Annotated in this window: 92 protein-coding genes and 1 pseudogene (1 of these 93 running past the window's edge); 52 read left to right on the top strand and 41 right to left on the bottom strand. The window is 43.3% G+C overall.

Features of this window, described 5'->3' with window-relative positions:
* On the top strand, positions 1-708 hold the end of the coding sequence (locus GVO62_RS00830) for a phytase (protein WP_159117328.1). Its footprint begins 1,560 nt before the window's first position; 708 of the gene's 2,268 nt are visible here — the last part of the coding sequence; the start codon falls outside the window, past its left edge; its stop codon occupies positions 706-708.
* A 64-nt stretch (positions 709-772) separates the two neighbouring features.
* On the opposite strand, the gene GVO62_RS00825 is transcribed toward GVO62_RS00830, so the two are convergent.
* The gene (locus tag GVO62_RS00825) at positions 773-1,192 is read right to left on the bottom strand and encodes a CBS domain-containing protein (protein ID WP_120959734.1); all 420 of its coding nucleotides are present in this window, start codon (positions 1,190-1,192) and stop codon (positions 773-775) included.
* A 161-nt stretch (positions 1,193-1,353) separates the two neighbouring features.
* A complete protein-coding gene (locus GVO62_RS00820; RefSeq protein WP_159117327.1) occupies positions 1,354-2,346 on the bottom strand; it encodes an isoaspartyl peptidase/L-asparaginase family protein in 993 nt (330 codons plus the stop codon).
* 419 nt (positions 2,347-2,765) lie between these two features.
* Here GVO62_RS00820 and sbcB point away from each other — a divergent pair, with 419 nt between their 5' ends.
* A complete protein-coding gene (sbcB, locus tag GVO62_RS00815; protein WP_159117326.1) occupies positions 2,766-4,196 on the top strand; it encodes an exodeoxyribonuclease I in 1,431 nt (476 codons plus the stop codon).
* Between the two features lie 125 nt (positions 4,197-4,321).
* The gene (locus GVO62_RS00810; RefSeq protein WP_159117343.1) at positions 4,322-5,977 is read left to right on the top strand and encodes a DUF342 domain-containing protein; all 1,656 of its coding nucleotides are present in this window, start codon (positions 4,322-4,324) and stop codon (positions 5,975-5,977) included.
* A 158-nt stretch (positions 5,978-6,135) separates the two neighbouring features.
* Here GVO62_RS00810 and GVO62_RS00805 read toward each other — a convergent pair whose 3' ends face one another.
* The 4 genes from GVO62_RS00805 to GVO62_RS00790 all read right to left on the bottom strand — a co-directional run bounded on the left by GVO62_RS00805 (position 6,136) and on the right by GVO62_RS00790 (position 11,402).
* Positions 6,136-7,572: a diguanylate cyclase gene (locus GVO62_RS00805; RefSeq protein WP_236547027.1), complete on the bottom strand. Its 1,437-nt coding sequence runs from the start codon at positions 7,570-7,572 to the stop codon at positions 6,136-6,138.
* Between the two features lie 99 nt (positions 7,573-7,671).
* Positions 7,672-8,907 carry a kynureninase gene (kynU, locus tag GVO62_RS00800; protein ID WP_159117325.1) on the bottom strand — a complete coding sequence of 412 codons (1,236 nt, stop codon included), beginning with the start codon at positions 8,905-8,907 and terminating at the stop codon, positions 7,672-7,674.
* Positions 8,900-10,135, bottom strand: a complete 1,236-nt coding sequence (locus GVO62_RS00795; protein WP_236547026.1) for an alpha/beta hydrolase family protein — start codon at positions 10,133-10,135, stop codon at positions 8,900-8,902. The genes kynU and GVO62_RS00795 overlap by 8 nt, the downstream gene beginning before the upstream one ends.
* A gap of 91 nt (positions 10,136-10,226) precedes the next feature.
* Positions 10,227-11,402, bottom strand: coding sequence for a thiolase family protein (locus tag GVO62_RS00790; RefSeq protein ID WP_159117324.1), 1,176 nt, complete (start codon positions 11,400-11,402; stop codon positions 10,227-10,229).
* 375 nt (positions 11,403-11,777) lie between these two features.
* On the opposite strand from GVO62_RS00790, the gene GVO62_RS00785 reads away from it, so the two are divergent.
* The 7 genes from GVO62_RS00785 (at position 11,778) to GVO62_RS00755 (ending at position 20,393) form a co-directional block, all read left to right on the top strand.
* Positions 11,778-12,185: a MerR family transcriptional regulator gene (locus tag GVO62_RS00785; protein ID WP_105931008.1), complete on the top strand. Its 408-nt coding sequence runs from the start codon at positions 11,778-11,780 to the stop codon at positions 12,183-12,185.
* Complete coding sequence (locus GVO62_RS00780) at positions 12,182-13,351, top strand: isovaleryl-CoA dehydrogenase (RefSeq protein ID WP_120959748.1); 1,170 nt, start codon at positions 12,182-12,184, stop codon at positions 13,349-13,351. Before GVO62_RS00785 ends, GVO62_RS00780 begins: the two co-directional genes overlap by 4 nt.
* Positions 13,352-13,582: 231 nt before the next feature.
* Complete coding sequence (locus GVO62_RS00775) at positions 13,583-15,190, top strand: carboxyl transferase domain-containing protein (protein WP_159117323.1); 1,608 nt, start codon at positions 13,583-13,585, stop codon at positions 15,188-15,190.
* Between the two features lie 11 nt (positions 15,191-15,201).
* A complete protein-coding gene (locus GVO62_RS00770; RefSeq protein WP_159117322.1) occupies positions 15,202-16,002 on the top strand; it encodes an enoyl-CoA hydratase/isomerase family protein in 801 nt (266 codons plus the stop codon).
* Complete coding sequence (locus GVO62_RS00765; protein WP_159117321.1) at positions 15,992-18,013, top strand: acetyl/propionyl/methylcrotonyl-CoA carboxylase subunit alpha; 2,022 nt, start codon at positions 15,992-15,994, stop codon at positions 18,011-18,013. The genes GVO62_RS00770 and GVO62_RS00765 overlap by 11 nt, the downstream gene beginning before the upstream one ends.
* 4 nt (positions 18,014-18,017) lie before the next feature.
* Complete coding sequence (locus GVO62_RS00760) at positions 18,018-18,914, top strand: hydroxymethylglutaryl-CoA lyase (protein ID WP_159117320.1); 897 nt, start codon at positions 18,018-18,020, stop codon at positions 18,912-18,914.
* A gap of 501 nt (positions 18,915-19,415) precedes the next feature.
* Positions 19,416-20,393, top strand: coding sequence for a transposase (locus GVO62_RS00755; RefSeq protein ID WP_159117319.1), 978 nt, complete (start codon positions 19,416-19,418; stop codon positions 20,391-20,393).
* Positions 20,394-20,397: 4 nt separating this feature from the next.
* On the opposite strand, the gene GVO62_RS00750 is transcribed toward GVO62_RS00755, so the two are convergent.
* Both GVO62_RS00750 and GVO62_RS00745 read right to left on the bottom strand, forming a co-directional pair.
* Positions 20,398-21,552, bottom strand: a complete 1,155-nt coding sequence (locus tag GVO62_RS00750) for an MFS transporter (RefSeq protein WP_159117318.1) — start codon at positions 21,550-21,552, stop codon at positions 20,398-20,400.
* Positions 21,553-21,623: 71 nt separating this feature from the next.
* The gene (locus GVO62_RS00745; protein WP_159117317.1) at positions 21,624-22,154 is read right to left on the bottom strand and encodes an SRPBCC family protein; all 531 of its coding nucleotides are present in this window, start codon (positions 22,152-22,154) and stop codon (positions 21,624-21,626) included.
* A gap of 862 nt (positions 22,155-23,016) precedes the next feature.
* Here GVO62_RS00745 and glgC point away from each other — a divergent pair.
* On the top strand, positions 23,017-24,303 hold the full coding sequence (gene glgC / locus GVO62_RS00740) for a glucose-1-phosphate adenylyltransferase (protein ID WP_120959761.1): 1,287 nt from the start codon (positions 23,017-23,019) through the stop codon (positions 24,301-24,303).
* A gap of 50 nt (positions 24,304-24,353) precedes the next feature.
* On the opposite strand, the gene GVO62_RS00735 is transcribed toward glgC, so the two are convergent.
* Both GVO62_RS00735 and GVO62_RS00730 read right to left on the bottom strand, forming a co-directional pair.
* Complete coding sequence (locus GVO62_RS00735; protein ID WP_159117316.1) at positions 24,354-25,157, bottom strand: alpha/beta hydrolase; 804 nt, start codon at positions 25,155-25,157, stop codon at positions 24,354-24,356.
* Positions 25,158-25,227: 70 nt separating this feature from the next.
* Positions 25,228-26,550: a spinster family MFS transporter gene (locus GVO62_RS00730; protein ID WP_105930998.1), complete on the bottom strand. Its 1,323-nt coding sequence runs from the start codon at positions 26,548-26,550 to the stop codon at positions 25,228-25,230.
* A 170-nt stretch (positions 26,551-26,720) separates the two neighbouring features.
* Between GVO62_RS00730 and GVO62_RS00725 the strand changes: the two genes are divergently transcribed.
* A complete protein-coding gene (locus GVO62_RS00725) occupies positions 26,721-27,536 on the top strand; it encodes an acyl-CoA thioesterase (RefSeq protein ID WP_159117315.1) in 816 nt (271 codons plus the stop codon).
* Positions 27,537-27,575: 39 nt separating this feature from the next.
* Here GVO62_RS00725 and GVO62_RS00720 read toward each other — a convergent pair whose 3' ends face one another.
* A complete protein-coding gene (locus GVO62_RS00720) occupies positions 27,576-28,421 on the bottom strand; it encodes an HDOD domain-containing protein (protein ID WP_159117314.1) in 846 nt (281 codons plus the stop codon).
* 480 nt (positions 28,422-28,901) lie between these two features.
* Here GVO62_RS00720 and GVO62_RS00715 point away from each other — a divergent pair, with 480 nt between their 5' ends.
* Positions 28,902-30,173, top strand: coding sequence for a glycosyltransferase (locus tag GVO62_RS00715; RefSeq protein WP_159117313.1), 1,272 nt, complete (start codon positions 28,902-28,904; stop codon positions 30,171-30,173).
* Positions 30,174-30,192: 19 nt separating this feature from the next.
* Here GVO62_RS00715 and GVO62_RS00710 read toward each other — a convergent pair whose 3' ends face one another.
* On the bottom strand, positions 30,193-30,585 hold the full coding sequence (locus GVO62_RS00710; protein ID WP_159117312.1) for a SufE family protein: 393 nt from the start codon (positions 30,583-30,585) through the stop codon (positions 30,193-30,195).
* 10 nt (positions 30,586-30,595) lie between these two features.
* A complete protein-coding gene (locus tag GVO62_RS00705; RefSeq protein ID WP_105930993.1) occupies positions 30,596-30,991 on the bottom strand; it encodes a DUF2750 domain-containing protein in 396 nt (131 codons plus the stop codon).
* 221 nt (positions 30,992-31,212) lie between these two features.
* Here GVO62_RS00705 and GVO62_RS00700 point away from each other — a divergent pair, with 221 nt between their 5' ends.
* The 5 genes from GVO62_RS00700 (at position 31,213) to GVO62_RS00680 (ending at position 36,367) form a co-directional block, all read left to right on the top strand.
* Positions 31,213-31,989: a hypothetical protein gene (locus GVO62_RS00700; protein ID WP_159117311.1), complete on the top strand. Its 777-nt coding sequence runs from the start codon at positions 31,213-31,215 to the stop codon at positions 31,987-31,989.
* A gap of 173 nt (positions 31,990-32,162) precedes the next feature.
* Complete coding sequence (gene xthA / locus GVO62_RS00695) at positions 32,163-32,972, top strand: exodeoxyribonuclease III (protein ID WP_159117310.1); 810 nt, start codon at positions 32,163-32,165, stop codon at positions 32,970-32,972.
* A gap of 41 nt (positions 32,973-33,013) precedes the next feature.
* Positions 33,014-33,655, top strand: a complete 642-nt coding sequence (locus tag GVO62_RS00690) for an energy-coupling factor ABC transporter permease (protein ID WP_105930990.1) — start codon at positions 33,014-33,016, stop codon at positions 33,653-33,655.
* Positions 33,656-33,746: 91 nt separating this feature from the next.
* Positions 33,747-34,922 carry an FIST signal transduction protein gene (locus GVO62_RS00685; RefSeq protein WP_159117309.1) on the top strand — a complete coding sequence of 392 codons (1,176 nt, stop codon included), beginning with the start codon at positions 33,747-33,749 and terminating at the stop codon, positions 34,920-34,922.
* Positions 34,919-36,367 (top strand): ATP-binding protein, encoded by a 1,449-nt coding sequence (locus tag GVO62_RS00680; protein WP_159117308.1) that lies wholly within the window; start codon positions 34,919-34,921, stop codon positions 36,365-36,367. The genes GVO62_RS00685 and GVO62_RS00680 overlap by 4 nt, the downstream gene beginning before the upstream one ends.
* 4 nt (positions 36,368-36,371) lie before the next feature.
* On the opposite strand, the gene GVO62_RS00675 is transcribed toward GVO62_RS00680, so the two are convergent.
* Both GVO62_RS00675 and GVO62_RS00670 read right to left on the bottom strand, forming a co-directional pair.
* Complete coding sequence (locus GVO62_RS00675) at positions 36,372-36,941, bottom strand: phosphoribosyltransferase (RefSeq protein WP_159117307.1); 570 nt, start codon at positions 36,939-36,941, stop codon at positions 36,372-36,374.
* A 77-nt stretch (positions 36,942-37,018) separates the two neighbouring features.
* A complete protein-coding gene (locus GVO62_RS00670; RefSeq protein WP_159117306.1) occupies positions 37,019-38,563 on the bottom strand; it encodes an FtsX-like permease family protein in 1,545 nt (514 codons plus the stop codon).
* A gap of 174 nt (positions 38,564-38,737) precedes the next feature.
* Here GVO62_RS00670 and GVO62_RS00665 point away from each other — a divergent pair, with 174 nt between their 5' ends.
* The 4 genes from GVO62_RS00665 (at position 38,738) to GVO62_RS00650 (ending at position 45,243) form a co-directional block, all read left to right on the top strand.
* Entirely contained in the window at positions 38,738-39,337 is a 600-nt protein-coding gene (locus GVO62_RS00665) for a PilZ domain-containing protein (protein ID WP_159117305.1), read from the top strand.
* A gap of 62 nt (positions 39,338-39,399) precedes the next feature.
* The gene (mfd, locus tag GVO62_RS00660; protein WP_159117304.1) at positions 39,400-42,897 is read left to right on the top strand and encodes a transcription-repair coupling factor; all 3,498 of its coding nucleotides are present in this window, start codon (positions 39,400-39,402) and stop codon (positions 42,895-42,897) included.
* Between the two features lies 1 nt (position 42,898).
* Entirely contained in the window at positions 42,899-44,614 is a 1,716-nt protein-coding gene (locus GVO62_RS00655; protein WP_159117303.1) for a CsiV family protein, read from the top strand.
* A 113-nt stretch (positions 44,615-44,727) separates the two neighbouring features.
* On the top strand, positions 44,728-45,243 hold the full coding sequence (locus GVO62_RS00650; RefSeq protein WP_159117302.1) for a cob(I)yrinic acid a,c-diamide adenosyltransferase: 516 nt from the start codon (positions 44,728-44,730) through the stop codon (positions 45,241-45,243).
* A gap of 176 nt (positions 45,244-45,419) precedes the next feature.
* Here GVO62_RS00650 and nagZ read toward each other — a convergent pair whose 3' ends face one another.
* On the bottom strand, positions 45,420-46,430 hold the full coding sequence (gene nagZ, locus GVO62_RS00645) for a beta-N-acetylhexosaminidase (RefSeq protein WP_159117340.1): 1,011 nt from the start codon (positions 46,428-46,430) through the stop codon (positions 45,420-45,422).
* A gap of 98 nt (positions 46,431-46,528) precedes the next feature.
* Here nagZ and GVO62_RS00640 point away from each other — a divergent pair, with 98 nt between their 5' ends.
* Both GVO62_RS00640 and ybaK read left to right on the top strand, forming a co-directional pair.
* Entirely contained in the window at positions 46,529-48,943 is a 2,415-nt protein-coding gene (locus GVO62_RS00640) for a penicillin acylase family protein (RefSeq protein ID WP_159117301.1), read from the top strand.
* Positions 48,940-49,410, top strand: a complete 471-nt coding sequence (gene ybaK / locus GVO62_RS00635) for a Cys-tRNA(Pro) deacylase (protein ID WP_159117300.1) — start codon at positions 48,940-48,942, stop codon at positions 49,408-49,410. The genes GVO62_RS00640 and ybaK overlap by 4 nt, the downstream gene beginning before the upstream one ends.
* A gap of 17 nt (positions 49,411-49,427) precedes the next feature.
* On the opposite strand, the gene GVO62_RS00630 is transcribed toward ybaK, so the two are convergent.
* The 4 genes from GVO62_RS00630 to pheS all read right to left on the bottom strand — a co-directional run bounded on the left by GVO62_RS00630 (position 49,428) and on the right by pheS (position 53,776).
* A complete protein-coding gene (locus tag GVO62_RS00630; protein WP_159117299.1) occupies positions 49,428-49,973 on the bottom strand; it encodes a hypothetical protein in 546 nt (181 codons plus the stop codon).
* Positions 49,974-50,090: 117 nt separating this feature from the next.
* On the bottom strand, positions 50,091-50,390 hold the full coding sequence (gene ihfA, locus GVO62_RS00625; RefSeq protein ID WP_012518129.1) for an integration host factor subunit alpha: 300 nt from the start codon (positions 50,388-50,390) through the stop codon (positions 50,091-50,093).
* Between the two features lie 3 nt (positions 50,391-50,393).
* Positions 50,394-52,781, bottom strand: a complete 2,388-nt coding sequence (pheT, locus tag GVO62_RS00620) for a phenylalanine--tRNA ligase subunit beta (protein ID WP_159117298.1) — start codon at positions 52,779-52,781, stop codon at positions 50,394-50,396.
* A gap of 14 nt (positions 52,782-52,795) precedes the next feature.
* Positions 52,796-53,776: a phenylalanine--tRNA ligase subunit alpha gene (pheS, locus tag GVO62_RS00615; RefSeq protein ID WP_159117297.1), complete on the bottom strand. Its 981-nt coding sequence runs from the start codon at positions 53,774-53,776 to the stop codon at positions 52,796-52,798.
* A gap of 578 nt (positions 53,777-54,354) precedes the next feature.
* Between pheS and GVO62_RS00610 the strand changes: the two genes are divergently transcribed.
* From GVO62_RS00610 to GVO62_RS00595, 4 genes are all read left to right on the top strand, one after another.
* Positions 54,355-56,235, top strand: coding sequence for an acyltransferase family protein (locus GVO62_RS00610; RefSeq protein ID WP_159117296.1), 1,881 nt, complete (start codon positions 54,355-54,357; stop codon positions 56,233-56,235).
* 151 nt (positions 56,236-56,386) lie between these two features.
* Positions 56,387-58,231: an acyltransferase family protein gene (locus tag GVO62_RS00605; RefSeq protein ID WP_159117295.1), complete on the top strand. Its 1,845-nt coding sequence runs from the start codon at positions 56,387-56,389 to the stop codon at positions 58,229-58,231.
* A 307-nt stretch (positions 58,232-58,538) separates the two neighbouring features.
* On the top strand, positions 58,539-59,120 hold the full coding sequence (locus GVO62_RS00600; protein WP_236547025.1) for a serine O-acetyltransferase: 582 nt from the start codon (positions 58,539-58,541) through the stop codon (positions 59,118-59,120).
* Positions 59,121-59,292: 172 nt separating this feature from the next.
* A complete protein-coding gene (locus tag GVO62_RS00595; RefSeq protein ID WP_201282637.1) occupies positions 59,293-60,156 on the top strand; it encodes a glycosyltransferase family 2 protein in 864 nt (287 codons plus the stop codon).
* A 73-nt stretch (positions 60,157-60,229) separates the two neighbouring features.
* Here GVO62_RS00595 and GVO62_RS00590 read toward each other — a convergent pair whose 3' ends face one another.
* Complete coding sequence (locus tag GVO62_RS00590; RefSeq protein ID WP_159117293.1) at positions 60,230-61,327, bottom strand: glycosyltransferase; 1,098 nt, start codon at positions 61,325-61,327, stop codon at positions 60,230-60,232.
* Positions 61,328-61,652: 325 nt separating this feature from the next.
* On the opposite strand from GVO62_RS00590, the gene GVO62_RS00585 reads away from it, so the two are divergent.
* Positions 61,653-64,127, top strand: a complete 2,475-nt coding sequence (locus tag GVO62_RS00585) for a right-handed parallel beta-helix repeat-containing protein (protein WP_201282636.1) — start codon at positions 61,653-61,655, stop codon at positions 64,125-64,127.
* Positions 64,128-64,940: 813 nt separating this feature from the next.
* Here the strand turns inward: GVO62_RS00585 and GVO62_RS00580 are convergent.
* From GVO62_RS00580 to GVO62_RS00550, 7 genes are all read right to left on the bottom strand, one after another.
* Positions 64,941-65,579, bottom strand: a complete 639-nt coding sequence (locus GVO62_RS00580; RefSeq protein ID WP_159117292.1) for a hypothetical protein — start codon at positions 65,577-65,579, stop codon at positions 64,941-64,943.
* Between the two features lie 138 nt (positions 65,580-65,717).
* A complete protein-coding gene (wcaK, locus tag GVO62_RS00575) occupies positions 65,718-66,953 on the bottom strand; it encodes a colanic acid biosynthesis pyruvyl transferase WcaK (RefSeq protein ID WP_159117291.1) in 1,236 nt (411 codons plus the stop codon).
* 17 nt (positions 66,954-66,970) lie between these two features.
* The gene (locus GVO62_RS00570) at positions 66,971-68,191 is read right to left on the bottom strand and encodes a glycosyltransferase (protein WP_159117290.1); all 1,221 of its coding nucleotides are present in this window, start codon (positions 68,189-68,191) and stop codon (positions 66,971-66,973) included.
* Positions 68,192-69,703, bottom strand: coding sequence for an oligosaccharide flippase family protein (locus GVO62_RS00565; RefSeq protein ID WP_236547024.1), 1,512 nt, complete (start codon positions 69,701-69,703; stop codon positions 68,192-68,194). It abuts the gene before it with no gap.
* Between the two features lie 273 nt (positions 69,704-69,976).
* The gene (locus GVO62_RS00560; protein ID WP_159117288.1) at positions 69,977-71,077 is read right to left on the bottom strand and encodes a glycosyltransferase family 4 protein; all 1,101 of its coding nucleotides are present in this window, start codon (positions 71,075-71,077) and stop codon (positions 69,977-69,979) included.
* A gap of 4 nt (positions 71,078-71,081) precedes the next feature.
* Positions 71,082-72,404 carry an O-antigen ligase family protein gene (locus GVO62_RS00555; RefSeq protein WP_159117287.1) on the bottom strand — a complete coding sequence of 441 codons (1,323 nt, stop codon included), beginning with the start codon at positions 72,402-72,404 and terminating at the stop codon, positions 71,082-71,084.
* A 2-nt stretch (positions 72,405-72,406) separates the two neighbouring features.
* On the bottom strand, positions 72,407-73,546 hold the full coding sequence (locus GVO62_RS00550) for a glycosyltransferase (RefSeq protein WP_159117286.1): 1,140 nt from the start codon (positions 73,544-73,546) through the stop codon (positions 72,407-72,409).
* Positions 73,547-73,880: 334 nt separating this feature from the next.
* Here GVO62_RS00550 and GVO62_RS00545 point away from each other — a divergent pair, with 334 nt between their 5' ends.
* From GVO62_RS00545 to GVO62_RS00525, 5 genes are all read left to right on the top strand, one after another.
* On the top strand, positions 73,881-74,561 hold the full coding sequence (locus tag GVO62_RS00545; protein ID WP_236547023.1) for a transglutaminase-like cysteine peptidase: 681 nt from the start codon (positions 73,881-73,883) through the stop codon (positions 74,559-74,561).
* On the top strand, positions 74,561-76,498 hold the full coding sequence (locus tag GVO62_RS00540; RefSeq protein WP_159117285.1) for a bifunctional diguanylate cyclase/phosphodiesterase: 1,938 nt from the start codon (positions 74,561-74,563) through the stop codon (positions 76,496-76,498). The genes GVO62_RS00545 and GVO62_RS00540 overlap by 1 nt, the downstream gene beginning before the upstream one ends.
* Before the next feature lie 119 nt (positions 76,499-76,617).
* Positions 76,618-77,187, top strand: a complete 570-nt coding sequence (locus GVO62_RS00535) for a hypothetical protein (RefSeq protein WP_159117284.1) — start codon at positions 76,618-76,620, stop codon at positions 77,185-77,187.
* A gap of 47 nt (positions 77,188-77,234) precedes the next feature.
* Complete coding sequence (locus GVO62_RS00530) at positions 77,235-78,662, top strand: O-antigen ligase family protein (protein ID WP_159117336.1); 1,428 nt, start codon at positions 77,235-77,237, stop codon at positions 78,660-78,662.
* Positions 78,663-78,680: 18 nt separating this feature from the next.
* Positions 78,681-79,091, top strand: coding sequence for a 3-phosphoshikimate 1-carboxyvinyltransferase (locus tag GVO62_RS00525; protein ID WP_159117283.1), 411 nt, complete (start codon positions 78,681-78,683; stop codon positions 79,089-79,091).
* Here the strand turns inward: GVO62_RS00525 and GVO62_RS00520 are convergent, their stop codons facing one another.
* The 5 genes from GVO62_RS00520 to GVO62_RS00500 form a co-directional block, all read right to left on the bottom strand.
* Positions 79,092-79,847, bottom strand: a complete 756-nt coding sequence (locus GVO62_RS00520; RefSeq protein WP_159117282.1) for a VpsP family polysaccharide biosynthesis protein — start codon at positions 79,845-79,847, stop codon at positions 79,092-79,094. It abuts the gene before it with no gap.
* A complete protein-coding gene (locus GVO62_RS00515; protein ID WP_159117281.1) occupies positions 79,840-80,580 on the bottom strand; it encodes a tyrosine-protein phosphatase in 741 nt (246 codons plus the stop codon). The genes GVO62_RS00520 and GVO62_RS00515 overlap by 8 nt, the downstream gene beginning before the upstream one ends.
* Before the next feature lie 9 nt (positions 80,581-80,589).
* A complete protein-coding gene (locus GVO62_RS00510; protein WP_105930959.1) occupies positions 80,590-82,806 on the bottom strand; it encodes a GumC family protein in 2,217 nt (738 codons plus the stop codon).
* A gap of 24 nt (positions 82,807-82,830) precedes the next feature.
* The gene (locus GVO62_RS00505; RefSeq protein WP_159117335.1) at positions 82,831-83,292 is read right to left on the bottom strand and encodes a polysaccharide biosynthesis/export family protein; all 462 of its coding nucleotides are present in this window, start codon (positions 83,290-83,292) and stop codon (positions 82,831-82,833) included.
* Between the two features lie 83 nt (positions 83,293-83,375).
* Complete coding sequence (locus tag GVO62_RS00500) at positions 83,376-84,581, bottom strand: outer membrane beta-barrel protein (protein ID WP_159117280.1); 1,206 nt, start codon at positions 84,579-84,581, stop codon at positions 83,376-83,378.
* Between the two features lie 675 nt (positions 84,582-85,256).
* Here GVO62_RS00500 and GVO62_RS00495 point away from each other — a divergent pair.
* The 3 genes and pseudogenes from GVO62_RS00495 to GVO62_RS00485 all read left to right on the top strand — a co-directional run bounded on the left by GVO62_RS00495 (position 85,257) and on the right by GVO62_RS00485 (position 87,729).
* On the top strand, positions 85,257-86,711 hold the full coding sequence (locus tag GVO62_RS00495; protein ID WP_159117279.1) for an undecaprenyl-phosphate glucose phosphotransferase: 1,455 nt from the start codon (positions 85,257-85,259) through the stop codon (positions 86,709-86,711).
* A gap of 87 nt (positions 86,712-86,798) precedes the next feature.
* A pseudogene (locus GVO62_RS00490) lies at positions 86,799-87,017 on the top strand (cupin domain-containing protein); the annotation flags it as partial.
* Positions 87,018-87,357: 340 nt separating this feature from the next.
* Positions 87,358-87,729: a glutathione S-transferase N-terminal domain-containing protein gene (locus GVO62_RS00485; RefSeq protein ID WP_159117277.1), complete on the top strand. Its 372-nt coding sequence runs from the start codon at positions 87,358-87,360 to the stop codon at positions 87,727-87,729.
* A gap of 151 nt (positions 87,730-87,880) precedes the next feature.
* Here GVO62_RS00485 and rplT read toward each other — a convergent pair whose 3' ends face one another.
* The 4 genes from rplT to thrS all read right to left on the bottom strand — a co-directional run bounded on the left by rplT (position 87,881) and on the right by thrS (position 91,140).
* Positions 87,881-88,237: a 50S ribosomal protein L20 gene (rplT, locus tag GVO62_RS00480; RefSeq protein WP_012518092.1), complete on the bottom strand. Its 357-nt coding sequence runs from the start codon at positions 88,235-88,237 to the stop codon at positions 87,881-87,883.
* A gap of 18 nt (positions 88,238-88,255) precedes the next feature.
* Positions 88,256-88,453 carry a 50S ribosomal protein L35 gene (rpmI, locus tag GVO62_RS00475; protein ID WP_012518091.1) on the bottom strand — a complete coding sequence of 66 codons (198 nt, stop codon included), beginning with the start codon at positions 88,451-88,453 and terminating at the stop codon, positions 88,256-88,258.
* Positions 88,454-88,570: 117 nt separating this feature from the next.
* Positions 88,571-89,110: a translation initiation factor IF-3 gene (infC, locus tag GVO62_RS00470; protein ID WP_105930956.1), complete on the bottom strand. Its 540-nt coding sequence runs from the start codon at positions 89,108-89,110 to the stop codon at positions 88,571-88,573.
* A 113-nt stretch (positions 89,111-89,223) separates the two neighbouring features.
* A complete protein-coding gene (gene thrS, locus GVO62_RS00465; protein WP_159117276.1) occupies positions 89,224-91,140 on the bottom strand; it encodes a threonine--tRNA ligase in 1,917 nt (638 codons plus the stop codon).
* 440 nt (positions 91,141-91,580) lie between these two features.
* On the opposite strand from thrS, the gene GVO62_RS00460 reads away from it, so the two are divergent.
* The 3 genes from GVO62_RS00460 to GVO62_RS00450 are packed head-to-tail and all read left to right on the top strand — an operon-like array spanning position 91,581 to position 94,334.
* A complete protein-coding gene (locus GVO62_RS00460; protein WP_159117275.1) occupies positions 91,581-92,465 on the top strand; it encodes a fructosamine kinase family protein in 885 nt (294 codons plus the stop codon).
* A gap of 49 nt (positions 92,466-92,514) precedes the next feature.
* Positions 92,515-93,264 (top strand): pteridine reductase, encoded by a 750-nt coding sequence (locus GVO62_RS00455; RefSeq protein WP_159117274.1) that lies wholly within the window; start codon positions 92,515-92,517, stop codon positions 93,262-93,264.
* Positions 93,261-94,334, top strand: a complete 1,074-nt coding sequence (locus GVO62_RS00450; RefSeq protein ID WP_159117273.1) for a DUF3080 family protein — start codon at positions 93,261-93,263, stop codon at positions 94,332-94,334. The genes GVO62_RS00455 and GVO62_RS00450 overlap by 4 nt, the downstream gene beginning before the upstream one ends.
* A 149-nt stretch (positions 94,335-94,483) precedes the next feature.
* Here the strand turns inward: GVO62_RS00450 and GVO62_RS00445 are convergent, their stop codons facing one another.
* Together GVO62_RS00445 and GVO62_RS00440 are read right to left on the bottom strand one after the other, a co-directional pair.
* Positions 94,484-95,788: a mechanosensitive ion channel family protein gene (locus GVO62_RS00445; protein WP_236547020.1), complete on the bottom strand. Its 1,305-nt coding sequence runs from the start codon at positions 95,786-95,788 to the stop codon at positions 94,484-94,486.
* A 160-nt stretch (positions 95,789-95,948) separates the two neighbouring features.
* Entirely contained in the window at positions 95,949-96,575 is a 627-nt protein-coding gene (locus GVO62_RS00440) for a CPBP family intramembrane glutamic endopeptidase (RefSeq protein WP_159117272.1), read from the bottom strand.
* A 383-nt stretch (positions 96,576-96,958) separates the two neighbouring features.
* Here GVO62_RS00440 and GVO62_RS00435 point away from each other — a divergent pair, with 383 nt between their 5' ends.
* The 11 genes from GVO62_RS00435 to GVO62_RS00385 all read left to right on the top strand — a co-directional run bounded on the left by GVO62_RS00435 (position 96,959) and on the right by GVO62_RS00385 (position 111,168).
* Complete coding sequence (locus GVO62_RS00435) at positions 96,959-97,792, top strand: MurR/RpiR family transcriptional regulator (RefSeq protein WP_159117271.1); 834 nt, start codon at positions 96,959-96,961, stop codon at positions 97,790-97,792.
* A 153-nt stretch (positions 97,793-97,945) separates the two neighbouring features.
* Positions 97,946-98,509, top strand: a complete 564-nt coding sequence (locus tag GVO62_RS00430) for a DUF924 family protein (protein ID WP_159117270.1) — start codon at positions 97,946-97,948, stop codon at positions 98,507-98,509.
* A 183-nt stretch (positions 98,510-98,692) separates the two neighbouring features.
* On the top strand, positions 98,693-99,952 hold the full coding sequence (locus GVO62_RS00425) for an amidase (protein WP_159117269.1): 1,260 nt from the start codon (positions 98,693-98,695) through the stop codon (positions 99,950-99,952).
* Between the two features lie 117 nt (positions 99,953-100,069).
* The gene (locus tag GVO62_RS00420) at positions 100,070-101,647 is read left to right on the top strand and encodes a gamma-glutamyltransferase family protein (RefSeq protein ID WP_159117268.1); all 1,578 of its coding nucleotides are present in this window, start codon (positions 100,070-100,072) and stop codon (positions 101,645-101,647) included.
* A gap of 70 nt (positions 101,648-101,717) precedes the next feature.
* Complete coding sequence (locus tag GVO62_RS00415) at positions 101,718-102,536, top strand: sulfite exporter TauE/SafE family protein (RefSeq protein WP_159117267.1); 819 nt, start codon at positions 101,718-101,720, stop codon at positions 102,534-102,536.
* A gap of 10 nt (positions 102,537-102,546) precedes the next feature.
* Positions 102,547-103,827: a pyridoxal-phosphate-dependent aminotransferase family protein gene (locus tag GVO62_RS00410; RefSeq protein WP_159117266.1), complete on the top strand. Its 1,281-nt coding sequence runs from the start codon at positions 102,547-102,549 to the stop codon at positions 103,825-103,827.
* Positions 103,820-105,055, top strand: a complete 1,236-nt coding sequence (locus GVO62_RS00405) for an allantoate amidohydrolase (protein WP_159117265.1) — start codon at positions 103,820-103,822, stop codon at positions 105,053-105,055. The genes GVO62_RS00410 and GVO62_RS00405 overlap by 8 nt, the downstream gene beginning before the upstream one ends.
* Positions 105,056-105,190: 135 nt before the next feature.
* Positions 105,191-105,556, top strand: coding sequence for an AraC family ligand binding domain-containing protein (locus tag GVO62_RS00400; protein ID WP_159117264.1), 366 nt, complete (start codon positions 105,191-105,193; stop codon positions 105,554-105,556).
* 238 nt (positions 105,557-105,794) lie between these two features.
* The gene (locus GVO62_RS00395) at positions 105,795-107,243 is read left to right on the top strand and encodes a uracil-xanthine permease family protein (protein WP_236547019.1); all 1,449 of its coding nucleotides are present in this window, start codon (positions 105,795-105,797) and stop codon (positions 107,241-107,243) included.
* A gap of 242 nt (positions 107,244-107,485) precedes the next feature.
* The gene (locus tag GVO62_RS00390) at positions 107,486-109,903 is read left to right on the top strand and encodes a TonB-dependent siderophore receptor (protein ID WP_159117263.1); all 2,418 of its coding nucleotides are present in this window, start codon (positions 107,486-107,488) and stop codon (positions 109,901-109,903) included.
* Between the two features lie 146 nt (positions 109,904-110,049).
* Positions 110,050-111,168 carry a purine nucleoside permease gene (locus tag GVO62_RS00385; RefSeq protein ID WP_159117262.1) on the top strand — a complete coding sequence of 373 codons (1,119 nt, stop codon included), beginning with the start codon at positions 110,050-110,052 and terminating at the stop codon, positions 111,166-111,168.
* A 37-nt stretch (positions 111,169-111,205) separates the two neighbouring features.
* Here the strand turns inward: GVO62_RS00385 and GVO62_RS00380 are convergent, their stop codons facing one another.
* On the bottom strand, positions 111,206-113,209 hold the full coding sequence (locus GVO62_RS00380) for an ATP-binding protein (RefSeq protein ID WP_159117261.1): 2,004 nt from the start codon (positions 113,207-113,209) through the stop codon (positions 111,206-111,208).
* A 213-nt stretch (positions 113,210-113,422) separates the two neighbouring features.
* A complete protein-coding gene (locus GVO62_RS00375; protein WP_159117260.1) occupies positions 113,423-114,343 on the bottom strand; it encodes a diguanylate cyclase in 921 nt (306 codons plus the stop codon).
* Positions 114,344-114,737: 394 nt separating this feature from the next.
* Here GVO62_RS00375 and GVO62_RS00370 point away from each other — a divergent pair, with 394 nt between their 5' ends.
* Positions 114,738-115,100 carry an Hpt domain-containing protein gene (locus GVO62_RS00370; RefSeq protein WP_159117259.1) on the top strand — a complete coding sequence of 121 codons (363 nt, stop codon included), beginning with the start codon at positions 114,738-114,740 and terminating at the stop codon, positions 115,098-115,100.
* Positions 115,101-115,343 lie beyond the last annotated feature (243 nt).

Below are 115,343 nucleotides of genomic sequence, written 5' to 3'. Positions count from 1 at the left end.
ATAGATAAAAACGGCAACCTCACCCATTTAGGCGAGATCAAAACAACGCTTAGCGACATTTACGGTATGTGCCTCTATGTTGATGACGGTATAGCTCATGTGTTTGCGAACGATACCAGTGGTCGCTTCGAGCGATACAAATTATTAATCGGCGAAAATAAGGTAGTGGAAGGAAAGTTAAGCCAGTCATTTTCTCTTCCATCACAGCCTGAAGGTTGCGTGGTAGATACGCAAACCAATACCGCTTACCTCGGTGAGGAAGCTGCTGGTGTTTGGGCGCTAGATATCAGCTCTACTGATAATACACCTACATTTATTGCAGCAATTACACCGCCAGTTGAAGCGGATATTGAGGGGTTGGCGCTATTTACCGTTGATGAACAAAAATATCTGATCGCATCTAGCCAGGGGAATAACAGCTATGCAATCTACGCGATTAACACAGAAAACACCGGCCAACTGACATATACAGGGCTTATACAAATCACTGCCGATGTAAATAATGGGATTGATGGCGTATCCGAAACCGATGGGCTGGAAGCTACCAACGCCAACTTAGGTGGTATTTACAACGAAGGTCTGTGGGTAGTGCAAGACGGCAGAAACGTTATGCCATCAGAAACACAAAACTTTAAACTGGTCTCTGGGGCGACCTTAAAAGAAGCGATAAGACGCTTAGTAAACAATACAAACGAACTGATTAACTAATACGCGCAAATAACGTAGACAAGAACGAGTACCCTCTTCCTTGTCTACATTTTGACATCCCTTATCAGCCTGCGCGACGATACCCGTCGTTTAGCTGAACGTCTATAGCTCGCAGCACCGCCGTTCGGTTTATACAGCCTAAAAGTACGCCATCGTCATCAACTACAGGGTAAACCCGGGGCTTTTCTTTTAACAACAACTGCGCTAGTTCAATTACCGACATGTAAGGCTTTACAGAAACCACGGGAGTTTTCATGATTTCCCCCACCCTACAAATTTGTTCGCGGTAATAACTCGATGCAATCATTTGAGCAATGCAATCTTGCTCAGACAGGAAACCAACGACTTTACCTTTGTTATCAATTACCGGGCCACCACTCTGACCGCTGGCTAGTAAAGCTTCAACGGCCTGCGCGACAGGCATATCAACGTTGAGCTTTACTGGGTGAGTGTTCATATAATCACTGACTTGCAACGATTCCATCTTCATTCTCCAGCCGCGGCGCCTGCTGTGACCGATACTGCTAACTATTGGCGATACGGCACTTTAATTATTTTAAGTATACGTGAAAGCAATTTCCCCCACACTTTAAGACTAGTCCTTTACTGAGCGACAAGCCAGCACATTTAACATTAAAATAACAACTAGTCTTTATAGATAGACACGGTTATGTTTCCCTCGGTATCTATGCTAGCGCGGTACATACCTGCTGAGTTAAATGGCATAGCAATATTACCTTTGCCATCAATAGCAATAACCCCACCGTCGCCACCGGCTTCAACTAACACATCATGTACAACCGTGTTGGCCGCCTGCTCTAGCGTTATTTCTTGATATTTCATGCGAGCACAAATATCAGCTGCCACATGATAACGAATAAAATACTCCCCATGCCCAGTGGCAGAGACAGCGCAGCTCTCGTTATCAGCGTAGGTGCCTGCGCCAATTATCGGTGAGTCCCCTATTCTTCCATAGCGCTTTGCCGTCATTCCGCCGGTAGAGGTTCCAGCGACAATGTTGCCGTCACTGTCCAATACAACAGCGCCAACCGTTCCAAAGCGTTCGTTACCTTGTTGTGAGCCATAACCATTAGAGGCTTGCTCCATTCGCGCCTTCACTCTATCAAGCGCTTCTTTGCGAAACTCTGTATCAAAAATAGAATTGTCGACTTGCTCAAGACCATTTTCTTTTGCGTATTCTTCAGCCCCTTTCCCAGATAGCATTACATGGGGTGACTCGTTCATTACCAGTAACGCAGCTTCAATGGGGCTTCGAATGGTTTTAACCCCCGCCACCGCACCTGCATTTTTGCTTCCGCCATGCATGATCGAGGCGTCAAGCTCGTGTTCACCGTCAAAGGTATACACCGCCCCAATGCCCGCATTGAATAAGGGTGAACTTTCGAGTATTTTGATGGTTTCCACCACGGCAACCTCACCTTTTTCACCCTGTTGCAAAAGCGTATACCCATGCTTTACCGCTTTAGACAATATCTCTTTGTACGCCGCCTCTTTTTCCGTCGTCATCGACGATTTCAAGATAGTGCCGGCACCACCGTGTATAGCAATTGCAACCTTGGACGACCGTTGGCCTCCCTTTTCAGCGAAAGCATTCCCACTCAACGCAACCGTCGTCATGGCTACTGCGCCTGCGGCCAAAACGGTTTTGCAAAGTCTTTTAACTGGCACGAAACAATGAGTTTTATTCAACGTGTGTACTCCCAAAAAAGGTTTCTGAATTTATTACCTTCAATACCAATCCGCATAGGTAACCTAGCATTTATGATAATAATGCTTTGAAAATAGTGATGTAATAACATGGCACAATAATAGGAGACAAGCTAGGCCGCTTCATGGTTAAAGATAATGGTTAAGGTGAGTGCGTATATAATTTTTACAGCGCTGTCGAGAAGATAAACGTGCGTGACAAGTGTGTTTGATATTCTTTAACACCACTTATCTTTAAAAGAATTGGCTATATAATCGTCAGCATTTGGTATTGTATTTTACGCAGTGTACACTGCCTTCAATATTTCACTTAAAACACACTGGTGGTTATGCATACACCTACATTTTTGTGGCACGACTTTGAAACCTTTGGCACGAGCCCACAAAAAGATCTCCCTTGCCAATTCGCCGCGGTTAGAACGGATATGGATCTAAACGTTATAGGCAAGCCCATCAATATTATAAGCGCTATCGCCAACGATTACTTGCCTCATCCAGAAGCGTGTTTAGTGACGGGAATAACCCCTCAACAGACAATAAGAGACGGCTCAAATGAGGCGGATTTCGCTGCAAAGATTTATCAAGAGATGTCTACACCCAATACTTGTTGCGTCGGTTTCAACAGTATTCGTTTCGATGATGAAGTGTCGCGCTATTTGTTTTATAGAAACTTCTACGACCCGTATTCACGAGAATGGCGAAACGGCAATAGCCGCTGGGATATTATTGACGTAGCGAGAGCTTGTTATGCATTACGGCCAGAGGGAATAAACTGGCCATTGCGAGAAGATGGAGCACCGAGCTTTAAACTTGAAGCCCTAACCGCTGCAAATAATATTGGACACGACAACGCTCACGATGCGTTAAACGATGTATATGCCACAATATCGCTGGCTAAGCTTATAAAAGAAAAGCAGCCACGTTTATTTGACTATGCGTTGTCGTTACGCAACAAGCATACGGTTATGCAGCAAATTGATTTGAGCAAACCTTCCGTCTTATTGCACATCTCTTCAAAACTACCCGCTTCTCAAGGTTGTTGTACTTGGGTGATGCCCATTGCTAAACACCCTACAAATTCAAACGCATTTATAGTTGTTGATTTATCCCATGATATCGAAAGCTTAATCAACGATTCGCCAGATGAGATTAAACAAGCGCTCTATGCACCTTCAGATACGTTTGACGACCCGCGAGAGCGTCCGGGCGTTAAACTCATTCACGTAAACCGCTCTCCTTTCATTACGACTGCAAAAGCGATGACAGAAGACAATGCAGAACGACTAGGGTTGAACAGAGAGCGTTGCCTAGAGAACTATAAAAAATTAGCCACTACACCAGAATTAGCTAGCAAACTTGTAGCCTTATACGAAAGTGAGCAACACGAGAGCGAACAAGATATTGACCATGCGTTATACAGCGGCGGCTTTTTAAACGACGAGGAGCGCCGCTGGTGTGAGAGCGTTATTGACGCTGAGCCAGAAGAGTTGGCGACGTTCAGTGACAAAACGCAACATCAGGGATTGAAGAAGCTGTTGTTTCGCTATCGAGCGCGAAACTATCCAAATACTTTGACAGCCGATGAGATGACAAAATGGCAATACCACCGTCAAGCACGTCTTACTGATCCTGCGTTTCATGGCTCAATAACTTTAGAATCTTACATGATGAAACTTGAGTCACTCGCTCAGGAGCACAGCGACAACCCAGATAAACAAGCCATTTTGCGTGCGCTTTACCAATATGCCGAAAACCTTTGACGGAGGTTTTAGAACATCATAAATTAGAGAGACTCAGAGAAGAACGGCAACCTGTGAACAAGGTCAAGGAATGCGTTTATGCTGCCGATAACAATAATTCACGTGCGCAAGGGAATAACGATGTCATGAACGGCGTAACAATAAGTTTCGATAAATCTAGAACCTATATTAACCTGATGCTTAACCCTTCTGAATTTACGTCAGAAGTGGACATAAGAGAAATAAGACAGCTGCTAGATACCGGCGAAACAAAACGACTTTATGTTTCAGAAAAAGCGTTAAAAACAGCCTGTGACACTGCAAATCACTATTTTAAAACCGGTGATGGCACTATCGTTCAAGAGCGAATTGGTGAGCGCAAAAACGCAGAGATAGAGTTCAGAGTGCCAGAAGATGGCATGAGGGCTAACCTTATCCTCACTACGCCTTACGGCGGTAAACTTCCGTCACTAAGCACAGTTAAATCTTTAGCCGTTAAAAACAGAGTTGTTCGCGGCTTAAGTACAAAAACCATAACCGCTATGCTTAGTGCTGCTAAGCAATCTCAGCCTGGTACTGTGCTTGAAGAAACCGTGGCGAAGGGCCTTCCCGCGCGTAATGGTAAAAACTCCAAATTTATTCCACTGGTTCCTAATGCATTAGAGCGTGTACTCAAACCTCAAACCAATGATGGCGAGCGCGTTGACATGCGTAACTTGGGTGAAGTTATTTGTGTAAAAGTTAATACGCCTGTTTTGAGGCGTACTGAACCCACGAAAGGTCGCTCAGGTTTTGACGTAAGGGGCAATAAGCTCCCCGCCGTATCTGGCGAGTGGGTTGACTTTAAAATGGGAAGCGGCACTGTAGTTTCAGACAGCGACGCCAACCTTCTTATGTCATCTATTTCTGGTATGCCTAAGTATCGCGATCAGATAATGAACATCGATGACACCTTTATCTGTAATGGCGTGAATGTAGGTACTGGCCACGTTAATTACGAAGGCGCAGTATTAGTGAACGGCGATGTCACTGAAAAAATGCAGATTAAAGCGGCAGGTGACGTAACCATAAATGGTTTTGTTGAGTCAGCGCATATTGAAGCTGGTGGCGACATTATCATTACCGAAGGCGCTATGGGCAAAGTTAACGATACCCAGGGTGAATATCAATGCAAATTAGTTGCAGCCGGCAGTATTCACGTACAGCACGGTCAAGGTATTGATGTTCAGTGTAGTGGGAACATAACAGTAGGTAGGCAGCTTGCGTACAGTCGTCTTCGCTGCGGCGGAGCCGTTATTGTTGGGCAAATCGACAAACCTATGGGCAACCTTTTTGCTTGCGACATTATAAGTCAAAGCAGGGTTGAAGCGGGTACACTTGGCGCTGTGTCTGGCAGTACGTTAAAAGTAGACTTTAGCCCTGGTTTTAACCAGTTACTAGAACGAAAAGACTCGTTAGATGAACTGCTGCGTCAGATTCGTGAAAACAACTTGAAGCATAAAGAAAAAATAACCCTTATCCAGAGTAAAAAAATCCCCAAAGAACTTCAGCGTAAAGCCGCTGAAGCAATCGAGCTGTTTAATAACGAGAGTGCATTGCTTGAGTGGTTAGAGAATAAAGCCAACGAGGTCAAAACGGCAAAAGAAACCTATCAGTCTGATATAAAGCTTATCGCCAACAAACGTTTATATCCAGGCGTGTCAGCTAAGCTGAACAATAGAAACTGGCGGTCTGAGCGAGAGTATGATCGCGCACAAATCCACTACGACGCTCATCAATGGCACTATGAACCTATTATCTAATCTGGCGTGCTGCCTAACGCGATTAATACGCTTGGCAGCCCATGGTTATCATTGACTGTAAAGCGTGCGGTTAAATGTAATTAAACAACTACTGAGCGCAGTATTGCTAACAGCTCGCGTTAAATGTCTGCGATAAGTCATTCAGCGAGCAAATAGTTTTATTGCGCTACACTTACGCTTCCAAAACCCTGCCGTTTTGATTGGTAAAGCGCTTTAACAGTGCGTTCCATCCATTCGGGAAATTCCTCAGACTCTTTAAGCTGTGACATACCAATGGCTACGTTAAAGTTTTCACTTAGCAGATAGTGTCCCATAAGACATACAAGCAACCTATCTGCAAGAATTTTCGCTGAGTCTAGCTCGGTTTGCGGGCAAAGGATGATAAATTGTTCCCCGTTAAAACGAGATACTACGTCCACTTCCCTTACTGTATTCAAACAGTGAGTAGCGACTACTTTCAGCGTATCTTCTCGCATCGATGCGTCGAGGGGAAGATCACCATCTTGGGATGGCGTTAACTCTAGAATGATGAGTGAAGCAGTGGTGTGGAAACGGTTGAACCGAGAAATTTCTTCCTCCGCACGTTGAATCATGTGGTTACGGTTATACAACCCGGTGACCGTGTCGTGAGCGGTAAGAAAGCCCAACGTTCTGTTTTTCTCCAGTAAGGTCGCCTGTAGTGCTGATATTTCTTCGTTTTTCTGACTTATTATACGTTTGTAGCCACCCACATGGCGATTTCGTGATATCAGCCAAAGCAAGCTTATTAGCACAATAACAGTAGTCAATATCATCACTGAATAATTGCGGCTGTAGCGAATTTGAACATTGTTCCATTGTTTATATATTTCTACTTTCCGCGACTCGGGAATACGCTCGATAGCATAATTCAATTTTTCAACCAAATGACCGTAGGATTTATTGACACCAAAGGCCAAAGAGTCGAATGGCTCTGCATAACCAACGATATTTAAGTCCTTTAGTTTCAGATTATTAATGTGCATATTAACGCTCATTAATGAACCAACCATGACATCAAATTCGTCGTTTTCGAGCTGTTTTAAGCCTTCCTCTTCCGACGGAATAAGCTTTAAACGTAGCCCGGGATAATGGCGAGAAATATATTCGACCTGCCTGTAACCTTGAACTATACCAACAGTGCGATTTCCAACACCTGAATACCCCTGAAGCATAGGCGTTCCGGCCTTTGCCACGAGTACATTGGGTGCTTCAAAATACGGAATACTAAAATCTAAAAATTGTTTTCGATAGTCAGAAGTATTCAGCATAGGAATAAGCTGACACTCCCCTCGTTGAATATACTCCAAGCTTTGCTGCCAACTGTCGGTTTTAACCAGTGTGAATTTCAAGCCAGTAATATCGGCAATTAGATTCATATACTGTGCCGAAATACCCACATGAATTCCATTTCTTATTGCTTCATAAGGTGCCCAGTTTGGGTCGATGCAGTAGGTAACTTCTTCGGAAGTCGTGGATGAAATTTGATCTTCGGGTGCAGCATATAGAAGCGCACTAAAAAAGCTTGCTCCTACGAAGAGAATATAGACCCAAAGACGCATTTCTATTTTTTTCAACCACACACCCAAATATTGACTAAAAACAATGACAACCGCGAAGTATTAAGCGTAATCGCTTAAATTGCAATTAAATAGCGGACGAACTTGTTTAATCGCTCAGGTTACACTCTGTCTTTGTTGGAAAGTAGCATTTTCATAGCGTTTTTCGACCATGATGTCGCTAAGCGTTTGTACTGCTTTTTCTACATTAGTGAAGCTAAGGTAAAGCGGAGCAAACCCGATACGTAAGATATTAGGCGCTCTAAAATCGGCAATAACGCCCTCCGCTATCCATGCTTGGCAAATCGCGTATGCCTCGTCATGAGCAAGGGCAAGTTGACTCCCTCTTACATCAATCGGCGGGCTAACCAGGCTGAAATAGTCTAAAACGCCAGCCCTTTTTGCCTCTGCAATGAAAAAAGCCTGAAGCTTCTTTGATTTTTCATCGATAGCCTTGAGCGACACGCCGTCAAACACATCTAACGCCGCATCTAAAATACTCATCCCAATAACACCTGGCGTTCCACACAAATTCTGCTTTACCGTGCTATCTGGTGCGTAGTCTGGAGAAAATGAAAAAGGAGCGCTATGTCCCATCCAACCGGACAAAGGCTGCTTGTACTGTGACTGGTGGCGCTCGGCAACGTAAATAAATGCAGGTGCGCCTGGACCACCGTTCAGATACTTGTAGGTGCACCCTACCGCAAAATCGACGTCACAGTCGTCGAGACAAACTGGAAACGCACCAGCGCTATGGGCGAGATCCCATAGCGTTAAAATGTTCCTATCGTGTGCTAACGCTGTGATGCTTTGCATGTCTAGTTTAAGACCAGTTCTAAAATTTACCTGGGTGAGCATGAGTACTGCAATGTCATCAGATAGCTGAGCGCCGATATTTGATTCATCGATATAGCGCACGCTGTATTCATCGCCTAACAGTTCGAGTAACCCTTGAACCATATAAATATCAGTTGGAAAATTATCCCGTGTAGTGGCAATGACTTTTCGCTCAGGGCGCATTTTTAGCGCAGCGCTCAGTACTTTAAATAAATTAATAGAAATTGAGTCACAGCAAATAACCTGACCGTTCTTTGCACCAATCAAATTACCAATCTTATCACCTACAAGCTGCGGCAAAGAAATCCACTGATGCTTGTTCCAACTTGTAATAAGGTCCTGCCCCCACTGCTGTTTCACCACTTCACTTGCTCGCGCTTCGGCTGACTTAGGTAATGGACCAAGCGAATTACCATCAAGATAGATGGTGTCATCTGGCAGAGAAAATGCTTCCACTTTTAGCGCTAGCGGATCTTTATTATCAAGCTGCTCTGCGGAAAAAACCTTGTTAATCATGTTCACTAATAACCTCAAGTAAAGCATCAAAAGACGTCGATTCAGGGTGCAGCCAGTCAAAATGGCCGCCATTATTTATTATGCGCTTTTCTGCCCCCGCCATTGTAGCGTGCTGTACTGGCACAATGCTATCAGCATCACCTTGTAGCAATACAACCGGAGTGTGAATAAGCGTTGCGTTCGGCGAGGCGTTGTTATACGCGTCTGGATTTTCAGTAGGCGTAGTTTTCATAAATGCCTCTGTTGCAGTTTGACAGCTATTCGTGCCATGGGCATATGAGCGGACATCCGTTATTGCCGCCAAGCCAACGACTTGTTTCACTCCATAGCGTGCTAACTGCTGTGGCATTTGCTGTGTCGCGAGCAAGGCAAGATGGCCACCCGCTGAATGGCCCGCTATAAACGTTTCTGAATAATCACCTTGTAGCGTAATACGCTCAAGTGAAGTATTTATTGCACTAACTACATCGTTTAGGCTTCCTGGCCAGCCACCACCTTCATCGCCTACACGCCGGTATTCTATTGCATAGACACCCATCCCTAAATTCGCCAACGCGCTGTACAAACCTTTCGCATGTTCGTAACCATAAGCATTTAGCCAACAGCCTCCATGCACGAACACCATTGCCTTCCCACTTAAGCTTGTATCTAACGCATCACGCCCATGCCAAACATAAACACGCTGCAAGGCTTCTGCGCCATAGCTAAACTGCTCATCATGCTCTCGCATTGGCAAGACACCCAACGCAGCATAGGGCACTTGCGTTAGCTTTTCGTTCTGAACGGCCGCTTTTTCTTCGCTATTAAAATTGAGGCTTTTTGTGTGGGTGTCTTCTTTATTGTCTCTATTAACATTGAGGCTTTTTGCGTGGGTGTCTTCTTTACCGTCAATTTTATCATGGGTGTCTTTTTTAGAAATTGTTGGCGGAGCAGTCCCTGCATTTGTTTGATATGAAACGTTAGAAAGCATCGCGGATTCGTCATTGCTGCCATGACTGAATAATGGGTTTGAAACCGTGCGATGGGTGTCATTGTTAATCGACATTGCTGATGGTGTTTGTGAAACGGTAAAAAAAGAAGCGTTTGTGCGATTAACAACGTTAGCGTCAGATTGCGTGAAAATAACTTGATGCTGCGATAACTGCGGTAGAGCTGTAGCAAACTTTTGAAAAAGGCAAAGCGCTGTTAGAAGCCCCCAATACTTGAACGTTTTGGCTGTATTCTTCATGGTGTATATTTTTTCTCTTATTAAAACACAGAGTGCCGCAAAAACAGCGGCACTCTACGATTAAATCATTTTCATGTAAGCCAATGTCGAGCTACAGCATTTCAACAGCAAGGGCAACACCCTCGCCTCCTCCAATGCATAGAGATGCGATACCTTTTTTGGCATTTTTTTGCTTTAAAGCGTGAAGAAGCGTAACAAGAATGCGCGCACCTGATGCACCAATAGGATGACCTAACGCACATGCTCCGCCTTTTACATTCACCTTGCTTTCATCAAGGCCTAGCTTTTTGATCGCCAGCATAGTGACCATGGCAAACGCTTCATTAATCTCAAAGAGATCAACGTCCTCTTTTTCCCAGCCCGCTTTATCTAGTACCTTTTCCATTGCTCCAACAGGGGCAACAGTAAAGTTTTCAGGTTCAATGCTGTGTGTTGCATGTGCAACGACCCTCGCAAGCGGGGCTAAGCCTAACTCTGTCGCTTTACTCTCACTCATTACAACAAGAGCGGCAGCCCCATCAGATATTGAACTAGAGTTTGCAGCCGTTACCGTTCCGTCTTTTTTAAATGCTGGTCTTAGCGTAGGAATTTTTTCAGGGCGCGCCGAGCCTGGGCCTTCATCGGTATCGACAACGCTATCACCTTTGCGTGAGGAGACCGTAACTGGAACAATTTCGTCAGAAAAAGTACCGCTATTTATAGCTTCGTGAGCTTTAGAGAGTGAGCTTAGTGCAAACTCATCCATCTCCCCACGAGAGATATTTTCTTCATCTGCGGTATCCTGTGCAAAACATCCCATCGCTTTACCGTCATAGGCATTTTCAAGACCGTCAAGCATCATGTGATCGAGCACTTGACCATGACCCATTCGATATCCCGTTCTTGCTTTAGGCAACATGTATGGTGCATTGCTCATGCTTTCCATACCACCGGCTACGACCGCTGTAGCGCTGCCCGCTTTGATTAGGTCATGCGCCATCATTACTGCTTTCAAACCTGAACCACACACTTTATTTATGGTTGTTACGCCAGCGCTAAGCGGAAGCCCGGCTCCCAATGATGCTTGACGAGCTGGTGATTGACCAAGACCCGCAGGTAATACGCATCCCATAATAACTTCATCAATTGCAGAGACATCCATCCCTTCACATGCGGCTTTAATCGCAACTTCTCCGAGTTTGGTCGCAGCCAACGAAGACAAACTACCATTAAAACCACCCATAGGTGTGCGTTTAGCCGCGACAATCACTACTGATTCGTTACTCATGCTCGTGCCCTTTAATTATTAATATCCATAATGTTAAGTGAAGGAAGACTTTCAGATGTATACAAAAGTAAACACCACAATCAGCTGCAACGCCCTGCCTTCACCATGAAAAATTGACGTTAGCAAAATGTTACTTTACCTTAACGTAAAATGTAATTAACGTTAACGTAAACCTGTACTGAGTATGTGTCAACTAAACACTACGTTTTAACTATAGCGTTGTGAAGAAGTGTATACGCTAGAACCATAGTGCTATTGCGATGACACCCACTCAATGCTATTGCGATGACACCCACTCAACGTACAGAACGTAATTACAATGACACCCATGTTAAATAACGGGTGTTAAACAGCGCTAAACACAAGGTACGTGTAATGAACAAGTACGACGAAGAACAAACGTATGCAATAGGTGAGCTCGCTCGAGAGTTTGATATCACTCCTCGTTCTATCCGGTTTTATGAGGAACAAGGGCTGATGTCGCCTTCAAGAACGGGGCAGAATCGCGTTTATCTCAATAAAGACAGGGTGAGATTAAAACTTATTCTACGCGGTAAACGTCTAGGCTTTTCGTTAGCGGAAGTTAAAACACTGTTCGACATGTACGACACTAATCCAAATTCGGCTGTTCAGTTAGAAGCGATGCTTGAAATGACTGAACAGAAAAGAGCGGTGCTAAAGCAACAATTAGAAGACATCCAGATGTTGATGACAGAGCTGGATGACGTCGAAGCCCGCTGCCGAGAAGAACTCGCAGAACTCAAACGAGGAAAAATCGCATGAATACCTCCTACCCTACTTTAAATTTTGGACTTGGCGAAGACATCGAAATGCTGCGCGACCAGGTCTATCAGTTTGCTCAAAACGAAATAGCACCTCTTGCTGAACAAGCTGATGCTGACAATCAATTTCCAAACCAATTGTGGAAAAAGCTTGGTGACATGGGTCTTTTAGGTGTGACGGTCTCAGAGCAATACGGCGGTTCTGACATGGGATACCTTGCACATACCATTGCTATGGAAGAAGTTAGTCGCGCGTCTGGTGGTATTGGCCTTAGTTATGGTGCCCACTCTAACCTTTGCGTAAATCAAATTTACAAGAACGGGAACGATGCACAAAGAGAAAAGTATCTCCCTAAATTAGTCAGCGGAGAGCATATTGGTGCATTAGCAATGAGTGAACCAAATGCGGGCTCTGATGTTGTCAGCATGAAATTAAAAGCCGAAAAGCGCGGTGACAAATATATTCTAAACGGCAATAAGATGTGGATCACGAATGGTCCCGACGCCCACACTTTTGTTATTTATGCGAAAACTGACCCTAATGCTGGCCCGAGAGGCATCACGGCGTTTCTTGTAGAGCGAGATTTCCCGGGCTTTAGTCGCGCACAAAAATTAGACAAACTCGGTATGCGTTCTTCAAATACGTGCGAACTAGTTTTTGAAGATTGTGAGGTGCCTGCAGAGAATATTCTTGGTAAAGAAGGCGAAGGCGTACGCGTATTGATGAGTGGATTGGATTACGAGCGACTTGTTTTATCCGGTGGCCCACTGGGTATCATGCAGTCTTGCATGGACATCGTTGTTCCTTATATCCATGACCGCCAGCAATTTGGGCAATCAATAGGCCAATTTCAGCTTGTTCAAGGCAAAGTTGCTGATATGTACACGCAAATGAATGCGGCCCGTGCTTATGTCTACACGGTTGCTCAATCCTGCGATCGCGGTGAAACAACGCGTAAAGACGCGGCTGGCGCTATTCTTTATTCAGCAGAACTTGCCACCAAGATGGCACTCGACGCAATCCAGCTGCTTGGCGGTAACGGCTACATCAACGAATATCCCACAGGGCGTTTATTACGAGACGCAAAGCTATATGAAATTGGAGCGGGTACTTCGGAAATCCGCCGAATGCTTATAGGGCGTGAACTATTTAACGAGTCTAAATAGAAGGGATTACAGGGTGTCGACCTATGTTTTATAGCTGGGTTGTTTTTAATATGCGTTAAAAGCAACCTAGCAAGACACCCACGCTTTAAAGCGTTAACAAACATAAAGCATTACTCAATTAGAAAAACGAAATTACAAAGACACCCATCGCAACAGCATCTCTTGGCATGGGTGTCATGCTAACCATGGTTTACTCGGCAACGTCGCCGATGCCCAACACAAGGAGGGGTTATGCCCGTTCTTCGCTCAAGTATAAATACGAAATCTGAAACATTTATCGCTAACGCCGAGCATATGCAGGCACAGGTGAATGATCTCCTCGAAAAAATTGGACAAATTTGCAAGGGTGGTGGCGAAAAAGCCGCCGAACGGCACGTATCTCGAGGAAAGTTATTACCTCGTGACCGAATAAATGCACTCATTGATGACGACACCCCATTTTTAGAAATAGGCCAGCTTGCCGCATGGGAAGTGTATGATGACTATGTACCCTGTGCGGGCGTTGTTGCAGGTATAGGTATCGTTGCTGGTATAGAGTGTATGATCGTTGCCAATGATGCCACGGTGAAAGGCGGAACCTACTTCCCTCTTACGGTTAAAAAACACCTTAGAGCGCAAACCATCGCTGAACAGAACCATCTACCATGCATCTATTTGGTTGACTCGGGGGGCGCCAATCTGCCACGTCAAGATGAGGTTTTCCCAGATAGAGAGCACTTTGGCCGAATATTCTTTAATCAAGCCAATATGTCAGCGAAGAATATTCCTCAAATCGCGGTCGTCATGGGCTCTTGTACCGCTGGCGGTGCTTATGTTCCAGCGATGGCTGATGAAAGTATCATCGTGAAAGAACAAGCGACTATTTTCCTTGGAGGCCCGCCTCTGGTGAAAGCTGCCACCGGCGAAGTAGTTACCGCTGAAGAACTCGGTGGTGGTGATGTACACACGCGTATTTCTGGTGTTGCAGATCACCTTGCCAATAATGATCATCACGCCCTTTCAATGGCCCGAAATGCGGTCTCTAGGCTTAACCGGAAAAAGCCTGAATGCGCCGATATTGCAGAGGTTAAGCCCCCTCGTTACGACACTAAAGAGATTTATGGCATCGTGCCTGCTGACAGTCGTCAAACATATGATGTACGTGAGATCATCGCTCGCATCGTCGATGACTCAGATTTTGATGAGTTCAAATCTCTATACGGCACAACGCTAGTTTGTGGCTTTGCACGTATCTTCGGTTTTCCTATAGGCATCGTGGCTAATAACGGCATCCTTTTTGGTGAAAGTGCACTTAAAGGCGCGCACTTCGTCGAACTATGCGCCAAGCGCAAAATACCTTTGGTATTTTTGCAAAACATAACTGGCTTCATGGTAGGTAAGCAATATGAGCACGGTGGCATAGCGAAACACGGTGCAAAAATGGTTACCGCAGTAGCATGTGCGAACGTGCCTAAACTCACTGTCCTTATCGGCGGTAGCTTTGGTGCGGGGAACTACGGGATGTGTGGAAGGGCTTACGACCCGAGGTTTTTATTCATGTGGCCTAATGCTCGTATCTCTGTTATGGGTGGTGAGCAAGCGGCGGGCGTTTTAGCTCAAGTCAAACGCGACCAAAAAGAACGCGCTGGTGAAACATGGAGCAATGAAGAAGAAAAAACGTTCAAACAACCTGTAATCGATACCTACGAGAAGCAAGGTCACCCCTATTACGCATCGGCAAGGCTTTGGGACGATGGCGTCATCGATCCTGCAGATACGCGTTTAGTGCTTGGGTTGTCGCTTTCAGCGTCTCTCAACAAGCCTATTGAAGACACCCAATTTGGCATATTCAGAATGTAGGAGTACCGATTATGGAACAATCAGTTATCTATAGCGTAGATGAAAGAAACGTAGCCACGGTCACATTAAACAGACCAGAAAAGCACAATGCTTTTGACGATGAAATGATCAGCGAGCTTACTCGTGTTTTCAAAAAAGCAGCGGAAGATTCGACAGTAAGGGCACTTATTCTAAGGGCTGAAGGAAAAAGCTTTAGCGCTGGTGCAGACCTGAACTGGATGAAAAAAATGGCGAGTTTTACCAAAGAGCAAAACGAAAGTGATGCTTTAGCGCTAGCAGTAATGCTGCAGACACTTTACGAAATGCCAAAACCAACCATTGCCAGAGTTCAGGGAGCCGCTTTCGGTGGTGCTGTTGGCTTAATAGCCTGTTGTGACATTGCCATTGGAAGCAAACTCAGCAAATTTTGTCTAAGTGAAGTTAAGATTGGCCTTATCCCGGCAACCATAAGTCCCTATGTAGTAGAGGCGATGGGAACGCGCGTTAGCCGACGTTATTTCCAGACAGCAGAAGTATTCTCTGCCCGTCGCGCCCGACGACTGGGTCTACTTAGTGAGTCAGTGACTGAAGATGAACTCGACAGTACCATTGATAATCTTTTATCAAACATTCTCAAGAACGGCCCGCAAGCAGTAGCGAAGGCTAAGAGTCTAGTTCAGTGGGTGTCATCGCAAGAAATTAACGACTCGCTTCTTTCAGAAACTAGCAAACTTATTGCTGAAGTGAGAACGTCTGACGAAGGTCAGGAGGGTTTATCAGCCTTTTTAGAGAAACGCAGTGCTTCGTGGGTAGAGGTGGAAAATGATAAATAAACTATTAATCTCAAATCGCGGTGAAATTGCTTGCCGTGTTATCAAGACAGCCAACGCTCAGGGTATAAAAACGGTCGCCGTTTATTCCGAAGCTGATAAAAACGCGCAACACGTAAAAATGGCCGATGAGGCTGTTTTTCTGGGGCCCTCACCGTCGAAAGAAAGTTATCTACGTGGCGAATTAATCGTTGAAAAAGCGAAGGAACTCGGTGTAGATGCTATTCATCCAGGCTATGGCTTCCTCTCTGAAAATGCAGAATTTGCGAACCTTTGTGCAAAAAACGATATTATTTTTGTAGGCCCACCAGCTTCTGCTATCGAAGCTATGGGGTCTAAATCTGCTGCGAAACACATCATGGAACAAGCCGGCGTTCCTTTAGTGCCCGGCTATCATGGAGATGAGCAAAGCGAGGCTGTCTTAAAAGGCGCGGCTGATGACATGGGCTATCCCGTATTACTAAAAGCAGCTGCAGGTGGCGGCGGTAAGGGGATGCGACAAGTCTGGAATTCAAATGAATTCTCGCAAGCGTTAAATGCAGCTAAACGTGAGTCCATGGCTAGCTTTGGCGATGACCATATGTTGGTTGAGAAGTACCTTACTCGTCCTCGCCACGTTGAAATCCAAGTTTTCTGTGACACCCATGGTAACGGCGTTTACCTCTTCGAGCGAGACTGCTCGGTTCAACGAAGACATCAGAAAATAATAGAAGAAGCGCCGGCTCCCAATATGTCTCCCTCAATTAGAGAAAAAATGGGCAAGGCCGCTATTTTGGCTGCACAAGCAATCAATTATGTGGGTGCTGGCACCGTCGAATTCTTATTGGACGAAGACGAATCTTTCTATTTTATGGAAATGAACACGCGTTTGCAGGTTGAGCACCCTGTTACAGAGATGATCACTCGCGAGGATTTGGTTTACTGGCAGTTAACCATAGCCGAGGGTAAGCCGCTACCCAAAAAACAAAATGAGCTTACATTAACGGGACACGCATTCGAAGCCCGTATTTATGCCGAAGATCCAGGAAACGAGTTCTTGCCTTCTACAGGCAACTTAGCATTACTTCGTACGCCAAAAGAGACCGATGTTGTCCGAGTTGATACCGGCGTGGTTGAAGGCGATGAAGTTAGCGTTTTCTACGACCCCATGATTGCGAAACTTGTTGTATGGGGCGAGAATCGAGAAATCGCATTGAAGCGTTTAATCAGTGCGCTTGGCGAATACTATATTGATGGTGTTAGCACAAACATCGACTTTTTAAAGCGAGTGGCTGGTCATCCTGCTTTCGTTTCAGCTGAACTAACAACAACATTTGTAGAAAAGCATCATGATTCCTTGTTTAATTCAGACGCAAGCAGCGCAAGCAATGACACCCACGTAAATACACCTGCGATAGCGTTACTAGCATTATTGCACAGAAAGAAAAATGCCAAGGGTTTAGAGAAGACTCCACCTGTATGGTCAGCTCCAGGGGCTTGGAGATCGAACAGTCGGCATTTTGAATACTTAACGTTACTATGCGATCAGCAAGAAATCCTGGTTGAAGTTCAACACCAAAATGATGGAGTATCCTGCGGTTTCCGATTAACCATAGGCGAAAACACTTATAATGCAACGGGTTCGATTGCTGGTGGCGTTCTACATGCCACCATTGATGGCTATAAAACCACATATTCATTTTCTGATAATGATGGTCAATATACTCTATTTAACAAAGACACCCATGCCAAGTTCAGCGTTATCTCTCCTTCGCTGGGCGACGAAAATTCCGCAGATGCTGATGCGAACTTTAGCGCTCCAATGAACGGAACCATTGTTGCTCATTTGGTAGAGAAAAATCAGCCGGTTGCTAAAGGTCAACCTATCTTGGTAATGGAAGCGATGAAGATGGAGCATAGTATTACCGCCCCCTATGACGGCTCAGTTGAGGAATTCTTCTTTCAGCCAGGCGAACTAGTTGATGGAGGTTCGACCTTATTAGCTTTTTCTTCTAAAGAAGCTGACGAGGGCTAACGGCATGTTTCCAAAAAAAGTAAGCATTGTTGAAGTTGGTCCACGTGATGGCTTACAAAATGAAAAGTTGGCATTAACTGCCGCTCAAAAGGTTAAACTTATTGAGTTGCTCTCAGTTACAGGTTTAGAACGCATAGAGGCCGGAAGTTTTGTATCACCTAAATGGGTGCCTCAAATGGCCAACTCCGATGAAGTTTTCAAGGCATTGGATGCTCACCCAGGGGTCCAATATTCGGCTCTCACACCGAACCTCAAGGGGCTAGAAACTGCAATTGAAGCAGGAGTTAGGGAAGTAGCAGTCTTCGGCGCTGCATCTGAGTCGTTTTCACAGAAAAACATCAACTGTTCAATCAGCGAAAGTTTGAAGCGTTTCGAGGCTGTTTTCAGCATGGCTAAAGAAAACGACATAAAAGTTAGAGGCTATGTTTCGTGTGTGATGGGCTGCCCTTACGAGGGTGAAATTGCCCCCGGCGCGGTGGCAGAAGTAAGCAAATCTCTGATTGATATGGGATGCTATGAAGTGTCTTTAGGCGACACGATTGGTGTGGGTACACCATTAAAAACACGTCTCTTGCTAGAGAGTGTATTGGAAGAGGTCACCATCGATAAGCTAGCAGCACATTTCCACGACACATACGGACAGGCACTCGTCAATTTATATACCGCTTTAGAGTATGGCGTATCAACTATTGACTCTGCGGTTGCAGGCCTTGGCGGCTGTCCTTACGCTAAAGGAGCAAGCGGTAATGTGGCTACTGAAGATGTGCTTTACATGCTTGATGGCATGGGTGTCTCTACAGGAGTTGATATGAAAGCCTTACTTAGAGCATCTTCATATATCTCTGACACATTGGGACGCGCGCCTATTTCAAAGGCTGCTAATGCCCTTCTTGCGAAATGATTACTCGAGACTGCGTGTATGAAAATACACGCAACTCGTTTGACTAACAGCTTATAAACGCGACCTTCAAAAATACTGCATAAGGATAAGAAGACACCCAATACAAATTTACTCTGTTTAAAAGACATCCTTTCGTAATTTTTCTAGATGTATCTCTGCTACAAATAGATTTGGAAATAACTACATATCAGACACCAACCTTTTTGTCTGAAAGGAAATGAGACGATATAGCGCTGGGTGTCTTTGTGACTTATCTTTTGGATTACCATTCTAGCGTTGGATGTCTTCCTAACTTACCTTCGTAACTTACCTGCAATCAACGCCTTAAATATTTATATTTGCTTCTTCGTACTAAACCTCTCAGAAGTTAAAAATACAATGGGTGTCTTCATTGTTGTTTATCTCGTTAAACCTGTTCCTAAACAGTGCTTTCAGTCAGGTCACAAGATGCACTAAATGTTGATATGGTCGTGCGACCGTAAGCTTTTTTGACAAGATAAAATGGCTCAAAGTAGAAAATCTCTAATAAGTCTTGAAGACACTCCCTATTATCACTGCATCTCACGGTGCGTCCGTCGAAGCTATCTTTGTGGCTACGACGCAAAAAACGATGTTAGCTACGAACACAGAAAGTCGTGGGTCGAAAAAAGACTTTTGTTTCTTGGTACCATATTCGCGATCGACATCTGTGCATATGCCGTGATGAGTAACCACGTGCATATAGTGCTATGCGTTGACAAAAAAGCTGCCTGTTCCTGGTCTACAGACAATGTGCTAGTGCAATGGCATAAAATGCATAAAGGAACGCTGCTTACCAGAAAGTATTTAAGAGGTGAATCGGTAAGCGAGAGTGAATTAAAAACAATACAAAATACTGCTGAAATTTATAGGAGAAGACTTCACGATATTAGTTGGTTCATGAGGAACCTTAATGAATATATTGCCAGGAAAGCCAACGCAGAAGATGACTGTACAGGCCGATTTTGGGAGGGTCGATTTCGTTCTCAAGCCCTGTTGACGGAAAAGGCGTTATTGTCGTGCATGGCTTATGTCGATTTGAATCCAGTACGAGCAAAAGTAGCCACTCATCTACGCGATTCGTTACATACTAGCATAAACAGAAGGCTGCGCTACATCGCTAAAAGTAAACGTATAAAAGGGCTCATACCGTTTAAAACTATCGCCACCGTGAACCCAAGTCGCGCCATTAATTACTTCTTGACAGATTACTGTGCGCTTCTAAATTCCTCAATAGAAATGATGACTGACAACTCTTCAGATTCCAAGGTAATAAAACTCAATAACAGGTTAACGAAGCTTGGTATTAATCAAGCCAAATGGCTCCAAATGATCACAAACTTTGAAGACACGTTCTCCTTTGCCGCGGGAGACCGTGAATCCATGGAGCTCTTCAAGAAAAGTACGAACAGAAAGAGAATAGCAAAGCTAGAATCAGCAGCCTCGTGCTTAGGTGGTTAGACTGCTACTTTTCATTAGGTAGTATGACCGTTGCTAAAATCGCTAGCACAAGCATTACCGACATAATGTAAACGACGGTAAAAGATAGAATAGATGTCAAAGCTGCGTAAAGCGCGCCGAAACCTAATAGAATGAGTCCTATAGCCGTGTTAGAAAATCCAACGAGCTCGGTTCTTTCGTGCCCCTCCTTCACATCCAAGCTATATGTTTTCCTTCCTGTTCTAACTCCCGCATGCGCTATTGCTAGCACAAAAAACAAAAGGGCCGAAATGAAAATAGACGTTGAATCTAGGGTGAGAAGCCCTACACATGCAAATAAAGCGAGAACTCCAGAAAGCTGAAGTGTGAGCCTTGCACTCTTATCTGCAATTTTACCCCAGACTATGGACGATAACAGCGCTGCGAGTGCTTCAGCGCCAATATAAATTGGCAACAATTCCTGCACATTTCCATCGCGTTCAATCATGAAGTAAGGGGCGACTAATGCAGAATGGACGAACAACCCTCTTACAAATATAAATTTATAAACGGTAGAATCGAAATCAACACTAAAGGTGTCGCGTGACTTATCACCGACATCTACACGTGTTTTGATAGGCCACACGCAAATCAAAGTAGCACCAAACGAAAGCAAACTTGCACACAAAATTACTAAAAGCATATTTGAAGAAAGTGCACCTTCAAAAACAACTAATGGGATAGCAATGCATAGCGTTACCAGCCCTGAAATTGTCGACGCGATGCCAATTAAATTACCTCGTTTGCCCTTTTTCGCAACGTCCGCCTCAATATCTTTGACTGTTAAAGAACACGCTGAACGACCAATACTAAGAATAACAAGAGACAGTAACACTCCCGCCCCAGCTGTAAATCCAGTAAACAGAGTTACAGACGCTATAATTCCAATTACTGAGAATGCTTGGATGAACATGCCTAGACGCCAAACCTTGTGTCTTTCCGCATGATTTCGAAGATAAACACTGATAAGTACTTGAGGTAGAAGTGCGCCAGACTCCCTTATTGGAACAAGCCAGCCAATCATCCATACAGGAGCTCCTACACTCACTAGAAGTGCTGTAAGCGTTGTTTTGGCGGAAATTAAAAGGTCGGCTAATTTGTTGAGCGATAAGCCTGAGATGAGTCGTTTTTTTTGATTCATAGTTCGTTAGCGTTGACTCTTTGTCTCTAATACTAGGTGACGTTCTTTTGAGATCAGGTTGAGCTGTTTATTCAGCTCTTTTCAGCGAGGATTTTTAAGTTCTCTAACCCCATCTCGAAGTCTGGACCAATCATGCCATCCATCATCAGAGCGAGGTAACGATTAATAGGGTTATTATCTACTGTGCCTTCATCACGCCAAGTAACGATAGAACCGTTAGAAGTAGGCTTTATTTCTACCGCCCCATTAGAGCCCATATCAAAATCTGGAAAGTAAAGACGATAGAGAACTCGTCTGTTATGTTCTAACTGGGTAATTTCCATTTCACCGTTACCCTCAGTTTCACTTTTCCACTCAGATCGCATACCTATAGCTCTATCGGGCCCAGAAAATTCGAGCTCCATATTTGGATCTCGTTTGAACCATACTCCCCACTTGCTCCATTCCTTTAAGTCAACAACATACGGATAAATTTCCGATGGTTCTGCATTAATAACAATCGTTCTTTCGACACTGTAATCTTTAGAAATAAAGAAACTTGTGGCTACAAACAGTGTAATTAACACGCCTACTAACACTAAAAGTTTTTTCAATACACTCATCTGAGAATCCAAGTCAAAGTCAGCCGCCCAAATATAACATTTGATTAACATTTGTCACCTACAGATTGGTCTTCCTAGCGCACATATTGACCTTAAACTCTTGGCGAGACACCCAACCATAGCTCTCGACTAAAGGTATCAATAATAAAATTAGCCGTATTTAGTAAAGAATGACTTCAGATGTAAGCGCACCTAACCGACTCGCTGCCCAAAAGATGCGCTAAACGTTATCGAATGAAAAACTTTTTCAGGAACTAGAATATTTTTGAGTCAACACAGTCGATATCGTTTCATTGCGTTTCGCTAAGTGATGAGCAATTGGCTTTGGTTTATGAGATGGGTGTCTTGTTTTATTGGCAAAGGGTACTAGATAAAGTGGATTTAGCACCTCGCTAAGACTCAATGCTGCATTTTTATCTTGGGTGTCTTGGTAAGTATTATTTTTAAGTGGTCAGTACCAATTCAAAATATTTAAGCTTCGATTGGATGTCTTGCTTACGTATTGTTGGGTGTCTTGCTTAAATTTTTCCGTTTTTGACTAAATTTCTTAAAAAGAAAACTGACACGGTCAAACATTAAGGTGGGTGTCTTTGTATGGAGTGCAGTCAAACATTAAAGTGGGTGTCTTTGTATGGAGGGGCTCACTGCCAAAAACAAAATTTTAAATAAATTTACTATTTCATCACAAAGGTTATAAATCACACTGTCATTCTAAAATATCTTGTGTAATATGAAGTTATGTTATTAAAAAGCCCCTCAATCAAGGGGTTCAATGTATAGCGCTATCAATCGCAACACTTCGCTTTCTTTTTATATTTCTATCGATATTCAACTATCGCTTTTTGACAGGAGTTTATAGGAAATGGCAGATCAGAGTTCACGTTACATCAGTAACTTAACACGCGATACTTATGCGCTTATCCTCGCCGGAGGTAAAGGGTCTAGGTTGCACGAACTCACCACTTGGCGTGCTAAGCCAGCACTTTACTTTGGTGGTAAATTTAGAATTATCGACTTCCCCCTTTCGAATTGTGTTAATTCAGGCATAAGGCGAATAGGTGTTGTCACACAATACAAGTCTCACTCTCTCATCCGGCACTTAGTCAGAGGCTGGGGTCACTTCAAGAAAGAGCTTGGTGAATCCGTCGAGATTTTACCCGCCTCTCAGCGTTTCTCAGACAACTGGTACGAAGGCACTGCCGACGCTGTTTTTCAGAATATCGATATAATCCGAGATGAGCTCCCTAAATATGTGATGATACTTTCCGGCGATCACATTTATCGAATGGACTACGGCGACATGCTGGCTAAGCACAAGGAATCGGGTGCTAAAATGACCGTCTCTTGTATGTCAGTACCCGTTGAAGAGGCAGCTGGCGCTTTTGGCGTAATGTCGGTGGACGAAAACTACCGCATTATCGGATTTGAAGAAAAGCCTGCCAACCCTACTCCACTTCCCAATGACCCATCTCGATGCTTGGCCTCAATGGGTAATTACGTGTTTGATACCGAGTTTCTTTTCGAACAGCTACGCGTAGATTCCGAAAACATGGGTTCTCAACGGGATTTTGGGAAGGATATCATTCCATCTATCATCGCTGACCATCCCGTATACGCGTTTCCCTTCGAACAGAGCGGTAGCGACAACGCTTATTGGCGAGACGTAGGTACAATAGACTCTTTCTGGGAGGCCAATATGGAAATGGTCGCACCGGTTCCGCAACTTAATTTGTACGATAGAAAATGGCCAATTTGGACTTATCAGGAACAGCTGCCACCTGCGAAGTTTGTCTGGGAAGACCATGACCGAAGGGGCGAAGCAATTAATTCTGTGGTTTCAGGTGGCTGTATTATTTCTGGTTCCACACTGCGCTCGTCTATTTGCTTTTCTAACGTTAGGGTTCACTCTTACGGCCTCATTGAGGACGCAGTGATCCTTCCCGATGTTGAGATTAAACGTCACTGCAAGCTAAAGAAAGTAATTATCGACCGCGGTTGCGTGATACCAGAAGGCACCACCATTGGATACGACCACGAACAAGACAGAGCTCGTGGTTTCCGCGTATCAGAAAAAGGCGTGGTTCTTGTTACAAGAGAAATGCTTGGACAACCCGTTGGTGGCCTAAGCCCCACTAAAAAGTCTGATTAAAAAGCCATAAACTTGATTTTGGCGCATTAGCGCCAAAATCAAGCTTCTCGCTAACAATTCCAATGTGTAAGGGTTTCTTTGATAAACGCGGCAACCCTTTCTGGGTGTTCTAGAGGGAACATATGCCCGCCGTCCAAAACAACGTGCTCAATATTGTTGTGCTTCATTAGTCGAGCATACATTTCTGGTCTACATACCTTACTTGTACTGCCCGTTGCTAAAATCGCCGGGCATTTTAACTTCCCTTTATACTTGCCAAGATTATGCGGTATATTTCGAAACAGTGATGCCTCAACATCAGCTTTGAAGGTAAGCGATATAGCGTCTCCTTTTTCTGCTGTTACCGACTTCACATAGTCTCTTACACACCGCTTGTCCATATCTCTGAACAAGGCCTTGCCATGAAAATACGTGACCATATCGGTACTTTTTGGCCAACTCGTGTTTCGTGTTTGCGCAAGCTTAGCTGGAGTAAGCTTATTTATCAGAGGCGTATACTTGGCAAATCTAAAAAAATAACTAAGCGGGCCTACCACCAAAGGGGGGTCAAACAAAATGAGCCCTCTAAACAACTCTGGTGCTTCGCAAGCTGCCATGTAAGTGATGACGGCGCCGAATGAGTGGCCTACCCCAAATACACCACGAGGATCTTTGTTTTCTTTTTTTATATGCTTAATGAGCTCTTGAACTTGGTTTCGCCAATTACCGTTAACTGGCAGCTTGGGATCATGGCCAAAACGCTCAACGTGCAAACGATTAAAGTTATCAGGCAGTGCGGAAAACATCGCATTATAACTTCCCGCGGGAAATCCATTTGCATGGGCAAAGTGGAAACTTAAATCAGTCGAAGACACCGAAGACTCCCTCAAATATAAACAAATAAGGGGCTTAAAATCAGCCCCTTAGAAGAAAGTGATGATAATACTACAAGCCCCTTGCTTCTGCCATTTCCCAGTCTTTTACTATTTTAGTGCTCGTCCACAAAAATACAGCAATAGAAATCGCATAGGGTATCACTAGGTAAATAAGTGCTTGCCTAAGCGCTTCTGTTTCGCCCAAAGAAGGAACCAGAGCCTGACTAATAATACCCGTGAGTGTAGGCCCACCACCCAGCGCAATAATGTTGAGAACAAAGAAAAAGAGCGCTGTAGACATTGCCCTTACGTTTAGCGGTGCAAGGGTTTGCGCCATTGCAAAACTAGGGCCCAAGTAAGAGCCACTGGTAAATAGCAGCAGCGCCATTAATGCAACCGACATCCATAAATCTTGCACTTGAAGAGACATGTAGAATGCGGGAACACCAATGATCAACGCAATAGCAGGAAGTAACGCGTACGCTTTTTTATTGTGTTTCCCCCAACGGTCGGCAATATAACCACCTAACCAAACACCAAGGGCATAAGCGGTACCGTTAATAATACCAAACACGATGAGCAGCTGTGTTATATCTAACCCCGCAAAGGCGCGCACATAATAATCAATCACCCATGTTGAGATTGCGTAGTTTCCGAAAGAACCAAATGAGATACCCAGCGCCATTCCCCACCAAGTAGGTATTCTAAGCAAGGTTTTTAGCGACGACTTTACGCTTGGTTTATTGGCTATGTCATCGCTTGGCGCAGATGCTGTTCTGGAGGGCTCTTTCACTGTAAGCTTGAGTAATATAGCAAGGATAACCCCTGGAATGCCCACACTATACATAACGGTACGCCAGTCAGCCGAGCCACCTTGTAAAAAGAAGGCAGAGGCGAAAAATGCCAACATAACGCCAAAGGGAATACCTAACGAATAAATCGCAAGTGCGCCCGCCCTCTTTTCTTTGGGAAACAGGTCTGAAATGATGCTGTGCGAAGGAGGGCTACCACCCGCCTCTCCAATACCCACACCAATTCGTGCAATAGCTAGCTGCATGTAGTTCGCTGCTAAGCCCGATGCAGCGGTAAACCCGCTCCACAATGTGAGTGAGATAGCAATAATATTAACGCGGCTGTAGCGGTCAGCAAGCCATGCAATGGGGATCCCCATTACCGTATAAAGAAGGGCAAAGTAGATACCCTTTAGCCATCCTAATTGGGCATCATCCAAGCCTAAGTCGGCTTTAATGAAGGGAGAGAGGATCCCAATAATCTGTCTATCGATAAAATTAAAAGCGTAGACCAAGGTCAATATGAATAAAACGTAGTTCCGGTAACTTCTAGATACCCCAGCTTCTGCAGCAGGAACACCTTCAACGTGAGTATGGGCCATAACAGTCCTTTTAAGTGACGATATCCCCAGTCTACGCATCAGGTAAAAAAATAGACAACTAATTGTTACTTATTTGTAAACATAACGAGAATTACTAAGTCAGGCTTTCCGTCCGACAGCGCTTAGGGTACGATTATATTCATACAACTCATCAGACCAGACAAGTAAGCATGACAGTAGACGAATTGCTCAATATTCCTCAATTATCACAAACATCTGACAATACATGGCGCGTTGATGGACTCGTCATTCCGAAAACATGGGGGCAAGGCCGCACTGCATTCGGTGGTATTTCTGCAGGCATGCTATACACAGCGGTAAAGCAGCAAGTCACTGATAATCAAGTATTGCGCTCTTTCACCACTAACTTTGTTGGGCCATTGTCACTTGAAGCGCCCTTTTCCATAGAGGTTACGTTGCTTAGAGCGGGTAAAAACGTTTCTCAATTCACCGCGCATGCGACTCAAGAAGGCAAGAGCTGCGTTTTTTCTCAAGCGTGTTTTGGTGTTGCTAGACAGTCTGGCATTCGTGTTGAAAATACTGAGAAACATGACATGCCGCTTCCTACTAAAGCTAAATTTATTCCTCAAATCCCAAAAGTTACGCCTAAGTTTTTGCGTTATTTTGATTTAGCCATAGAGGATGGCGGTATTCCTTTCACCCGCAGAAAAACGAGTCACTACCACGGATTTATGCGTTTTAAACACGCTCCAGAGGCTATTACTGACGCTCACATTATCACCATGATTGATGCGTGGCCGCCAACGCTACTTCAAATGATGAAGCTACCTGCTCCAGCGAGCACGGTGAGCTGGAATTTAGAGTTTATTCATCCTCATAAAGCCGTAAGCCCAACGGACTGGTTTGGGTATAAGGCGCATACTCGACAAGCGGCTGACGGATATGGGCACACTGAAGCGACGATATGGGACAAGGACAATGAAGTAATTGCAATTAGTAGACAAACCGTAGCTGTATTCGACTAACAGCTACGCTTTCCCTTGAAGCGCAATATGCGCTTCAAGTTAATACAACATGAACGCGTTAGGATTAAACAAGGATATAACTGAGATACATTGTAGATTAGTGATATCTAATGCATCTTCCAAATCCTCTCGGTTTAATGAAAGCGCTTCATGCTGTTCTGGTTTTAGATTGTGATAGCTTGGATATATCTCAGGGTTAACATTATCAAGGGCTAAAACGTAAGAAAGCTGTAATATCTTATCTTCAATGCCTTCTGCATTATCATCTCCCTTGTGAATGTTAGCAATGGGGGTATGTATTGAGCTAGGAATGCCCCACTTTTCGATGAGTTTCGCAGACAACTCAGTATAGGTAAAGCCAAGAACACCAAACTGCAACTCAGATGGACTAACACGCGTGTTAAAAGCCTGACATCGTGTCGCTGATTCTGGCAGTAACGAAACCGTTACTAACTCACCAATATTATGCAGTAAACCAGCAACAAAAAGACGTTCCGGCTCGCGTATATTGCGCATGTCGGCAAAGTATTTGGCCAACAGTCCGCACGATACACTCTGTTCCCAGAATTTATCCAAATCAACTAATTGACCGTCGATATCACTAAATGCCTGACTCACGCCATAGGCGAGCGCAAGATCATAAGTGGAACGTGTACCCACGACTTGTATAGCTCGGGTTACCGTATCTATTTTGTTTGGAAACCGATATAACGCAGAGTTTGCAACCCGCAGCAGTTGTGTCGCTAGTGAGGGGTCGAAAGCAATAATATCGCCGATGTCATCGATACTTGAAGCTTCATCATCCATACAAGCTTTTAGCCGGGTAACCGAGTCTGGTAAAACGAAGAGATTTTCCGCCTTCGAAACTAGTTCTTCTAAATTCATTCGTGCACTCTCATTAATGCCGCCCTTCCCAATTTAGCGTTCAAGGCACCTCCATTCGCCTTCTTTGTTAAGGTATAGGCTTAAAAAACGGGTTGGTCAACAACTACGCTCTAGTAAAAAAGTATGATTTCCATAGATATCATTACGTTACTAAAACGCTTTATTTTTCGTAATGTGAGTCCTGTTAGCGCCTAGTTTCAAACTTTGAAAAAAGCCTTTGCCTATTTAGGCGTCGCTATCGGCCGAAATTACACCATTTATTTGTAGTAGCTGACGCGCCATTATTATAACGCGCCGCTCTAAAATCTATACCGATTATTGTAAAACAAAGAAAAACTCAGGGTAATTACCTAAAAGAATTAGATTTTCTTGGGCGTATTGTCTTGAATGATATCAAAAGAGAAAATTGTGCTAGCATGTATGCGTTTAAAATCATGTCGCTTTGACGCCAATTCTAATAAAAGTTAAAAAATCACTATCATGTTAAATGTAGTAATCATTGGTTACGTGTGGCCTGAGCCAAATTCATCAGCAGCGGGCCAGAACATGCAATCGATCATCACCCGCTGTGTATCCTATAACTTCAACGTGTCATTCCTCACTGCTGCATCTGAAAGTGAACATAAGGCAGACTTGTCAACGCTTGGTGTAGATACTTATTCAGTTGCACTGAACTGCAGCTCATTCAACACCTTAATTGAAAAGTTGAAGCCGGACGTGGTTATTTTCGACCGATATATGACGGAAGAACAGTTTTCATGGCGTGTGAGAGAGAGCTGTCCGAATGCAGTGCGTATTTTAAATACAGAAGATATGCATAGCCTTCGTCAAGCTAGACATGACGCCGTTAAGCGATGTGGCGATGCCAAATATGCAGCGTTAAATAGCGAGCTCGCGCAAAGAGAAATAGCGGCCATTTTAAGGAGCGACCTCACTCTGATAATTTCCGAATTTGAGATGGCACTTCTTACCGAACATTATGGCGTACCAAAGTCGCAACTGTATTACCATCCTTTGGTTGTGGGGCCAACACCTTCATACTCGACGACTTTTGAAGAGCGTGCACATTTCATTCATATCGGAAATTTCCGTCATGCTCCAAATTGGGACGCAGTTTTGCATCTTAAGCAAGCGCTCTGGCCCGCTATTAAAAAAGCGCTTCCCGATGCAGAGCTTCACATTTACGGCGCCTACCCTCCTAAAAAAGCGACACAGTTGCATAACGACAAACAAGGTTTCTTAGTCAAAGGTTGGGCAGAAGACGTTACATCGTTAATGGCTAGCGCTAAAGTGCTAATTGCCCCCCTGCGCTTTGGCGCAGGGATAAAAGGAAAACTACTCGACGCAATGCGCTGCTCTACGCCATCGATTACCACATGGGTAGGTGTAGAAGGAATCATTTCTAAAAGCAAAAATGAAAGCACTGAGTGCAGCTCACAGACTGATTTATGGCCGGGTGCCGTGTGTAGCACCGACATCACAAAACCAGAGGTTATTCAAGATTACGTTAATCAGGCCGTGTCGCTGTATACCAACAAAGACGTGTGGGAATTTGCTAGCCTTCAAGCGAAGAAAACACTCGACATATTTAGTGCAAAACAGCCCGACATTTCATTAACGGATAAAATTATAAGCTTAAAAAACGAGATTGACGGACACAGAAAAACTTTGTTTATGCAAAGTCTTCTATGGCATCAGACACTAAATGCCAGTAAGTATATGAGTCAGTGGATAGAAGCTAAAAATAAATAAGCCAGTAAAAGCTCGCTAACTAAAGGCCTTTGAGTTTAGCTATTACTGACTTTATACCATTTCCACGAGACTGACTTAAATAACGTTCGAGCTGGCAGCGCGACAAATATTGTTCATAGTCGAAGGTTTCGCGCTGCTGTTGCGTCAAAGCGTTCGCTTTTTCCAATAACACCGCAAGTACACCCCTAATTACCTTACTCGGAGAGTAGGCCATCACACGTGTTTCGTTCTCCGAGAAAGCAATCCATACTGGGCTTTCGCACCCTTCCACTGCGTTTGTTTCGGTTCGTGCGTCTAGCGGCAATGGCGCTAGCGCTTTTCCCGATAACATCAGTGTTCGCGTAAAATCATCCCACCCTTTTGCATCTGCGAGCGATTGTGCAAGAGGTAACAATGCATCTTCAGAAATCATAAAAAACGAATTAATTACCGTTTAATTCTGCAGCCAAGTCTTCGGCAGTCATCACTAAGTTTTCAACATCGCTTGTGGTTGGAAACATCACAAGCTCCACACCGTTTTTCTCTAAACCGGGCAACCAAGTTTGCGTAAATTCGTCAAGCGCGATATTCACACACTGCCCCTGTATATCGTTCATGCTTACAAACTTTTGCGCTAAGTCCTTATGAGGAAAAACGGGTAATTGCACGTTTTCTCCATCTTCGAACATCACAAACCCTTCGGTGCCTTGCACCAACCAGATTTCATTCGCTTTAGCAATATAGCTGACCACCAGCTCTTGTCGTTCTTCGGCGCTTAGCTTCATCGCCTGCTCGATGACAGCATCACTTAACTTGTCTGCAATAGTTTCTGGGAACACGTGTTTTTACCTATCTTTAAATTTGCCGCAAGTATACCCGCACCATTATTAGGCGCAATGCAATAAACGTGAAAAACTTCCTCACGCTCTACCCTTTACAAAGACACCCATGATATTGTTGTTGTACAAAGACACCCACGATTACCATGTAAGCAAAGCATTCAGTAAAACGTTACATAGAATCGATGATGCATATGCAAGAATAAGAAGAACTTTAGGCCATGCGAAACCTTTTCACTGCTCTTAAGCAAGACACCCAAGCAAACCACACTGCTTTAGAAAACACTTTTCCTTTTTCGATTTATCATCACGAACACCTGTTTAATAAGGCAGCGTATTGCGCGGTACTTGCGATTATGAAGGAGTTTCACCAAACCACCGCTGGTGCAGTAAAGCAAGCGGGAGATGCAGAAGCAAGGCTAGCTCAAATAGCCGCGATGATTGACAGCAATGCGGTGTTAGCCGCGATTAGCAAAGACATCCATGCGCTAGATGCTAACCACACTATTTTGAATGGAATACATGACCCTTCTTACAGAGACACCCACCAAACAAAACCTGATAGTTCTTACGGTACTTTTGCAGCGGATAAAGAGACTAGCTCAGTAAAAAGTGGTCTTGGTGAGCGCACATCTAAAGACACCCATGCTCATTCAAACTTGCTACCTACTTTTCGTTCACCAATAACGTCTGCGATAGCCGCCATTTACGTTTGGCTTGGCTCATCAATGGGGGCAAATATCATTTCAAGACGGTTAAATGCGATGGAGCAAGCCATTCCTACTCATTATTACAAAGCGATGTCTGAGTGTGCTAAATCGTGGGTGTCTTTCAAACAATGTGTCGATGCATTGCTGCCTGAACTTGCTCTGAACAATGAAAACCTTGTCGATAATATCGTGCGAGATGCTAACGCATGGTTCGAATACTTAATTAAATTAGGTATGCAATTTCAGGCTACAAGTGCTTCGAAGAACATGGTAGTTGACACCCTTTAGTGGGCACCTCAGGCCAACGACAACACTCTTTACAGCTCATTTTCAGCGTAAGCTATAAATAAACTTAATCTATACAATCGGCCTATTGCATTAATATACAAAAAATTGAGCATTAAGGGCATCTTCGCTTTCTGGTAAACTTGCTCCAACGTGAAACAACTGACTAATTAAGCATGAAAGTAATTTCTTTTAACATAAATGGTATCCGCGCACGTCTTCACCAGCTACAGGCACTAATAGATGCCCACCAACCAGACATAATCGGCCTACAAGAGATTAAGGTTCATAATGAACAGTTTCCCGTAGACGCTGTTGAAGCTATGGGATATCACGTATATTTTCACGGGCAGAAAAGCCACTACGGCGTCGCTTTTTTGGCAAAAAAAGAGCCACTTTCGGTTTCAATGGGGTTTCCTTCTGACGATGATGAAGCGCAACGTCGTATGATCATATTAAAAACCACTGATGATGCGGGTGACCCCGTTACCATACTAAATGGCTATTTCCCTCAGGGCGAAAACGAAAAACACGAGACGAAATATCCTGCAAAACGTAAGTTCTATAAAGATTTAATGACTTATCTAAACGATAACCACACGCCTGATGAAAACATCATCGTCATGGGTGACGTCAACATTTCTCATACCGACTTAGATATTGGTATTGGCGAAGATAATCGCAAACGATGGTTAAGAACAGGTAAATGTAGTTTTTTACCAGAAGAGCGTGAATGGTTGAACACCGTGATGAGTTGGGGCTTTGAAGATAGTTTTCGCTCACTAAATCCAGAAACCAATGATAAGTTTTCATGGTTTGACTACCGTTCAAAAGGGTTCGACGACAACCGAGGCCTTCGAATCGATCTTATATTGGCCACAAAATCCTTACATGCAAATCTCGGTGACGCTGGGATTGATTACGAACTTAGAGGTATTGAAAAGCCCTCTGATCACGCTCCTATCTGGGCTGACTACAAAAGTTAGGTACGGAAAAAACGCGTGAAAGCCACAGCCAAGGAGTAAACGTGAGTACACTACAAGTCTTAGCTTTTATAGCTTATGGCGCGTTTTTGTTGGGCGCTATCAAACAGATCGACTTGGCTCACTTTGCCAAAAATAAAAATCAGCAACACCTTATTTTTGGCACTGCCGCTTCTTTATTCGTGCTGTGGCTCTTTAAAGCTGGTATTTATGAAGGCTTGGATGTCCATTTTCTGGGCCTTTCTGTACTTACCCTTATGCTTGGTTTTAGAAACGCGATTATCGCGTCTTTTATCGCTTTGCTCGGTGCCCATACCATCGGATATGGCGCGTGGGAGAACTTTGGGGTCAACGCGCTGCTCGGTACAATTCTTCCCATAGGCATCACCTACCTCTTCTATATGCTGTCTTTTCATCGCATACCGCGACAGCTCTTTGTTTATATATTCGTCTGCGCTTTCTTCCCCGCAGCACTTTCAATAGCGTTGAAGACGCTTGCTCTAGGTACTTTTTATTACGCTGAGGGCGTCTACTCTTGGGATATTGTCTTCGACAATTATATTTTGCTTGTGCCTCTTTTGGTTTTTCCAGAAGCATTACTAAACGGTATGGCAATAACTATACTGGTGATTTATCAACCAACCTGGGTTTATACTTTCCACGATAAATTCTATCTTGATAACTAGAGCGAGTTCGCCTAACCAATTCGACTAATAGTTAATAAAGCTTTTCTAATTTTCATCTATTCTTAGATTTGAAAGAAAAAGGTAGGTAAGAATGCAGATAGAAACGGTTGAAATTGAATGTGCTGATACGGCAGAGTTGGGTACCCGCGTATCTGCAGTATTTGAAAATAAATCGCCATCGTTGGTTATTGGCTACGGAAATTCCCAGCTACCTTTTGCAGAAATACAAGCGTCGCTCTCTCCTTATCAATTTCCTTTTCTTGTATCTAGTTCTTGCTTGGGTTCCCTTCTCTGCGACAGTCAAACGGTTAAAGCGACTTGCGATCTGGCTTTTTTCTGCGTGTTTGATGATGAAGGCGCTTACGGCGTAGGCAGTGCAAATGTAGTTGATAACGGCCCCTTTCAGGCTGGCGCAAACGCACTGATTAATGCTCTTAAAAACTCAGGTCGACCCTATGAAAGTCCCGCTTTGATTTGGTGTGCGCTTCCTCCTGGCGAAGAAGAGAGAATACTGGAAGGTTTTGCCAGCGTTGTGGGGGAAAATGTGCCAATTTTTGGCGGTTCCATGGCCGACAATACCGTACAAGGTAATTGGAATACCGTGACATCAGACGCGATAGGCCCACAAACTCTTGCCGTTGTGGCTATGTACCCCTCCACCCCATTGGGTCTTAGCTATAGCTCAGGCTATAAACCTACAGATAAAGAATTTTCCGTCTCGAAAGCTCACGGAAGGCAGCTCGTTGAACTCGATGGTGTTCCAGCCAGCTATGCATATAACCACGCAACCAATAACCTAATTGAAAAACAACTTAATGGCGGGCAGATTCTCGGGCTTACATCGTCAGCTCCGCTAGGTCGCCCGGTTGAGTTAGAAGATGGAGCGATAAATTATCTTTTGTGTCACCCCGATTCGGTAAATGAAAACGGCGCGCTTAATGTATTTTCCGAGGTGAAAGAGAACGACAGCTTAGTGTTGATGGAAGGGAGTATTGCAAGTCTTACGTCTCGTGCTCAACGTGTTATCAATAATGCCATTATGCTATTGCCCGAAAACAGAAAGCCCGTGGGAGTGCTTATGATCTATTGCGCGGGATGCCGTCTTATGGTGGGAGATGAAATCAAACAGATGCTTTCCTCGCTGCAAAAAGAGTTTGCTTCGCTGCCAATATGTGGCCCTTTTACCTTCGGTGAGCAAGGGCGCTTTCTAGATGGCAAGAATAGACACGGTAACCTTATGATATCAGCTATAGTATTTTCTCAATGAATAGAGATTACGAAAATGTTCTAGAAGACCTTGCTCTTGTTTATAGGCTAAAGCAGCAGGCTGAAGCGCACAAAAAAGAAACCGACGCCTTACTTGAAGGCACTCATGCTTTGCTAACGGCTGAAAATGAACAAGACCTTTACATGAAAATGTTTGAGGTATTTAAAGGGCTCTATAATTACGAAGTGTGCTTTGTGCTTGAAAACGATGGACCAAAGCGGATGAGATGTATTAACAGCACTCACAGCCCGCTGCTAAACACCATCTGGAACATAGACGACACTCTTTCTCGCGCAGTTAAAAGTACACCAATTGCATTATTTAATATTAGGCAGCAGCCTACGTGGCAAGAACATATCACCCTTTTCGACTCCCCCGTTACCTCAGTGCTTTACTGCCCGTTTAAAGTACATCAACAGCAAGCTGTTATTGTATTTTGTCATCAGTCATTGGGGTATTACACGCAAGAATATGTAGAGATGGCTAACCGCTATCGCACCTTTACAGAACAAATTGCCATGGGCATGCAAGCTAAAATGATGGCGCTGGAAACCGTTAGGCTAAAAGAGGAAAAAGCGCAGGTTGAAAAAAGCTTAATTGATTCTGAAAAAATGGCCTCACTAGGCCTTTTAGCTGCGGGTGTCGCCCATGAAATCAACAACCCTATAGCCTTTATCAATAGCAACATTCACTTTTTGAAAAATATAATCCCGGCTTTACTCGATATGCAAGGTATTGTGGAAAATCTAGCCAAAAGCGAAAGCGAGGAAGAGCGAGCCCAGCTAAAAAACGACGCCATAGCTTGGCAGGCGCAACATAAACTAGAGTCGTTAGTAGATGAAATTAACGATATTTGTAACGAGTCTGAAGATGGATTAAACCGAGTAACGGATATCATAACCAGTTTACGTTCGTTCTCCCATGATGCCGACATCCCTGATGACGAGACTATTGACGTTAACGATTGTGTAAACCACGCGCTGAGGCTGGTAAACAGTGAACTCAAACATAGAATAAAAATCCACCAAGAATTGGGGGATGCCTTACCCATCCAAGGAAAAACTGGCAAGTTAAACCAAGTACTCGTGAACCTTTTCGTAAATGCTGCGCAGGCGATGGAAGAAGGAGATTCGCTTACTATCAAGTCGTTTAACGAGACTAAAAGTCAAAGCGTAGTGATTACCGTAGCAGACACGGGATGTGGCATAGAACAGCACGCACTTCAAAAAATGTTTGAGCCTTTTTATACGACCAAACCCATTGGCAAAGGGACTGGGTTAGGGCTTTATATTTCATTTTCTATCGTAGAAGCAATGGGAGGAACCATCAGCGTTGACAGCGAGGTGAACGTTGGTACTACCTTTACCCTTTCCTTCCCAGCCGTGAATGAACATAAAAAAACCGCACAAACGTGCGGTTCTAATACATTAAGCGAGAAAACTTAACTCTTTAAGACTTTTTATCAAACAAAATGTCCATAACATCAGAAAGTTCGCCTTTCCCTTCGCGGATTTCTTCTTCCGTTAGCCCTGCAATTTCATGTGGAAACACAAGCCACTCGTCACTTTCGTTAACGTAGTAGTCAGGTACGATATCAGTGGTGTTGTTTTGAGGCTTGTACCAAGGGCATGCAATACGAATGTCTTTAGGCATGTTCAAACGCATAAGCTTGTTAATTTGGTTAATTAGCGCATCAACGCTTCGGCCTGAATCGAAAACATCGTCAACAATCAATAGTTTGTCGTCTGCGTTCGCGTTTTCTACCAAATAGTGCAAACCGTGAACACGAATTTCTTTCGATTGCTTGTTGATACCGTAGTAAGACGATGTACGTACAGCAATATGGTCGGTCGACGTGTTCTTAAACTCAAAGAATTCTTGAACCGCGATACCGATTGGAGCACCACCACGCCAAATACCAATAATAAAGTCAGGGCGGAAGCCGTCTTCATACACCTTTGCCGCTAAGCGAAAGGAATCCTGTAGAAGCGATTGCGAGGTGATAAAATTCTTGTTCATGACGTCTCACTGGGCAAAATTTAAAAGACCGCGAGTATAGTGAATTTCGCACTAATTTGCACGGCTAATTCAAGGAATTATTCGTTTTGAAGCGCCTGTGAGGGCGCAATTTTCATCGCCTTTCGCGCTGGATATATACTGGCTAGCACACAAAGCAGCAAAGAGAGCAACGTAATACTCACTATTTGTATTCCATCCATTTCTACAGGCAAGCCTCTACCATCTGCAGCTAACGCCAACGGCGAGCCAATCAAATCCAAGAAGTTATTCAACTGTAAGGTGACGACGATGCCAACAATAAGGCCTATACCCGCACCTTTTACGCCGTTAAATAGCCCGTTAAGCACAAAGATCCACATAATGGTTCTAGGCAGCATCCCCTGCGTTTGAAGCACTGCAATATCTCCCTTCTTTTCGGTTACCACCATCACCAAAGCAGAAACAATATTAAATGCAGCCACGGCGATGATGAGTAACAGCATGAGTGTCATCATGTTCTTCTCCATCTTAACTGCATCAAATAGCGGGCCTTGTCGTTCACGCCAGGTTTTAACGTTGCTTGCAGAGACACCCATCGTATCAGTGAGATAGTTCACAACCGACAGGTAATTAAATGCATCATTTAGAAAGAGGCGAAGTGACTGTCCATTTCCTTTAGGATCGCGCATTAAACGGTTCACGTCGGTCAGGTTCATATACATCACCTTATCGTCCATTTGCGACCCCATATCGAAGACACCCACTACAGTAACAAGTCGCTGACTGGGCATGCGACCGAAAGGCGTATAAACACTCGCCCCGGCCACCATAACACGTAATCTATCACCCACTCTCACATCCAATCTGATAGCAAGCGCACGACCAATTATTGCGGCAAAACTACCTTCCTTTAAGTCGTCAAATCGCCCTTGCTCCATATGGCTTGCAACCAAGGTATGCTCCAGCATCACCCCAGGTTCCACACCGTGTACTTGCACACCTCTCAGTTCAGAGCGAGATTGCACAACGGCTTCCGCTTCTCGATAAGCCATGCTGGCAACAACACTATCGATGGGTGTCTTGCTAATTTCATCTAAAGTAACGTACTGCTGTTGTGGCACGTTTTTATTGGGTGTCTCGCTACGACTTCCCGTATTAAACGTGGGTGTCTCATTAATTTTCGCTGTTGCGGTGGATGTCTGTGCAACTTCATTATTTGAGGTGGGTGTCTTTGTAACTTCAAGAGAGTTGCTGACGTCTGAACTGTTTTGCGTGGGTGTCTTGCTAAGTTCGCTCACATTTTCATTGGGTGTCTCGTTAAGACTTCCCGTATTTAACGTGGGTGTCTGGTTAATTTTCGCTGTTGCGGTGGGTGTCTTTGCAACTTTAAGAGAGTTGCTGACGTCTGAACTATTTTGCGTGGGTGTCTTCGTAATTTCGATATGGGGCACTATGCCTAAAATGCGTTGTTTCAATTGCCCTTCTAAGCCGTTCATTACCGATACTACAATGATAAGGGCCATCAGCCCCAGCGCGATGCCGGCTACCGAAAATCGATTTATAAAAGAGACAAAACTGGTTTGGCTTTGTTTGCTAGATTTGGCATAACGATAGGCAATGAATGCAGAAAGAGGATAAAACATAGCGCCTTGCTTTTCAGTAATACGGTAATCTGCCCCACGTTTGGCTATGCTTAACGAATGAAAAATTCAGATAAGTAGCCCAAAGGCGAGATGACGGGCTAAGCCCAAAATAGTAAAGTGGCTATACTACGTGTAAGCTACTGGCTGTACAAGAATTAGTGGCAGAGGAATGATGTGAGCGAACTAAGCCTAGAACAAAAACAAGCCCAATTCGATGAATACTTCTCAATAGCGCATTGTATTAATGCAAACGTGCGTCCTTTAGGTATGGATGAAACCGTACCCAATGAGGATGCACTGGAAGACTCGATGCCGTATGCCTTTCGTATTGCTAGCGAAATGGCGGCATTGGAAGCCCAAGCAATTCGACCGCTTCGAAATCTTGGCGATCATGCTGAAACCTTGGCTGAATACCTAAATCATCAATCAAGAAAAATTGATTTGATGATGTCATTTGTCCTGCACCAGCAAGATGAGCCAGAGCACCGCTTTAAAACGGTAAAATTAGGTGGTGGCGGTGTGATAATCGACTCCAAAGAGGCATTGGACGTAGGTACTAAAGCTGAACTTAAGCTTTTCCTAGATGCCGAAGCCGCAGCTATTTTTTGTTATGGCGAAGTTATTACTTGCGAGCAGGTTGTAGATAGCTACCATATTGCTTTCATTTTTAATTCGATACGAGAGCAAGATCAGGAGCTTTTGGTTCGAGCAAGTTTACACATTCAAACCCAACAGCTAAGAAAACGGTCGAAAGAAAGAAAAGCGGGATCCTAAAAGGCCCTCGCATCAGTATATAAGCCGTAAAATCAAACTTGCATGTAAAAAAACAGGACGTCATGACTGCCACTTTATTATCGCTACCATTACCTGCGCCTAAAAAAGAAGCCTCATCACAAGATCACAAACACTGGGGCCAGCTTCAAGGCAGCAGTGCTGCGCTATGCATCAGCCAAGCACTTAGCCAATACAAAGGCCCTATAGTTCTGATTACCGCCGACACGCCCTCGGCCATGAAGCTTGAAAAAGAAATTGCGTTTTTCCTAAGCGACGATACAAAAAATACGCCTATTACGCTGTTCCCTGATTGGGAAACGCTGCCTTATGATTCATTTTCTCCTCATCAGGATATTGTATCGCAGCGTCTTGAAACTCTGTTTCGCTTTACGCAACAAGTAGACGGTATCTTCATCGTTCCCGTTAATACCCTCATGCAGCGCCTTGCGCCAACTGATTATTTAGCTAAATACTTACTTATGCTAAATAAAGGACAAACGCTAGACAGAGACCAGTTCAGACGAAACTTAGAGCAAGCAGGCTACTTACACGTAAGCCAAGTAATGAGCCACAGCGAATTCTCGGTGCGCGGCAGTATCATCGACTTGTTCCCTATGGGAAGTGACCAGCCGTTTCGTATCGATTTGTTCGACGACGAAATTGATTCTATTCGTTATTTCGATACCGAAACTCAGCGCTCTGGCGAAGCGGTCAACGAGATTCGCTTGTTACCCGCGCGCGAATTTCCAACAGACAAAGACGCCATCACTCTTTTTCGTCAGCAGTTTCTGAAAAAATTCGATGCTAATAACGCCTCTGAAAGCGTATTTTCGCAGGTAAGCAAAGGCACAATGCCAAGTGGTGTAGAGTATTACCTTCCCCTATTCTTTGAAAAAACGGCAACATTATTTGACTACCTTCACCCTAAGAGTTTGCTTTTACTCCACGGTGACGTACAAGACGCCAGCGAATTTTTCTGGGCCGATGTGCAAGAGCGCTACGAGCAATACCGTTACAATTTAGCGCGCCCTTTACTTGCTCCTGATGAGCTATTCCTGCCTATTAACGAGTTATTCGGTGCCATTAAGCAATGGCCTCGCGCCTCGCTATCAAGCCAAGTGCTAGAAGAAAAATCAGGCACCACCAACCTGCAGTGCGCAAAACTCGATGACATTGCAATCAATTCGCAGAAAAAAGTCCCTGCTGAACAACTCATTAAAACCGTTAATCACGCTACCGACAACGGGGCGAAAGTACTGTTTTGTGCCGAAACTCAAGGTCGTCGAGAAGGGCTCCTTACCGTGCTGGCCAAAGCCGGCATAAAGCCAAAGATTGTCGATAGCTTCAGTGATTTTATTGAAAGCCACGACAGTATTGGTATTACGGTTGGTATGGTTGATAACAGCTTTCGCTGGCAGACATCTGAAGGTGAGCTGCTGTTTATTACCGAAACCGAACTACTCGGACAGAAAGTAAGTCAGCGACGCCTTCGTGATAAGCGTTCCGCCACTGATGAAAGTGCTATTATCCGCAACCTAGCCGAGCTTTCTATCGGTCAGCCTGTGGTGCACCTCGACCACGGTGTTGGGCGCTATTTAGGGCTTCAAACCTTGGATGCGGGCGGCGTTACCACCGAGTACTTATGCATTGAATACGCCAAGCAATCAAAATTATACGTCCCCGTTGCGTCGCTACACCTTATCTCTCGCTATACCGGCGGCGATGCCGATAGCGCCCCTGTTAGCTCGTTAGGTTCCGACGCATGGACAAAAGCAAAGCAAAAGGCAGCTGAGAAAGTTAGAGACGTAGCAGCAGAACTGCTAGATGTGTACGCCCGTCGCGCTGCAAAACCAGGCTTTGCTTACAACATAAACTGGGATGACTACCAAGCCTTTTCAGACAGCTTTCCGTTTGAAGAAACGCCCGACCAAGCGCAAGCGATTGCTGCGGTTATGCACGACATGGGCAGTCCATCAGCGATGGACCGTTTGGTGTGCGGTGATGTTGGCTTTGGTAAAACCGAGGTTGCCATGCGAGCCGCTTTCCTTGCTGCAAATGCCGGCAAACAGGTTGCAATATTAGTACCTACCACCTTGCTTGCGCAGCAGCATTACGAGAACTTTAAAGATCGCTTCGCCGCATGGCCTTTTGAAATTGAAGTAATGAGCCGCTTTGTAAGCGGTAAAGCGCAGAAGTCGGTGGTAGAACGCATCGGTGAAGGTAAAGTCGACATCGTTGTAGGCACACATAAACTGCTGTCCAGCGATATAAAATACAAGGATTTAGGCCTTGTTATTATTGACGAAGAGCACCGATTTGGCGTGCGTCAAAAAGAGAAACTTAAGTCCCTTCGCGCCGATGTAGATATTCTTACGCTAACCGCCACGCCTATTCCACGTACGCTGAACATGGCGCTGTCTGGCATGCGCGATTTATCTATTATCGCTACCGCACCGGCCCGTCGCCTTTCTATTAAAACCTTTGTACAACAGCGCAACAAGGCGGTAATCCGCGAGGCAATAATGCGTGAAATACTGCGCGGCGGTCAGGTTTATTTCCTTCATAACGAAGTGGAAAGTATTGCACGAACTGTGGAAGAAATTGCAGAGATTGTGCCTGAAGCGCGTATTGCAATGGGCCACGGTCAAATGCGCGAGCGCGATCTAGAAGCGGTGATGAGCGATTTCTACCATCAGCGTTACAACGTATTGGTGTGTACCACCATTATTGAAACGGGTATTGACGTACCAAGCGCTAACACCATTATCATGGATAGAGCCGACCATTTAGGTCTGGCACAGCTACACCAATTGCGTGGTCGTGTTGGACGCTCTCACCACCAAGCCTACGCCTATTTGTTAACGCCACATCCAAAGCGAATGACAAAAGATGCCGTTAAGCGCTTAGAAGCCATATCTCAGCTAGAAGACTTAGGTGCAGGTTTTGCCCTCGCCACACACGATTTAGAGATACGAGGCGCCGGCGAGTTGTTAGGAGACGATCAGTCCGGTCAGATAGCAAGCATTGGATTTAGCCTGTATATGGATATGCTAGACAAAGCCGTTAACGCGCTGAAAGATGGCAGAGAGCCATCGCTAGAAGACGCCACATCGGGCCATACCGAGGTAGAGCTGCGTATTCCGGCACTGCTGCCTGAGGATTATATTGCCGACGTAAATACGCGCCTTTCGCTTTATAAGCGCCTGGCAAGCTGCACAACGCAAGACGACATTGATGAATTTCAAGTAGAGTGCATTGACCGCTTCGGCTTATTGCCGGAACCGGCTAAAAACTTAATTGAAGTGGCTGAAATTAAAATAAAAGCACACGCACTAGGCATTCTAAAAGTAGACTTGTCGGCACAAGGCGGTACCATAGAGTTTAAAGAAACCACTAAGGTCAACCCTGGCTATATCATTAGCCTTGTTCAAACCAAACCAAACACGTTCAAGTTTGAAGGTAGCCAAAAGCTTCGCTTGGTGAAGAAGACCGAAACAGCTAAAGAGCGCCTCGCGTTTATTAGCGATATTATTGCCGATTTTGCAAAGGAGTCGCGATAACATGAAGTTATCCCGCTGGTGCCCGTTAGTCGCATCCATAAGCGCCGTTTTCTTAAATACTGTGTCAACCACAGCCCTTGCCAACGACGATTGGTGGTTTGATGTGGAAGTCATTGCATTTAAGCGTAATGTCGCGCTTACCGAGTTGGAAGAACAATTTTCGCTTGCAGATAATTTATCGGCGCCGCGGGCTCAAGCAGACCTTATCAGCGAGATTATCGCACCAGATATTAGTTATTTAAAACAGGGCTTATCCGTTTGCGGTGCCAACAACAGCATAAAATGGCCAGATGATACCCTGTTTGCCGTTCCATCAAGCGATGTAGATTTTTTATCGCTGCCTAAATCACTTGCGCCACAAGAGATTGATTGGCAACAGAATCCGCGCCAACAAGAATCTTATTCTGCGCCATCAGATAAAGAAATCGATGGGTTCAGTGATACTGATGCATTGGCTAGTGAGGCGACGGAAAACCGCGTTATCGAAGATGCCACCCTAGCCCCCGATGCCCAGACCATTGCTGGTTATTGGACGTCGTTTTTTGGGGTTAAGCGTGCAACGCCAATTAGCGTTCCCGCTTTTAAATACTGCGAAGAAGATAAGCCTTGGCTTAGCGCTGAAATTACTACAGCAATTGTTGCATCTGCGGCCTCGAATATGGGTAAGAACGATAATGCGGCTTTACCCTCTGCTGCCAGCAGTACGCTGCAACCCGCTATAGTCTGGAAAGTAAATAAACCTGATAACCGCATGCCTGCCCCCGCTAGCCTGCCTATCATAATAGAAGGTCACGACTGGCCGCTGGCATCAAAAGCACACTTGCTCACCAGTAACGAGCAGGCTTTGTCGTCGATTTCGCGCCAAATTCGCTCCAGTCGCGATTTAGAACGTTTATTTCACGCCACATGGCGTCAGCCTGTGATGTTTGGTAAAAACAAGGCGTTTGACGTACGTGTTTACGGCGGTCAAAACTATGCACAGCAGTTTAATCTTGATGGCGAAATGCGCGCGCAAACGCAAAGCGCGTTATTACGCGAGGGGGCAAACCAACCTTCAATGCAGTTAGCGTCAAATGAGGAAGCCCCTCTTGATAGCGACACCAGTATCGGCGGCGAAAGCCAAGCATTGATTCCATACAGTGCAGAAGAAGCCGCTAATACTAGAAGTGTTCGACGTTTAGCGAACGATGACACGCAGGTGCAGAAACCTAGCAATTCGGAATTGCTCGCCGTTTCAGATATTTTTACAGATCTCGAAATGCGCCTAGCGAATCCATCTCCTATCTCCTTTGACGATTTCAAAGCACTAGATACGCCACTCATTGTAGAGCAAGACGAAGATGGTGTAAGCGATGTAGCGTTCAGAACGCCCATCTGGGAAATAGACGGCACAATAAAAGTTTTTCTTAAATACATTAATCGGGTGCCTTATCTTCACGTAGACAGTGAGATGTATTATCGACAGCCTGTACCTATGCATTACTTTAGCAACGAATTTGGCGATGAATTTAGCAACGAAGATGCCAGCACTACTAACATTAGCAATGAAAAAGGCAGCGCGGCTACTTATTCTGAAGGCCAAGCGTATAAGCTGGTGTCGGTACCTCTGATTGAACAACGGCGGATAATAAGCACCCAACTGCATTATTTTGACCACCCGTTATTTGGGTTTGTAGTGCAAGTAAGACGTTACAACCGCCCGTCTACAAACGAATAATTCTTTAAACGTGCCGCTAACCTAAGGTTACGGATTAAGTATGGGGTTGAGCAAAGCGTTTGATTGCGGCTCTGCCCCCTTGTTTCAAATTCAGGTTTATATTCAAGGGCTTTATGAAAATTTACACTCGCACTGGCGATAAAGGCAGTACGCAAATATACGCAGACAAGGCTGTTCGTGTAGATAAAGACGATTTAGTAGTGAAAAGCTATGGGGATATGGACGAGTTAAACAGTCAAATCGGCCTCTTAGCAGCGCACGTTGCAACGAAACACCAGCCGATGCTACATGATATTCAGCGCAATCTTTTTCAGGCAGGGTTTGCCATCTCAGCAAGTTCAACATTGGCGCAGGATGACATCGAAAATCTTGAAAAGCTTATTGATAACATTACCGGCCAAATGCCGCCCAATACATCGTTCGTTTTACCAGGTGGTTGCAAGTCAGCGGCACAAGCTCATGTATGCCGAGCAGTTTGCCGTCGTGCCGAACGCTCAGTTATCAGCCTTTCAAAGCACTATGACGTGCCTGAAGTTGTTCACGCGTACCTAAACCGCCTGAGCGACTTTTTGTTTACCTTCGCACGCTTTTTGAATATTGAAGCCGGCGTAGACGAAGTAGCGGTGTAAATCGCGATATTCGTTTTTACAAAATTCGTATCCAAGCTTTTATCTAAGCTTTTATGTGAGCTTTTATGTGAGCTTTTATACGAATTTTTAGATGAGCTTTTATATAAACGTCCATTGAATTAAAGATAAAAGCACCGGTGTAAAGGTGCTTTCTCACTACCTTCTTATTACCTGTTTTAACGCTCGCTCAGGCGCTTGACCAAATCTACTGCGCTTTCGTATTTATCTTGAAGCCCTGCAGGCAGCACGCGTCCGTATAAAGCCATAACCCGCTCTTGCTTTAACTCATCATCACGACTTGGGCTAGCGTAGCGAGACTCGATACCATCAAGAATGCTCTCAGCGCCTTTAGGGTTGTTGCATGCCAGCACCATGTCACAGCCAGCCTCTAGTGCAGCTTCAGCGCGCTCCACGTAACTACCCGCCACACTGGCACCATGCATGGATAAATCATCAGAAAAAATAGCGCCCTGAAAGCCAATATCGCCCTTAAGAATAGATTGCAGCCATGTTGACGAAAAACCAGCTGGCTTGTCGCACACCTGATTGTAAATCACGTGTGCTGGCATCACGCCCTCCAACATTTTGCGTTCAATTAAGCGTTGAAACACCACCATATCGGTAGTTCGAATCTCTTCAAAATCGCGTTCGTCCACCGGCAGTGCAATATGGGAATCTGGCGCAACGCTACCATGACCCGGGAAGTGCTTACCAATTGCAGGCATGTTTACCGCTTTAAGACCTTGAATTAAATGGGTAGCAAGACGAATAACGTCATTTGCGTTATCCGCAAACGCTCTATCACCGATAACCTGTGACACGCCGTTAATGTCAAGCACAGGCGCAAAACTGAAATCAATATCGAGGGTTTTAAGTTCGTAAGCTAACGCAAGTCCGCAAGCTTTTGCATAGGCAGCGCTTTCATCTTGATGCTCAGACTGGCGTAAAATCTCGCCCATGGCCGGAATAGCGGTAAAGCCTTCACGAAAGCGCTGAACTCTTCCGCCTTCATGGTCAACAGCAATCAACACAGGAGTTTTCGCATAGCGCCTTATATCTTGAACAAGTGCCGATAACTGGCGCTTATCATGATAATTGCGACTAAATAAAATGACGCCGCCCACCACAGGGTGTGCCAGCTTTTCCTTTTCTTCAGGCAAGAGTTCTTCGGCCTGACAATCCAACATTAACGGGCCCACATCACCACCTTTACATATGTCATAAAACATCACTTTAATTTTTCAGGTTCTGTGGTTAGGATAGAGAAAAACTAGGAGTTTTACACGTGATTAATTGGATCAAGTGGTTGGTTTTAGGTGTTTTTACCCTACTTTCTCTGGCCGCTATTGCGGTTTATATTTCACTACGGTTAAGTCTTCCCGCACTTGATGGCAATAGCGCGACTTATCACGTGGTTGCTCCTACAGAATTAAGCCGCGATAGCCTTGGTCAGGCCGTTATAAATGCTAACGATATTTTTGATGCCGCCTACGCCCTTGGTTTTGCTCATGCGCAAGACCGGTTCTTCCAGATGGATCTTCAGCGTCGCGCTGCATCAGGCAATTTGTCTCAATGGGTAGGAGAAATAGCCCTAGATATCGACAAAAAAGCGCGCTTTCATCAGTTCGAGCAACGGGCAAAGGTCGTATTTGAAAATCTACCGGCAAGACAGCAGGACTTACTTGTTCGTTACGCACACGGCGTAAACGAAGGGCTATCGGAGTTCACTTTACCCCCGTTCGAATATTTGGCAGCAGGCGTTGAAATTAAGCAGTGGCAACCTACCGATAGCATATTGGTTATCTATAGCATGTACCTCGATTTACAGGGTAGCCAGGTAGAGTTTGACCTTGCCAGAGAAGCCCTGCTCAATACCTTTGGTGAAGAGGTTTATAATTTCATTACGCAGCCCAGCAATTACCAAGCAGCGTTAGATGCTAGTGAAATTCCCCTGCTCGAGGCTGCGGCCCCTTCCTATCCGGCTATTTTTCGCTCTCCCACTGATACCATGGGCACTAGTAGTAAAAGCAACACTAGCCAACAAAGCCAAGCAAAAGAAGGTATGACACCAGAGATTTCTCAAAGCCCAACTACCATAAATACTGCGATTGCCAGAGCCCAATACAATGGCACCGAACTGCCCGATATCGGTAGCAACAACTGGGCAGTCACGGGGGCGTATACCGCAACTGGCGCCGGCCTTTTGGCTAACGATATGCACTTGGGCCTTCGAGTACCCATCATTTGGTATCGCGCACAGCTTAATTACCAAGAGTCAGGGAGCGATGTTCAGGTTACCGGTGTATCGCTACCCGGGCTTCCTGGAATTGTTGTAGGAACCAACGGTCATATTGCGTGGGGCTTTACTAATGCCAACTTAGACAATGTGGATTGGGTTGAGTTAGACGAAGGCACCACAACGAAAACCATCACAGAACGAATTCCCCTTCCTGACGGCGAACATGAATTTACGCTACAAATCAGTGATTTTGGCCCCGTAAGAGAAGTAGACGGAAAACGTTACGCGCTAAATTGGGTAGCACATCACCCGTTTGCGGCCAACTTAAGCATTGTGAACTTCGGTACCGCCAAAACCGTTGAAGCTGCCATGAAAGTAGCCAAGCGTATTGCCATACCAACTCAAAACCTCGTGATTGTAGATGAAAATGGCAGTGCCTCATGGCAGCCAGGGGGCGCAGTTATGGCAAGAGAACAAGCCTCATTTACAGCAATAAGCGAGGCCTCTGCAAACACTTCCCCTGCACAAGCGGCGAATTTACCTCAGGTTATCAACCCTGATATGGGGCGAATATGGACAGCAAACGCACGAGTGATATCAAGCGAAGATTTTAAAACATGGGGCGACGGCGGCTATGCGCTCGGTGCGCGCGGTCAACAAATAAGAGACCGACTGTTTGAAAAAGACACGTTCAGTGAAACCGACTTCTACGCTATTCAACTTGATAACCACGCTCGCTTTCTTATTCCATGGCAACATCTGTTATATGGTTTGCTCAACATGAAAGATGTGGAGTTTAAGCCAGACCTTGCTTATTTAAACACATGGAAAGAATGTGCCTGCGAAGACTCTGTCGGCTATACGTTGGTTAAACATTTCAGGCAAGAGGTAATACAAACCTTATTCGGCGACATACTCTCAAAACTAGATGAGCAGGGTGTAAACAGCCGTACTCTGCTGCGGGGCATCGAACCCGCAACGTGGCAGCTTATTTATAGCCAACCCGACTCTTGGCTGCCTGCCGACACTGAAAGCTTCGACGAGTTACTGGTAGACGCTTACAGGCGCGCTAAACACAAACTGCTCGATAAATACTCGCCTGTAGAAGCTGACATGGAAACACTAGCATGGGGCAAGATTAACGCCCTTTCAGTTGAGCACCCTTTTGCTAAACAAATTCCCTTGGTAGGAAACTTGTTAAATATGGAAAAAGTTGAAGGTTTCGGCGATACCTATATGCCTGCTGTTCAGGCACCTAGCTTTGGCGCATCTGAACGCTTTTTTGTGAGCCCAGGGCATTTAGACGATGCCATCCTAACCTTACCTGGTGGGCAGAGCGGACATCCACTGTCAGATTTTTTTACAGCAGGTTTTAACGACTATGCCACCCATGCGGCAACGCCTTTGTTACCTAGCGAACCTATTCACCACCGCACTTTTTATAGAAAAGAAACTGAATGACACCTGCAATCACACTGCTTACCAAAAAGCGTATAACCCATAAGGTATTAAAGTATGACCACGATGCAAACGCAGCATCATACGGATTAGAAGCAGTTGAAAAGCTAAACTTAGACGCGGATACCGTATTTAAAACCTTAGTGGTGAGTACAGATACCAACAAACTAGCGGTTGCCGTAGTACCCGTTAACACCAAGCTAAGCGAAAAGAAAATGGCGAAAGCATTAGGTGTAAAAAAGGTAGAAATGGCCCAAGCAAACGCGGTAGTGGTTGCCACGGGGTACGTGCTAGGTGGGGTTAGCCCGTTGGGGCAGAAAAAGCGGTTAGCCTGCGTAATTCACAAAAGCGCTGAAAGCCTTGCTACTATGCACGTTAGTGCGGGAAAACGAGGGTTAGAAGTGGCGCTTTCCCCTACTGACCTAGCAGCACTTACCGGTGCTCAATTTGCAGATATCTCGGTAGCTTAAGATAGCGTAATGCTTAGCTATTTACTCGCTTGCGCTAGCCACTGCTTGCGTGCTTCTTCAAGCGCTGCTTCATCAGGCTGCTCGCTACCTGAAATGGCTACAGCAATTTGCTGAATAATTGCATCGCGCTTTTCAATTAACGCATGGGTGCGAGGGAATAAATCTTTGGCTTCAGGGTATTGGGCTTTTAGCGGCTCTACGTCTTCCAATGCGTAATAGCGCGCTTCAAACGCTTCGTTATACAACTGACGTTTAGCATTGAAAATCACATAGTCTTTCGCGGTATCTGAACGCAAGTAGTCCATATCTTCTGAAGATAAATTAGCGGCCTGCCCTACTTCACGGGCTTGTTCCATCCAAGAGTCTACCCCTTCGGCGTTTTCGTTTTTCACCGCCTGCTTAACACCTTCTTGTAAATCGCTGGCGTGAAGAATTTCCATTACCGTAATTAATGGCACTTCAGCTGCGTCTTGATCACGTTGATCGGCATCCAGCGACAAATAAGCAAACCAAGAAAAAACAGCGGCGATAACAATAGCAAGAACAACAAGCGCTTTTTTCACACTTTCCTCCGAACAGATTGCATATGAAATTCAGTGCGGGGGCACTGTTAAAAAGAAGCAATACAAAAAAAGAGCGAGAGACCTCGCTCTTTTTTCAATATTGTAACGACCTAAAGATTATTGGTCGACAGGCTCAGAGTTTTCAACTCGGCTTTTTAATTTTTGACCCGGGCGGAATGTTACCACTCGACGCGCTTTAATAGGAATGTCTTCACCGGTTTTAGGATTACGGCCAGGACGTTCGTTTTTATCACGCAGGTCAAAGTTGCCAAAACCTGACAGTTTTACTTGCTCACCAGATTCCAGAGCGCCTTTAATCTCTTCGAAAAAAAGCTCTACCAGATCTTTTGCATCACGCTTGTTAATGCCTAGTTTCTCGAATAGGTGTTCAGCCATCTCGGCTTTGGTCAATGCCATAGTTTACTCTCTTAACGCGGCCCCAAACTCAGATTCCAGACCTTTAACCACAGTATCTACGGCTTGCTGAATTTCAGCTTCTTCCAAGGTTTTATCCGGATCTTGTAAATGAAGTGACAAAGCAAGGCTCTTGTAGCCTGGCTCAATTCCCTTGCCTTTGTACTCATCGAACAAGTTTAGAGCAACTAGTTGATTTACGCCAATATTTTCTATGTAAGAAAGTACATTTCCTACACGCACTTCATCTTTAACCGTAATAGCAATATCACGACGGTTTGATGGGAAGCGCGATACTGGTACGGCTGACGGTAAATTGCGTTCAGTAATGGCATCTATCACCAGTTCAAACACAAATACGCGGCCGTTAACACCAAGCAATTTAGTAAACTGCGGGTGTATAGCACCAATATAGCCAACTTCTTCATCATTAAGCAAAATTTTTGCAGTCATACCAGGGTGTAGCGCGCTGTGCTCCCCTGTTACGAATTGGAACTCGCCAGTTTTACCCGTTAGCGCCAATAACGCCTCAACGTCTGCTTTAGCGTCAAAGAAATCAACCGGGTTATCACCCAAGTCCCAATGTTCTTCATTACGACGCCCTGCTACTACACCACCAATTACTTGTTGTTGCAATACACCATTTGGCGCATCTTGTTGAGGAATAAAGCGTAATCCTGTTTCAAACAGGCGAACGCGTTGTTGCTGACGCTTCTGATTATAAGCAGTAGCACCCAATAAACCCGGCCATAAACTAACGCGCATTATCGACATATCAGATGAAATTGGGTGTGGTAACACCATGCCTTTCACATCTGGGAATAATGCGTTTTGAATTTTAGGGTCAACAAACGAGTAAGTAATCGCTTCGTTGTAGCCACGGCTTAATAGCAACGACTTCATAGTGTTTAGCGGCAGCTTGGCTTCCTGTGAAGGCAACATGGCCAAGGTGGCTTGTGGCGCAACGTTTGGAATGTTGTTGTAGCCGTAAACTCGGGCAATTTCTTCAATCAAATCTTCTTCAATTGAAATATCAAAACGATAGCTTGGCGCAACCGCTTCCCAACCTGCTTCGGTTTGCGTCACGTCTAAACCAAGGCGAGTAAGCATTTCTGTTACTTTTGCATCATCAATGCTAATACCTAGCACACGAGCTAAACGTTCACGACGAAGTGTAACCGTTGCTTGCTTAGGTAGCTTGTCTTCAGCCACAGCCTCAACAACAGGGCCAGCTTCACCACCACAAATTTCAAGTACAAGTGCTGTAGCGCGCTCCATGGCTTTACGCTGAAGCTGCGCGTCTACACCACGCTCGTACCGGTGTGATGCATCGGTATGCAAACCGTACTGACGGGCACGGCCCATAATCGCATCGCGACTAAAGAACGCACTTTCAAGCAAAATATCTTGAGTTTCGCCTGTTACACCAGAGTGAAGGCCACCGAAAATACCCGCCATTGCTAGCGCTTTGTTGTCATCAGCAATAACCAAAGTGTTGCTTTGCAGCTTCGCTTCAGTTTCATCAAGTAACGTAAGGGTTTCGCCTTCATTCGCCATACGCACATTAATGTTGCCTTCAATGCTGGCAAGGTTAAACGCGTGCATTGGCTGACCAAGCTCTAGCAATACAAAGTTAGTCACATCAACAATGGGGTCTATACTGCGAATACCGCAACGACGGAGCTTTTCAACTAACCACAGTGGCGATGCTGCTTTAACATTTACGCCTTTAACCACACGACCTAAATAACGTGGGCATGCGTCATCCGCGCTTAACGTAATTGATAATTTATCTTCAATTGTTGCGTCTACCGCAGCCACTTCAGGCTCGCACACGTCAAGGTTATTAAGCACGCCTACTTCACGGGCAATACCGCGAATACCCAAACAGTCTGCACGGTTTGGTGTTAGGTCTACTTCAATGGCGTTGTCATCAAGACCAAGGTAATCGCGAATGTCTTCGCCAATAGGTGCATCGGCTGGAAGCTCGATAATACCGTCGTGGTCATCGCTAATACCTAGCTCAGAGAAGCTACAAAGCATGCCAAAAGATGGCTCGCCGCGAAGCTTCGCTTTCTTAATTTTAAAATCGCCTGGCAATACAGCGCCAACAACCGCTACTGCTACTTTAATGCCCTGACGACAGTTAGGTGCACCACAAACGATATCGAGTAGTTCATCGCCACCTACGTTAATTTTAGTTACGCGCAGTTTATCGGCGTTCGGGTGCTGACCGCACTCTACTACTTCACCTACTAGCACGCCTTTAAAATCGCCTGCTACTGGCTCAACGCCGTCTACTTCCAGGCCAGCCATGCTCAACTGTTCAGACAGCTCATGTGCCGACAGCGACGGGTTAACCCACTCTCTTAACCATTTTTCACTGAATTTCATGTGTACTCTCTGCCTTAGTTGAACTGCTTAAGGAAACGAAGATCGTTTTCAAAGAACGCGCGCAAGTCGTTAACACCGTAACGAAGCATAGTTAAGCGCTCTACGCCCATACCAAAGGCAAAACCTGTGTACTCTTCAGGGTCGATACCCACAGCTTTAAGTACATTTGGGTGCACCATGCCGCAGCCTAGTACTTCAAGCCACTGACCGTTTTTACCCATAACGTCTACTTCTGCTGAAGGCTCAGTAAATGGGAAGTAAGACGGACGGAAGCGAATTTCTAGCGACTCTTCAAAGAAGTGATGTAAGAAGTCGTGCAAAATACCTTTAAGGTCGGTAAAGCTAACATTCTTATCAACCATCAAACCTTCCACCTGGTGGAACATCGGCGTGTGAGTTTGATCGTAATCGTTACGATAAACACGCCCTGGCGAGATAATACGCAATGGCGGCTTTTCAACTTCCATGGTACGAATTTGAACACCAGAGGTTTGCGTGCGAAGCATCATGTCTGGGTTAAAATAAAAGGTATCGTGATCGGCACGCGCTGGGTGATTCGCAGGAATGTTCAGTGCGTCGAAGTTGTGAAAACCATCTTCAATTTCAGGGCCAGTTTTAACTGAAAAACCAAGCTCGCCAAAGAAAGATTCAATACGCGCAATAGTACGGCTAACCGGGTGCAAGTTACCTGGCTTTTCAGTGCGACCAGGCAAAGTTACATCAATGGCTTCTTCGGCTAGCTTTTTGTTAAGCTCTTCAGTGCGTAAAAACTCACCTTTTGCAGAAATAGCTTGCTGAATAACCTGCTTAGCTTGGTTAATCTTTTGGCCTGCGGCAGGACGTTCTTCGTTCGATAACTTTCCAAGCCCTTTAAGTAAGTCGGTAAGTTTACCTTTCTTACCCATGAATTCGACCCTAACTTGGTCTAATGTGGCTGCATCTTGTGCAGCGTCAATCTGGCTTTGTGCCTGATTGATAATAGCGTCAAGCTCCATGTTTTCCTCAATTTACATGATGACTGCATGGCCAAAGCATAGGAAGAATTTTTCTGTGCGCTAAGGCTTGCCTGAAATAAAAGCGGTAGTTTACACGAGTGACAGACATTACCGCTACCCTATATAGCTGATAATGGCAAAATTTTCGCGCTAATGACTCGTATAGCTTCCGATTCAAAAAAGTTATCTACGTAAATTGGGTTAGTAAACTAAGTATTTCAAACTAGTGTTCAAACCTATTAGAGTTTTTTCATTCTGGCTTTGAGGCTAAAAGGCGTGCACAAAGTTAGTAACGTTGGAATATACACGTTGCCCTCACACTGAATAATCAAGTAAAACTTAGATAAACATACGAATAAGCAATTTTAAACTGTGCAGGTTTACAGCAAAGTAGTTTTGGGGTAAAACAATTACAGTATTTGATAATAATAACCCAAGTTTTCTACAGTTTATAAAAACCAAATAGTCAGGCTGCTAACCGCGCCATTAGATTAGATTTCACTTATAAACCTAGATTTACTCGAAATTAATATTCCTTCCTCATCATCATATAAATTAAAACAACGAATTTTTTAACAATGAAAACCAGCTTCAGATTTGATATTCAAGCATTACGTGCACTGGCAGTTATGAGTGTGCTTATATTTCATATTTCGCCCTATCACCTCCCCGGGGGTTATCTAGGAGTAGATGTATTTTTTGTCATATCTGGTTATTTAATTATCGGTCAAATATGGAAGCTTATTTGTGATAGAAATTTTAAATTCGTAGATTTTTATGCGAATAGATTTAAGCGACTTTTCCCTCCATTATTTGTAGTACTGGTGGCTTCTTCTATCCTCGCCTATTATCTAATGCTCCCAATGGAGTACAAGAATTATACAGAGATGCTGAAAGCCTCTCTTCTTTATTACTCAAACATTTGGTTTTATTTTCAGTCAGATTACTTCAGCAATGATTTAAAACTTTCACCCCTTCTGCACACTTGGTCACTTTCAGTAGAAGAGCAGTTTTACTTTATCTTTCCTATAATTTTAGTATTACTGTCTACCATTTTTAAGCGTCGTATAATGGTTTTTGCTTCCCTAATTCTAATAGGGTTAGTATCGCTATTTGCGGGACATTTCCTGTTGTACTCGGATGCTGCGTTTAGTTTTTTCTCACCATTTACAAGGTTTTGGCAATTTATTATCGGTGGAATGGTAGCAGTTTTACCACAACCAAATATAAGTAATAGAGCTTCATTTCAAGTAACAACCTTGTCGCTTGGTGTTATAATAGTCTCGCTATTTATATACAATGAGGACACTCCCTTTCCAGGCTTGTTTGCAGTTCCTGTAACATTAGCGACAGCTGCAATAATTGCTTGCCATTGTAGATCTAAATTCATAACTTATCTGACAGCCAATAAAGCAATTCTATACATTGGGAATATATCCTATTCGCTATATTTATGGCATTGGCCTACTATCGTTTTCTATAAGATTGCTTTTCTTGGTGAATATTCACCAAAAGATAAAGTAGCTGTGTTCGTTATCTCCTTTATTCTAGCGTCCGTAACGTACTTTTTTGTTGAGAAGCCCACTCGGTCAATATCTACAAGTAAGTTTAGATTTAGTCTCATTATTGCTCCAATTACACTATCTTTAGCAGTAATTATCACGTTTATTACAATCTCTGACGTTCAACAGACTAGATTTAAACCAGAAGTGATAGTTTATGAAAAAGTGATGGAAGAAAAGGGAAGCAATTTTAGAGAAGGAAAATGCTTTTTAACTGAAGATATTTCTTCCCCATCAACAATTATTGAGTCGAATTGCATAGTTCAAGATAAAGACAAGTACAATATTCTCCTTCTTGGTGATAGTCACGCTGCTATGTGGTATTCAGCGTTAGAAGGGACGAGAAAAAATGAGTTCACATTGTCCCAAGCTACAGCTGCGGGATGCACTGTTAATTCTACGAGGTCGAAATTAGAACGGTGCAACGATTTTTACGACTGGGTATTTAACGACTTATTGCTAAATACAGAGTTTGATTTGGTAATCGTAGGTAGTAGATGGCGATTAAAAGATGTTAAAAGCTTTGCAAAAACTATTGAAGTCCTTAAAGAGGAATCGGACAATATTTTTTTAATAGGCCCTAACATTGAATATGCACAGCCATTACCATGGTTGCTTTCTCACCTAAAGCAGGATGAGTTAGAAGGTTTCACTAGATATGACAAACAAAAGCGGGTAGATAAAGAAATTCATGATTTAGCTGATAAAGCCGGTATCGAGTATTACCCGCTGATGGATTCACTTTGCACTGCGAAAAATAAATGTACTTATTTAACACCCTCTGGTAGTCCAACACTTTTTGATGATGACCACTTAACACAGGATGGTGCGCTTATGCTTTCTACAGAAGTATGGAATAAGGTAAATAGCATGTTATTTAGCCATGTTAACAATTGAAGCGTGATGAAATAACCAGCTTAATTGAGCTTTACGTTGGAGCCACATAAAAGTTTTATATACATTGCTAGTTAGCACCGTCGCAATAGGTTAGGTATGTAGTGCGTGGTTCTAGAACTAAAAAATTCGTTACTAATAAGAAATAAAGCAAATGAAATTTAGAGAAGATATAAACGCACTTCGAGCTATTGCAGTCGTTTCAGTAGTCGTTTTTCACTTTAATCATAGTTGGTTGCCTGGCGGTTTTGCAGGCGTAGATGTATTTTTTGTTATTTCCGGCTTTCTTATGACAATGATCATTATGAAAGGTTTGGAAAAAGACACTTTTTCAATTATGTCGTTTTACCAAGCACGAGTAAAAAGAATCATTCCAGCATTGTCTGTTCTTTGCTTTGCTCTGTTAATCTTCGGTTTATTTTTCATTTCTCCAATAGATTATGTGAACTTAGGCAAACACGCGGCGGCAAGTTTATCTTTCGTATCAAACATGGTTTATTGGTCGGAATCTAACTATTTTAATCCTTCATCAAATGAAAAATGGCTATTACATACTTGGAGCCTGTCGGTAGAGTGGCAGTTTTATCTCATCTACCCTTTGGTTTTAGTTTTCTTAAATAAAGTTCTTTCGCTTCGACAGTTGAAGCTCATTATACTTTGCGGAACTATTCTAGCTTTCTTTTTTTCTGTTTTCGTTACCGTTAAGTCGAGCAGCGCAGCATACTTTTTGCTACCGACTAGAGCATGGCAAATGTTGGCTGGAGGTTTAGTGTTTCTCTACCCTTTAAATATTAAATATAGTTTTAGAAATCCGTTACAACTAACCGGCCTCGTTCTAATAACAAGCTCTTTCTTCATATTTACTTCGGCTACTCCTTGGCCGGGATTTGCTTCGCTATTGCCAATTGTTGGTGCGTGCATGGTATTAGTTGCTAACAGTAACTCTAAACTTGTAAGCAACAATATTACCCACTCACTTGGCAAATGGTCTTACTCTATTTACTTATGGCACTGGCCCATAGTTGTGGCAGGGTATTATTTTGAATTGGGACCATATTGGTGGCTAGTTGGTATACCTCTATCAATTTTACTTGGTGCTATAAGCTTTACATATATCGAATCTAAAACGCTAAAAGATTACAGCTTAGACAACATCAAAGTTTTCTTACGCCCCTTACCATTCGCAGTTGTAATAGCTTTGAGCGGGGCGGCTGTTTTTTATACTAAAGGTTTTTTGTACCGTTTGCCACAAAGCGAACAACTTTTGATTAAATCTGCATTAGAAGCAAAAGACGACTGGAACTATCCTCAACCTAATATGGAAGTCGAGGGTTTGGATATAAGGTTTTTAAAAGGTAGTTCAGATAAAAATATATTGGTTATGGGAGCAAGTCATATCGAACAACTTTATCCATATGTCGAAAGCTTAAACAATCAATACAATATTTACTTTTTAACGCAAAGTGGATGCTTTGTTACTCCCTCTATGAAAAACCCTAAGTGGCCGTGTGATGGTATTCAAAACTATAAGAAATTATTGAAAAAGGTTAAATTCAAGAAGGTACTTACTTCGTTTTATGGTTTTGATTCATATTTAGCGACTGATATTACTAAGCGTAAAAGTGGAATACTCACTAGGATTAACGAGTATGATCACTTCTTGTTCAATTTAAAAAGATATATACCTGAAGTATTCATAATAACTGGTGAACCGAAGGGTAATGAATTTGACCCGATACTATCAATACGTAAAAATCTCTCAAGTTATATTTCCGAATCTAAAGTTCGCCTGAATTATGAAGAGCATGAAGATGCTCTAAAAAGGTTAAAAAATATTGATAATGTAAGAATTATCGACCCTATCAAATACTTATGTGAAAGCAATGTTTGTAGAACGCGAGATGATGAACGAGGCTTCTACTATCGTGACGATAACCATTTGAGGCCGTGGTACTCGATACAAGTAAGCTCATATTTAAACAGTATTTTTTTGACATAGTTAGGTAGTTCGCAACTTTAATTAAAATACAATATATGTTTGGAAAGTTAGTCCATACGCTCCCTAACTTGTCGCCAAGCTACAGTCGAAATTTAATGTTACTAGTCAGACTTTGACATTAGATAAAATTAATTGCAAAGCTGTTCTTTATATATTTCGCAATTTTTTAAAGGGTGCTCAAAGTTGTCTCCGATATCGTTTTTTCGGACTTATAAAGTTTCTTAACCTGCGTTTAAAGACTGTAAGTCTATGTTAATAGTAACCTTCAATGTGCACGGTCACAGATATTTAAACAAAGAGCATTATGATGATAAAAAGTAAGCATGAGTACTTACATTACTTAACGCAAGATAGGAAAGCATTAAATGTTGAACCATCGCTAAAGAATTTACTAACACACGATATATGGCGCTTTCAAGTAGCTCTGAGAAAGCTGGAGTTTAGGAAAAATACTGCTAAAACTCTTTTTGGTAAAGCTTATGCTATGTGGCTGCAATTGAAAGTTCGACGGTTAGGCCGTAAGCTCGGATTTTCAATACCTGCCAATGTCTTCGGTCCAGGTTTATCGATCGCCCACGCTGGGACCATTGTAGTCAACGGAAAATGTAAAGTTGGTGCAAACTGTCGAATTCATGTATGCGTTAACATCGGCGGCAGTTTATCTAAAAAGGGAGCGGCTCCTCATATTGGCGACGACTGCTATATTGGCCCCGGCGCAAAAATATACGGCGATATAAAAATTGGAGATAATGTGGCTATTGGTGCTAATGCCGTAGTTAATAAATCGTTTGACAGTGACTGTACTATTGGTGGCATACCTGCAAAAGTTATAGCAGGTAAAGGGCCACTGGAAATTTTGAAAAACAAGCGAACTGAAATTCACTATTAACATTATACTGATGACAATATTTGCCCATACGCGTTTCCAACGCATCAAAGTGCCACTTCAATGTTTTTCTAGAAGAGCTGAGATAGTACACTACAGCTCAATATGTTAGGCAACGGCATTTATATTGCTTCCTGGTAAATAGTTTTAGTTCGGTAAAAGGATATTAAAAAATATGGAAGTACAAGTGCTACCATCGGTTTCCGTTATAATCACGACTCACAATCGCCCTGACTACCTAAAGGAGTCCCTCGCTGCAGTATTAAAACAAACTGTAATGCCAAAAGAAGTGTTCGTTATTGATGATGGCTCTTCAGTAAGCTATGAAGAAGTATTATCTCTCTTTCCAAGAGATCAATTCACTTACGTTAAAGTTCCAGTTGCATCAGGTGCCAATGCAGCGCGTAACTTAGGTATATCTAAGTCGACATCAGATATTATTGCGTTCTTAGATGATGATGACGTATGGGACAATGATTATTTAGAACAGCACATTGCAGAGCACCAACATGCAGATGCAGTGACTTGCGGTTATCGATTTCTTGAAACACCAGATAAAATTCACATTAACGAAACTGAAATTATCACCACCGATGTAATCAAAAAAGGTAATAAGTTCTGCGGAATGAGTGGTGTTACGTGCAAAGCATCATTAGCTAAAAAGCTGATGTTTGATGAAGAACTAAAGAATAGCCAAGATTGGGACTTCTTCGTTCGTATCACGTTAGAAGATGCTGTTTTCAAAAATATCCCTAAAGATATTTATTTCTATCGCAGAGGTCACGTTAGCATTTCTACCGAAGTGGCCAATATGCCATTAGAAAAAGTATTCCCTAGGCTTAAGGCATTTAAAAAACACAAGGCACTATTAGGCAAAGAAGCTTATAACAACCGTGTTGCTAACCAAATCCTTAGTCAAATTGGCAAGAAGAATAACAAGTTAGGCTGGATTGGTTTGTCTGTTCGTGAAGCTGGGTTAGTGGCCACGGCAAAAGTTATATTAGGAAAAGACAGGCTTCGTCGGAAGTTCGGCAAGTAGCTAGAATAATTTGAACTACCGTGTGCGCTGTTGACAAATTTAACAGCGCACTTTTTATAACAGAACAGAGGCGTTATAAAGTGTTTATTACCTCTGCATAGCGCTCGGCCACGCTCTCCCAACTAAAATCAGCTGCCTGTTCTATCGGCGCATTTGCCCAGTCGGTTGATAAGGTAGTGGCTATAGCGGCAGCGTACTCTTCAATATTTTCAACATCACAAACCACCCCAGCTTTACCTACTAGTGTTCTGCGCATGGAATCGTCTGTAGCCACAACAGGCAACCCGCTTGCCATTGCTTCTAGGTATACTCGCCCAAAAGGCTCGTCTTCAGATGGTAGTGTAAATGCATCAACTGAACGATAAACATTGGGAATATCAGCGAAATCGACTTTAACAATTTTAAAGCGTTGTGCGCCTAACTTTTGAGTACAAAGATCTTTAAAGTACTGTACATCCGGGCCATCACCACAGATAAGTAACGAGACATCGGTTAACTGGCTTACTGCCTCAATAGCCAAATGTATACGCTTGTGATTTTGCCTATTTAACGCACCAACAGTTAATAACACTTTGCCCTGTAAACCATGCTCATATTTCTCGCCTTGTGGGCTGAATTTAGCTAAGTTTACACCGTTAGGGATAATCTCTACCCGTTGTTCTGGCGCTATAGAATGAACATACTCTTTGGTTTCTTGGTTGAACACAACCAAACAGTCGGGCTTAAATTTCAAATTGCGACGTAATACTTTACCGTTCGATACCATCCCTGCCCTTTCGGTATAAAGAATAGGCGTTTTAAATAGCTTTCTAATTACTGCTGCTACTGCCAAGCCCCCATAATCGTTATTGGGGTAAATGACATCACATCGCTTAAACATTAAATATGGCGTGTAAGTGAGAAAGCTAGTTAGCGACTCGATAAGCAAAGATGGATTAGAAACAAAGCGCGTTAGCAACCAGTTAATGGATTTATTACGCTGTGCTTTTTTCACTTTCCCTCTGGGAATACAGGGGATAACAACACTATGTTCACTACATTTGGATGAGCTTAAAAGCTTTATGTCAAAAAATGTGGCAAGATGTTCCGCCATTTCATACGCACTGAGTTGAGATCCGCCGCTTGATGAAAACCCTGCCTCAGGGTGAATAACGGCTACTTTTTTCTTCATAAAATTTCCATTTTAGTGCATAGAAGCAATTGCTTTGTCCGGTATACAAGTGAGTATACCAGATTGAATTAAAAGAATGTTCTCGTAATAGGTGTGAATCGAACAATCATTAATTAGCTTATTTAACTACTTTATGTGAAGCAATTTAGATTCCGTTTTTTCCAAAACTCAAAAGAACCTGAACAAAGCTGGCTGTTTTACCAGCAGAAGCAAACTAATATTGTAAAGATCCCAGCCACCGCCTTGCTACGTACCAACGTTAGCACTACCCTTTTAATACAGCCCTAGTTTTCCTTTCATGCTTTTCAATCTATAGAGATATACCATGCACTCTGCTAACTCAAAGCCATCTATTTTTCGCTTCGCTTTTATTGGTTTACTGCCGTTTCTAATGCTTTCTTGTGCCACAGTGAACAAGAATGATAAAGGTTATACAAAGAGCGGCCAACCCGGTGATATCTTATATAACTATGTTCACGCGAATATTAGTGATAATAATACCGTAAATTCATTACTAGCTAATTACAAAGGCCCGAAACGCCTATCAACCGTTGTAGAGAAGTACGAAGTCGAGATAGCCCAGTTGTATAAGCAAAAAGTATTATCACGAAAGCCATCACTTAGTGAAGATGCAAAGAAAAGGCTGTTTGCCAATATAACCTCTAACCAAGCCTCTGCACTGTTCGCTTTATATCCTATTGATACAGCAAAGTGGATGAAAATAATTTCAACATACTCGGGTTTAAGCAAAAACGATATTTACGAGTCAGCAATAACAGCAGGGTTAGACCCTTCAATAGTTTTTGCTGCTTCGGCTTCTGGCTTTGAAGATACTGCTACCCCACTTATTAACTCGATAGGGTTAGTTATTTACGGCCAAGATGAAGAAAGTACTGCCACCGTCAAGTTTAGAGCCGAAGATGATACTTATTGGCGTGAAGGGTTAGACCTAGCATGGGAGCCAATTTACGGGTCGTTCGCTGGAAGTATAGTGTATCTAGAAGCAAACACTACGTACCATATAGAAGTGACAATTACAGATGCTTATGGCGACATAGTTAAACATTCCTTTCAAACAACAACAAAACCTAATACGCCCCCTATCGACCCAAACAAAGTTTATTACCTTTCTGAAATTTACTCTGGCGGTCAATTGGACTTGGAGGCGCTCAATATTCAAGGTAGCGCAGATGGCTACGCGAAAATTATAGGCGACGGCCCCGTTATTGAAGCTGGCAGCGATGTACTCGCTGCTGTGAATATCGGTAACAACTCATACGTAATGCTAGAAAACCTTACGGTTAAAGGCGGTCAGCGTTACGGGATATTTGCAAAAAAAGCACACCATATCTGGATTAAAGGATGCAATGTATCTGAGTATGGTAGAGAAGCGGTAGATGTAAGGGATGGTATTGCCTACTCAAGCACCACTAATAACTCCCCTATTAATTACGATTCCGGTATTTACCTAGAACGAAGTGGTATAGCAGTAATTGAAGAGTGTGAGGTCCATAGCCCTAACTTAGGTGCGAATAGCTGGGCAGTCGGTCACCCTAAAGGTGCAAATGCGCTTCAAGTTTGGGCATACCACGACAGTGATGCCTACAGAGGTGAATTCATTATTAGAAACAATCGCTTTTATGGAGCACCGAACCATAGGTTCAACGACGTTATTGAGGGCAGAAAAAATTTTGAAAGACGTGGTGGTTTCGTTAAGAACTCAGCTATCTATGGCAACTACCTAGCCTATGCAAATGATGACTTAATAGAAATAGATGGCGGCCAACAAAATGTGTTGGTGTACGACAACGAAATGGAGCAAGGCTATGCTGGTATTAGCATAGCGCCGAATACGTTAGGCCCTAGCTATATATTTCACAACTACATACACAATTTAGGCGATGAAACAGGTAAAGAATGGACTGCAATAAAGGCGGGTGGTTTAATTTCTAGGCCAGCAGGTAAAACTTTTGTATTCGAAAATGTGATTGATGTGGAACGTAACGGTATTGCAGCATCCAGAGTTGATAACGACACTACGTTTTGGGTTACGACCCAGAACAATATAATATTTACTGAAAAAACTGGTTATTCTGTTGGGCATTGTATCTTCGATAAAGAGAAGTATTCAGGTAGCACTAGCACTAACGACCTTTGTTTCAACGAAAGAACAGGTGACGCAAGATATGAATTTAATTTAGATAACGTTATTGAACACCCCTACTCTGATGACTTTTCATACATCGAATCGCTGCAAAGCTCATCTGAACCTACGCTATATGTACCCGAAGAATTTAAAATCCCTAACTTTTCCTGGGAAGTAAACTTACAAGCCGTTATAGAACAGTCGCCAACAGTATGGGAATTTAAAGCAAGCGAAATTGAGCATACCGGCTTTCCTAAGCAGTATCGCTACGGGACTACTACAATTACAGACGACAATACAGTTACTTTAACCGGCAACAACTGGCAAATGTTTCCAATTGGCTACACTTTAAGTGAAGACTCTGTATTAGAACTAGAACTTGAAGTAGAAGGTAGCCCCGAGATAGTTGGAATTGGCTTTGAAACGGATACTAAATTAAATAGTTCTAGAGTAGTTAAGTTTTACGGAAAACAAGCGTGGGGAATCAGAGGTGAAGACTCTTTTACCCCTGACGTCAGTACTATCTCTTTTCCTATTGGGCAATATGTAAAAGGTGAAGTGAATTATTTGATACTTTTACTTGATAACGACGATATTGGAAAGTTGCGAAATAGGGATAGGGCCGTATTTAGAAAAATAAACGTAACCAATTAATTTAATAAATATTTTTTATAAAATTAATAAATGCTTTAAGACAATACATGACCTTTGAGAGTGTTATCCTGATCTAGGCAGACAGTTGCTAGGCTAGCGCCCGCAGCTTACCTTTTACGTTATGCACCGCTTTGTGAGGTTTCATATCTAGTGCTAGGTACTATTTCATTCCATTGTAAATCTTCATCGATTCGGCAGCATAAACCGCCTCGTTCCAACACTGACTTACGCTTAAAAGTACAGATATCTATGCGATATGGCTACCGCATAATTGCTGGAAATGCCTTTAGCTCGAAATTATGGAAAAGAAGCAAGGCCCAAATTGGGAGACCAACATGATAGAATTTAAAGTCAACGACCAGAAAAGTATAGATCCGATAAAACATCTGTTTAATCAAGAGGTGTTTAACTGCAAGGTACGAACATCTGTTGTGTTAATCTCACGCTGATATTCAGAACCGCGACAAAAAAGCTACTGAAGCAAATGAAGACCCTTACTCAACCTGACCAAGCTTCGTAATATCAAAGTAAACAATACCAACTATCTGAAAGAGCACGGGCTGCTTAGGCAATGCCTTTTAAGAGAATTTCTCGGCATATTAAAAACTGAGATGTACCACAATGAAACATTCAAAGACGCGAATGAACTCATTGCAAACGCACAATAATACAGAAACTATTGCAATAATGAACGTATTGAATTAAAAATAAAAGACCTGATTTTGATACAATATCAAAATCAGGCCCTGGTTAGTACTGAGAAGTGAACCCAATTTTACAGGTCATCTCATTAGCTCGATCTTTTTAAAGATTTTACTTAAATTTTCTTCTAAGAGCGCCTATCATTAACAATGCTAAGCCAGCAAAACCCAAATGGCTAGGCTCTGAAACCGAGGTTACAGAAGAAGTTTGACATACAAGGATATTATCGCAAATTTCAACATTGGTAAAAGACGCGAAAGACCCTGACTGCTGAGCATCATTATCTAAGATGAATATAAGTCTATTAAAAGAACCTGTAACGTAGTCACCAATGTTAATTGAAAAACTTACAACACCATCACCACTTTCATAGTCAGAAAAAAGGTTCGCGGTTACTAGCTCAGACGCTTGCGTTCCGCCGATAAACCCAAAGTTTTCAGACTGACCCGCTGCGTAATTTTCATCATTATCGAAACCGATACCGTAAAGCTCAGCATTTAAACCTGTAGCTTCAAAGGTGAAGTTCAAAATAGAATCTGAAGTGAGAACAGAATTATAAAAAATATCTACCCACAAGTTGCCCGCTAAAGATAATGTAAAGCCGCCATCTTCAACTGTTGAAGAGCCGCTACGAGCTTGTGTAGCGTATCCCGATATCGCGTAATCATTAAAATTTATAATTGAAGCATTTGCAAAACTGCCGAATGCAAGAAGCGCTGATATAAAGGCGCCTTTAAATAATGTTTTCATTGTACTTCCTTTGACTAAAACTATGGGTCAATTACTAACTCTTACCAAGCAAAATAAATACCAACTTTATTTTCCAATAATTTCATAAAGTTAAAATAATTTTTTTTAAAATTGTAAAATAATCAGACACACCACAACTTATTTCAATGAACTTAAGATCATATTTCTTGCTCTTTCCTTTTCCTTTTCAACAGCAATAGCCACTTCTTGTCGAATCGTGTCTACATTACCGAGAGTAGTTCTGACTTTCTCTATCAAAACTCCATCTATCAGCATGGAAATAGGAACTCCAAAATGCGGCAAGCCCAATTGGTTCATAATTCCCTCAGACTTATGTTCATAGTTAAGAGCAAAAGCTGGAGTTCCAAAGTTCATAGAGATAATTGCACTGTGTAGGCGTGTACCAATAGTCAATGTACATTTACCTATTAAAGTACCTAGTTCAACATCGTTAAGCTCATCCATTACAATTTTAAACATTTCTTGGTTTTTAATTAGCTTACCGACTTTAAATGCCACCATTCTGTCATCTTTTTGATAGCCTTCGATTCCAGTGCAAGTAGAACAAGCTAATATTTGATATCCATCTTCAATCAAAGAATTGCAAAGTGTAGCGAAGCTTCTCTCGTACTCTTCTTGAGTAACACCTAGTCGCTTATCAAATGGTTTCAGTTCTCTCAGGGTTATCGCCACAGTTTTGCTACGTTCAACAAACTCAATTAACGATTTATTTTCTATCTCTACTACATCATTTTTAACGAGCCACGCTGTATCGGCACCTTCTACATAGCATGCTGGTAATTCAAATTTTTCTTCCAACAGCGCTTTACTTACCGACTCACGTAGTCCGAGCACTTTTGCTCGACTAAATACAAGCTCAGATACTTCACAAAACTTGTCATTCTCAAACGGTCCAACTGAATGACCTAAAATAAGAAGAGGAACCTTAGCTGCCAGAGCGCATAACGCATGATGGAATTGACCGACTCCGTATAAATCAACGAAGAAAGAGCCCCCAACCTGAATTACATAATCAAAATTTTGAAGCTCCGTGATGTACTCTTTAAACTTGGTAGGCAGACTGTTGTGCATATTCCCCGAACGCGCAGAAGAAATCAGTATTTCTAATAATATAGGCTTATGAATCCTATTTTTAATTTTAGACTTCAGCCCCCCGCTATAAGGCTGATACTTGTAAAGCCAGTCACTTCTGAACGGACGAGACAACAGTATCTCTGAACTAGTTGGAAAGCGCGACATTAATTCCAATTCAATGTTTGGTATTTGCTGCTCTAGCTCCTCAACGAGGCCTCTGATAATTGCACCATCGCCTCTATTGCCACATGTGTGATTGCCTATAATTAGTACTTTCATACGATTTAAAATCCGTTCTATTTTGTTATTAGCGATAGTAATTGTTTGCTTAACGTCGCTGCATTAAATTCATTGTCAACTTTTGCACGCGCATTTTCCCTTACAAGAGAAAGTGTCGGGTTCTTTATTATTTCCTTCATCTTTTCCTGAATCGCTAAAGCATCACGTTCTGGAACCAGAAAACCTGAAACACCATCGTCAATAAGTTCAGGAATACCACTATGAATTGTAGACAGCACGATCACTCCACTAGCCATGGCTTCCATTAATGACACTGGAATACCCTCTTTATCACCCATGCTATCTTGAACTGAAGGCAGCAAAAATAAATCGGTTTTTTTCAATTCAGATGAAACTCGTTCAGGAGGGCAGGCACCCAGAAAAGTTATGCGACTTTTATTAGAATGTTGTTCAACCATTACTCTGAGACTTGGCAATAATTTACCGTCTCCTATCAAAGTTAGATGAACATCCAGTTCTGAATTTAATATTGCATCAATAGCGTATTTGAGCCCTTTCTTTTCGGTCGCTCGCGCAACTGAAAGCACCTGAAGTGGTGAGGACAGTTCCTTATCACTAAAAGAAAAAGTATCTACATCTACTCCCATATGGACGACTTCTATGCTCGACTTATTAGCTCCAAAACTAACTAAAGATTCAGCCCAATGCTCGCTAATAGGTAGTAACTTTCCGCCTAACTTTCCGTATTCTTCTTCCCATAGTTTCAACTGGTCATATCGACTAATTTCATAACCATGAAAAACTGTAAATAAATTTTCGCAGTCGATGAGCTTAGCTTTTCGAAAATAATCTAGTACTACACCATTACTTCCAAAGTGCGCTATGCAATTTTCCATAACAATATTCTTGTTCCGTAAATGCCAAGCTAAACATAGTAAGTCTTTTGCCGAGAAAAAATTTTTCTTTCTTGCCAGCCTGCTCGCTAGCCCTATAATCGGCCAACGCCGCTTAGCACAGGCACAAAACAATGCCCCCAGAAGCATAACAATCCACGATTTTTTCGAGTGTGGCTCCGGTAAAATTGATGTTACTTTTTCATTCACATCCTTTCCAAATATGGAACTTAAAACCGAAGAAGTATCGTTAATTGGGTTAACTGCCAAAACATGTACGTCTAACCCTTCGTCTTTAAGATCTTTTACTTGGTTAAGCACAAACGTTTGCGATAATACGGGGAAGGTCCGTACAAAAAAGTAAACTTTTTTGGAAATCGACATTTAAAATCCTTTTACTCTTATAAGAGAGCTTTTTAACTCTTTGAAGAAAACTAACAACATAGCGGCCACAGCAAATGTGAGTAACGCCACGACAACTTCTTTTACCAAGAATATTTCAGGTATTAGCGGCAAAATAGAATACTTCAATATGCTTAGCGGGGCTGCCAGAGAGAGCACAACGATAACCATGTTTCTGAGAGAAAATGAAAAACTTACTTTAGTAATAAATAATATGAAGTAATAATTAACGATAGGAAACAGTATAAGCTGGAACACAGTCATTGCTAAAACCAATGAGACAACCCCATACTGTGAGGACGCATAAATAACTAGAGTGTTGGGTAAAATTAGAATCACGTTCCAAAGGAAATTTCTCTTAGTATAACCAGTAGCTTGAACCAGCGGCCCGACTAAATTAGAACTAGCTACACGAACGAACCAAAATACCGCAAGTATTGATAATACCCAGCTGTGTTGTACGAAATCGGGACCGAAGAACAGCTCAGTTACTAAATCTGATGTAATTATCACAGGTATGTAGATAATCGCTAATACAAACAGCTGTAGTATAAAAAAGTCTTTATAGACTCTAGCGAATCGCGTTTGGTCTTCTTTTACTTCCGCGAAGGCTGGTAACGCGACTTTGCCTATAATAGGCTGTAATGCTTGCGCAGGTCTGCTAGCTAGTTGCTTTATGACGTGATATACCCCTAATTCGCTACTTGGAAGAGTTACAGCAAGAATTATAACGTCAAGTTGCCTTCTAACGATATTGAGAGCTTGTGAGCCAAAGTCAAATATTCCATAATTGAAAGCTTCGCGATAAATAGAAGTATTTACTTTAGTAGATAAGTTTACTTCTTTGCCCAAAACAATCATGAACCCAACCAGTCGAACTAGCTGATAAATGACAATAGCTCCCACCAGGCATAGTAAGTCTAAATGACTAAAGCTAATTGCAAAAATAAAGGATAGAATTTTCGCGATAATATCTACTTGTGCAACACGCTGGTGATGAAAATTCTTCATTCCGACAGCTTGATATTGCGAAGCGAGAGAAGAAATCACCAATAAAACTGTTGCTAACCTAAGCTCTTGTACTATGCTTTCATAACCAAGCGCAGTTGCTAAAAAAGGGGTTAATAAAAATAAGACTAAGGTGAAGATTCCGCCTATCCCGAGAGCAAGAAAATATATAGCATTACTCGTAGGCTGGTCGGCATTCTTTTTGTATACTAGAAAGTTTGAGATTCCTCCCAAAGCGAAAGCAACAAATACCTCTATCACCATATTAACAACGGCAAACTGGCCAAATACTGACGGTGTAATAATACGCACGAGTACAGCGAGTTGCGCCATTGTTAAAAGTAGATTAACTACTGTAGCTAAGGTTGTCCATGAAGTGGCACTTACTAATCTACTCAATGTAAATTTTCCCTTATTAGATTCTTTGGTTTTAGAAAAAGGTGAAGTCTTATTAAATCTTAGCGCTGCAGTGTTAGCTAAATACATTCCGAAATATGCAATTCTTTAAGAACAATGCTTTCTATGAAAAAAGCCTTTCTACTGTTCGTAATATAGCTTTGCGACCTCACTGCATTGCTGCCAATTTCTTTTCTGACAAAAACATCTTAGACAGCCTGACTTTTTCATGGCTTCATGTCTGACGTCTTAGCGCAAGGTGATAGATTCTTACAAGCCACAAATAAATCACTTTTATTGAAAGAAGTTTCTAAGTACAAATTGCTTCAATAGCCATTTAGGTCATTACCATGAACCTATTCTTTATCTTCTTGCGATTCGTCTTACGATAGAGGTAGTTGTTTCAGCAATGTTTTCCCAATCAAATCGAGATAAGAAACTTTGCTGGTCTAGTTTTAAATCTAAACTTGCTAACTTACCAAGTTTAGTCGAAAGCTCTTCAATATCCCCAACACGAAAATAGCTATCTCTTTTAGCCTCTATATCTTTATTAGGGAATATGTCGCTCAATAAAACTGGCGTTCCTGCACTAATTGCTTCCAACGCTACAATAGGAAGCCCCTCATGATACGAAGGTAAAACAAATACTTTTGCGTATTTGAACAAGGCATGCAATTCATTTCCGCTTCGACGGCCTGCGAATATCACTTTTTCAGCTCTATTGTTTAACAACGTTGATGCATATTCGTCAACGTGATCCGCATCACCGACAATTACTAAAGGTTCCGCTATTCCTGATTTTTTGTAAGCTTGTACAAGATCATGAAACCCTTTTTCAGGCACTAATCTACCCACTGCGAGTACATAGTTATGCGGTTGCAACCCAAGATCTACTGGAAGAAAAGAGTCTGAAACATCCTCGGCAAACTTCGGTAGCATTCCATTGGGAACGTATTGGAGTTTATTTGAGTCATGCGGGAAACGTATTTTCAGCTGTTCTGTTAAGGTCTTCCCCACAACTAAAACTGCGTTCCCATAATTTATACCCATTTTTTCGCCAAACTTTAGTACCTTTTTGGCGAATGGACTCCACTTTTGCCTGTCGTAGTCTGCCCCATGGTGCGTAACCATGACCTTCATACCAAGCAACCGTGCTAATGGAGTGAATAGTGCCGGTCCTATAGCATGCAAATGCACAATATCTGGTTTTACAAAAAGTCTGGCGTAAATAATAGCGATGAAGGTGTGTAAGAAGGTTTCTAGCAATTTGTGCCTTAGCGCCCAAACACTAATAACTTCTACACCCTCATATTCATATCGCTTCTGACTTACATAAGGCGAGCGCGCTAAAACCGTGACCCTAGCTCCTTGCCTTACCATTTTCGGGTAAAGCTGTTGGCAATGAGACTCTATCCCTCCCATAACATCTGGGATACCGCGTAGACCTATTGCGCATATCTTCATAAAACTAATCCGTTGTAGTTAATGTTGCTAACTGGTTTCTAAAACTATACCGCGCTTTGGCAGGGGCAGTATTGCCTAAAGAAACGCCTATCAAAATTGCGAAGAATATTAGCCCTTCTATATTCCATAGTGGCATTGTTGCTAAATTCATTGTTAGAAAGCCAATCAAAGAGAGTGGCAGGATTTTTGACAAGCGTTTGTCTTTTACGCCAGCGGTGATAATTAAAGAATACGAGCATAGGAAAAGAAACGAGAACAGCCCTATGTATCCGTATTCATAAAAGTAAGAAACATACGTGTTATGTGCATAATGCTTAAAAACGCCGTTCCACGCCTCTGGTCCATAACCAACTAATTGTTGAAGCAAGTCTGAATTTGTTAGCGCATCTATATATTGGCTCCACAAATATACTCTTGAAGACATAATGTCTTTCTCAGCTTCAGTAAAATAGGCAGGCGCTTTAAATATTAGGTCTAAGTTCGACGCTAACATTCCGACGTCGGCAAACCTTTCTCTCATCGTAAAAGAAAGTGCCACGAAAACAAAAATAAGGAACATTGAAACCACTGTTAAAACAGGGGCTTTTTGGGAAGGCTTCAAACGTTGCTCTACTAACGAGTAATAGAAGATTGCAGCAATAGGTAAAATTGTTAACACTGCAGTTCTGTAATTAACGAGTATGAGTAGGAAAACCGCTATCGTAAAAAGTGTGGTTCGAAACCTAATAGCGTTTCTTTCTGTTAACCCTAGTACAAAGATGAAGCTAACTATTATCATAGAAAAAGCTGCTTCGTGGTTGTACCCGCCAATATAGCTTGCCGAGCCATCGTTCTCTGTCGCTTTCACTTCGCCAAGCACTATAGACAGCACTTGCATTGCTACAGGCATAAAAAAGCACACCAATAGCTTTTTAAAGGTAACACTGTGACCTTGAGCCCTTACAGATAAAAATATAGCCCCAGTTAACACCAAGAAATAGCACCATTTAACTAGGACATTTATGGTGCCTGGAATCAACATGTTAACAAAGCCACTTATTGCAATGGCAAGAAACAGAAAGTAGAAAGGGAGTAGTTTACGTAAGGTAAATACTGCAAACGGTAAAAAGAAAAGCCCAAGCCCTGCAACCGATATACTTGAAAGCGCATTTATTGAAAAACCCGCAACCAACGAAGGATAAGTAATAGTATGAAACGCTGACAAAAAGAAGCGCAACCATATAGCGCAAATAGCAAACGCTAAATATTTATTGCAGTTCCCTGTTATGGTGCGATACACCATAATGAAGCTTATTAGGCCAACAACTACCTTTAACCCTTCGAACATGTTTATTTACAAACCTTTTCAATAATGGTTATTACTTTTTCTTGAAAGGCATTGTAAGAAAATTGCTGTGCACAGCTTTTGCTCTTTGCAGCGTAAGATACCCGAACGGTTTCATCACTGAACGAGTTTAACGCACTTGCAACACCTTCAGCGTTATTTAACTCACACAGAATACCGTTTTTTTCCTCACTAGCGCCAGTTACGCTGTAAGGATATTGCTCGGCAATAATTTCCGCAGGGCCCGACTCACAGTTTGTTGCTATTACTGCTTTTTCTAAACACATAGCTTCAACAATGGCGTTAGGGAACCCTTCAGCATTCGATGTACTTACAAAGTATTCGGCATTGCTTAAATAAGGGTATGGGTTTGCTTTAAAGCCAAGAAACTGAACCTTGCTATCAATTGCTAGTTCTTTGGCTTGCGCTTTAAGGTTGGCTTCTTCATCGCCCACGCCCAGAATTACCAAGTTTTCGGCTATATTAGCTTTGGCATAGGCCTTAAGCAGTAAAGAGAAGTTTTTATTTTTAACTAAGCGCCCTACTCCAATTACATAGGGCTTAGGGGGTAAGTCTGAAACACTCTCTGATGCCTGAACTTGAAGCTGCTCAATATCGTAAGGGTTATACAGTACCGAGATTTTATCGCTAGATACTGCATAGTTCTCGATAAGGTCGGCTTTTACGCCTTCAGATACAGCTACAACGCTGTCTGCTTTGTTGTAGAGCAGCCGAACAAGTAAGCGACTTACGCCATCTTTCATACCGCCTGATAGGTGGCTTGTAGTATTAACTCGCTCGCTAATTATAGCTTTAAACTTTAAGCGCTTAGCTAACGTAACGTTCAAGAAGTTACTTCGCGTTAAGAAGCTAAAACAATACTCTGGGTTTAGTTTTGCTAAAACGGGCTTAAGCTGTTGATAGCCTGAAACTAAACTGCCCTGGGAATTAAGCACTATTTTGTTTACGTAGTCGGGGCACACTTGAGATTCGGGCAAGTCGTCGAGAAGAATAAGATGTACTGGAATGTTTTTAGCAACGAAATAAGATTGCATTATGGTTAATAGCTTAACCATTACTCGTTCAGCGCCACCACCTTCAAGTGAATTAATGATAAACACCGCTGGACGCGCTGAGTACTTCATGAAAGTTCCTTTTCGTTGTAAATTTACTACATAACTAAGCGATGATACCAGATGGCGTGTAATTTAATAACCCGAACAACCTGCACATCTGCTCAAAACCTTTAATTAAACATGATTTATGCCAAATAGATCAATTTCAGATTAAAATTCTTTCAGTAATTTAAAAACCTTTTAAGTTACCATCAATTTTGCCATCATTAACTCATCATTAGGTAAGCGATACTACCGCGTAGTAGTGAAACATTTTTTACACTTGCCTTAATCTTTTGCATAAAGTACCAACAGTTTGCACCAAAAAGAACGTTTATGGTCATCTATAAAAGGCTTTACAGTAATGCGCAGTGCATCTAGCACTTTACGCGCACTTCTTGTTGTGAGCTGTACTTTATTGGCTATTACCTCGCCCATTGCTCAACAAAAAACAGTGTTTACAGAGCAAGTTTATGCGCGCATCAATTCAATTTACGGCACTGAAGCTAGTGAGAACGTAGCCAAATGGCGACAATTAGTAACTGAGTTACAGAGCGAAGACGTAGACGAAAAACTTTACGAAATAAACCGCTTTTTTAACCGTTTTGATTTTGTTGACGATCTTGTTCATTGGCAACAAAAAGACTACTGGGCAACGCCAATAGAGTTCATTTCCACCGGTGCTGGCGATTGTGAAGATTACACCATAGCGAAATACTTCTCTTTAATTGAACTTGGCATTTCTGAAGATCAATTGCGATTGATGTATGTTACTGCATTGGAATTGCGTCAACCCCACATGGTTTTAGCGTATTATGAAACCCCTACTTCTGTCCCGCTTGTTTTAGATAATATAAACAGGCGTATTTTGCCTGCTAACAAAAGAAGAGATTTGTCGCCCATTTATAGTTTTAACGGTAACGGACTGTGGGCCGCGAAAGCAATGGGCACTGGCCGGAAATTAAGAGGCAGTGGCCCAATGAAAATGTGGGACGATATGGTAGAGCGGCTAGACCGCGTAATGTACGGAGATAAAGAAGAATAATGAGACTATCTACCCAATTAAGTACAAGCTTACTCGTTTTTTTAATATTGGTTTTCGCCGGTTCCTTCGTGATTAATGTAAAGCTAACCAGAGAATACGTAAACGAGCAGCTTGCCACACACGCGCAAGATACCGCGACTTCGTTGGGGCTATCTATCACTCCATACTTAAGTGAAGACAATGGCATTGCGGTAGCCGAGACCATGGTAAACGCTATTTTCGATAGAGGTTTCTACCAATACATAACCATTACCGATATGGAAGGTAACTTACTGATTGAAAAGCGCAACCCAACTACCGTTGATACCGTACCTTCTTGGTTTACTGATATTGTAGAAATTACGCCACCTGTTGAAAAAACCGAATTAAACGATGGTTGGACAATGGCTGGAGAACTCGCCGTACAAAGCCACCCAAGGCTAGCCAATGAAACTTTATGGGAAAGTGTTAAGCAAAGTGCATTTATGTTTTTTGCAGCCTTCGTTTTTGCCTACATTGCGTTGCTTTTCATTATTACTGCCATCACAAAACCGCTTCGTATTGTCGTAAACAAAATTGAAGATATACAAAACCAAAAGTTTTCTCACATAAACTACAAGCCTTTTACCAAAGAACTTTCTTTTATAACCCAGGCGGTAAACCGGCTTTCTTCATCTGTTGAGGCCATGTTTAAAGAACTCACCCAAAAAGCAGAGCAGTATAGAATTCAAGCTTATGAAGATAGCCTTACCGGAACGCAAAACAGAAGTGCCTTTTCACGGCATATGACGGCGCTTTTAAGCAAAACAGCCACTTCAGATGAGGGTTATGTCATATTAATACGTCTTGCTCAACTTAACGCTATTAATATAACGTTAGGCGCCCAAGAAGGCGATAATTATGTCATTTCGGTAGCCAATGAACTTAAAAGTTTCACCTCCAGCATTCAAGAAACGGCGTTTTTATTTAGAGTGTCAGGAGCCGATTTTGTTTTGGTAACAGAAGCCATGACCAAGCAAGATTGCGAGGCACGTTTGCAAGAACTGAGTACTAGCCTTTCTCATTGCAATCCGATTAAAGATGGCAGTAAAGCGGTATGGATAGGCGCTGCGCAATTTAATGATGAGCAGTCTTTTTCTGAGATTATGGAAAACGCTGACAGCGCTCTTATGGCCGCGACCAAACAAGCTAACGGCTGGCAGTTCGCATCGGAACTTTCCCATATTCACAGTAATACAGCCTGGAAAGAACGCTTGAACCAAATATTAGAGCAACAATACGCCGACATTGTTATTCAGCCTGTTATGAATATTGAGAAAAACGCGCCAAGTTATTATGAAGCATTTGCGCGCTTTAAAGAAAAAAGCAGTGGTAATGCCATACCTATGTCGCAGCTTATTCCCGCCTCGGAGCGCTTAAACTTAATTCCTGAAGTGGACAAGCTGGTAGTAACCTTGGTGCTTAATAAATTGGCGCAAAATAAACGGAATGTGGCGATTAATATTGCGAATGCATCTTTAGCTAACGCTGCTTTCAGGCAATGGTTATTAACTCTGTTGAACCAAAATACAGCGCTTTGCACCCAATTGGTGTTCGAGTTAGAAGACTCTGCGTTAATCCACCACAAGGACGATGCAATATCGTTTTGCAAATCGTTAGTAAATTTGGGCTGTAAGATAACGATTGAGCATTTTGGAGACAATCTTGCATCGTTAGCTGGGTTGAGGGCTATACAGCCTCATTTTGTAAAAATTTCCGGCAAACTAACAAAAGATATTCACGCAGACAAAGACAGTCAGCTTTTTGTGACGAGTTTATTGAGTATCGCTCGTGGATTAAATATTAACGTTATTGCCGAACTTGTTGAAAATGAAGCAGAGTCAGTTGCGTTGAGCCGATTAGATGTTGCATACCAACAAGGCTTTTATTTTGCAAAACCAGCCTTGTGGCAATATTAATTGGTGGAAGCGGAAAGTGGTACAACAAAAACGAGACCTCGCCCGTTCACTTGTTGTACAATGTTAAAGTATGGTGTTAGCAAGAAGCTAGCCCGAGGTTTTTAATCTAAGGATAAGTTATGCGTAGCAACGTTTTTTTATCTGTTCTTTTGAGCGCATTAATCGCTGTCTCAACCTTTTCTTTTGCACAAGAAGGCAGTGTACCTGGTTTGCAAGTAAGAAACCTTTTGGTTACCGAAATTGAAGAAGGCGCGGCGATTGAACAAGCTGCGGAAGAAGTAAGCCAAGCAGTGCTGAATGAAAGTATGTTTTTCGATGCTGCAGGTTTATCGTACTTAAGTGAAAATCAAGCAGCCTATCGGTCTCTAGTAGCGCTTTTGAATGACAACGCAACAGGCTTCGAATTAGCGATAGCCGGTTTTGGTGAATTACCTGATCAACCATCACAGGTAGTGACAATTGCTGTCTTAATGTTCCCAGAAGACGCTAATGAAATTTACAACATTGCCCTTCAGATGCAGGTTATCAGCGAAGAGGATGCGCTATTAGCGGTTATCAATGCGGGTGTAGACCCTAGCACATTAACTGCGACGGCGGCCGGCGCGGCTGGCAATACCTTTTCTCCGCTGGGTGTAGGCACTGGTGCTGCTGGTGCAGGTGGCGGCGATACAACTATTTCAGCGAACTAAAGCGGTCTTATTGGTTAAAGCTTTATATCAGCTGGTTGTAAGTGGCTATATTTAACTCTCAGAAAACCGAAAAGTTTCTTTTCGGTTTTCTTTTATTCACCCTGTTTTGGTTGCCTTTATCATTAGGTGCTAACCGCCCTTGGGCGTGGGCATTAATGCAAATGTCGTTTTTCTTTATTGGCGGTGTTTTGTTATTAACCCACGAAGGTCTGCTTTCAAAGCTTTACTCTAAATATAAACCATTAGTTGTGCTTTGGCTGGCTTTTTTAGCTTGGCAGCTTATTAATTTAGTTCCCCTTCCTTTCGCATTAGTAGAAGCTATTCGCCCAGAGCGCGTGCAACTTTTGTTAAACGAAAATATAGAGGGAATGCGAAATATAACGTCACAATGGCTTTCGTTGAGTTTCGATGTAGGGCAAAGTGACGTGACGTTTTTTAAATCCCTTGCCTATTGTTTCTTATTTTTTATTTCATTAGCGCTTATTAATTCCGCGAAACGTTTAAGGTATACCCTTATCGTTATTAGTGGTGCGGGGATATTCCAAGCTATTTATGGTTCGCTAGAAGTGTTATCTGGCTTAAAATATAGTTTGGTCTTTAAGCTGCCTGTGTCTCATATTGCAACAGGTAGTTTTGTTTATAAGAACCATTACGCTAATTTTTTATTACTTTGTTTAAGTGCCGCCATTGGCTATATGATTGCTAGTCTTCGGACGCAAACTAGTTCAAGCAACCGTGAGCGATTACGTAGAATTGTACGTTTTTGGCTAAGTAATAAAGTGCTGTTTCGTATTGGTATCATAATTATGGTTATCGCGTTAGTTATGTCTCGTTCTAGAATGGGTAACAGCGCTTTTTACATTGCTATGACTATTACCGCCACACTAGGATTAATTTACTTTAAGCCGCGCCAAAAAAGCTACGTAGTGCTGTTTATCAGTATGCTGGTTATCGATATTCTTATTGTAAGCAGCCTATTTGGGCTTAAGCAGGTACAGCAACGCATAGAGCAAACCAACTTGACTCAAGAAAGCAGAGATGAAGTCATTACTGATGCCCTGCCCCTTCTTTCTGAATATGGAATTATAGGTACAGGTGGTGGTACCTTTTATACGGTATATCCTCAGTTTCAAAGTGAATCTATTCAACACTTTTACGATCACGCCCATAACGAATACTTGCAGTTTGCCATTGAATTTGGCGTAATCGGCGCAGCACTCTTGGCTGCACTTCTATTGATGTGTGCTAAAAATGCAATGAGCGCTATTCGACATCGACGACATCCGTTACCACGAGGCGTCGCCTTTGCTACAGTTATGGCAGTTATCGGTATGGCCTTACATAGTACAGTGGATTTCCCTCTACAAGCGCCAGCGAATACCGCTATATTTATAGTGCTATTAGCCCTTGGTGCGTTAAGCCGCGATATCCCTATGGGAAGACATAACATGGAAAATAACCAAGTACAGTCTTAACAAGATAAGAGGCCCTGTGTGGTATTTAAGATAAAGCGACCGATAAAAGAAGAACCAAACGTGCAGCACATGCTTGAACGTATGCCAAAAAATGTTGCCGACTCTTTTACCGACGACCAGCTATTTTATTTAAATGCGGCGCTTGCAGGCAGACGCTGGGGCAGCCACAAAGTTGATGTAAGAGGCACTATCGGTTTGTTAAGAAGTAGGTACTACTTTGTATTACTAGCGGGTCGAGATAAGCGCGATCTATCACGTACCGAAAGCCGAATAGGTAAGTTAGTGATGGCAGCGGTTGTTGCTTTGTTCCTGTGCGTTTCATTAGTATTAGGCTTGGTACTGCTGTATATTTTAAAAAGCTGGCTGGGTATAAACCTTTTTGAAGGGTTTTCATTAGGTTTGTGGGATTGGCTAAATGGAAAAAGCTAGCTAATCATAAGTTATGCAGTTGGGAATGCGTTTTCTAACCGGGTAACTGGCGTCGCGCAACCACCTACAAACCGTTTCACTTGCATCGTGCTTTTGTATTGTTTTTAAAACAAAGTCTCTGCTAAGCGGGTTCTGAAGGCCTAAATTTAAATGCTGTTTCAATAACTCTTTAACTGTTACGTAGTGGACAGACCTAGCACTAAACATATCTAAACCGAACTCCACTATGAATTTATGCACTATTGCATCCTGCGGGCCGGCTTGCTTTGCATTTTTTAGATAATGATAAAACTCATTATCTAACTCACCCTGCTGTAGCTTTACAGAAGCCAAGCCAATCCAGCTGCCGCTCCAGGTAGGCCTCAATAATAAGCTTTTTTCATAGCTTAGTGCCGCGTTGTTTAAGTTAGCATTGTTGCGCTGCGTGTCTAATTCAACACTATCTAGTTCTTTACTTCTCTTTTCAACAACGGCTTTCCACTCGAACAACTGCCCCTGTATTTGATAGTAAAGGGCGTTGTTTGGGAAATAATCAATAGCATTCGCAATTTTACCTAATCCGCTATTTATTTTTTGCACTGACGCTTTGTTCGGTGATAGTTGCCATGCCTCTATATCGTTTTTCACGCTGTAATACGCATTACCCGCTATAAAAAGCTGCATACTCCATATAAAACCGAAACCGGCAAGTAGCACCATTATCCACTTAAGTATCAGGCGGTTATTTGTGAAGGCCTTGAGTAAACCGCTAGTCATTAGTCACTTCGTTTTGGTGGCCAACCGACACTATCGCACCAGGTCGTGTTACAAAAGTCTCTTGAGCAAAGTCATCACTAAATGTCGACACGACCTCGTAAGCAGCCTGCATATCGTTAGGTCGGCGTACAAGGTCGTGAGTGTCAGACGCCACTACATGAAATGCTTTGTTTCGCATCATAGATAATGCGAAATCTTCTACCTTGTCACCAAAGCGACCTGTTAACGCCCCTGCAGTAACCTGAAACATACAGCCTTGACGCTGCAGCCAGCTAAATTTGTGCTGCTCGGCTAATAGCTCGCGATTGCGCTCTGGGTGGGCTATAAGTGGCTGAACGTTATTTTTTAAAAGCCATTTTATAAGCACTTCCAAGCCTTGTGGTATATGGCTATGTGGCATCTCAAGTAACAAAATACGCTTGCCGTTATATTCGCCTAGAAATGGAAGCTCCTGTTGTTTATACCAAATAGGAATTAGTTCGTTAACGCGCACTTCCGCTGCGTACGAAAGGGAGAGAGGGATAGACGCATCGGCAATGGCTTTTTGGAATTCGTTAAAAGCGTGCCTAATGGTGTTCAACGTATTGTCGAAGTACCCTTTGTGGATATGAGGGGTACAAACCATATGGCGAACGCCGCTATCTACAGCTTGCTGTGCCATTTGTAAGGAAATGTCTAAAGACCTGGCACCATCGTCGATGCCAGGCAGTATGTGGCTATGTAAGTCTATCAATAAATGCTGTTAGCTGTTTTTATGACTGGTATACCCATATTGATCATAAAACCCAGCGTACCTTTGTGCTGCCCCTGATTTGCGTAAGTCTACTTGATTTAGTACTACACCATCAAGACGATGACCTACTTGTAAGAAGCGAGACAACCCATTGTTGATTAGCTTTTCGCTAGTACTGTCAGCACGCACAACGTAAATAACCGAGTCGCAAGAATTAGCAATAACCATAGAGTCGCTAACCGCTTGAGTAGGTGCGGTATCAATCACTACATACTTATATTGCGTTTTTAGTTGCTCAATAAGTTCGTTGAAACCTTTATCAGACAATAGCTCCTGCGGGTTAGAAGGAATAGTACCCGCAGATAGAATATCGATTTTGGATTCTTCATCTCTTACCAAACACTCATCAAAGGTATGAGACTTCAAAATAAGGTTGGCAACGCCCGGCTGATAGTTCGGAATGTTGAATTGCTTCCCTACACTAGGGCGACGTAAGTCTGCATCGATAAGGATAGTTTTATCCAACTGGCCTAACGCAAACGCCAAGTTAATAGAAACTGTAGTTTTACCTTCTTTAGGTACACTTGAGGTTACCATTATTGCTTGTTGTTCTTTATCTAAATTAAGTAACGACAAGCTGGTTCGTAGTGTACGCACAGACTCGGCAAACTGATGCTTTTTACCGTCGAAAAATGAACGAACAGGCAAGTCGGTCTTTTTCTTATGTGGTAGCCATGGAATAAGCCCCAACATACGTTGACCAAGCTTGCGCTCAACGTCTTCAACTGAGCGAATTCCGCTGTTAAGTGTTTCCATAGCAATCGCGAGAAACACGCCAAAACCAATACTGAATACAAATGCAGCACCAATTAATAACTTTTTGTTAGGTTTCGAAGGTACATATTTTGGCAAGGCTGAATCTAATACACGTGCATTAGCAGATTCAAAACCACCTAACTCGTCAGTTTCTTTTAAACGAGTGAAAAATGAATTATAAAGCTGCTGATTTATATCCACTTCACGCTGAAGGCCTTTACGCTGATTATCAAGTTCTGATAAACCACGGAATTCTGCTTTTGCACGAGAAACTTCTTTTTCGAGCTGAGTTACTCTGTCTTCAGACACTTCATATTGAGTTGTAATACTTGTGATCAAGTCTCGTATTTGGCCATTCAAAGTTTCTCTGATAGAAGATAGCTCTGCATTTGCAGCAATCATTCGCGGATGTTTCGGGCCGTATACGTTACTTAGTTCACTTACACGGGTCATAGCTTTAGCTTCGTCGCGGCGAACGTCTCTTATCGTAGGGTGATTAAGCACTTCGGGTAAACGAGCAATGTCATCTAATGAAACATCGTTTCTAGTTTGTTTGTAAATTACTGCATTTAGCTTGAGTGACGTTTGTGCGTCTAGCAATTGCTTACTTAATTGCTCAAGTTCTTCTGAAGCTAAACCAACAACACCATCTATGTTTACAACTTGGTTTTCTTCGTAGAATTTAGCTAAGTTACGCTCTGCTACATCTAATTTTTGCTTAAGCCCCTCAAGACTTTCCGTAAGAAAAGAGGTTGCTTTTGCAGTCATATCCAGTTTTGCTTGCAGATAATTTTCAATATAAACATCGGCTACCGCGTTAGCTAACTCGGCTGAAAGCGTCGGCGATTCGGTAGTGACAGTAATTCTCATCAACTGCGTATTGTCCACCATCTCAACCGTAAGCGCGCTCATTAACATTGAGGTTGCTTTGCGCTTTTTCGCGGCAAGAATTTGTTCTTCCGTGAGCTCTTTAGGCTCTTCCTGGGGAAGAAACGGCAAGGCTTCAATAAGATTTGCTTTTAAATCGTCAACGAAAGAAGGCTCTTCGTCTTTCGGCATAAATTCTTCGTTGTTGTAAAGTGACAAACTCTCAACAGTTCGTTCGGCAATTTGTCTTGATTGCAAAATCTCAAATTGAGTTTGCATATAGTCTTTACGCTTTGTATCTAAGCCATAGACTTCCTCAATTGAAACAACATTTGCCTTATCTGCCTCTACTAAGATTGTTGTTGTTGAGGTGAACATGGGCGTCATTCGCATAACTAGCAACGCCACTAATATGGTAAAAGCGAGTGCGAGTGAAACGATTCGAAATGCGTAACGCTTAATAATTCCTAAATAGTGAGCAATGTCGATGGTTTCATTTTCAAACACACCTGCATTAAGCTCTTCCCTGCTATTTACTGCCATTTTTATTCCTGCACGCTACGTAATTTAGAAGAAACGTTGATTAATGGTGATAATGTCACCAGGTTGAATCATGTCGCTAACCGTTACCGTGAACTCGTTAGTTCTACCGTCTTTTTCACGGATAATAGTAATCTTGTCGCGCGCTGCGCGCTCGGTGTACCCGCCAGCTAGGGCAGCAGCTTTGTTTACCGAAAGCCCAGGTTGATAGGCATAGCCACCAGGGCGTTTAACTTCGCCGTCTATAAAGAACGGACGATATTCTACAATAGCCACAGATACCGACGGATTAACAAGGTAATCCCCAAGAAGCCCATTGTAGATGAGCTGCTCAACTTCTGCAGCAGTCATACCCACAAGTTTGATTTCACCTAAGAACGGATAGTTAATTGTACCAACGTCAGGTAAGCGTACTTCCATTGACAGGTCATCTTGCCCAAAAACGCTTATCTGAATTCTATCGCCAGAGCCCAGTTGATATTGGCTCATACTTAAATTGCCCTCTTGGGCTACTACAACATTGGAAATAAACAAATAGCAAATAAAGAAGAAGCTTAAAACTACACTATTCTTCACAACGTAACCTCAGCTGAAATTCCTACTAGGTTCCTATCATAACCAATAGATTCTCTATTACTGTCTCTGTCAGCTAACTGATAGAACAAAGAAAACGATAAATAACGGCGAGCTTGATAATTTAAAGATGCTGAATATCTCATTAGTTCGTCGTCTCGATTATCGATGCCCTCATCATCAAGTATATACTCATTTGTCTCACGTGAAATGCTGACAGAAGAAGATAAACGATCAAGCCATTCATGGTTCCAAGACGCTGAGTAATCTCGACCTCGGATGAAGTTACCTTCACCATTTGTCTCGCGAGTATCTGCATTAGTTGATAGCTTAAACGTAGAGTAAGATAAAGGCTGCCACTCAACGCCTACTTCCCAGTCTGTGCCATAAAATGTACTTCTAGTCGCTGCTTCAAAATCCTTTTCTTTATAACCTACTTTCGCAAACCCCGTGGTAGCAGCCGTCGACTCCCATCTTAATCCTAAAAGAACACGAGTCTCATCACTATCGCGAGTTTCTATACCCGTTTGATTATCGTACCTTACATAAGTTTGAGTAACATCTAAAACAGCTGTCGTCGCAGTTCCAATCCGATAGCCTAGCTCTGCACCAATTTGATTTTTAACACGATCTCGAATCAAGTAGGCTTGCTCAGTTCTATCATAATCTAACGTTTCGCGATTAGCTTTTAACGTTATCATGCCGTCTGATGTCACCGCCCCGTACATATATTCGCCACCGAAAGCCGTACTTATATATCTGTCAGGAGTTGTAATAGCAGTGCCAAGCCCTAAAGAGAACCCAGTACCCCGCTCTTCATGTCCATCTTCAAATTGGGCTATAGCGTTAACTCGATGCCTGCTATTCAATTCAAACTGTCCAGATGCTTCTGCAAAGTGATCAGTGTAGTCGTCAGCACTGCTTGAAAAAAACACACCTCGCTCCAGTCGATAACCTATTTGTAGAGGATTGCCATCGACCTCAGTCGCTGCGATGAGTTCTGGTGAAAGTGTAGCGCGCCAACTATATATTTTCGGATCGTTATCTCTCGCGTAAGCAACATTGTCGACATACGCCATCGACGATGAAAATGATGGAATTAAATCGAATTGCCCAGCTTGAATTCGACCGGCCTCCTGTGCATATAGGGTTGGAGTGGCGCAAATTACCGACAGCGCTATAATGCTTTTGGTCCTTTTAATCATGTTTTTCCCTTCCTTCGATGACCTTTCGTACAATGATGCAATGAATTTTGTATATATTCTTTCAAACGCGATAACTCACTGTGTACACATTCTTCTTAAACGTGTCCATCTTTTACAATAAATTGGTGATTATTACCGAAACTGTTAAAAACTGTTTTATCCAGCAATAGGTATGCCGCTTTTAAAAGGTGCGTCTAACGTAAGTAGACTGACATAAAGTAAATCTTGGTAACTCCTGAGAGAACAAGCCCTACACACCACGTTAGATGGCCTTAAATACCATACAATACCTATATATTGTTTCATCAATGTGTCTACTAATTAAACTATGATGTGTGCAATCGCATTTGAGACAATATTGAAAGCGTTAGGTTAACATTCTACTCGTTTTGCACCAAATTAGTACGAAATAAATTAGATTTTGTAATAAAATTACAATGTGCAGAGAATATTGTTATCATGCACCGAAATACCATTAATCTAGACACAGTCAAAAAGTCACCAGAACTTTTAATTCTAATCTGGAATAACTTTTTAGAGAATTTTTGGGCACCAATTTTGCTTACGCATTATAGTTAGAAATTGTCTTTACTGTTTTCTATACATAAGGCTTGGCTTTTTCATATAGCCAGCTGCATTCGCTTCAGACATCACTTTCATCTAGAGATTACCTAAATGGACAATAGAGTAGAATCTAACAAAGTACTTAAGGCTCATCCGGTAGAACCCAATACCAATGGCGGATTAGTTGTACGTAACCAAAGTGGTTTCTCAACCATATACAGGTTAATTGACCTTTCATTGGTCACTATCCTTTATTATTCGTGTGCTGCCTATTATGGTACACAGATTGACACCACAAGCCTCATCCTTCTATTTGTTAACGTTATATGCTTCCAGATTTCTGCAGAAGGTGTGGAGCTTTACCGTTCATGGCGTGGTCACGGAACACAAGAAATGCTGCGCGCAGCCGCGATAACGTGGGCACTGAGTATTTTAGGCACAATGACCATGGGCTATTTTTTCGTTCAAGAAATTCAGACTCCACCACCAGCCATACTCCTTTGGTTTGCGTCTTCGTTCGTTATTCTTATTATGTGGCGATTTGTGATGCGTAAGTTTCTTTTTCGCATTCGTAAAAGTGGTTTGAACTCACGTCGCTCTATTATTATTGGCGCTACTCAACTAGGTGCGAATGTCGCACTTCAAATACAGCAAAATGAACATTTAGGTATTAAATTCAACGGTCTATTTGATGACCGTGAGCCAGAGCGCCTGCCACACGAAATGCAAGGAGCGGTTTTAGGCAATATTGAAGCAGCGATAGAAATGGCAAAGCGTAACGAAGTTGATTATATCTATATTGCGCTACCAATGAGTGCAGAAAACAGAATCCGCACGATTTTAGAGCAATGTAGTGATACTACGGCAAACGTTTATGTTATTCCAAACTTCTTCATGTACAACTTACTAAATGCTCGCTGGCAAACGGTAGGCAACGTGCAAGCACTAAGTGTATACGATACACCATTCCAAGGCGCAAGTGATGTTTTAAAGCGACTTGAAGATATTGTGTTAAGCTCTTTGATATTAATCATGATATCTGTGCCCATGCTTTGTATTGCAGCAGCGGTGAAGTTAACGTCTAAGGGCCCTGCAATATTTAAGCAAAAGCGTTACGGCTTAGATGGTAAACAAATTACTGTTTATAAATTCCGGTCTATGACGACGCAGGACAATGGCGCGGTTGTTAAACAAGCCACAAAAAACGACGCGCGTTTAACGAAGATTGGTGGATTTTTAAGAAGAACGTCTTTGGATGAACTTCCACAGTTCATTAATGTTCTACAAGGTCGCATGTCCATTGTTGGCCCTAGGCCTCACGCTGTGGCGCACAACGAGGAATACCGCAAGATTATTACTGGTTACATGCTACGCCACAAGGTTAAGCCAGGAATTACAGGTTGGGCACAAGTGAATGGCCTACGTGGTGAAACTGAGACGACTAATAAAATGGTACAGCGCGTAGAATATGACCTAGATTACATACACCGCTGGTCTATTTGGTTTGATATCAAAATTGTATTTATGACCGTTTTCAATGGCTTTATTAATAAGAACGCCTATTGATAAGGTTCACTAAAGTTTTACAAAAGCGGCAATTTGCCGCTTTTTTTATATTCGTAAATAAGATGATGCAGTACACCGAGCATCCAGTGGATTGTGGTATCTGGCAGTGCCAACGTCACTATTGACGATAATACCCAGCTAGTTACAGAAAACGAATCTATCTATATCCCAATTGGTGCTGTACATGCTCTAGAAAACCCCGGAAAAATCCCTCTAGAGCTTATAGAGGTGCAATCAGGCGCTTATCTAGGCGAAGATGATATAGTTAGGTTTTCAGACCGCTATGGACGTGTAGAGAAGAAATAAGAGAGAGCGCTTTACGCTAACGTGATAAATATAAGCAGAGCTTTGGCTCTGCTTTTTTGTGCTTGAGGATAAAAAGGCTCTATTACCTACAACAATTGAAACTACAGTAACGGGTTGTCCACCCGAGATAAGAAAATCTCTTAACGGGCCTGGCTTCGATTTTCGGAAAACCCACTATTGGTGAGGTTAGTTGTTGGCTTATCCGTATCGGTCACTGCGATTTACTTTTTCGCTATGATTCTACACTTAGAGCTTATTCGCATTTTCCTTCACATAGAATCCTATATAGAAATTTTGCTATACTGCGCCGCTCAAATTCTCAACCTAAAAAGTCACAAAATTGCGCTTATTCATTTCCCTAATTCGTAACGCACTTGGCGGTGTTATCGCCTTACTTGATATAATAACTCGTGGCAGAAAACTTAAACGGTTGCCACAAGAACAACAGCAAGTCGAAAACGCCGTACAAGAATTAACACTTTATCAATTTTTTGCTTGCCCTTTTTGTATTAAAACACGCCGCGCTATATATAAAATGAATCTACCTATTCGCAAATGCAGCGTATCGAATGGGTCCCCGTATCGTGATGAATTGGCGCAAGGCGGAGGAAAAGTGAAAGCCCCTTGCCTACGCATAAAAACTCCTGAAAAGGATATTTGGTTGTACGAGTCTTCAGAAATTATTAAATATTTGCAGCAACGCTTTCAGTAAGTTGTTTATATTCGCCGATTGAGGGAATAGAAGATTGGCGACAAGGTAAATTTGCTTTAAAGTGAGTGTTTTATCTAAACCCCAAAAACGAAAAAAGGCGAGCATCCTGCTCGCCTTTTTCCGAAAGAACTTAAACTTAATTAGTTAATAATTAAGCTAATGCGCCTTTAGCCGCTTCGACTAGTGCGCTGAAAGCTGCTTTGTCATGTACTGCGATGTCGGCAAGGATCTTACGATCGATTTCAACAGACGCTTTCTTCAAACCGTTAATGAAACGGCTGTATGACATACCATTTTGACGAGCAGCAGCATTGATACGTGCAATCCATAGTTGACGGAATTGACGCTTGCGCTGACGACGGTCACGGTAAGCATATTGACCAGCTTTAGTTACAGCTTGTACCGCTACGCGATATACACGTGAACGTGCACCGTAATAACCTTTTGCCTGCTTGAGGACTTTTTTGTGACGAGCACGTGCGATAGTGCCGCGTTTAACTCTAGCCATTAATCAGTCTCCTAAGTCTTATACGTAAGGCAACATGCGCTGAACCAATTTGGTATCAGAGTCATGAACCAGTTTTTTGCCACGAAGGTGACGTTTACGCTTAGAGCTCTTCTTAGTCAGAATGTGACGTAAGTGAGACTGTTTGCTTTTAAAGCGGCCAGAACCCGTTTTCTTAAAACGCTTGGCGGCACCGCTTACAGTTTTCATTTTAGGCATTGCTAAAACTCCGCATTGTTAATATCGGTATTTATTGTGTTGCAGTCACGTCATACCGGTTAATGTTTAGCAGCAAGGTGTTTAAGGGTGCAGATTCCTTAAAACTTTAGACCGTTACTACTTCTTATTTGGGGCTAGTACCATGATCATCTGACGGCCTTCCACACGACGTGGGAAAGACTCGCATGTAGCGACTTCTTCTAAATCCGTTTTAACGCGGTTTAGTAAGTCGATACCGATGTCTTGGTGCGCCATTTCACGTCCGCGGAAACGGATCGTAACTTTGGCTTTATCACCACCTTCAAGAAAGCGACGCAGGTTGCGCAGTTTGACCTGGTAATCGCCTTCATCAGTGCCAGGGCGAAATTTAATCTCCTTGACCTGAATTTGCTTCTGTTTTTTCTTCTGCTCTTTTTGAGCTTTACTTTTTTCGAAGAGGAATTTGCCATAGTCCATAACTTTACAGACTGGCGGCTCGGCATTCGGACTGATTTCTACTAGATCTAGGCTCGCTTCTTCAGCGGCACGCGTAGCATCTGCTAGCGAAACCACACCAACCTGTTCACCGTCTTTGCCAATTAATCTTACTTCTCTGGCTTTAATCTCATCGTTAATGCGGGCTTTGTCGCCCTGAGCCTTATTGTTAGCGCCTTTAATGTGCTATTCCTCCAAACATTTAATTCTTCTGTCTGCTTTTGGGTGATTCTTAAGAATCGGAAAGTAAAACCAAAAGCAGACACCGTGTTGTGCATTATACACAAAATGCTCAACTATTTAATTGTCTTTTCTACAACTTCTTGTTGAGCCATGGCAATAAAGTCTTCCAGGCGCATTTTGCCTAGGTCGTCGCCGCGGCGAGAGCGTACTGCTACTTCACCCGCTTCCATTTCTTTATCGCCTACCACTAGCATATATGGAATACGCTTCAATGTGTGCTCGCGGATTTTAAAGCCGATCTTCTCATTTCGCAAGTCAGACTTTGCTCTAAACCCTAAATCATGCAGTTTTTTTACACAATCTGATGCATATTCAGCTTGTTTGTCGGTAATGTTCATTACCACAACTTGTTGAGGTGCCAACCACAGTGGGAAGAAGCCTGCGAATTCTTCGGTTAAAATGCCGATAAAACGCTCTAGTGAACCCAAAATAGCACGGTGAATCATTACCGGCACTTTGCGCTCGCCATCTTCAGCAACATAGGTAGAGCCTAAGCGACCCGGCATTGAAAAATCAAGCTGTACGGTACCGCACTGCCATGCACGGTCTAAACAATCGTGCAGTGTAAATTCAATTTTAGGGCCGTAGAACGCACCTTCACCTGGTTGATAATCGAACTCGATATTGTTGGCTTTAAGTGCATCCGCTAGCGCAGCTTCTGATTTATCCCATATCTCGTCAGCACCTACACGCTTTTCTGGGCGAGTTGATAATTTAACTTTGATATTTTCAAAACCAAACGCAGCGTATGTCTCATACACCATTTTAATACAGCCACTTACCTCATCTAGGATCTGTTCTTCTGTACAAAAAATATGAGCATCATCTTGGGTAAAGCCACGAACACGCATAAGACCGTGAAGTGCACCTGATGGTTCATTTCGGTGGCAGCAACCAAACTCAGCCATACGAAGCGGTAAGTCGCGGTACGATTTCAAACCTTGGTTGAAAATTTGTACATGACCCGGGCAGTTCATTGGCTTAATGGCATATTCACGCTTTTCAGATTCAGTTGTGAACATGTTCTCAGCGTACTTATCCCAGTGACCTGATTTTTCCCAAAGCGAACGGTCCATCATTAATGGGCCCTTTACTTCGTCGTAGCCGTATTCGCGTAGTTTTTTACGCACGTAACTTTCTAGTTCTGTGTAAATCGACCAACCATCGTTGTGCCAGAACACCATGCCAGGGGCTTCTTCTTGCCAATGGAAAAGGTTAAGTGCTTTACCAATTTTACGGTGGTCGCGCTTTTCCGCTTCTTCTAAGCGCTGTAGGTAAGATTTAAGCTGCTTTTTATCAGCCCAAGCCGTACCGTAGATACGCTGTAGCATTTTATTGTCGCTGTCGCCACGCCAGTAAGCGCCTGCCACTTTCATTAGTTTGAAGTGGTGACAGAACTTCATGTTCGGCACGTGCGGGCCACGACACATATCTGTATATTCTTCGTGGTGATAAAGTGCTGGGCGGTCGTCCTTGCTGATGTTTTCATCAAGAATTTCCATTTTGTAGCTTTCACCGCGCGCTTCAAACGCATCGCGGGCTTCTTGCCAACTTACTTTGTTTTTAACCACGTCGTAATTGGTTTTAGCCAATTCAAGCATACGCTTTTCTAATTTGGCTATATCTTCCTGGGTCAGGCTTTCTTCCATATCAACGTCGTAATAGAAACCGTTGTCGATAACTGGGCCGATAGCCATTTTGGTGTTAGGCCAAAGTTGTTTGATAGCGTGGCCTAACAAGTGCGCACAGCTGTGACGAAGAATTTCTAAACCTTCATCATCTTTTGCAGTGATAATTTGAAGCTGCGCATCTGCGTCAATCATATCGACGGCGTCGACTAACTCGCCGTTTACTTTTCCTGCAATGGTTGCTTTGGCTAAACCAGGGCCAATATCGTTTGCAACATCTAGTACAGAAACAGCGTTATCGAAAGCGCGTTGGCTTCCATCAGGAAGGGTAATTACAGGCATTTTAATTCCTTTACAGTGGTGACGCCTACTCTGCGCCACATGCATCTTTTTGAAAAATTTAAGCGTGCGCAATGGCACCCGTACATTGCTCTTTGTAAAAGCAAGGGGTGGATTATAACTAGTGTAGGTTCAACTTCAATATTCAAAAGCCGTTCTTGACCAAATAATGGTAGTTCGGGCTTTAAATTAATTATTTTGAATTAGGATTTATGCATTTATCGTTTTCTTATCCCATACTTCACGTAAATGCGATAGGTCTTCATGAGGCTGTTCTTATTCGATGATTTTTTAGTTGTCGATTGTACAAGCCTCGCAGTGGAACCTATAGTGAGATCGACGTCACAGCGCATGAAAAATAAGGTTAGTGAAATCGGCTATAGTGAAACCGGATTAAGTAACAAGGTCAACTTTTTTCAAAACATAGCGTACAGAGCGTTTATATGTGGCATTTTATTAGCGAGCATATTTCAGACGAGACTCAGCAGTTTTTTAGCTGCCAGAAAGCCGAACGGGTAAGCGGCGGCGATACTCACGACAGTTTTATTATTAAAGACAGTACGCATCGCTATTTCGTTAAAACAAGACGCTACGACGATACGCAGCAACTGTTCCTTGAAGCTGAGGGGCTTAAAGCAATAGCAAGCTCACAAACTATTGCTACCCCACGTGTTATTTGCCACGGCATAACCAAAAACGAAACGCCCAACATGGAGTATTTGGTCCTTTCTCATATTCGATTTATTGAACCAAGCACCGAGAGCTACTTCAACCTTGGGCAGCAATTAGCGTCGCTGCACGCCCTTAATGCGTATACTAGTTATGGCTGGCCTCACGATAACTATATTGGTGCTAACGTTCAAACTAACGGTCGAATGGCGTCTTGGGCTGACTTTTTCGCCGAAAAGCGTATTGGAAGTATGCTGGAGCGCCTGGCTACGGCTGGGCTTTGGGATAAAAAAGAGGGCAATATCGACGATATTGTTACTTATGTACGAAACCTCCTTAGCCTACATCAACCCCACCCGTCACTATTACATGGCGACTTATGGGCTGGAAATGCTGGCTTTAATAACAAAGGGCCTGTCTTGTTTGACCCAGCGGTATATGTAGGTGATGGCGAGACAGATTTAGCTATGGCAGAGCTGTTCGGAGGTTTTCCCCAACCTTTCTTTGATGGCTACCATACACACACACCTATCGAAAAAAATTACCAATTAAGAAAACCAATCTACCAGCTTTACCATATTTTAAATCACGGGTTATTATTCGGCGCGCATTACATAGCACAAGCAAAACAGCTTTTAGATGATATCTACAGGTCCTAACGACGCTAGAACCGCCGAACGCGAATTTAAAATAGAGAGCACTTAAATTATGACAGACTCAGGCCCTGTTGCACTGATTACCGGGGCGGCTAAGCGTATTGGTGCAGCCATGGCAACGCGTTTACACAGCGAAGGCTTTCGCGTAATTATTCATTATGGTCACTCAAAAGACGATGCACACACCCTTGCACAAAAACTCAATAACATCCGCCCCGAGTCTGCTACCTGCTTGCAAGCTAACTTGTGCGATAGCGAAGATGTGGAAGCCCTTAGCGAAAATGCAGTAAACGTATGGGGGCAACTGGATGTACTTGTTAACAATGCGTCGAGTTTTTACCCTACTCCAATTGGCAGCATTTCAGAGGAAGACTGGTTGTCTTTAGTAGGAAGTAATGTGAAAGGGCCTTTGTTCTTATCTCAAGCGTTAGCCCCTGCGCTTAGAAAAGCGAAAGGCTGCATCGTTAATATGGTAGACATGCACATTGACCGCCCATTACCCAAACACAGCGTTTACTTGCTGGCAAAGTCGGGGCTTGCCTCGCTCACACAGTCACTAGCCATAGATTTAGCCCCCGATATTCGGGTAAATGGTATAGGCCCTGGCGCAATACTCTGGCCAGAAAGAGAAATGGAAGACGATGAAAAAGACAAACTATTGTCGAGTATTCCCTTAGGAGAGCTAGGTAAACCTGAGGATATTGCTAAAACGCTTTCATTTTTAATATCGGCGTCTTATGTCACCGGTCAGATTATTTTTGTAGATGGTGGACGAAGCCTATACACAGGAGCATCGGCATGAAAAAGCCTGCACGTAACGCAGTAATACGCTGCGGTGCGGTTACTATTGCTGCGCTGTCACTGGTAGGCTGCTTTGGCAGTACTACCGTAAAACACAGCTTAGACGACTATGCTGAACGCCTTTCTCGGGTACTCGACATGCCTCTTCCAACGCTATTTGAGAAAGGTATTGTAAAGCCATTACCTAAATTAACTGACTCAGCTACCCTTAAACACAATATTGAAGGTATAAGTATAAACCTGCGGGAATTCTATGCGCTGCAAGATTGTGAGTTAGGAACGGTGGTGGCTGAACGCAATACATCGTTAGGCAAAAGTCAGCTACCTTCACAACGGTTGGTTCATGAAAGCAAATTGCTTACTGTGTTGAGAGACTGTGAAGCAGCATTGAAGGAAACACAGAACAATGCCACCAGTAAACTCGCCAATACAATAGCCTCTTGGCGCGAACAAAAAACGTTAGATTACGGCAAAACATGGGGAAATCTTATTCAGGGAAGCCAAGAATTGCGCCTGGCGCTAAATACACCTGAACGCTTGCTGTCCATTGAAAACAACAAAGACGCGTTATCAAGCATAAATGCGCTCTTTTACCTGAATACATTAAACAGTGCAGAAACTCTTGAGAACCCTGTAGATAGCACTGAACTGGAAGAGCAATTACAAATTATACGCAGTGCGCGTTTGCCAGCCACACTGTGGCAAACGCAGCAAACGCTAACTGATGCATTGTCTGAACTTACCCCTGTATTGACCACAAAGCTTGCCGAAGTAAGCTGCCCTAACGGCAGAGCCAGCGACCAGGCTGAAATACTGCGTAATGTGTTTTATCTCTTTTTTATCGAACAAATACAGCCCGTAGGCAGCTTGGTTAATCAATATCACTACAAGCTAATGTCTTTGTGGGATGCGTGGATTGACGACCCTTCGCTACATAGCGACCTTAAAGAATACATAGAGTCCGAAGCAAAAGAAGGCTTTGAACAATACAGCCAGGCAATGCAAGCACATGTGAACCTGTGGCAACAGTTTTTGGGCCGCTGTAACTTATCGCCTGTTGCCCCTAGCTGATACAAATAGACGCTACGTTGCACAAAAAACATTAAAGAAAACAGTGGAAGGCTGCTCACGAACGCGCCCAGAAAAGCGCATCGCCAAGTTAAAGTGACAGTTAAAGCGGCAGGTACACCTACAGAATTAAAAAGCCGCTGTGAAAGCGGCTAAAGAATATTCTCTCCTGCCTCGGGATCTCTTGAGTTTCGTGCCTGCTCTCTTATTTCATGCGCGTCAGACGTTACGTCATCTTCACCCTGCTGAGCCTTAACCAGATTTTTAGCCGCGCTTGACGTTGCGTGCTGCGTATCTTTGCTCTTGGTGTGAACATCGGCGTTAATTGCATTTACCGCAACGGCATCGTCTGCCTTATCGTCTGCCTTATCGTCAATGTTCTCGTCTTTGTGGCCGTCTCCGCTATTGCCTTTCCGCTTTTCAATCTCGTCTTTCGGCTGGCCGTAAGTATCATTCTGTGATGTGAATTGAGACGCTGGCTTTTCTGTTCTCTCATTTTTTTCGTTAATGCCTTCGATTCTAGCTGTATTGGCACCTTTCACGGTTAACCCCTGTGGAAATATAATTTCCCGCGCATCGTCAGGCATGCTAATACCGGCTTCAAGAAAGGCTAGCGTAATGTTCCGCATTAGCACCGATGACATTTTGACCACACTGGTTTTCTCTACATCCACCCAAAAGTAAACTTTCAAATTGTAAGTGGATGAGCCTAGCTCATCGATAAGTATTTGTGGTTCAGGGTCGCGAAGTACGTTTTCCTGCCCTATTGTGATTTCACGTGCCATTTGTTGAGCATGCTGGATGTCTGCATCATAGCCAACGCCCACAACGAATTGCCCCCGCATAAGCGGGTTAGCGGTAAGATTTTTGATAACGCCTTTGTAAATAGTCGCGTTAGGGATTTGAATATGATTGCCATCGAAATCTACCAGCGTTGTGGCTCTGGCGGTAACCTTTTGAACAATGCCGGTAAAGTCATTAACCTGAACAATATCGCCAATTTTGAAAGGGCGTTGAATAGTAAGCAGCAAACTAGAAATAAAGTTTTCAGCAATATCTCTAAACGCAAAGCCTAGTATAAGGCCAACAACCCCAGTTCCACTTACCACTGCAATAGCAAACCCAGTAAGCCCTGCTAGAAACAAAAACAAATAGATGCCAAGCAAAATGAGTACTAAGCTTACGCTTCGCTGAATAACTGATCGCAGCAGTGGTGACGTTGTTGTGCGGGTTAGAGGCTTAACCAGAACCTTGGCAACATAGGGTGCCAGCAATATAAACACCAACATGACTACCACACCGAGAGCTAGACCGGGTAAACGATAGACAAAGTTATTCCAGAGCTCAGCAAGTAAAGATTGGGCGTTAGATAAACTTGTTACACCGCCGCCTTCAGTACTTTGCATGAAGGTAGAGAAAGGTGGAAGCCACTGAATCGATGATATTGTTGATAACATAACCTAGTTCCTTGGTACAATGTTTTGTGCATTTGCGCGTTGTTCTAGCTTCTAATTAAACCAAGTCGGACCTAGCCCGGTCAGACACAGCCCGCCGCGTCTATTAAAGCAGTGTAAACAGGTATTCTCAGCGCAATTACAGAAGAGTTTGTAAAACGTTTTACGCTGCTATAACGAGATAAGATCCCAGTCCTATCGTGAAAAGAAAACTTCCCCAGATAGCATGCTCAATAACCACCACTGGCGTTGAGTTTGTATGCATGTAGCGATAGCCGAATATCGCGCCGCCTATCCAAGACACCACTACGGCAACCCAGTTTCCATAAACCAAGTGAGCTAATCCAAATAGAAACGTACTTAACGCCCATCTCGCATATTTAGACGGCAAAATGCGCTTATAGCGATGAAAGAAAAACGTTCTAAATATAATTTCTTGGGGAATAACCGAAACTATCGGGTAAATGAGCAGCGTTGCTACCCACATCCAAGGCTGATTCATAGGCCAATGCAAAAACAACTCTGGTTTTAAAAAGTAAACCACTAGCGCAAGCAAGCTCGCCCACGGTAAAAATAGCCGTAGCGTGCTTTTCAAATGAATTTTATAGTCGTCCCAATGCCATAATTTAATGCGCTTAAATTGTTTATCCGCTAACAAAATGGTCAAACAACAAAGCCCCATAATGCCCAAAATTGGCATGAGGTAGTCTGCAAAATGTTTAATCCAATACAGCACGGCAAAGGGAACCGCCACAAATAGCAAGATCAATTCAGACCAAAGCTTTGCCACAACACACCCCTTCTAAAAACGCTAGCCGTACGCACCCTGTTAGCCTATTAACAGGCAAGTGCGAAACAACAAATTAATTACCAACTGATGACAGTTTTATGAATATTATCTGTATATGAAATTGTAGTGCCAAAATGGCAGGTACAGTGAATTAATTGATTGCAACTTTAGCCTATATGCCAAAGCTGATAAGTAAGCACCTAATTTCCAATAATTTTTACTTTAGCTTTGCCTTGAATAGCAGTTAACTAACGACGAGAATAAGTGAAAAATCACGATGTAAATCTATGAATAAAGGCTAGCCAGACTTCTAAACTCAGGTAGTGTTTGTACAACGCACAGAAGTCGTGAAATAATTGCACAAGATGTATAAGGCGAAACCAATGACAAAAAGCAGCCCTAGCGACGTTCTAAAACAGATTGAAAAACATTACGCATCACTCTCTCCTTCAGGCCAATCGATCGCGCATTATATTCAGCAAAATCCTATTGCGGTGCTTAGCCAATCCATATCACTTATTGCGGAAAAAACAGGTACATCAAAGGCAACGGTAAGTCGCTTTTTTCGACAGCTAGGTTTCGACTCTCATCAGCAGGCAAAAGATGCACTGGTGCAGCTAAGGGAACAAGGCGTTCCGGTAGTTAGCCCTTCAAGTGGTGTATTGCAGCACGAGAGCGACAGCAAAAATCTGGCGAACACGTTTGAAGGCACGTCACCCGCTGCATTAAACGAAATAGCAGAAATACTTGCTACCGCCCAACAAGTCACATTAATAGGGTTTCGAAACGCCTATCCTATTGCCCTTCATTTCAGACAACAGCTAAAACAAATTCGTACGTCGGTTCGCGTGTTGCCTCAGCCTGGGCAAACGTTGAGTGAAGATATTATCGACTTAACTGAAAATGACGTTGTGGTTTTATTTGGGTTTCGCCGTAGGACGCGCCAGTTTAAATATGTTCTAAATAGTATTAAACATTGCAAGACGGTACTTATTACCGACCCAACGGGGCAAGGCTACCGGCAAGATGTTGATCACCTGCTGATAACCCATATTGGCGGAGACTCACCTTTTGACAGCTACGCGGCGCCTATGAGCCTTGTAGCCTCGCTGTGTAACTTAACTTACGAAGTGTTAGGTAGTGCAGCTGCAAACCGAGTGGATGCCATTACCGACATTTATATACAAATGGATGAATTAGAGAACCCTAAGCGCTGACACTTCCATTCGTACGCTTTTTAAGCAATACTACCAAATCCCCTAGCAGGTATTTTTTATTTTTCAAGCGAAGAAGGAACTTTTTAGCTAAAAAATAGGTATAAGTGAAATTAACGTTAATTTTGCTGCTTTGGACGTGTTGTTGGAGTAGATATGGATAAAACACAAGTGGTCATGGAAGAAGCTAACGGTGTGTTAGATTTTTGGTTCGGGGAACTTTCGCCCGAACAATGGTTTGAAGAAGACGCGGCGGTTGATAAAACCATCACGTCTCGATTTTCTAAACTGCGTTTAGCTGCATTAAACGGCGAACTATGGCCTTGGCGTGCCACCCCCATTGGTCGCCTTGCAGAAATCCTACTTCTTGATCAATTTTCCCGAAATATATTTCGGGGTCATGCCGATGCCTACAGCGCCGACAACATTGCTTTAGTATTAGCACAAGAAGCGGTAAGCGTTGAGGCCGATAAAGTGCTTACCCCACAGCAACGCACATTTTTGTATATGCCCTTTATGCACAGCGAGTCCCTCGCTATTCATGATGTAGCCCTTGAACTATTTTCACAGGAAGGGCTAGAGCAAGCCTTCGAATTTGAACAGCGACACCAAAACGTGATAGAGCGGTTTGGTCGATATCCGCATCGAAACAAGGTGTTAGGTCGTGAATCAACCCAAGAAGAAGTTGCCTTTCTAAAAAATACCCCTAAAGGATTTTAAGGGTTAGTGCTGCTCTTTCGAAGCGCCCTGCTCGTAAGCCGCTTTTTTCCATTTTCCACCATTCATCACATTTTTACTCCAGCGCCTGTTAAAAAGTAACAAACGTTTCCACTTGACTTTTTAATGAAACATATGTTTCATAGAAAGACAAATAAAAGTAAAAAATGATGTTAAGAACACGCTGTGAGCTCACCTTTTGTAATCAAGCCCTGTGACAAACGATATGAGCAGGCAATTAAATCTTTAGAAACCTCGTCTTGTAAGAACAGCAGTAATGCCAAAAACGTTGCAACAGACGATGCTTTACTTAGCGGCCTGGGCCTGGCGGTAAAAGACTTGTTTCATGTGAGAGGTTTGCCAACGGCAGCAGGTAACCCAGACTGGGAAGCCACTCATCTGGTACCAGAAACTACCAATTGCTGTGTAGCAAATATGCTTAATGCAGGTGCCACGTTTAAAGGCAAAACTATTACCGACGAGCTAGCCTACAGTTTACATGGTCAAAACAAGCATTATGCTTCGCTAGTAAACCCGACTGCACCGGCGCATATTCCGGGCGGCTCTTCATCTGGCTCTGCGGTGGCGGTTAGCGCTCACCTTGCAGACATCGGCCTTGGAACCGATACGGGTGGCTCCATTCGCGTTCCATCAAGTTATCAAGGTCTATGGGGGCTTAGAACTACTCATGGGCTCATACCTTGCGACAACATGGTCGCGCTTGCACCATCATTCGACACAATCGGGTGGATGACAAGAGACCTTGATACGCTGCAAAAAGTCGCTGAGGTATGCATAGCCGGTGCGTCTGCAACTGGTGTATCTCTAAATAACGAAGAGCAGGCAGCAATTGGTGATGACCCCTATTTTGGGGTAGCTACTCATTTATTTGAGAACGCGGCCCATGGGGCACTGTGTAAAACATGGTTACGTAAGCTTGGAAAAAGCAACAAGCACGTGGCGTTATCTGCCGATCAGTTAGACCTTCAATTATTACAAACCGCTGCAACTTTTCGCACATTACAAGGTGCAGAAATTTGGCAGCAGCACGGCGAATGGATTGAGACAACTCAACCCGATATTGCCGACGATATTATGTTGCGCTTGAATTGGTGTAAAACCATAACAACACATGATGTACAACAAGCCAAAGCGCAGCAAGAAGTGGTGATTAACCAGCTAAATATGCTCTTCGAGCATATAGATGTATTGGTAATTCCCACAACACCAGGCGTTGCACCTCGATGCGACGCCGATGAAATGACATTGGCAAATGATAGGAACGCGCTTCTTGCGCTTACCGCAGTAGCGGGGCTTGCTGGGCTACCCCAGCTTCATTTGCCTTTATTTACCCTACATAACGCTCCATGCGGTTTATCGCTTGTGGGCAAAAAAGGCAACGATCTTGCACTTCTCGCGTTAGCCAAAAAGCTGACCACTGGCTAAACGTGTATCGCACACGCTTACTGGGCTTTCTCGCTAATTTAGAAAGCAAAAAGAAGAATATTATGCAGTGTTTATAACAAGTTGACTGCCGTTGCTAAATTTTCGAAGGATATAACAATGAGTGAAAAACCAAACATCGCGTTTACCGCCCCACACTATGCCGCATCTCAAGTGGGATTAAATATATTAGAAAAAGGCGGTACAGCAATTGAAGCAATGGTAGCTGCTGCGGCGTCTATCGCCGTTGAATACCCTCACATGAATGGGATGGGTGGCGATGGCTTTTGGCTTATTAGCGAGCCAGGCAAGCCCCCCGTTGGCATTGATGCGTCAGGCGTTGCTGCGAAAGGTGCAACCCCTTCGTTTTACGAGGGTCTAGATGCAATTCCTAGCAGAGGCGGTAAGTCTGCGCTTACTATGGCCGGTGCAGTAGCCGGCTGGAAAAAAGCCCTTGAGATAAGCCACGAATGGCAAAGTGGAATGCCGCTGAGCACATTGTTTGATACCGCTATAAGCCAAGCCAATTGGGGAATAGAAGTTACACAAAGTTTGGTTGATGCCAGTAACAAAACTTTCGATGAGTTGAGTCTTGATGAAAATTTTGCGCAGTTTTTGATAAAAGGCAAAGCCCTTAAAAAAGGGAAGATACTTAAGCTGACTAAACTTTCTGAAACCTTAGCGCATTTAGCCGAAAAGGGCTTAGATGATTTTTATCACGGTGAACTTGCAGCACAACTTGCTGAAGACTTAGAAGCCGCTGGCTCCCCTATTCGCCTTGAAGACTTTAAAGATTACGAAGCAAAAATTGTTGAACCCTTATCGGTATCGACCAGCAAGGGTAAGCTATATAACTTGCCAGCGCCTACCCAGGGTGTGGCCTCATTAATTATTTTAGCCCTCTACGACAAAGTTCAACATCTTGGCAGTACCGATGCAGATATGGTGCATTTACTCATTGAGTGCACCAAGCAAGCCTTCATTGCACGTAACGCAAATGTGACTGACCCATCGCGTACGCCTGTAGATTTACAAAGCCTATTGAGTGACGACGCACTGGAGGTGATGGCAAAGCGTATCTCATTGCATAAAGCGTTGCCATGGCCTCATGAGGCAAAACACGGCGACACAATATGGATGGGATGCTGTGATTCGCAAGGGCGAATGGTGAGCTACATTCAATCGCTTTATTGGGAGTTTGGTTCAGGCGTGGTCAGCCCGCAAACCGGCATTGTGTGGAACAACCGCGGCACCTCTTTCTCACTTGATCCTTCTAGTAATCAGTACCTAGCGCCGGGGTTAAAACCGTTTCATACATTGAACCCAGCATTCGCTGAACTCATAGATGGTCGCCGAATGAGCTACGGCACTATGGGTGGTGAAGGACAGCCACAAACTCAAGCCGCCTTGTTTGCTCGCCACATCTATCATGGGCAGCCTATCGCCAAGGCGATTTCATTAGGCCGTTGGCTGCTTGGTAGAACTTGGGGCGATCAAAGTCACAACTTAAAAGCAGAAAGAGATCTTGTTGAATACGTAGGTGAAAGCCTGGTCGCTCGGGGCCATGACATGGTGACGGTAGACCCATGCAACGAGCTAATGGGTCACGCGGGCGCGATTATTCGCGACACTGAAGGCACGGTGACCGGAGCCAGCGACCCACGTAGCGACGGTAAAGCTTATTTAGGACATCGCTAGCACACCTTACTTTTGCCCAAGAGCTTAAGTAACAACTATCAGTTAATCATTTAATCGAGAAATAAATTACATGCAGTTTTTAATGGATAACCTTACGGTTATATTGTCTTTAATAGGTACTGGCATATTTGCGGGTTTGTTAGCGGGTATGCTCGGTGTAGGTGGCGGCATCGTTATTGTGCCGGTGCTGTTCTTTTTGTTCCAAGCTTTGGGGGTATCCCCCGAGAGCGCAATGGTTGTAGCAACAGCAACATCGCTAGCGACTATTGTGCCTACCTCAGTAAGCTCTATTCGCGCCCACCACGCAAAAGGTAATGTTGATTTCGAATTACTTAAGGCTTGGGCCATATTTATACTTATCGGCGTTCTGGCAGGAAGTTATTTAGTAACCGTAGTTAACCCTACGTTTCTCACTTTACTGTTCGGAGTAATTGCAACGCTTTCAGCAATCAACATGCTTATTGGTAAAAAAGACGCGCTGTTTCAGGGCCTTCCCGGACGCGCCGGGCAATCAATTATGGCCAGCTGTATTGGCTTGTTTAGCGCTATGGTAGGTATTGGTGGTGGCACACTTACTGTTCCTACTCTGACTTTTTGTAACTATCCCGCTCACAAAGCAGTGGGTACAGCAGCGGCAGTAGGCTTAATTATCTCCCTTCCTGCAGCGCTAACCTTACTTTTTGTTGGTGCAACTCCTGCAGATGCGCCTTATGCCACCTTCGGTTATGTAAACTTGTTAGGTTTTGCCTGCATTGTGCCACTAACCGTGCTGTTTGCTCCGGTAGGCGCAAGCATTGCCAACAAGCTAGATGCGGGGCTACTTAAGAAAATCTTCGCCGTTGTTCTAATCATTACAGGCTTGCGCATGTTAGCGCAAGTGCTTATCTAGGAGTGCTCTCATGTCTAACGAAATGGCTAACAGAACAATTAACGGTGCTTTAGCACCTTTATCTCCACCTCCCCGTTTGCTTATGGGCCCGGGCCCCATCAACTGCTACCCCCGTGTTTTAAGCGCAATGTCTACGCAGCTCGTGGGGCAATACGACCCTGTAATGACTGGATACATGAACGAAGTCATGCAGCTTTATCGCGATGTTTTTAATACCAAAAATCAGCAGACATTTTTGGTTGATGGCACGTCGCGTGCTGGCATCGAAGCCGTGTTGGTGTCAGCTATAGAGCCGGGCGATAAAGTGCTAGTGCCTATTTTCGGGCGCTTCGGGCATTTGCTTGCCGAAATTGCCGAACGCGCCGATGCAGAAGTGCATACCTTAGAAGTGCCGTGGGGCGAGGTGTTTACGCCTGAGCAAATTGAAGCTGCGGTTAAAGAAGTGAAACCAAAGCTCTTGGCTATTGTGCAAGGTGATACGTCTACAACCATGCTTCAACCTTTGGCCGACATTGGCGCTATTTGTGAAGAACATAACGTTTTGTTCTATTGCGATGCCACAGCTTCTATAGGCGGCAACCCGCTTGACGCGGATGCATGGAAATTAGATGCAGTGTCTGTGGGCCTGCAAAAGTGCTTAGGTGGCCCATCGGGTAGCGCCCCAATTACGCTTAGCGATAAGTTCGTTAGAACTGTGCGTACTCGCCACCATGTAGAAGCCGGTATTCGCGACGCGCATCACGAATCAGCCCGCGGACCGAAAATTCGTTCAAACTATTTTGATTTGCCTATGATCATGGATTATTGGGGTGAAGAGCGTTTAAACCATCACACCGAAGCAGCCAGTATGCTGTATTGCGCCCGCGAGTGCGCTCGCCTGCATCTAGAGGAAGGCCAGCAAAACGTAATTGCCCGACATAAGGTCGCTGGCGATGCCATGCTAGCCGGTGTTCAGGCTATGGGGCTTAAACCTTTTGGCGACTTGAAACACAAAATGTACAACGTAGTAGGGGTATATATTCCAGACGGTGTACAGGGTGAAGAAATACGCGAAACCCTTTTGTTGCGCTTCAACATCGAAATAGGCACCAGCTTTGGCCCTTTAAAAGGCAAAATATGGCGTATTGGTACCATGGGCTACAACGCCCGAGAAGATGCCGTACTGCACACGCTTCAATCTCTTGAAACCGTGCTGCGCATGCAAGGATTTAAGGCGCCGGCAGGCAAAGGAGTAGATGCAGCACTGGCCGTGTATGAAGACGCTAAGCTTGCGGGAGCGACGAATGGGTGAATTTGCTGAATTAGCAATTCAGGTTATGGCAAGGTGCGAAACATTAGGCACCTTAAGTCAAAACCCTTCCTGTCTGGACAGGCGCTATCTCACCGAACAGCATCGACTTGCAAATCAACTGGCCTCGGGCTGGATGATTGAAGCTGGCATGACGACGTGGCAAGACGCAGTGGGTAATATTTGGGGTCGCTACACCTCTAGCGTACCAAACGCCCCTCGGCTGATATTAGGTAGCCATTTAGATACCGTGCCTAACGGCGGTAAATATGATGGAATGCTGGGTGTTGTTGCTGCTATCTCGCTGGTCGCCATGTTCGATGGCACACAAACCAAGTTTCCTTTTCACATCGATATTGTGGGTTTTTGTGATGAAGAAGGCACACGATTTGGCACCACGCTTTTAGGTAGTAGAGCACTAACCGGAAAGTGGGAAGACCAGTGGCGCTTTTTAAAAGATGAAAACGGAATAAGCCTTGAGCAAGCCATGGTGAACTTTGGTTTGAACTTCGACGCGGTAAACAGTGCAGCTATCGCTCGTACTGATATTTTAGGCTACCTGGAGTTACACATTGAGCAAGGCCCTGTTTTGGAGCAAGAAAACTTGCCAGTGGGCGTAGTCAGTGCAATTGCAGGTGCAAAGCGTTTTAATTTCACTATAGAGGGCATGGCCGGCCACGCGGGCACAGTGCCAATGTCGATGCGAAAAGACGCGCTTTGTGCAAGTGCAGAAATGTTATTGGCGGTTGAGAATATCAGCCTACAGCGCCCAGGCGTAGTAGCGACAGTGGGTAAAATTGAAAACGCGCCCAACGGCGTAAACGTTATTTCAGGTCGCACCCGCTTTTCGTTAGATATTCGCAGTGAAGACGATAATTTACGAGATTCTGTATTGGCAGAAATATTGCAAAAATTTGATGAGATTGCGCAAAAAAGGCAGTTGACGCTTAGTCGAGAACAAACCCACAGCGCGCCAGCAGTTCACTGCGATGAATATCTAAAAAAAGCGCTGGTGCGTGGTGTTGAGGAAAGTGAAATTGCGCCGCGGGTGCTTGCATCAGGTGCGGGGCACGACGCGATGGCGATGGCGGATATTTGTCCTGTCGCCATGTTGTTCACTCGCTGTAAAGGAGGCATTAGCCACCACCCGGCTGAATCAATAACTCACGATGATGTCGCCGCAAGTTTGTCTGTACTTTATAAAACCATTAGCAAATTACAGCATGCTTAGTTGTAACATTGGTTGAGCAGCACTTTTTAATTTTAACAATGCTTTGCTTCAATAAACGCATATTCTATGTTTGCAAAGCTTTGTGAGGTCTTCTTTTGCTCAATATTGAACCACTATAGTTTTAAAGGGTTGATAATGAAAATAACAAGGATTTACAACGATGAAGCAGGCAAAAGCCACTTTGGTGAAGTGGAGATTGCTCTTAAAGACGGTGGCCCTATCGGGATGCTTTCAGAGAAGTTTGGCGCAGATAAAATTATCTTTCGCGAAACGCCGGCAGACTACGACTTCAAATGGCATCCAGCCCCTGCTCGCCAACTGCTTTTCATTCTGAAAGGTCGAGCAGAATTTACTGTATCAAATGGCGAGCGCCACGTGTTTGGCGCGGGGGATGTGTTGTTACTAGAAGACACAGAGGGCGAAGGCCATTGTTCTCGCGCTATGTATAACGAAGTGCGCCATTCAATATTTGTTACCTTAGGTGAAGGCGTTGCGCTATAAAACCTATTGCTTATCCCGTTTTCCTGCTGATAGTTAAAGTGCGCCAGATTGGCGCATTTTTTTGTTATAGCACCAAGATGGGGCTCCTTAATTACCAGTGCTATTCGCTGCTGACAAAATAATCATTTAACTTTCGTAAATTCAACCACTTAAAAAACCCTCACCATACAGACCATTTGGTCAACATCTTGCAATATTCCCGTTTTATCTACCTTTTGCATGGAGTAAGGGAATAAGCATGTCTTCCAGCAACAACGAGTTAATATACGACTTACATGACAATCCAGCTTTGCTGCCCGCTCTTACGGCTGCTTTCCAGCATTTATTAGCAAGTTTCGTTGGGGTAATAACACCTACGCTTATTGTCACATCCTCGTTGGGTTTAACTGAACACACACCTTATTTAATTAGTATGGCGCTTTTTGTAAGCGGCATTGGCACAGCCATCCAAACTAAGCGAATTGGCCCGGTTGGCAGTGGTCTTGTGGCCATTCAAGGCACAAGCTTTGCGTTTATCAGCGCATTGATTTTGGCCGGCGGTCAGGTAAAAGCAAGTGGCGGAACCTCTGAGGATGTTCTGGCGCTGCTATTTGGGCTCACCATGGCGGGCGCGCTGGTAGAAATTGTATTCAGTTTTTTTGTAGGCCGACTACAACGTATTATCACTCCGCTTACCACCGGCATTGTTATTACTGCAATAGGTCTAAGCTTGATTAATGTGGGAATGACAGACCTTGCGGGAGGATTTAATGCAAGTGATTTTGCCAGTACCGACAACTTGCTTGTAGGTCTGGGAGTCTTATTGATTATTGTATTTTTGAATGCATCGACTAATCACTGGCTTCGATTAAGCGCTATTTTTATCGGCATGGCTGTGGGCGCAATTTATATCGCTTTAACCAAAGGGTTAGATTTTAACGGCTTATCTTCACTTTCTATTGTTGCCATTCCCACTCCGTTTGCCTATGGCATCGATTTCGACATCAATTTGTTCCTTCCTGTCGCGCTTATTTACTTATTTAGCGCAATAGAAACGGCAGGCGACCTTACGGCAAACAGTCTCTTCTGTAAGCAGCCAGTGAGCGGGCCTGTGTATTTAAAACGAATTAAAGGCGGCATTCTTGGTGACGGCGTAAATTCGTTGCTTGCCGGTATGTTCAATACGTTTCCCAACACCACATTTGGACAAAACAACGGCGTGATCCAACTAACCGGAATCGCCAGCCGTAAAGTCGGCTTTTTCGTTGCGGGGCTATTTGTGTTTATAGGGTGCTTCCCCATCGTTGGCGGAGTTTTACAAGCAATACCGAAACCGGTTTTGGGCGGCGCGACCTTGGTTATGTTTGCCATGGTAGCCGTGGGCGGTTTAAAACTCTTGGCGAGCTATGCGCTTGATAGACGCAGTAGCCTAGTCACTGCTTGCGCGTTAGGCATGGCCATTGGCGTAATGATGGTGCCACAGGCGCTTGCGCAACTGCCTAGCTGGCTTGAAAATATTCTTCTATCGCCTGTTACTTCTGCAGGGCTTACCGCAGTCATCTTAGAATTAACCTTACCTGGTAAAAAAGTGAACGGTATCAGCGAGATAAAGCCTACCCCGAAATCATCTACTCCTGTAAGCACCATTGTAGGAATGCAGACAAAAGCGGAGGACGTCTCCTCCCTTTTTAGTGCAAAAGCGCGCTAAAAATCACCTCAATGGTGCAAGTATATTGAAAACCTTATTTATTAACATAAAGACAACAATATAAGAACAATATTATATTTTAAAATCCATATAATTCAGAAACTTAAATGCATGTCAAAAGTTGACCAATTGGTTAAGCAGTTGGCATTCATCCTGCTAAACCTCTTGCATTACAGCAAGACGCAGTAGAAATACCGCGTTAATAAAGCCCTAAATGGGCAAATAAAAATAATGAGGAAACCATGAAAAACACTACATTCAAATTATCTCCTCTGGCAAAAGCATTAGCGATAACAACTGCAGTAGCATTGTCGTCACCCGCATTTGCTCAAGAAGAGAAAGAAGTTAAAGAGAAAGATGTTGAAAAGATTCAGGTCACTGGATCACTTGGCAGCTTACCAGGCCAAGACGTTGAGTCTGTATTCGGGTTCGGCAAATCTATTCTTGAAACACCGCGCTCTGCTTCAACCATTTCGCAAGAGCAAATGGAGCGCTTCAACGTTTCTGACATCGATGAATTGGTAGCTTTTGCACCAGGAACATTCACACAGTCTTTCTTTGGTGTAGCCGGTTCACTAGACGTACGTGGTACGCCTGGTGAAACCTATTTTCGTGGTGTTAGACGTTTAGATAACCCGGGTAACTACCCTACCCCTATCGGCGCTTCAAGCCGAATTGATATTGTCCGAGGTCCCGCTTCTCCTATTTATGGCCCTGCGAAAATTGGGGGCTATCTAAACTTTAATCCTAAGTCGGCGCGAGCCTCTGGCGGACAGTATTTAGATGCCCCAACAGGTGCACTTTCATACACAACTGGCTCATGGGATAAAAGTATCTTAACTGCCGAAGTGGGCGGTCCTGCGAGTGTTGCTGGTAAGGAGATGGGGTATTACATCTATGGTGAGCTAGAGAACTCCGATAGCTACTATGATAATACTCAAACTGATCAAACCGTGCTTCAGGCGTCATTCAACATAGATATTACTGATAACCTGCGCTTCGAATTTGGAGGTATGTATCACGACTATGATGGCAACCAAGTGGCGGGCTGGAACCGTCTGACACAAGAATTGGTAGATGATGGTACCTACATTACAGGTACTGCTCAGCCTCTGGATACTGATGGTGACGGTCAAATCAGTCACGAAGAATATGGTGCTGTAAATATTGCGGGCGAAAGTTTCTTCTACGTACCTGCGTCAAGCTTCACAGATGATGAAGCTACTGCGCTCATGCAGCTACAAAACGTAGGTACTACAACGCTTAGCGGCAACCAAGTACTTGTTGCACCTGATGACCAACTAGGCAACGAAGCCATTACACTTTATTTCGACACTATTTATTACTCGGATAACTGGGAAATTCGAAACCAGTTTTTCTATGATGCCTACGATAATATTAACGAAAACGCCTACGGTTTCTCACAATTCCACGATAGCTGGGTTGTAGAAGATAAGCTTATATTTGCAACAGAATATGAAAATGACGGGTTACTTGCACAGTTCCAGTTTTCACCTTCAGTACGTTACACCGACTTTAAACATGGTGATGACTTCACTTATGAGTACTTTAACCGTCGTGATTTGACTATGCCGTCATCAGCACTTGACCGTCGTCTTCTTTCGACGCGCTCAGGTAAAAACTTCGATAACTACGATGTGGGTAATTATCTAGACTTGGGCGTCGCTGCGATGACAGACTTAACGTGGGATTGGGGCTTGAATTTAGTCCTTGGCCTACGCTACGACACCATTGACATTGAAAGCACCTCTCGTACTGACTTACTACTCGGTGCAACGGGCGAGGAAACGCCCGTATATGCTGAGGAAACGGTTGACGGTTGGTCGTGGAACGCAAGTATTTCATACGAGTTCGAATTTGGTTTAATTCCTTATTTCACTGCGGCAGAGCAAGCGACGCTAGTTGCAGGTCAAGGTGCTGAGATTGGAGTTGGACAGCTAGGTGACGGTAGCGCCTTTGACACATCTGAACTTATTGAGTTCGGTATTAAAGGTTCATTGTTAGAAGACACGTTATATTTCGCACTTTCTTCATTTGAACAGGAACGTACCGACTTCAACGCGCAAAATACGGTTACTAACAACACGACTAACAACAAAGGTACTGAGTTTGAACTACGCTGGGTTGTAAATGACAACCTCGTCGTATCGGCTGGTTATACAAACATAAAAGTTATTAACTTAACGGCGCTTGAAAACGGTAATCAGTTTGGCTTCTTAGGTGCTGAAGACCTAGTTAACCTTGAAGACCCGTCTTTGATCTTTGGTGGTAATGTTATTGGTCTAAACTTAATCGGTGAAGGTTTCAATAACACTGATGGCCGCAAGGCAGGTATTCCTGAAAATATTTACACGCTTACAGCAACGTATGACTTTCAGAATGGCTATGCGGCTAACGTAAGTATTGTCGATGTTGAAGAAGTGGCGTCGGGCTTCTCTGCTGCGGTTACTTTGCCTGCGTACACCCTTGTAAATGCTGGTTTATCCTATCAAGCAGAAGACTGGGCGTTTAACTTAACAGTTAAGAACTTAACCGATGAGCGTTATTTCCGTTCTAACTTCCCAGACCTATTCGGAAGCCAAATAGTACTTCCTGAATTACCGCGTCACTTTAACGCGAAATTCACTTACTCGTTCTAGGTAACGAAATCTGCGAAGGTTGTCGTGTTAAAGCATAGACATTAGCGCGACAGCCTCTTGCAATTTGTCTCCTCTCTTTTACTAAAGAGTCCAGTATACTTTCTGAAAATCACTTCAATACTGGGCTCTTATTAGGATTTTTCCCCATGCATATTGCTCTTCAAAAAACTGTTAATTACCTTAATCCTCTTTTAGCTTTCACCATATTGCTTAGCTTTTCATTTACCGCAACGTCGGCAGAGGTTAATGCTCGTGGCATAAAACCGATGAAAGTGAAGGTGGTCATCGTAAGTATGTTTGAAATTGGAGAGGACGAAGGCGATGCACCAGGCGAGTTTCAACTATGGAAAACCAGGCAGGCGCTAACTACGCGATATGCTGTCCCACATGGCTTCCACGATATTTACGCTAACGAAGAAACAGGAGTAATTGGGCTGGTTACAGGGATGGGAATTGCGCGGGCTTCTGCTGCCATTATGTCGTTAGGTTTAGATAAGCGGTTCGATCTTAGCCAAGCCTATTGGTTGGTGGCTGGTATTGCGGGCGTGGACCCCGCCGACAACACTATTGGAAGTGCTATTTGGACCGATTATGTTGTAGACGGTGACTTGGCCCATGAAATTGATGCACGAGAAATACCTGCTGACTGGGAAACGGGATACTTCCCGCTGTTTACCCATGCTCCCTACGACAATGCTGACGCAGTAGATACAAGCAATAGCCCTAACGGCGAAGTATATGCACTCAACATCTCCCTAGCAAAATGGGCTTTTGCTCTTACAAAAGATACCAAGCTTTTAAATAACGAAGCAATGGACATTTTAAGAGCAAAGTATACACATTCACCGCGAGCAAAGGCTTTACCTGGTGTGTCTATGGGCGCGCATTTATCGGCCTCTACGTTTTGGCACGGCGAGAAACTTAATGCATGGGCGAATGATTGGGTCTCCTATTGGACGAAGGGAAAAGGAAATTTCGTTACGTCAGGAATGGAAGATTCCGCAACACTTCAAAGCTTAACTTATCTAGATAATGCGGGGCTTGTAGATAAAGAACGGCTTCTCATTTTACGTACTGCGAGCAATTTTACAATGCAGCCTCCAGGTTTAGGCGCTGCAGAAAATCTAAAACGTGAAAGTTCGGGAGATGGCTATGCCGCGATGGGCGCAGCAATAGAGGCCGCATATCGGGTGGGCTCTCAAGTAACCGACTACATCGTTAAGCACTGGAGAGAAGTGCAACATTCAATACCTAACGCACAGTAAAAGCAAAAACCGCTTAGTTTAAAAAGTTATGTTGCTGCTAAGCGGTGATGGACTTTGCGTTCAATGCTACTCTAACCTGCGCCGTAACATCATTTTGTACAACGGGTTTTGAAAGAAAATCAGACATTCCCGCTTCGCTACAGCTAACTTTATCTTCGGCAGTAGTGTTAGCGGTTACGGCAACAATTCTTCCGTATTTTGATAGTAGCCCTTCTTGCTTAATAATTTTTGTTGCGCTCATCCCATCGAGCACTGGCATAGCACAGTCCATAAAAATGAGATCGTATTTCTTCGCCCGGGCCATTTCGACGGCAACCTCGCCATTATCGGCTTCATCTGGTACGTAGTTAAATTTTTCAAGCATGGAGGCGAGCACAAGGCGGTTAATATCGTTATCATCAACAACCAATATATTTAGCGGTATGTTAAGAAGCTCGGATGATAGCTCAACGTCGCTTTTCACCTCTTTTTCTAGCGACGCCATTTCAACAGGTATCGCTATATCAAAACATGTCCCCATACCAACTTTTGAACGAACCTCTAGCTCGCCGCCCAATTTATCAATAAGCTGATTGACTATAGACAACCCTAAGCCACTACCGTTTAACTCTTCAGACGCACTTGCCCTGTCGTTCTGGAATGGTCTGAATATGCGAGACAAAATCTCCTCATTCATACCCACCCCCGAGTCTTCAATTGAGGCGAGTAAAACAGGAATATTGCTCTGTTGTTTAAGCGTAATTTGAATAGAAATGTAACCTTTAGAGGTGAACTTAACGGCATTTGACAGCAAGTTAGTGAGGACCTGGCTTATCCTTGCAGCATCTCCGTTTACATAAGTCTTTTCGTCAAATGACAGAACAGCATACAGCCTAATTCCTTTATCTGCGCATCTACCTTTGAACACGTCGACGATATCTTCGGCCAACGAACGCACACAGAAATCACTGTAACTTAGCGAGAATTCGCCATTTATTATTGAGGTATAATCGAGTACATCGTTTATCAAAGCCAAGAGGCGGTCAGCGCTGTGCAAAGCAATATCGGCCTTTTTAATACGCACATTGTCTTTCTTTTCAAACCTAATTGCCTGAAGCATGCCAGTGATACCATTAAGAGGAGTCTTTAATTCATGACTGATCCTTGAAAGCAATAAGCCTCGCTCTTTTGAAGCAGCTTCGGCTTCTTTGCGGCGAGCGTCAAGCTCCAGCCTAAGTTGCACTGATTTGTTCACATTCTGGCAAGTACCAAATAAGCGAGTACACCTTCCGTTTTTAAACTCTGCCATTCCATGAGTTTCAATCCAAACCGAGTTTCCCTTGGCAGATATTAACTCAAGAGTTGCGGACCAAGGCTCTCCAGTTTCAATGGTATGGGAAACAATCCGACTAATTTCATCCCGGTTAAAACCTTCTTTATAGAAACTAATTGCGTCTTCTATCGTAGGTTTGAAATCATCACTCACCTCATGGATGCGTCGCGTTTGGGATGACCAAGTTAGAACATCATTGATAATATCAACTTCCCAAGTTCCTATGCTCGCAACGCTTTGTAGCTTTTCATAGAGGGTATTCTGATGAGACTCCCCTTTTTCTAACTCAAATTTTTCTAACGTGACGGCTAAACAGTCGTCTAAAAGTGCGACTTTATCAAGGTTAACTGGCAACTCAGGGCATGCATTAATAAACACGAGGAAAACGTGTTGTCCATCCAAATTGTGAACGCGACCGCGAATATATTTTTCAGCGTTAAAATAAGTCGCAAACCATTGTTTGAAGCCCGTAGAGGCTTTTGCGCTATTTGCTGGAAAACTATTTTCAATGGGAATACAGGAAGCAAACGATGGTAATGTTTTGAAATTAGGCGGGTAAGCAGATGATGCTTTAATAATAACATCAACAGCTTCATCTTCAATTTGCAGAAGCAAGCCTTGGAACACACCCAAGGTGTCGCACCCACGCTGAACAAGGTTGGATAAAGATGTTTTAAGCTGCTCTTCCAACTTAAAATTTAAACTCGACTGCTCGTCAAAATAAATCATCTTCCGATTCCTACGCTTAACACTCGTTATCCAAAGTCACCAACAAACGCCAAAACGCTTATAATGCAAAATATTGTTATCTGCGTTAAATAATAGCTTGGCTTAGTAGTCAAGGATATTAAACAATAGGATAGGTAAAACGTTACGCTCTAAAGAAAATTTAATCTGTGCCAAGGCCTGTTGCGCCTCGTTAACACTAGAGTTTAACGGTACTTATCCTTTCGCTTGATTTCTACCATGCTCTTTGGCTTCAAAAAGAGAAATGTCGGCATCTTCAACAAGAGCGGAGTAATCGTCGTCAACTACATCTGCAGCTTTCCAAACCGCAAACCCAGCGCTTATTGAGACTCGCCCTTCTATGCCCTTGCCGTGTGGAATACTAGCGTTAGTTACTGCTTCGACCAATTGCTGTGCGACAATTTTTGTCCCTTGGTAATCGATATAAGGTAACAGTACTAAGAACTCCTCTCCTCCAAATCGGATAACCGCATCCTTCGGACGTTTAACTGTGTCTGAAATAATTTTCGCCACTTTTTGGAGACAAAGGTCTCCCTCAAGATGCCCATAGTTATCGTTGAAGAGCTTAAAGTAATCAATATCGATCATAATTGCCCCAATATTGCTTTGATCTCTAGCAACCTGCCTTATAAGTAGCGGAATTTCTCTAGTCAAGTAAGTACGATTGTAGAGACCTGTTAGCTGATCATGAAACGTCATTTTTTCTAAAAACTCAGTTCGAAGCTTATTCTGAATATGCGTTTTGATGCGATGGGTTAATGTAGACGCATTAACTGGTTTCATAACGAAGTCGGACGCGCCCACCTCCCAGCATGCATTTTCACTTTCCACATCCAAAGTAGAGGTTACAAAAATAACTGGGATTTGACTGGTGACGGGTGATTGTTTGAGAGTATTACATACTTCTAAGCCGTTAATATCAGGCATATTCATGTCTAGCAGTACCAAGTCTGGCGCATTTTCAGCACAGTATAAAAGTGCCTCGTGGCCAGATTCAGCCGTCGTGCAGCAAAATACGGGTTCTAATATTGACTCTAAAAGCATTCGACTTATCGGCTCATCGTCAACGATAAGAACATTACATTCTGTGTAGGGCTTAATTTCTTGTAAATTCATTAAATTAGGTAATCTTTACTGATAAGACAGTAGGGTCGGACTGCAAGCAACTTTAGAAGAATCGATGATAACAAACCTGAGTTTAACATTATGAATTTACAAATCTATTGAAAATTCAGGATTTTATTCCTCGTCTTGCATACTTCTATAACAAGGGCTTTAAAGAACTACACATCATACAATTGCAGTACCAACACTTTTTGTGAAAAAAACCTTTCATGATAAATCTCGCACCTGTTTATTCACAAGCATTTCAGTATTATCTGATATACAAAGAATAGAATTAGCCTTTAGTATATTTGCCATATAAATCAATGCATATTGGCGACTTAATCATTGACTCTACTTTATAAATAACGAAATATTGTCTCAAGAAAATTGATTGGTGATAACAATGCATACCTTAAGCGATGGCTCCCCCCTTTCAAAAGAGCAGTTATGGAACAGAGATGCTGCTGTAAGTCGCCTTGGCGGAAATGAAGGGTTACTCAACCGTATCGTTGACATGTTTTTGGCGCAAATAGAGCAAAAGCGTGAATTACTAAAACAAGCTGTGACGGATAGCGACTTAGAAGCCGTGCGATTCAATAGTCATTCCATGAAAGGAGTAGCTGGTGATGTGGGTGCTGATGCTATTCGTGGCAAGGCGGCGACAATTGAGCTAAAAGCCAAGCAGAATAATGTCAATGAACTGCACGAAGACATGGAAGAACTAGAAGCCCTCATTGAGCAAACGATTCAAGTGATGCGTGCCTGACGTCAGTCCTGCTAACGCCATATGCCCTGCTGAGGCCAAAACAGTTCTTACCTCGATGGATAATTTGGTTGCAGTACATGAATTGGATTAGTGCCGGCTTAACCTGCCACTTTGCGTGCCTATACGTTCACTATTGAAAGCCCTTTATACCGTGAGCGGCGTTTTAAAGGGCCAAAGTTTTTTAACCATTAAAGATTCTGTTTGTCGTTAAAGACTTTATTCATGGTTAAAGACACTTTAACC

This window comes from Alteromonas sp. KUL150 (genome assembly GCF_009811475.1).
Taxonomy (GTDB): Bacteria; Pseudomonadota; Gammaproteobacteria; order Enterobacterales; family Alteromonadaceae; genus Alteromonas; species Alteromonas gracilis.
This window is presented reverse-complemented; position numbering and strand designations above follow the sequence as displayed.

Coding starts and splice junctions, on each gene's coding strand:
- GVO62_RS00825 (WP_120959734.1), bottom strand. CDS start 1,192: ATGGAATCGTTGCAAGTCAGTGATTATATGAACACTCACCCAGTAAAG.
- GVO62_RS00820 (WP_159117327.1), bottom strand. CDS start 2,346: ATGACGACGGTTGCGTTGAGTGGGAATGCTTTCGCTGAAAAGGGAGGC.
- sbcB (WP_159117326.1), top strand. CDS start 2,766: ATGCATACACCTACATTTTTGTGGCACGACTTTGAAACCTTTGGCACG.
- GVO62_RS00810 (WP_159117343.1), top strand. CDS start 4,322: ATGAACGGCGTAACAATAAGTTTCGATAAATCTAGAACCTATATTAAC.
- kynU (WP_159117325.1), bottom strand. CDS start 8,907: ATGATTAACAAGGTTTTTTCCGCAGAGCAGCTTGATAATAAAGATCCG.
- GVO62_RS00795 (WP_236547026.1), bottom strand. CDS start 10,135: ATGAAGAATACAGCCAAAACGTTCAAGTATTGGGGGCTTCTAACAGCG.
- GVO62_RS00790 (WP_159117324.1), bottom strand. CDS start 11,402: ATGAGTAACGAATCAGTAGTGATTGTCGCGGCTAAACGCACACCTATG.
- GVO62_RS00785 (WP_105931008.1), top strand. CDS start 11,778: ATGAACAAGTACGACGAAGAACAAACGTATGCAATAGGTGAGCTCGCT.
- GVO62_RS00780 (WP_120959748.1), top strand. CDS start 12,182: ATGAATACCTCCTACCCTACTTTAAATTTTGGACTTGGCGAAGACATC.
- GVO62_RS00775 (WP_159117323.1), top strand. CDS start 13,583: ATGCCCGTTCTTCGCTCAAGTATAAATACGAAATCTGAAACATTTATC.
- GVO62_RS00770 (WP_159117322.1), top strand. CDS start 15,202: ATGGAACAATCAGTTATCTATAGCGTAGATGAAAGAAACGTAGCCACG.
- GVO62_RS00765 (WP_159117321.1), top strand. CDS start 15,992: ATGATAAATAAACTATTAATCTCAAATCGCGGTGAAATTGCTTGCCGT.
- GVO62_RS00760 (WP_159117320.1), top strand. CDS start 18,018: ATGTTTCCAAAAAAAGTAAGCATTGTTGAAGTTGGTCCACGTGATGGC.
- GVO62_RS00755 (WP_159117319.1), top strand. CDS start 19,416: ATGGCTCAAAGTAGAAAATCTCTAATAAGTCTTGAAGACACTCCCTAT.
- GVO62_RS00750 (WP_159117318.1), bottom strand. CDS start 21,552: ATGAATCAAAAAAAACGACTCATCTCAGGCTTATCGCTCAACAAATTA.
- GVO62_RS00745 (WP_159117317.1), bottom strand. CDS start 22,154: ATGAGTGTATTGAAAAAACTTTTAGTGTTAGTAGGCGTGTTAATTACA.
- glgC (WP_120959761.1), top strand. CDS start 23,017: ATGGCAGATCAGAGTTCACGTTACATCAGTAACTTAACACGCGATACT.
- GVO62_RS00730 (WP_105930998.1), bottom strand. CDS start 26,550: ATGGCCCATACTCACGTTGAAGGTGTTCCTGCTGCAGAAGCTGGGGTA.
- GVO62_RS00725 (WP_159117315.1), top strand. CDS start 26,721: ATGACAGTAGACGAATTGCTCAATATTCCTCAATTATCACAAACATCT.
- GVO62_RS00720 (WP_159117314.1), bottom strand. CDS start 28,421: ATGAATTTAGAAGAACTAGTTTCGAAGGCGGAAAATCTCTTCGTTTTA.
- GVO62_RS00715 (WP_159117313.1), top strand. CDS start 28,902: ATGTTAAATGTAGTAATCATTGGTTACGTGTGGCCTGAGCCAAATTCA.
- GVO62_RS00710 (WP_159117312.1), bottom strand. CDS start 30,585: ATGATTTCTGAAGATGCATTGTTACCTCTTGCACAATCGCTCGCAGAT.
- GVO62_RS00700 (WP_159117311.1), top strand. CDS start 31,213: ATGCGAAACCTTTTCACTGCTCTTAAGCAAGACACCCAAGCAAACCAC.
- xthA (WP_159117310.1), top strand. CDS start 32,163: ATGAAAGTAATTTCTTTTAACATAAATGGTATCCGCGCACGTCTTCAC.
- GVO62_RS00685 (WP_159117309.1), top strand. CDS start 33,747: ATGCAGATAGAAACGGTTGAAATTGAATGTGCTGATACGGCAGAGTTG.
- GVO62_RS00680 (WP_159117308.1), top strand. CDS start 34,919: ATGAATAGAGATTACGAAAATGTTCTAGAAGACCTTGCTCTTGTTTAT.
- GVO62_RS00675 (WP_159117307.1), bottom strand. CDS start 36,941: ATGAACAAGAATTTTATCACCTCGCAATCGCTTCTACAGGATTCCTTT.
- GVO62_RS00670 (WP_159117306.1), bottom strand. CDS start 38,563: ATGTTTTATCCTCTTTCTGCATTCATTGCCTATCGTTATGCCAAATCT.
- mfd (WP_159117304.1), top strand. CDS start 39,400: ATGACTGCCACTTTATTATCGCTACCATTACCTGCGCCTAAAAAAGAA.
- GVO62_RS00655 (WP_159117303.1), top strand. CDS start 42,899: ATGAAGTTATCCCGCTGGTGCCCGTTAGTCGCATCCATAAGCGCCGTT.
- GVO62_RS00650 (WP_159117302.1), top strand. CDS start 44,728: ATGAAAATTTACACTCGCACTGGCGATAAAGGCAGTACGCAAATATAC.
- nagZ (WP_159117340.1), bottom strand. CDS start 46,430: ATGTTGGATTGTCAGGCCGAAGAACTCTTGCCTGAAGAAAAGGAAAAG.
- ybaK (WP_159117300.1), top strand. CDS start 48,940: ATGACACCTGCAATCACACTGCTTACCAAAAAGCGTATAACCCATAAG.
- ihfA (WP_012518129.1), bottom strand. CDS start 50,390: ATGGCATTGACCAAAGCCGAGATGGCTGAACACCTATTCGAGAAACTA.
- pheT (WP_159117298.1), bottom strand. CDS start 52,781: ATGAAATTCAGTGAAAAATGGTTAAGAGAGTGGGTTAACCCGTCGCTG.
- pheS (WP_159117297.1), bottom strand. CDS start 53,776: ATGGAGCTTGACGCTATTATCAATCAGGCACAAAGCCAGATTGACGCT.
- GVO62_RS00610 (WP_159117296.1), top strand. CDS start 54,355: ATGAAAACCAGCTTCAGATTTGATATTCAAGCATTACGTGCACTGGCA.
- GVO62_RS00605 (WP_159117295.1), top strand. CDS start 56,387: ATGAAATTTAGAGAAGATATAAACGCACTTCGAGCTATTGCAGTCGTT.
- GVO62_RS00600 (WP_236547025.1), top strand. CDS start 58,539: ATGATAAAAAGTAAGCATGAGTACTTACATTACTTAACGCAAGATAGG.
- GVO62_RS00595 (WP_201282637.1), top strand. CDS start 59,293: ATGGAAGTACAAGTGCTACCATCGGTTTCCGTTATAATCACGACTCAC.
- GVO62_RS00590 (WP_159117293.1), bottom strand. CDS start 61,327: ATGAAGAAAAAAGTAGCCGTTATTCACCCTGAGGCAGGGTTTTCATCA.
- GVO62_RS00585 (WP_201282636.1), top strand. CDS start 61,653: ATGCACTCTGCTAACTCAAAGCCATCTATTTTTCGCTTCGCTTTTATT.
- GVO62_RS00580 (WP_159117292.1), bottom strand. CDS start 65,579: ATGAAAACATTATTTAAAGGCGCCTTTATATCAGCGCTTCTTGCATTC.
- wcaK (WP_159117291.1), bottom strand. CDS start 66,953: ATGAAAGTACTAATTATAGGCAATCACACATGTGGCAATAGAGGCGAT.
- GVO62_RS00570 (WP_159117290.1), bottom strand. CDS start 68,191: ATGTCGATTTCCAAAAAAGTTTACTTTTTTGTACGGACCTTCCCCGTA.
- GVO62_RS00565 (WP_236547024.1), bottom strand. CDS start 69,703: ATGTATTTAGCTAACACTGCAGCGCTAAGATTTAATAAGACTTCACCT.
- GVO62_RS00560 (WP_159117288.1), bottom strand. CDS start 71,077: ATGAAGATATGCGCAATAGGTCTACGCGGTATCCCAGATGTTATGGGA.
- GVO62_RS00555 (WP_159117287.1), bottom strand. CDS start 72,404: ATGTTCGAAGGGTTAAAGGTAGTTGTTGGCCTAATAAGCTTCATTATG.
- GVO62_RS00550 (WP_159117286.1), bottom strand. CDS start 73,546: ATGAAGTACTCAGCGCGTCCAGCGGTGTTTATCATTAATTCACTTGAA.
- GVO62_RS00545 (WP_236547023.1), top strand. CDS start 73,881: ATGCGCAGTGCATCTAGCACTTTACGCGCACTTCTTGTTGTGAGCTGT.
- GVO62_RS00540 (WP_159117285.1), top strand. CDS start 74,561: ATGAGACTATCTACCCAATTAAGTACAAGCTTACTCGTTTTTTTAATA.
- GVO62_RS00535 (WP_159117284.1), top strand. CDS start 76,618: ATGCGTAGCAACGTTTTTTTATCTGTTCTTTTGAGCGCATTAATCGCT.
- GVO62_RS00520 (WP_159117282.1), bottom strand. CDS start 79,847: ATGACTAGCGGTTTACTCAAGGCCTTCACAAATAACCGCCTGATACTT.
- GVO62_RS00510 (WP_105930959.1), bottom strand. CDS start 82,806: ATGGCAGTAAATAGCAGGGAAGAGCTTAATGCAGGTGTGTTTGAAAAT.
- GVO62_RS00505 (WP_159117335.1), bottom strand. CDS start 83,292: ATGAGCCAATATCAACTGGGCTCTGGCGATAGAATTCAGATAAGCGTT.
- GVO62_RS00500 (WP_159117280.1), bottom strand. CDS start 84,581: ATGATTAAAAGGACCAAAAGCATTATAGCGCTGTCGGTAATTTGCGCC.
- GVO62_RS00495 (WP_159117279.1), top strand. CDS start 85,257: ATGGACAATAGAGTAGAATCTAACAAAGTACTTAAGGCTCATCCGGTA.
- rplT (WP_012518092.1), bottom strand. CDS start 88,237: ATGGCTAGAGTTAAACGCGGCACTATCGCACGTGCTCGTCACAAAAAA.
- rpmI (WP_012518091.1), bottom strand. CDS start 88,453: ATGCCTAAAATGAAAACTGTAAGCGGTGCCGCCAAGCGTTTTAAGAAA.
- thrS (WP_159117276.1), bottom strand. CDS start 91,140: ATGCCTGTAATTACCCTTCCTGATGGAAGCCAACGCGCTTTCGATAAC.
- GVO62_RS00460 (WP_159117275.1), top strand. CDS start 91,581: ATGTGGCATTTTATTAGCGAGCATATTTCAGACGAGACTCAGCAGTTT.
- GVO62_RS00455 (WP_159117274.1), top strand. CDS start 92,515: ATGACAGACTCAGGCCCTGTTGCACTGATTACCGGGGCGGCTAAGCGT.
- GVO62_RS00450 (WP_159117273.1), top strand. CDS start 93,261: ATGAAAAAGCCTGCACGTAACGCAGTAATACGCTGCGGTGCGGTTACT.
- GVO62_RS00445 (WP_236547020.1), bottom strand. CDS start 95,788: ATGTTATCAACAATATCATCGATTCAGTGGCTTCCACCTTTCTCTACC.
- GVO62_RS00435 (WP_159117271.1), top strand. CDS start 96,959: ATGACAAAAAGCAGCCCTAGCGACGTTCTAAAACAGATTGAAAAACAT.
- GVO62_RS00430 (WP_159117270.1), top strand. CDS start 97,946: ATGGATAAAACACAAGTGGTCATGGAAGAAGCTAACGGTGTGTTAGAT.
- GVO62_RS00420 (WP_159117268.1), top strand. CDS start 100,070: ATGAGTGAAAAACCAAACATCGCGTTTACCGCCCCACACTATGCCGCA.
- GVO62_RS00415 (WP_159117267.1), top strand. CDS start 101,718: ATGCAGTTTTTAATGGATAACCTTACGGTTATATTGTCTTTAATAGGT.
- GVO62_RS00410 (WP_159117266.1), top strand. CDS start 102,547: ATGTCTAACGAAATGGCTAACAGAACAATTAACGGTGCTTTAGCACCT.
- GVO62_RS00405 (WP_159117265.1), top strand. CDS start 103,820: ATGGGTGAATTTGCTGAATTAGCAATTCAGGTTATGGCAAGGTGCGAA.
- GVO62_RS00400 (WP_159117264.1), top strand. CDS start 105,191: ATGAAAATAACAAGGATTTACAACGATGAAGCAGGCAAAAGCCACTTT.
- GVO62_RS00395 (WP_236547019.1), top strand. CDS start 105,795: ATGTCTTCCAGCAACAACGAGTTAATATACGACTTACATGACAATCCA.
- GVO62_RS00390 (WP_159117263.1), top strand. CDS start 107,486: ATGAAAAACACTACATTCAAATTATCTCCTCTGGCAAAAGCATTAGCG.
- GVO62_RS00385 (WP_159117262.1), top strand. CDS start 110,050: ATGCATATTGCTCTTCAAAAAACTGTTAATTACCTTAATCCTCTTTTA.
- GVO62_RS00380 (WP_159117261.1), bottom strand. CDS start 113,209: ATGATTTATTTTGACGAGCAGTCGAGTTTAAATTTTAAGTTGGAAGAG.
- GVO62_RS00375 (WP_159117260.1), bottom strand. CDS start 114,343: ATGAATTTACAAGAAATTAAGCCCTACACAGAATGTAATGTTCTTATC.
- GVO62_RS00370 (WP_159117259.1), top strand. CDS start 114,738: ATGCATACCTTAAGCGATGGCTCCCCCCTTTCAAAAGAGCAGTTATGG.